Here is a 91,517-nt window from a genome sequence, read left to right on the forward strand (position 1 = left end):
GCGACACGACGGCGCCCGCCGTGGCGGCGACGACCCGCTGGGCACCCTGGGCACCCTGGTCGCCCGAGGCGTCGGCGGTCCTCGCCGCCGCCGTCGCCGACCTGGCGGACCGCACGGCCGGCCGACTCGGCGGGGCCGGGCCGGTTCAATGGGGCCGGGCCGGTTCAGCGGGCCCGGCCGGCGGCTCAGCCGGCGGCGCGTGCCGCCATGCGGGCCTTACGGGCCGCGAGCTTCTCGTCGAACTTGAGGGCCTCCGAGTCGAGGCCGTTCATGAACAGCCCGAGCTCCTCCTGCGCGCGCAGCCCCTCGGGCCCGAGGCCGTCGATCTGGAGCACCTTGAGGTGGCGCAGCACCGGCTGGAGCACGTCGTCGTGGTGGATGCGCAGGTTGTACACCTCGCCGATCGCCATCTGCGCGGCGGCGCGCTCGAAGCCGGGGATGCCGTGTCCCGGCATCCGGAAGTTGACGACGACGTCGCGGACGGCCTGCATGGTCAGGTCGGGGGCGATCTCGAACGCGGCCTTCAGCAGGTTCCGGTAGAAGACCATGTGCAGGTTCTCGTCCGTCGCGATGCGCGCCAGCATCCGGTCGCAGACGGGGTCGCCCGACTGGTGACCGGTGTTGCGGTGCGAGATGCGGGTGGCCAGCTCCTGGAAGGAGACGTACGCCACCGAGTGGAGCATCGAGTGCCCGTTGTCCGACTCGAAGCCCTCGCTCATGTGGGCCATGCGGAAGGCTTCCAGCTTGTCGGGGTCGACGGCGCGCGAGGCGAGCAGGTAGTCGCGCATCACTATGCCGTGCCGGCCCTCCTCCGCGGTCCAGCGGTGCACCCAGGTGCCCCAGGCGCCGTCCCGGCCGAAGAGCGAGGCGATCTCGTGGTGGTAGCTGGGCAGGTTGTCCTCGGTCAGCAGGTTCACCACCAGCGCGATCCGGCCGATCTCGGTGACCTTGGACTGCTCCTTCTCCCAGGCCACGCCGTCCTCGAAGAAGCCGGGGAAGTTACGGGCGTCGCCGAAGGGCACGTACTCGTGCGGCATCCAGTCCTTCGCCACCTTGAGGTGGCGGTTGAGTTCGGTCTCGACCACTTCCTCCAGCGCGTACAGCAGGCGGGCGTCGGTCCACTCGGTGGACGGGCTGCCGAGGTGAGGAGAGGTGATCGACACGGGGGCTCCAGAGGGGGGACGTACGAGCGGACGAGCTGTGAGCGGTTGAACCTACGGCATCGTAGGCTACGTTTCCGTAGGTTACGAGACCGTAAGTTAAGGGCGCTGTAAAGGTCGCTGATCAGCGGCGTTCCGCCGGGCGCTTCCCTCCCACGGGTGACGGCCGTCCGTGTCCTCAACGCACACGAACGGCCGAGGGGACCGGCCCCCATCATGCGGCACCGGCCCCCTCGGTCAGGACATCGGATGGAAACGTGGTCGCAGGACGCGCGTCAGCCGATCGTGTCCGGCGTGACCTCCTTCAGTTCGCCGTCCAGCCGCAGCCAGCGGGTGATGCCGATCGACTCCAGGAACGGGAGGTCGTGACTGGCGACGACCAGCGCGCCCTCGTACGACTCCAGGGCCGACGTGAGCTGCCTGACGCTCGCCAGGTCCAGGTTGTTCGTGGGCTCGTCGAGCAGCAGGAGCTGGGGTGCGGGCTCCGCCAGCATCAGCGCGGCCAGCGCGGCCCGGAAGCGTTCGCCGCCGGAGAGCGTCGCCGCCGGCTGGTCGGCCCGCGCGCCCCGGAACAGGAAGCGGGCCAGCCGGGCCCGGACCCGGTTGTTGGTGGCGCCCGGTGCGAAACGGGCCACGTTCTCGGCGACCGACAGCTCGTCGTCGAGCACGTCGAGGCGCTGCGGCAGGAACCGCAGCGGCACCTGGGCCGCCGCCTCGCCGCTCACCGGCGCCAGCTCGCCCGCGATCGTCCGCAGCAGCGTGGTCTTGCCCGCGCCGTTCCGCCCGACCAGCGCGACCCGCTCGGGGCCGCGCAGCTCGAACCCGCCGGCCACCCGCGCGCCGTACTTCAGCACCAGATCCTGGAGGACGAGCGCGGTGCGCCCGGGCGGCACCGCCGTGTACGGCAGCTCGATGCGGATCTCGTCCTCGTCGCGGACGGCCGAGACGGCCTCGTCGAGCCGCTCCTTCGCCTCGGCCAGCTTCTCCTCGTGCATGATCCGGTGTTTGCCCGCCGACTCCTGGGCGAAGCGCTTGCGGGAATTCATGACGATCTTCGGCTCCCGCTTCTGCTCGTACATCTTCTGTCCGTATCGCTTACGGCGGGCCAACTTGACGTGTGCGTCGGCCAGTTCGCGCTTCTGCTTCTTCAGGTCGGCCTCGGCGACCCGCACCATGCGCTCGGCCGCCTCCTGCTCGCCGGCGAGCGCGTCCTCGTACGCCGAGAAGTTGCCGCCGTACCAGGTGACCTCCCCGGAGTGCAGGTCCGCGATCTGGTCGACCAGGTCGAGCAGCTCGCGGTCGTGGCTGACCACGATCAGCACTCCGGACCAGGACTCCACCGCCGCGTACAGACGGCGGCGGGCGTACAGGTCGAGGTTGTTGGTGGGCTCGTCCAGGAGGAGGACGCCGGGCCGGCGCAGCAGCAGCGCGGCGAGCCGCAGCAGCACCGACTCGCCGCCGGACACCTCGCCGATGGTGCGGTCGAGACCGATGTGGCCGAGGCCGAGCTCGCCGAGCAGTGCCTCGGCGCGCTCCTCCACGTCCCAGTCGTCGCCGACCGCCGTGAAGTGCTCCTCGGTCACGTCGCCCGCCTCGATGGCGTGCAGCGCGGCCCGCGCGGCGGCGATGCCGAGCGCCTCGTCGACGCGCAGCCCGGTGTCGAGCGTGACGTTCTGCGGGAGGTAGCCGATCTCGCCGGCGACCCGCACCGTCCCGTCGGACGGGACGAGCTCCCCGGCGATCAGCTTCAGCAGGGTCGACTTGCCCGAGCCGTTGACGCCGACGAGACCGGTCCTGCCGGGGCCGAACGCGATCTGGAGGCCCTCGAAGACGGTGGTGCCGTCCGGCCAGGCGAAGTCGAGCGAGGTACAGGTGATGGAGGTGGGGACGGTGGACATACGCGCCTCGCGGTTATGGGAACGGTCTGGGGGAAGGCGGGAGGGACACCGCGAGGTGACGACGGTCCGGCAGGGGGAACACGAAAAAGAGCCCCGTGCCGGGAGGACGGCTCGAACGCCGAGGTCGCACGCTGCGCACACGGGAACCGGACCGCACAGGGCCGGGCGCGTGTGACGCGGTGTCTCAGGACCTCAGACGAGCAACGTCCTTCTCCAATCGACGGCAACAGGACCGCTGTACAACGTAGAAAGGCGCCCGGAGGGTGTCAACGCAATTAACGCCGCCCCGCGAAGGAAGGAGACTCCGTGCCCGACGGCCCGCTCTCACTGCCCGCCCGGCTCTATCTGCTGGCCTGGGACACCACGAAGCTGAAGGTCACCGAGACGACCCACCTGCACCACCTGGTGCGCGCCGGTGCCCTCACCGAGCTGGCGCAGCGCGGACTGCTCCTGGACGTCGACGGCATCGCCACCCCCGCCGACCCCGACGGCCGCACCGGTGACCTGGTCCTCGACGGGCTGCTCGAACTCGTCTCGGAGTCCCGGCCGCGCAAGTGGAAGAACTGGGTGACCCTGCGGGCCCGGGTGACGCTCGACGCCCTGCGCGCGCAGCTCGCCGCCGACGGCTATCTGCGCGCGCGCAAGAAGCGCGTCCTCGGGCTCTTCCCGTCCGTGGACTACGAGCTGGCGCGGGTACCGGCGGTCAAGGCCCTGCGCGAGCAGGCGTGGCAGACCCTGGAGGGCACCCGGCCCGCCACGGAGATCTCCGACCGGGACGCGGCCCTCGTCGCACTCGCCGCCGCGGCCGAGCTGCGGACCTTCGTGCCGGGCAGGGACCGCAGGCGGTACAAGGAGCGCATCGAGGAGCTGACCGAGCGCAGCGGCGCGGCGGCCCCCGCGCTGAGGAGGGTCGTCCAGGAGGTCCGTACGGCGATGATCGTCGCCGCCACCGCGGCCTCGACGGCGGGGGCGACGGGGAGCTGACGGCGGAGGGCACGGGCCGTTCCGTGAGCCGTTTTGTGAGCCGTATGTACAGGTCGGATTCTCGCCAGCCCGCGGCTCGGGCGCGGTGATTGGCTGGCCGCATGACGAACAAGCCCGACCGGACAGTCACCGTCCGCACAGACACCGCCCGGACAGCCACCGCCGGCAGCCGCACCGCGGCGCTCGCCTTCCGCGCCCTGCACGTGCCGGGGCACCCCCTGGTCCTGCCGAACGCCTGGGACACGGTGAGCGCGCTGCTTGTCGAGCAGGCGGGCGCCCGCGCGGTGGCGACCACCAGCGGCGGCGTCGCCTGGGACCTGGGGACCGCGGACGGCGACCGGCTCGACCGGACGCGGGCCGTGGGGGCCGTCGGCCGGATCGCCGCCGCCGTCCGGGTCCCGGTCACCGCGGACATCGAGACCGGCTACGCGGACGACGCGCGGGGCGTCGGGGACACCGTCCGGGCCGTGCTCGCCGCCGGTGCCGTGGGCGTGAACATCGAGGACGCGCTGCCCGGCGGGGGCGCCCTGCGTCCGGTGGCCGAGCAGGCGGAGCGCATCGCGGCGGCCCGTGCGGCGGCCGACACGGCCGGAGTGCCGCTGTTCGTCAACGCCCGGATCGACACCTGTCTGAGCGGTACGGGCGGCGTGGCGGAGACCGCCGAGCGGGCCGCCGCGTTCCTCGCCGCCGGAGCCGACGGCGTCTTCGTGCCCGGAGCCGTCGATCCCGGGGACATCAAGGCGCTGTGCGACGGCGTCGACGGCCCGCTGAACGTCATGGTGGACCACTCGACGGAGCTGTCCGTGGCCGAACTGGCCGCGCTCGGAGTGGCCCGGGTCAGCACCGGTACCGGCCTCGCGCAGGCGGCGCACGCCGCGGTCCGCCGTGCCGCGCGGGAGCTGCTGGACACGGGGACCTACCGGGCACCGGCCGGCGCGATCGACTACGGGGAGCTCAACGCCCTGCTGGACGGCGGCCGTTAGCGGGGCCCGGGCGGGGGCCCGGGCTCAGCACGCGTCGCGGTCTCAGCACGCGTCGCGCATCAGCTCCGCCAGATCGTGGTCCAGGTCGACCTGGAGGTGCTCCAGGCCGTAGGGCACCAGCTCCGTCGTACGCTCCAGGAACGTGCGCACCTCGCCGGAGCGCACGTGCACCACGGCGGTGCCCTCGGGGGCGTGGAACTCGAGCACGGTGCGGTCGTACCCGTACGGGCGCACCCGTACGTCGCCGTTCCCCTCGGGCTGTTCCATGCCGGAGACGAGGAGTTCGCGGCCGAAGGTCCAGCAGACCTCCACGCCCTCCAGCGTGGCCGGGGCGGGGAAGGTCATCCGGACGGCGAACGGATCGCTGCGGTCGTAGTGGAGCGTTGCGGGAATGCTCGGCATCCGCGGCGCGGCGGCGACGAGGCGGGCCTCAACGGGCTGCTCGATGACGGTGGACAACGCCTTGCTCCCTTGTGACGGCTGGACGGACTCCGGACGGACGGGCGTGGTACTTGAAGAGACGGCGGAATGAGTCAATCCGTGCACCTGAGACCCGAGTGACCTCTGTCACCGAGTTCATTCCGAGTGGTGTTCCGGCCATGCGGTGATCCATTTCTCACTCCGTCGTCCCCGGACACCTGGAGGACACCAGGTTCGGGCCCGGAGGTTCCCGGTGACGGCCATCTGGACGATGCCGGGGGAGTGGGCTAGCTTCGCCCGCCATGAAGGTTCTGGGTAAGTCGGGACGGACGGGACGGGTGGGGCGGACGGTCGCCCTCGGACTGTGCGCGGCGGCGCTGGCCGTCGGCTGGCCCGCGTCGGCGTCGGCGTCGGCGTCAGGAGTGTCCTCCGCCTCCGGCTCCGCCTCCGGCTCCGCCTCCACGTCCGTGTCCGCGCGGGCGCGCTGGGAGCCGGCGGACACCGGTACGGACGACGTACGTTTCCGTGGACTGGCCGCGGTCGGCCGGGACGCCGCCTGGGTGGCCGGTACGAGGGGGACCGTGCTGCGCACCACCGACGGCGGCGCGCACTGGCGGAACGTCTCCCCGCCGGGCGCCGAAGGGCTGGAGTTCCGGGACGTCGAGGCGTTCGACGCGCGCCGTGCCGTGGTCCTGGCGATCGGGGAGGGCGAGGCGTCCCGGGTGCTGCGCACCGACGACGGGGGCGCGACCTGGACCGAGTCGTTCCGCAACACCGACCCCGAGGCGTTCTACGACTGCCTCACCTTCTTCGACCGGCGCCACGGCCTGGCGGTGAGCGACCCGGTGGACGGAAAGTTCCGCATCCTGTCCACCCGCGACGGCGGACGCTCCTGGAAGGTGCTGCCGAGCGGGGGCATGCCCGCCGCGCAGGAGGGCGAGGCCGGGTTCGCGGCCAGTGGGCAGTGCCTGGCGAGTTCGGGCCCGCGCGACGTGTGGCTGGCCACCGGCGGGGCGGCACGCGCGCGCGTGCTGCACTCCGCAGACCGCGGACTGACCTGGACCGTCACCGACAGCCCGCTCCCGGCGGGCGACCCGGCGCGCGGTGTCTTCGCGACCGCCTTCCGTGACCGCGCCCACGGTCTCGCGGTGGGCGGCGACTACCGGGCCGACCAGGCGTCCCCCCGGGCCGCGGCGGTCACCTCGGACGGCGGCCGGCACTGGACGGCGGCGGCACAGCCCCCGCCCGCCTACCGCTCCGGCGTCGCCTGGCTGCCGCACAGCCGCTCCGCGGCGCTGGCCGTCGGCCCCACCGGCACCGACCTCACCACGGACGCGGGCCGCACCTGGCGCACGGTCGGCACCGGTTCGTACGACACCGTCGACTGCGCCCCGGACGGCGGCTGCTGGGCCTCGGGCGAGCGGGGCCGGGTGGCGCGGCTCGGCCGCTGACCCCGCCCGCACGTCACCGCCCGGCCGCTCGCCGTGCGGCGCACCTGGGGCCGTGTTTGCGTGGGAACCCGGGGTACCCGCCCGACCGGACCGGGCGGTGCCCGCCCACGCGACGACCACGTGACGAAAGGAAGCAGCCGTCATGCCCAGTGGCTCGAGCCCGAAGCGGGAACGTCAGTACGAGCACATCAAGGACAGCGCCGAGGACCGCGGCGAGAGCGAGGGACGCGCCAAGGAGATCGCCGCGCGCACCGTCAACAAGGAGCGCGCCCGCTCCGGCGAGTCCAAAACCGCCAGCCGCACGTCCGTCAAGGACATGTCGTCGAGCAAGCGCGGCGGCCGGCGCTCCCACTCGGGCGCCAAGGGCCCCACGTACGACCAGCTCTACGAAGAGGCCAAGCAGCGCAACATCCACGGCCGTTCAGACATGAACAAGCAACAACTCCAGCGCGCCCTGGACAAGAAGAAGTAGGGCAAACAGGGGGCGGCGCGCCCGCAGGGGCGCGGGGAACTGCGCGACCAGCCACGACGCCGCCGCACTCGGCGGACGGCAGACCGTGGCACAGGCAGGGGGCCGATCAGGCCGACGGCCACCCCAGCCGCCGGACGGGCCGGGGCGCCCCCGGCCCCGGTGACCGCGCCCGGCGGCGCTACCCTCGACCGCACCATGACGACCGTACGCATCCCGGCGGGCTGGCCCGTCACCGAAGAGCAGGCGCGCGCCGCCCAGGACGAGTTGCGGGAGCGGGTGGTGCTCGACGAGCCGGGGCCGCCGCCCGGGACCGGCCACGTCACCGGCGTCGACGTCGCCTACGACGACGAGCGGGACGTGGTGGCGGCCGCGGCGGTCGTGCTCGACGCGGCGACCCTGGACGTGGTCGCCGAGGCCACGGCCGTCGGCCGGGTCTCCTTCCCGTACGTGCCGGGGCTGCTCGCCTTCCGGGAGATCCCGACGGTCCTGGCCGCGCTCGGCGCCCTGCCCTGCGCGCCGGGTCTGGTCGTCTGCGACGGCTACGGGCTCGCGCACCCGCGCCGGTTCGGCCTCGCCAGCCACCTCGGCGTGCTCGCCGGGCTGCCCACGATCGGCGTCGCGAAGAATCCGTTCACCTTCACGTACGAGGACCCGGACGCCCGGCGGGGCAGCGCGGCACCGCTGCTCGCGGGTGACGAGGAGGTCGGGCGGGCGCTGCGCACCCGCGACGGCACCAAGCCGGTCTTCGTCTCCGTCGGCCACCGGGTGAGCCTGGACAACGCCTGCGCGCACACCATGGCGCTCAGTCCCCGTTACCGCCTCCCGGAGACGACCCGCCGGGCGGACGCCCTGTGCCGCCGCGCCCTGAAGGAGGCGACGGCCGGGAGGTAGCCAGGGACGCGGACACAGGCCCGGGATGTAGCCGGGGGACGCGGACACACCGGGAGGCAGCCAGGGGACGCGGACACAGGTGCTCAGCGAACGGCCACCACCCGGAAGACGATCCCCGCCTCGCGCAGCCGCTCCGTCAGCGCCTCTCCCATGGCCACCGCGGGCGTGACCTGGCCTGCCGTGTCCGGCAGTTTGTCGAAGGCGAGGGACAGCGCGCCCTCGGCGAAGATCTTGGCGGTCTCGTCGTACCCCGGGTCGCCGCCCGCCACCTCCGTGAACACCCGGCGTCCGCCGCCCTCGCCCACGAACCGCACCGAGAACCAGCTCCGCGCGCGCAGCTCCTCGCTCGGTCCCTCGCCGGGCTTGAGCCGGCCGGACAACCAGCGCCGCGCGGGCGGCAGTTGCGCCGCCGTGACGACGGCGCCGTACGCCGCCACCGCGCCCACGGCGACCGGCAGCCGCTCGACGGCCGCGTAGTGCCGGTAGCGGAAGTCGGGCCCGTACCGCTCCAGGGCACGGGCGGAGCGCTGGACCACCTGCGGGTCGATGGTGGGCAGCGGCAGGGCCCACGCCCCGACCTCGCCGGCGAACCGCGGTGCTCCGGCGGGCGTGGCGGCCCGGCGCCCGACCAGCCGCGGTTCGTGCCGCCTGCGGTCCCGCGCCGCGGCCAGCACCTGCCGCCCCCGCCCGAAATGTCCGAGCGCCGAGGCGAGCGTGCCCCCGGAGAACGTCGCCCGGGCCCGCACGAACCCGTCGACCCTCAGGGGTACGTCCTCGGGCAGGTGGTGCACCGTGAAGCGGACGCCCAGGTCGTGCGGGACGGAGTCGAAGCCGCAGGAGTGCACGAGCCGGGCGCCGGTCTCGCGCGCGCGTGCGTCGTGCCGGACGTACATCAGGTCCACGAACTCGGGCTCGCCCGCCAGGTCCAGGTAGTCCGTCCCGGCGTCCGCGCAGGCCGCCACCAGGGCCTCGCCGTACTCGATGTACGGGCCGACGGTCGTGGCCAGTACGCGCGCGTTGCGGGCCAGTTCGCGCAGCGACGCGGGGTCGGCCGCGTCGGCGACGAGCACCCCGGGCGCGGCGCCGCCCAGCCGGTCCCGCAGCCGTTCCAGTTTCCCGGCGTCGCGTCCCGCCACGGCCCAGCGCAGTCCCTCGGGCGCGTGCGCGGCGAGGTACTCCGCGGTGAGGGCGCCGACGAAGCCGGTCGCCCCGAAGAGCACGATGTCGTACGCGCGGTCCGCCCTGCCCTGCATGATCATGACACCCTTCAGCCGTCGGCCGACGCCGTTGTCGGTGGCTGAGGCTAGCGTGAGGTACGAACAGCCCGGACCAGGAGGTCGGAAGTGGCCGTGTTGCGCATATCCCCGGCGCGGGAGCGGACGCCCGCCGCGTAGCCGCGACGCCTTGCCGGGCGTCTGCCCGGTGTCTGCCCGGCGTCTTCGGGCGTCTGTCCGGCGTCATCCGGCATCCGTCCGGCGTCCGTCCGGCGCTTTTCCGGCGCGCCGTGCGGGGACGGCCGTGCTCCCGGCCGCCGGAATTCGACTAAGCGCTTGCTCGTCAGGGTCTTGCCCGGAGTGGGACGCGTTCATAACATCTCTGATGTCACATCAGTAGTGTCACAGTGGAGTGATGGGGGCTCGATGGCAGTGGCAGGTACGGGCGGCGGGCACGGTCCGCTCACCGGTGTGCGCGTGCTCGAGCTGGCCGGCATCGGCCCGGGACCGTTCGCCGCGATGCTCCTCGCCGACCTCGGCGCCGACGTCGTCCGCGTCGACCGGCCGGGCGGCACGGGCCTCGCGATCGACCCCGACCACGACATCACCAACCGCAGCAAACGCTCGGTCGTCGTCGACCTCAAGGCCGGGGACGGCCCCGCCCGCGTCCTCGACCTGGCCGCCCGCGCGGACGTCCTCATCGAGGGCTACCGCCCGGGGGTCGCCGAGCGGCTCGGCGTCGGCCCCGGCGACTGCCACGCCCGCAACCCCGCGCTGGTCTACGGCCGGATGACCGGCTGGGGCCAGGAAGGACCGCTGGCCCCGCGCGCCGGGCACGACATCGCCTACCTCGCCCCGACCGGCACGCTCGGCATGATCGGCACCTCCGGCGGCCCGCCCGTGGTCCCGGCGAACCTCCTCGGCGACTACGCGGGCGGCTCGCTCTACCTCGTCGTCGGCGTCCTCGCCGCACTGCACCACGCGCGGGCCACCGGCGAAGGGCAGGTCGTCGACGCGGCCATCGTCGACGGGGCCGCGCACCTCGCCTCGATGATCCACGGCATGCTCGCGGCCGGCGGCTGGCAGGACCGGCGCGGCGCCAACCTGCTCGACGGCGGCTGCCCGTTCTACGGGACGTACGAGACGGCCGACGGGCGGTACATGGCGGTGGGCGCCCTGGAACCGCAGTTCTACGCCGAGTTCGTACGGATCCTCGGCATCGCGGAACAGGCGCCCGGCCAGCGCGACCTGGCCCGCTGGGACGAGCTGCGCGAGACGGTCGCGGCCCGGTTCAAGACCCGTACCAGGGACGAGTGGACGGCCCTTTTCGAGGGCTCCGACGCGTGCGTGGCCCCCGTCCTGTCGCTGCGCGAGGCACCGCACCACCCGCACCTGGCCGCCCGCGGCACCTTCACCGACCACGGCGGGATCACCCAGCCCGCCCCCGCGCCCCGCTTCTCCGCCACCCCCACCTCGGTCCGCGGCGCCCCCGCCCGGCCCGGCGCCCACACCGCGGACGTCGCCCGCGACTGGGACGTACCCCACCTGACGCAGCACCCGACGAAGGAAGCCGACTGATGGAGCTCTCCGTCCCGCTCGACTACGCGGGCGACCCCCGGCAGGCCGCCGACGACGTGGCCGCCCTGGAGGCCGCGGGCCTCGACGCGGTCTGGGTCGCCGAGGCGTACGGCTTCGACTCGCCCACGATCATGGGCTATCTCGCCGCCCGCACCACACGGATGAAGATCGGCGCGGCCATCCTCAATGTCTACTCCCGCACCCCCGCCCTCATCGCCCAGACCGCCGCCGGACTCGACGCGATCTCCGGCGGGCGCGCCCTGATCGGGCTCGGCGCCTCGGGCCCGCAGGTCGTCGAGGGCTGGCACGGCAAGGCGTACGACAAGCCGCTCGGCCGGACCCGGGAGACCGTCGAGCTGACCCGCCGCATCCTGCGCCGCGAGATCATCGACCACCACGGCATCACCGACATGCCCCGCCCCGGCGGCCTCGGCAAGCCCCTGAAGATCCTCACCAAGCCGGTCCGCCCCGAAGTGCCGCTGTACGTGGCCTCCCTCGGGCCCGCCAACGTGCGCATGACCGCCGAGATCGCCGACGGCTGGCTGCCCACGCTCTACATTCCGGAGAAGGCCGGGCAGGTGTGGGGCACCGCCCTCGCGGAGGGCACGGCACGCAGGGACCCCGCCCTCGGGCCGCTTGAGACCGTCGCGGGCGGCATCCTCGCCATCGGCGACGACGCGGCGGCCGTACGCGACCTGGCGCGCCCCAGGATCGCCCTCTACGTGGGCGGCATGGGCGCCCGGGGGAAGAACTTCTACAACGACCTCGCCGTGGCCTACGGCTACGAGAAGGAGGCCCGGCAGATACAGGAGCTGTACCTGTCCGGCAAGAAGCGCGAGGCCGAGGCCGCCGTGCCCGAGGAGTTCTGCGAGCTGATGTCGCTGTGCGGACCCGAGGGCTACGTGCGCGACCGGCTGGCCGCCTTCCGCGAGGCCGGGGTCACCATGCTCAACGTCATTCCCGTCGGGCCCGAGCCCGCCAGGCTGGTCGAAACCGTCAAGAACTGGCTCTAGGGGGCTTGCGCCACATGAACTCGCAGCAGCCGCAGCGGATGCCGCGGCGGATCTTCACCGCCGAGCACGACGCGTTCCGGGACACCGTCCGCACCTTCCTCGCCAAGGAGGTGACCCCGTACTACGAGCAGTGGGAGAAGGACGGCATCGTCTCCCGCGACGCCTGGCGGGCGGCCGGCAGACAGGGCCTGCTCGGACTCGCCGTGCCGGAGGAGTACGGGGGCGGCGGCAACCCGGACTTCCGCTACAGCGCCGTCCTGGCCGAGGAGTTCACCCGCGCCGGAGCCGCCGGACTCGCCCTCGGCCTGCACAACGACATCATCGGGCCCTACCTCACGGGCCTCGGTACCGAGGAGCAGAAGCGGCGCTGGCTGCCCGGTTTCTGCGACGGCTCGCTGATCACGGCGATCGCGATGACCGAACCGGGCGCGGGCTCCGACCTCCAGGGCATCAAGACCCACGCCGAGGACCGGGGCGACCACTGGGTGCTCAACGGCTCCAAGACCTTCATCTCCAACGGCATCCTCGCCGACCTGGTCATCGTCGTCGCGAAGACCACCCCCGAGGGCGGCGCCCACGGCCTGTCCCTGCTGGTCGTCGAGCGCGGCGCCGAGGGCTTCGAGCGCGGCCGCAACCTGGACAAGATCGGCCAGAAGGCGCAGGACACGGCCGAGCTGTTCTTCCACGACGTCCGCGTCCCCAAGGAGAACCTGCTCGGCGAGGAGCACGGCGCCTTCGTCCACCTGATGACGAACCTGGCGCAGGAACGCATGGGCATCGCCGTCGCCGGGATCGCCGCCGCCGAACACCTCCTGGAGATCACCACGGAGTACGTCAAGGAGCGCGAGGCCTTCGGCCGGCCGCTCGCCCGGCTCCAGCACATCCGCTTCGAGATAGCGGAGATGGCGACCGAGTGCGCCGTCACCCGCGCCTTTCTGGACCGCTGCATCGAGGACCACGCGGGCGGCGCACTCGACGCGGTGCACGCCTCGATGGCCAAGTGGTGGGCCACCGAGCTGCAGAAGCGGGTGGCGGACCGCTGCCTCCAACTGCACGGCGGCTACGGCTACATGAGCGAGTACCGGGTGGCCAGAGCCTTCACCGACGGACGCATCCAGACCATCTACGGCGGCACCACCGAGATCATGAAGGAGATCATCGGCCGCTCGCTGCTCGGCTGAACCCGACCCATCGGCCGGCCCCGCAGCGGCCGCGCCCCGCATCCGGCCGGCCCGCAGCGGCCGCGCCCCGGACCCCATCGACCTCCTCCGCTTCTCCTCCCGAAAGGCCTCTCCGTGAGCACCGAAGCGTATGTGTACGACGCGATCCGCACCCCGCGCGGCCGCGGCAAGGCGACCGGCGCCCTGCACGCCACCAAGCCCATCGACCTCGTCGTCGGGCTCATCCACGAGGTGCAGCGCCGCTTCCCGGATCTCGACCCCGCCGCGATCGACGACATCGTGCTCGGCGTGGTCGGCCCGGTCGGCGACCAGGGCTCCGACATCGCCCGGATCGCCGCCATCGCCGCCGGACTGCCCGACACGGTCGCGGGTGTCCAGGAGAACCGCTTCTGCGCCTCCGGGCTCGAAGCGGTCAACCTGGCCGCGATGAAGGTCCGTTCCGGCTGGGAGGACCTGGTGCTCGCGGGCGGCGTCGAGTCGATGTCCCGGGTGCCCATGGCCTCCGACGGCGGCGCCTGGTTCGCCGACCCCATCACCAACTTCGACACCAACTTCGTCCCCCAGGGCATCGGCGCCGATCTCATCGCCACCCTCGAGGGCTTCTCCCGCCGCGACGTCGACGAGTACGCCGCGCTGTCCCAGGAGCGCGCCGCCGCGGCCTGGAAGGACGGCCGCTTCGAGCGGTCGGTCGTGCCCGTGAAGGACCGCAGCGGTCTCGTCGTCCTCGACCACGACGAGCACCTGCGCCCCGGCACCACCGCCGACTCGCTGGGCAGGCTCAAGCCTTCCTTCGCGGACATCGGCGACCTCGGCGGCTTCGACGCCGTGGCGCTCCAGAAGTACCACTGGGTGGAGGCCATCGACCACGTCCACCACGCGGGCAACTCCTCCGGCATCGTGGACGGCGCCGCCCTGGTCGCCATCGGCTCCAAGGAGGCGGGCGAGCGGGGCGGACTCACCCCGCGCGCGCGGATCGTCTCCGCCGCCGTCTCCGGCTCCGAGCCCACCATCATGCTCACCGGGCCCGCGCCCGCCACCCGCAAGGCGCTCGCCAAGGCCGGGCTGACCATCGACGACATCGACCTCGTCGAGATCAACGAGGCGTTCGCGGCGGTCGTCCTGCGCTTCGCCAAGGACATGGGCCTGTCCCTGGACAAGGTCAACGTCAACGGCGGCGCCATCGCGCTGGGCCACCCGCTCGGCGCCACCGGCGCGATGATCCTCGGCACCCTCGTGGACGAACTGGAGCGCCAGGACAAGCGCTACGGCCTCGCCACGCTCTGCGTCGGCGGCGGCATGGGCATCGCCACCGTCGTCGAGCGTCTCTGACCCCGTCCTGTCCCCGCACGGAGAAGCCCCCCTCTACGGAGAAGAAGCCATGACCGAGAGCACCACCATCCGCTGGGAACAGGACGAGACCGGCGTCGTCACCCTCGTACTGGACGACCCGAACCAGTCCGCCAACACCATGAACCAGGCGTTCAAGGACTCCATCGCGGCGATCGCCGAGCGCGCGGAGGCCGAGAAGGACTCCATCCGCGGCATCATCTACACCTCCGCCAAGAAGACGTTCTTCGCGGGCGGCGACCTCAAGGACATGATCCGCGTCGGCCCGGAGAACGCGCAGCAGGCGTTCGAGACCGGCACCGCCATCAAGTCCTCCCTGCGCCGCATCGAGACCCTGGGCAAGCCGGTGGTCGCCGCCCTCAACGGCGCGGCGCTCGGCGGCGGTTACGAGATCGCCCTCGCCTCGCACCACCGCGTCGCCCTCGACGCCCCCGGCTCCAAGATCGGCCTGCCGGAGGTCACCCTCGGGCTGCTCCCCGCGGGCGGCGGCGTCACCCGCACCGTCCGCCTCATGGGCATCGCCGACGCCCTGCTGAAGGTCCTCCTCCAGGGCACCCAGTACTCACCGCGGCGCGCCCTGGAGAACGGGCTCGTGCACGAGGTGGCCGCCACCCCCGAGGAGATGCTGGCCAAGGCGCGCGCGTTCATCGACGCCAACCCCGAGTCGCAGCAGCCCTGGGACAGGCCGGGCTACCGGATCCCGGGCGGTACGCCGGCCAGCCCGAAGTTCGCCGCCAACCTGCCCGCCTTCCCGGCCAACCTCAGGAAGCAGCTGGCCGGCGCCCCCTACCCGGCCCCGCGCAACATCCTTGCCGCCGCGGTCGAGGGCTCCCAGGTCGACTTCGAGAACGCGCTGGTCATCGAGGCGCGCTACTTCACCGAACTGGTCACCGGACAGACCTCGAAGAACATGATCCAGGCGTTCTTCTTCGACCTCCAGGCGGTCAACTCCGGCGCCAACCGGCCCCGCGGCATCGAGCCGCGCCAGGTCCGCAGGGCCGCCGTCCTCGGCGCCGGGATGATGGGTGCGGGCATCGCCTACTCGTGCGCCCGCGCCGGCATCGACGTCGTCCTCAAGGACGTCTCCGCCGAGGCCGCCGCCAAGGGCAAGGCGTACTCGGAGAAGCTGTGCGCCAAGGCCGTCGCCAAGGGCCGTACCACCCAGGAGCAGGCGGACGCCCTGCTCGCCCGCATCACGCCCACCGCGGACCCGCAGGACGTGGCCGGCTGCGACGCCGTCATCGAGGCCGTCTTCGAGGACCCGGCCCTCAAGCACAAGGTGTTCCAGGAGATCCAGGACGTCGTCGCGCCCGACGCGCTGCTGTGCTCCAACACCTCGACCCTGCCCATCACCACCCTCGCCGAAGGCGTGGCGCGGCAGGACGACTTCATCGGGCTGCACTTCTTCTCGCCCGTCGACAAGATGCCGCTCGTCGAGATCATCAAGGGCGAGCGGACCGGCGACGAGGCCCTCGCCCGCGCCTTCGACCTGGTCCGGCAGATCAAGAAGACGCCGATCGTGGTGAACGACTCGCGCGGCTTCTTCACCTCGCGCGTCATCGGGCACTTCATCAACGAGGGCGTCGCGATGGTCGGCGAGGGCATCGAGCCCGCCTCCGTCGAGCAGGCCGCCGCGCAGGCGGGCTACCCGGCCAAGGTGCTCTCCCTCATGGACGAGCTGACGCTCACCCTGCCCCGCAAGATCCGCCAGGAGACCCGGCAGGCCGTCGAGGAGGCGGGCGGCACCTGGACGGCCCACCCGGCCGAGGAGGTCGTGGACCGCATGGTGGACGAGTTCGGCCGCACCGGCCGCAGCGGCGGCGCCGGCTTCTACGAGTACGGCGAGGACGGCAGGCGCGGACGGCTCTGGCCGGGGCTGCGCGAGCACTTCACCAAGCCGGGACACCGGATCCCCTTCGAGGACATGAAGGAGCGGATGCTCTTCTCCGAGGCGCTGGACACCGTCCGGCTCCTGGAGGAGGGCGTCCTGACGTCCGTTGCCGACGCCAACATCGGCTCGATCCTCGGCATCGGCTTCCCCGGCTGGACCGGCGGCGTCCTCCAGTACATCAACGGCTACGAGGGCGGCCCGGCCGGCTTCACGGCCCGCGCCCGCCGGCTCGCCGAGCGCTACGGCGAGCGGTTCACCCCGCCCGCCCTGCTGGTGGCGAAGGCGGAGAAGGGGGAGAGGTTCGGCGACGCGTAGGGGGACGTAGGGCTGATACGGGGCGGGGCCGGGCGTGCGTACGGCACGGCCGGTCCCGGGTGGGGCCGGGCGTACGTACGGCCGGTCTCGCGGGGCACGGTCACGCAGGTGCCTACGGGGGCGTCCGTCGCGTTCGTGGTCCGCGCGGACGCCCGTCGTGTCCGTGGTCCACGGGGGTGTCCGTCGCGTTCGTGTCCGCGCGGGCACAAGTCACGTTGGTGTGCGCGTGGGTGTCCGTCGCGTTCGTGGCCGCGTGGGTGTCCGTCGTGTCCGTGGTCCACGGGGGCGTCCGTCGCGTTCGTGTCCGCGCGGGCACAAGTCACGTCGGTGTGCGCGTGGGTGTCCGTCGCGTTCCTGTCCGCGCGGACGCCCCCGTACCGCTCAGCGGTACGCGCGGCTTGCCCCGCGGGCCCGGGGACCGGACGCTGACCGGGGTACGAACCGGTCCCCGTCCCCGCGAGGAGCCCCCCATGCCCCGCCGTCCCGCTCCCGAGCATCCCGGCCGGCGGCGCATCGGGGGGATGGCCGCCGTCCTGCTGGACATCCTGCGCACCGAGGGCGTGGACCGCGTCTTCGGCAACCCCGGCACCACCGAACTGCCCTTCCTGGCCGCCCTCATGGCGGCCGAGGATCCGCCGGAGTACGTCCTCGGCGTCCACGAGGGCGCCGTCGTCGCCATGGCCGACGGCTACGCCCGCGCCACCGGCCGGCCCGCCTTCGTCAGCCTGCACATCGCCGCCGGGCTCGCCAACGGCCTGATCGGACTGCTCAACGCCCGCCGCTCGCGCACCCCGCTGGTCGTGATGGCGGGCCAGCAGGACCGGCGCCACCTCCAGCAGGACCCCATGCTCACGGGCGATCTGCCCGGCCTCGCCCGCCCGGCGGTCAAGGCGGCCGTCGACCTCCAGCACGCCCACGACCTGCCGCTCGCCGTCCGCCGCGCCTTCGCCCTCGCCAGGCGGCCGCCCGCGGGCCCGGTGTTCCTCTCCGTGCCCATGGATCTGCTGGCCGAGGACCCCCGGGCCGACGAGGGCGGCGGGGCCGGAATCCCCGCCCGTACCCCGCCGCCGCCCGCCGGACCCGCGGCCGGTCTGGAACGCGCCGCCGTCCTGCTCGGCGCCGCCGCCCGCCCGGTCGTCGTCGCCGGGGACGGCGTCGGCCGAGAGGACGCCGTCGCGGCGCTCGTGCGCACCGCGGAGGCGTGCGGCGCGCCCGTCCACCACCAGCCCATGGCCGACTGCCTCGACTTCCCCACCACACACCCGCTGTACGCGGGCATGCTGCCGCCCCGGCACGACGCCGTCCGGGAGACCCTCGCCGCGTACGACACCGTGCTCGTCGCGGGCGCGCACGCGTTCACCCCGCACCACTACAGCCCCGGGCCCGCGCTGCCCGACACCCTCACCGTCGTGCAGCTCGACTCCGACCCGGACGAGATCGGCCGCAACTTCCCCGCGGACGCCGGACTCGTCGGCGGCCTCGCGCCGTCCCTCGACCGGCTCGCCCGGCTGCTGCCCGAGCGGGTGCCCGCGCGGGTCGCCGAGGAGCGGACGCGGCGGGCCGGCGAACGGCACGCGGCCGAGCGGGCGCGCGCCGACGCCGCCGCCCGCGCCGCATACTCGGCGGCCCCGCTCGCGCCCTGGGCCGCCGCGCACGCGGTGGCGCGCGGGCTGCCGCCGGGCGCGGCCGTCGTCGAGGAGGCCATCACCGTGGGCCTGCTGCTGCGCCGGCTGGTCCGGCTCGAACTGCCCGGCAGCTACACGCACACCGTCGGCGGCGGGCTCGGCTGGGGCATCGGCGCCGCCGTCGGGCGCGCGCTCGCCGAACCGGGGCGGCCGGTGGTCGCGGTGCTCGGCGACGGCTGCGCGCTCTTCGGACTCCAGGGGCTGTGGAGCGCGGCGCGGACCCGGGTCCCGGTGCTCTTCGTCGTCATGAACAACGGCGCGTACCGCACGCTCCAGGACACCTACCAGGCGATCGGCGGCCACGGGTCCTGCCCCGGTACGGAGCTGGGCTCCCTCGACTTCACCCGGGCGGCCGGGTTCTTCGGGGTGGACGCGGTGCGTGCGAAGAGCGCGCACCATGTGCGTGAACTCGTCGCCGGTGCAGCTGAATTGACGCGTCCGCTGCTGGTCGACGTACCGCTGCGGTGAGCGGTGGGGCACCGGCGGGGGCGAAAGACGGGCCGCGTGTGTCCGGCACCTTGTCACCTGCGCGACGGGGCCCGACGATCGGTCCATGGCGGACGGTCCGGTGCCGAAGTCGGTCCTCGCACGCGGTGCGGCGCTGCTGCGTGCCTGCGGGGAGAGCGACGGCGCGCCGAGCCTCGCGGAGCTGGCCGCGCGGACCGGGCTGCCCAAACCCACCGCGCACCGGCTGATCGGCGAACTGGTCCGGCTCGGGCTCGTCGAGCGCACCCCCGACGGCCGCTACCGCGTCGGGCTGCCCCTCTTCGTCCTGGGCCAGTCGGCGCCCTCGGTACGGGAGCTGCGGGACACGGCGCTGCCGTACCTGGGGGACCTGCACGAGGCGACGCACGAGAACGTCCACCTGGCGGTGCCCGACGGTTCCGACACCCTCTTCCTACAGAAGATCACCGGGCGCCGCGCCACTCCGATCGTCTCCCGCACCGGCGGACGGCTGCCCGCGCACTGCACGGCCACCGGCAAGATCTTCCTGGCCCACGACGCGCGGCTGCCGCACATCGGCCTGCCGCGGCTGACCCCGCGCACCCTCGTACTGCCCGGTCAGCTCGCCCGCGACCTGGCCGCGACCCGCGCCCGCGGCTACGGCGTCAACCTGGAGGAGGCCGAGGTCGGCGTCTCGGCCGTCGCGGCCCCGGTCTACGACCCCGGCCGCGGCCCCCACCCGATCGCCGCGATCTCGGTCACCGGCAGCACCAGACGCCTGGACGTCGACCGCCTCGGCGAGCGCGTGTGCGCGGCGGCCCGCGCGCTGAGCCGCACACTGACGGCGTAGGCCGGGTGCGGTCGGTCACTTGTGTGGCCAGGGTGGCTGGTCAGGTGTGTGGCCGTCGTGGTGTGCCCGGCTGCATCGCCACCGCCAGGTCGTGTTCCGTGAGGTGTCTGCCGTGGAGTTCGCCGGTGACGCGGCCGTGGACGAAGATCAGGACGCGGTCGCAGAGCTCCGTGAGTTCGGCGAGATCGGTCGAGGCGATCAGGACGGCCGCGCCGCCCGCCGCCAGCTCGCATACGATGCGGTGCATCTCGGCGCGGACGCCGACGTCGACGCCCCGGGTCGGATCGTCCAGGACCACCACGCGCACCTCGGTGGCCAGCCACTTGGCGAAGACGACCTTCTGCTGGTTGCCGCCGGAGAGCCGGGCCACGACGTCCTCCGGGTCGCCGCGCAGCCGCAGCCGGCCGGTCAGGTCGCGGGTCTGCGCCACCAGCCGGGCGCGGGAGGGGAACCGGCCGCCGCGGCCCAGGGCCAGCCGGTGCACGGCCGTGGCGTTCTCCCACACCCGGCGCTCGGACATCAGCCCGTACCGCTTGCGGTCGCTGGGCACGAAGGCGACACCCGCGCGGACCGCGGCCCGCAGCGAGCGCGGCAGCCCCCGCCCGCCCACGTCGACGCGCCCGTCCGGCACGGCCCTGCGCCCGCACACCACCTCCAGGGCGGCGAGGTGCCCCGCCCCCTGCAATCCGGCCACCCCGACCACCTCGCCCGCCCGCACGGTGAACGTGACATCGGTGAGCCGGCCCGGCACCGTCACCCCGGACAGCACCACCGGCGGCGGCCCGTCGGCGACCGTCCGCGCCCGGCGCGCGGGCACCGGCGGACGCCCGCCGAGCATCGCCGTGACCAGCCCCTCCACCCCGACCTCCGCGCGCTCCACCCCGGCCAGCGCGACCCGCCCGTCCCGCAGCACGGTGACCCGGTGCGCGAGCCGCATCACCTCCGCCAGGAAGTGGGTCACGTACAGGACGGCGATACCGCGCCCGGTGAGGGTCGCGAGCACCCGTTCCAGGCGGTCCACGGCGGCGGCCGGCAGCGCCGACGTCGGCTCGTCGAGCACCAGCACCTTCGGCCGCCGCAGCAGCGCCCGCGCGATCTCCGTCAACTGCTGGTCAGCGAGCGGGAGTTCACCGAGCGGCGCACCCGGTTCGACGTCGAGCCCCAGCTCGGCCAGGACCGGCCGGGCGGCCAAGTCCATCGCCGTACGGTCCAGCAGCCCGAAGCGGCGCGGCGGCGCGGCCGGGAAGAGGTTCTCGCGCACCGACAGGTCGGGGAAGAGGCTCAGCTCCTGCGAGACGACGGCGATCCCGCCCACCCGCGCCTCCCGGGCGAGCCGCACGGTGCCCGAGTCCGCCCGCAGCGCGCCCGACAGGATCCGCACGAGCGTGGACTTGCCCGCGCCGTTCTCGCCCACCAGCGCGTGCACCTCGCCGCCGCGCAGCCGGATGCCCGCCCCTGACAGCGCCCTGACCCCGCCGAAGGACTTGACCAGGTCCTCGGCCATGAGGACGTCGCGGTAGGCCATCAGCGTGCGTCCTTCAGGGGCTTGAGCTGGGTCTCCTGATGGGCGAGCAACTTCGTGACGGTCGGCTCGTACCAGTCGTACGCCGCCTCCGCCGACTTCTGCCGGGCGACGATGTCGTCGATGTTCGACTTGTCCACGACCCCGCCGGGGGAGAGGAACCAGCCGTCGGGCAGGTCCCCGCCGTGCTCGCGCACCGCCCGGACGAGCAGCGCCGTGGAGAGGTAGCCCTTGAGGAAGTGCTGCGGGTCGATGGTGACGAAGTTCGAGCCGTCCTCGACCGCCTCCAGCGTCTTGGGGTCCACGTCGAACCCCGCGGTGAGCCACGTGCCCTTTCTCGCCTTCTTGAGCTTGGCGAGGTTGTAGCTGTCGGCGTCCCCGACGCCCAGGAAGGCCAGCGCCTTCGGGTGTGCGTTCACCTGCGCCGACCAGGAGCTGTAGTTCTGCCCGGGATCGCTGTACGTCTGGAACGGCCCGAGCACCTTCACCCCGGGCGCCTGCTTCGCGAAGATGTCCGCGATCCCCTTGGCCCGGTTGTCGAGGACCGGCGTACCGGGGTTGGGCACGCCGATGACGATCTCGCCCTCCGGGTCGTCGCCGAGCCGCTTCAGGGCCTCTTTCGCCATCAGCTCGCCGAGCGCGTAGTTGTCGTTGCCGACGTAGAAGGTGACCTTGCTGCCGTCGGTGGGCGCGGTGTCCAGGGCGACGATCGGGATGCCCTGGTCGACGGCGCGGGCGGCGGGCCGGGTGAAGATCGGCGGGTCCAGGTTCTCCAGGACGATGCCGTCCTTGGCGCGGGTGGTGAGGTTCTGGAAGAGCTGCACCTCGGCGGGGCCGTCGGTGTTGGGCGGCCCGACCGCCTTGAGGTCGACGTTCCCCTCGTGCTCCGCGGCGCTCCCGGCGCCGAGGACCATCTCGTGGGCGAAGTTCAGACTGATGTTGGCGACGGCGATGCCCATGTCCAGCTCGCCGTCCCCGCCGCCCTTCCCGCTCCCGCTCCCACTCCCGCTGCCGCAGCCGACGGCGGTCAGCAGGGTGAGCGCACCGAGCGCGGCGGCCAGCCGGAGCGGTGCGCCGGGTCGGGCAGCCGGCCTGGGCTGTGCGCTGGGCCGGGCGGACGGCCTGGGCAGGGCGGGCGGCCTGGGCGGTGCGCTGGGCCGGGCGGACGGCCGGAGCGGGACGCTGGGCCGGGCGGGCGGCCTGGGCCGGGCGGGCGGCCTGGGCAGGGCGCTGGGCCGGGCGGACGGCCCGGGCGGTCTGGGATGCATCACGGCCTCCACGTGTGAGCGGTTTCCGGCACCGGCGGCACCGGCGGCACCGGCGGCACCGGCGGCACCAGTCGCACCGGCGACTCCGGCGGCACCAGTCGCACTGGCGGTACTGGCGGCACCAGTCGCATCGGCGACTCCGGCGGCTCCGGCGGCTCCGGCGGCTCCGGCGGCACCGGCGGCACCAGTCGCACTGGCGGCACCAGCGACTCCGGCGGCACCGGCGGCACCAGTCGTACTGGCGGTACTGGCGACTCCGGCGGCACCAGTCGCACTGGCGATACTGGCGACTCCGGCGGCACCAGTCGCACCAGCCGCACTGGCCGCACCAGCCGCACCGGCGGTCTCATCTGCGGCGCCGTCCGGTCCGGCGCAGCACGCTGTCCGCCGCCACGGCAGCGAGGATCACCCCGCCGGTCGCGAACGAAGTCCAGTTGATGGGCACTTCGAAGAACACCAGGCCCGCGGCGACCACGGACAGGATCATCGCGCCGGCCACCGCCCCCACCACCGAGCCGCGCCCGCCCGCCAGCGGCGTGCCGCCGATGATGCACGCGGCGATGGCCTGGAGCTCGTAGCCCTGGCCGAGCGTCGGATCCCCGGCCCCGTAGAAGGCGAGCGCCAGCGCCGCCGCGCAGGCCGTCGTCAGACCGGACAGCGCGAGCGCCTGGACGCGGGTGCGGACCACCGGGATGCCGCTGAACGCGGCGGCGTCGGGGTTGGACCCGATCGCCCGCACCCGCGCCCCGAACCGGGTGCGGGCGAGCGCCACCGCCAGCAGCACGACCACCGCGAGGAGCACCCACAGCGCGAACGGCACCCCTGCCAGGTCCCCGCCCGCCAGCGTGAAGAACGAGTCGTCCAGCGGCAGGTCGGTGATCTGCTTGCCGTCGGCGAGCGCGAGCCCGACACCCCGGTACAGCATCAGCGTGCCCAGCGTCACGATGAACGACGGCAGCGCGAGGACCGTCGTGACCAGCGCGTTGAAGACACCCAGCACGATCCCGGTGAGCAGCATCACCGGGACCGCGAGCCACGGCGCCGTGCCCTCGCGGACCAGCAGCGCCCCGACGACCAGACACATGGCATAGCCGCCGCCCACGGACAGGTCGACCTCCCGCATGGCGAGTGCGAAGACCATGCCGCACGCCATGAGCGAGATGTAGACGGAGTTGTGCGCGGTGGAGAGCAGATTGCCGCTGTCGAGGAAGTCCGGGTAGGGGATGCCGATCGCGGCGACGAGCAGCCCGAGCACCAGCAGGACGCCCAGCTCGTCCCGCCGTGCCCGCCGTGCCCGCCGCGCCCACGCCGCGGGCCGCCACCGCCGGGGCGCCGTCCGCCCCGGGTCACCGCCCGCCGCGCGGGCGCGCCCGGCGTCGTCCACGGCACGCTCGGTCTCGGTCATCGGGCACGGCTCCCGTACGGCTGGCGCTGGGCGGTCGCCCGCAGCGTGGGCCCGGCGGACGGCCGCGGCAACCGGGCCGTTCCGGCGAGTGGAATGCGCTCTTGCCGCGCGCCTGACGGCTCATCACACTCGGCGCATGGAGACGCGTACCGCACTGGTGACCGGGGCGGCACAGGGCCTCGGGCAGGAGTTCGCCGCCGCGCTCGCCGCGCGCGGCTACCGGGTCGCCGGGATGGACCTCGTCCCGCAGCCGGAGACGGCCGCCCGCGTGCTCGACTACGTCGAGCTGACCGCGGACGTCACCCACGAGGACGAGGTGCGGGACGCCGTCGAGCAGGCCGTCGACCACTTCGGCACCCTGCACGTGCTGGTCAACAACGCGGGTGTCTACCCCGCCATGGCGTTCGAGGACGTCACGCCGGAGGAGTGGCGGCGCGTGATGCGCGTCAACCTGGAGGCGCCGTTCCTGCTGACGCACGCCGCCCTGCCGTACATGAAGGCCGCGGGCTGGGGCCGCATCGTCAACATCGTCTCGGCGGCCGTCCTGACCGCGCCGCCCACGATGGTCCCCTACGTCGCCTCGAAGGCCGGCCTCATCGGCTTCACCCGGGCGCTGGCCGCCGCCCTCGGACCGCACGGCATCACCGTGAACGCGATCGCCCCGGGCATGGTGCGCACCGCGACGGCCGAGCGGACGGTCGGCGCGGACGGCGGCTTCGAGCGGATCCGCGCGCGGCAGGCCGTCCCCAGGACCCAGGAGCCGGCCGACCTGGTCTCCTCACTGCTGTACGTCCTGGACGAGGGCAGCGGCTTCCTGACCGGCCAGACCCTGAACGTGGGAGGCGGCTCGGCGTACCTGTGACGGAGCCCTCCCGCTCCTTCCGGTGGCCCTCAGCTCTCTTTGAGCCACTTGCGCAGCTCCTCGCGCAGGGAGCGCTGGAAGGTGGTCAGCAGCGCCTGCACCACGAGCGGCTGCATGTGCGCGGACAGTGACTTCACCGCCGCCACGGACTCGTCCTCGCCCACCGTCTCCCGCAGCAGCGCGGCCAGCTCGTGCGCCGCCGCCCGCGAGTGCTCGAGGAGTACGGAGCGCGCGGCGAGGATCGCCTCGTGGGCGATGGGTACGTCGAGCAGTTCGACCCCGAGCCGCAGCATCCCGGGGTCCACCCGGAAACCGCCGGGCGTGCGGGCGATCACGCTCATCGCGACCAGCCGCTCCAGGGCCTCCTCGTCGAGCGCCCGGCCCGCCCGCCGCTCCAGCTCCTCGCGCGCCATCTCCTCGGCGGCGTCCGGCGCCCAGGAGGCCACCACGGCCCGGTGCAGGGCGAGCTCGCGGGCGCTCAGGCCGGCCGGCAACTGCTGGAGATGGCGTTCGATCGCGGCCAGCGTCATGCCCTGGTGCTGAAGCTCCTCGATCAGCGCGAGCCGGCCCAGGTGCTCCTGGCTGTAGTGCCCGACGCGCCGGGGGCCGATCACCGGCGGCGGCAGCAGGCCCTTGGCGCTGTAGAAGCGGACCGTGCGGACCGTGACGCCCGCGCGCGCGGCCAGTTCGTCGACCGTGAGCGCCGGCTCCCCGGTGTCCGTCGTCATGACAGCCCTCGCCTCTTCCCGTGCGTCCCGTGGTGCGGTGGTGCGGTGTCGCGGTGATGCGGTGCAACAGTATTGCTGTCTCACCAGGCTTGTGAAAGCGTCCGGCCGCTTCCGTATGATCTGCGGGCGGCCCGTCGTGTGATCGGCGTTGTGTGATCGACTGTGAAGATCGACGGTGTGTTCCGTGATGTGAGCTGTGCCATCGCATACGGAAGTGATCCACGGGGAAGGTGCCGCGACGGTTCGTGCCGCGTCAGCACGGGTGCGGGCCGAGGCACATCCGCACCACCCGCGCACCTGGTGCGCGGGGCACCAGAGAGTGGATCCACCCGTGAGCAAGGAAGCCGTGGACACGGCCCACGCCGTACCCCCCACCGATACGGCCCGGACCCCCGCCGACGCGGGTGACGCCGGTTACAGCAAGGACCTCAAGGCCCGCCACGTCAACATGATCGCGATCGGCGGCGCGATCGGCACCGGTCTCTTCCTCGGAGCGGGCGGCCGGCTCCACGACGCGGGCCCGGCGCTCGCCGTCGCCTATCTGGTCTGCGGCGTCTTCGCCTTCTTCGTGGTGCGGGCGCTGGGCGAGCTGGTCCTGTACCGGCCCTCCTCGGGATCGTTCGTGTCGTACGCGCGCGAGTTCCTCGGCGAGAAGGGCGCGTACGTCGCCGGGTGGATGTACTTCCTGAACTGGTCGACCACCGGGATCGCGGACATCACCGCGATCGCGCTCTACACGCACTACTGGAGCCTGTTCACCGACATCCCGCAGTGGGTGCTGGCGCTGATCGCGCTCGCGGTCGTCCTCGCCGTGAACCTGATCTCCGTGAAGATCTTCGGCGAGATGGAGTTCTGGTTCGCGATCATCAAGGTCGCCACCCTCGTCGCGTTCATGCTGATCGGCATCTTCCTGCTGGCCACCCAGCACGACGTGGGCGGCAGCACCCCGGGGACGAGCGTCGTCAGCGACCACGGCGGGATCCTGCCGCACGGCGCCATGCCCGTCGTCCTGGTGATGCAGGGTGTGATCTTCGCGTATGCCGCCCTGGAACTGGTCGGCGTCGCCGCGGGCGAGACCGCAGAGCCGGAGAAGGTCGTCCCGCGCGCGGTGAACTCCATCATGTGGCGCGTAGCCCTGTTCTACGTCGGCTCCGTGGTGCTGCTCGCGCTGCTGCTGCCGTCCTCCGCCTACACGGCCGGCGAGAGCCCCTTCGTCACGGTCCTGTCCAAGATCGGCGTCCCGGCGGCCGGTGACGTGATGAACCTGGTGGTGCTCACGGCGGCCATGTCGTCGCTGAACTCGGGCCTGTACTCCACCGGCCGCATCCTGCGCTCGATGGCGATGTCCGGCTCCGCGCCGCGGTTCACCGCGCGGATGAACCGCAGCCAGGTCCCGTACGGCGGCATCCTGCTGACCTGCGCGGTGTGCGTCCTCGGCGTCGGCCTGAACTACCTCGTGCCCAGCCAGGCCTTCGAGATCGTGCTGAACGTGGCGTCCCTCGGGATCATCAGCACCTGGGTGATCATCATGCTCTGCCACCTGGTGTTCGTCCGCCGCGCCCGCGCGGGCGAGGTCACCCGCCCGTCCTTCCGGCTCCCCGGCAGCCCGGTCACCGAAGTCGTCACGATCGCCTTCTTCGCCGTCGTCCTGGCCCTGATGTGGAACGACCCCGAGGTCGGCCGCAAGACCCTGTTCCTGATCCCGCTGCTGGCCATCGCCCTGGTCGTCGGCTGGTACGCCATCCGGCGCAGGGTGGGACGGGGAGCGGAGCAGGGGACGGGCAAGAGCACGCGCTAGCGGGGCCGCCGGCCTCCCCGGGGGCCGTTGTCAGTGCCTGCCTCTACGGTGGCGTCATGTCGGGGATCGCGTATGTCCGGGGTGACGCCACCGTTCCGTCGGCCAAGGGCGTCAAGGTGATAGCCCATGTCTGCAACGACATCGGGGGCTGGGGCAAGGGCTTCGTCGTGGCGCTCTCGCGCCGCTGGCCGGAGCCGGAAGCGGCGTACCGTGCCTGGCACCGCGACCGCGCGCGCAACGACTTCGGGCTCGGCGCCGTGCAGTTCGTCCAGGTCGACCGTCTGGTATGGGTGGCGAACATGGTGGGGCAGCGGGGCATAGGCACCGGCAGCAAGGGCGTCCCGGTGCGTTACGAGGCCATCGACGCGGCGCTCGGCGCGCTGGCCGGCCGGGCCGCCGGGCTCGGCGCCTCCGTCCACATGCCCCGCATCGGCTGCGGTCTGGCCGGCGGCAAGTGGTCACGGGTGGAACCGCTCGTCACCGAGCGGCTGGTCCGGCGCGGAATACCGGTGACGGTGTACGACCACGACGGGTGACGTCCGGGCGGGACGGCGGCTTTCGGCCGGTCCCCTCCGCCCCGGTCGCCACGACTTCTCCGCCAACCTCACCAGGTATGCCAACTCGGCCTGGAATATGCGTTGTTGATATGTGCTCGTGGGTAAGCCACGGGCATGTATCTCCTGCCGCTCCCGCTGGGTCCGCTCAATCCGAGAGTCCAGGACATCCTCTGCGCGCTGCTGCTGTTCGCGATCTGTTTCCTGCTGGTGTCCCGGCTGCTGCGCCGGATCAACCGGGTGCTCCACGCCCGTGCCGCGGCCACCGACGGCACCGCCGCGGAGGCCGCCGCCCTCCGGGCCCGCGCCGAACACGAACGGGCCCGGGCCGAACTGCTGCTGGCCGGGGCGCGGCACGAGGCCGCCCGTCTGAGGCAGCGGGCCGTCGAGGAGGGCGCCGCGCTCCTCGACGCGGCCCGCGCGGACGGGCGGCGCGCCCGGGACGAGGCCCTCGCCGAGGGCCAGGCCCGGATCGAGTCCGAGCGCGCCGCCGCCGAGGCCGAACTCCGGATGACCGTCTCGGAGCTGGCCTCGGCGCTCGCCACCCGCGTGGTGGGCGAACCGGTCTCGGCGTCGGGCCCGCCGCACCACGGCTGACGGCGCCCCCGTACGGCATCCGGGCGCCGTCTCCCAGACGGCGCCCGGACACCCGTACCCCGCGAGTTCCATGTGCTCAGCGCGCTCAGTCGCCGTGCACCGAGTCCGTCGCCGCGATCTTCTTCCAGGACTCCGGCTGTGCGGGCACGCCCTTCGCGCGGGTGAGCGCCGCCGCCCCGGCGGACGGCGCGCCCGGCTTGGACGGCTGGAACAGCCAGGTGTCGAAGAGCGCGGCGAGCGGCTTGCCGGACACCTGCTCGGCGTACTTCCGGAAGTCGGCGACCGACGCGTTGCCGTAGGCGTGCTCCCGCGGCCAGCCCTTCAGGACGGCGAAGAACGCGTCGTCCCCGATCTCGTTGCGCAGCGCCTGCACGGCCAGCGCGCCCCGGTCGTAGACGGCGATGTCGAACTGGTTCTCCGGCCCGGGGTCACCGGGCTTCACCGTCCAGAAGGCGTCGTCGGCCGGGTGCGAGGCGTACACGTAGTCGGCGAGTTCCTGTGCCGTGCCCTCGCCCTCGTGCTCCGACCACAGCCACTGCGCGTAGCGCGCGAAGCCCTCGTTGATCCAGATGTCCTTCCAGCCGGCCACGGAGACCGAGTCGCCCCACCACTGGTGGGCCAGCTCGTGCACGACCACGGAGACGTTGGTCCCGCTCGCGAACTGCCGGGGGCTGTAGAACGGCCGGGTCTGCGTCTCCAGCGCGTACCCGGTGTCCGTGTTCGGCACGTACCCGCCGAGCGCGTCGTACGGGTACGGCCCGAAGTACTCGCTCAGCCAGTCGGCGATCTCCCCGGTCCGCTCCACGCTCGCGCGGGCCGCCCCGTAGTTGTCGCCGAGGTCCTTGCTGTAGGCGTTGACGACCGGGATGCCGCTCTCGCTGGTCCCGGTCGTGACGTCGAACTTCCCGACGGCGAGGGTGGCGAGGTAGGTGGCCTGCGGCTTGTTCGAGCGCCAGTTGTAGCGGGTCCAGCCCAGCTTCGAACTCGTCGACTGGAGCGTGCCGTTGGAGATGGCCTGGGTGCCGTCCGGCACCTGCACGGACACATCGTAGGTGGCTTTGTCGAGCGGGTGATCGTTGCTCGGGAACCACCACCAGGCCGACTCGGGCTCGTTCGCCCCGACACCGCCGTCCGGGGTGCGGTGCCAGCTCGTGAAGCCGTACGCCTGCTTCGCGGAGGGCACCCCGCTGTAGCGGACGACGACGGTGATGTCCGTGCCCTTGGCCAGGGGCGGCTTCGGGGTGATCTCCAGCTCGTGCTCGCCGGAGGTGGCGAACGACGCCCTCGCGCCGTTGACCCGTACCTCGCTCACGTCCAGCAGGAAGTCCAGGTCGAACCGCGACAGGTCCTGCGTGGTGCGGGCAAGCAGGGTCGCCGTGCCCTCCAGCTCGTCCGTGGCCGGCTGGTACTTCAGCCGCAGGTCGTAGTGGGAGACGTCGTATCCGCCGTTGCCGTAGGCCGGGTAGTAGGGGTCGCCGATGCCCGGAGCGCCCGGGGTCGCGGTCGCCGCCGATGCCGGGATCGCCAGCAGCAGGGAGGCGGCGAGCGCGCCCGGTGCGATGAGTCTGCGGTGCACGTCCAGCTCCAAGTCGTAGATGCGCGAGATCTGTTCGGAGCCTATTGACCACCTGTGCCCCTGGTCATGTCCATGGCCCCACCCGTCACACGATCGCCATGCGGCCGACATGAGCCAACCCGGCGACACACCTTTCAGGCGCCCCCTTTCTCGCGGCGGCCGACCAGGGGTACCTTCCCGCGCATGCCGACATGTGCGCGCCAAGCGCGTCTCACCGCCTGGAGATCGCTCGTCACGGCGGCCACCGCCGCCCTGTTCGCCGCGCTCCTGTCTCCCGCCGTCGCGCAGGCGGCGCCCCGGGAGAGCGAGCCGGTCTACTCCTACGAGAACGCCATCCGTGAGTCCGTATGGGTGGACACCGGCCTCGACGGCGACGGCGACGGGCGGCCGGACCGGGTCGCCGTGGACATCGTCCGGCCCTCTGAGCCCGCGCGGCAGGGCCGCAAGGTGCCGGTCATCATGGACGCCAGCCCGTACTACTCCTGCTGCGGGCGCGGGAACGAGAGCCAGAAGAAGACGTACGACGCCGACGGGAACGTCGTACAGATGCCGCTCTTCTACGACAACTACTTCGTGCCGCGCGGCTACGCCTTCGTCGGCGTCGACCTGGCGGGCACCAACCGCTCCGACGGCTGCGTGGACGTCGGCGGCCCCTCCGACATCCGCTCCGCGAAGGCCGTGATCGACTGGCTGGGCGGCCGGGCCCGCGCCTACACCACCCGCACCGGCGCCACCACAGCCCCCGCGGGCTGGACCAATGGACGCACCGGCATGATCGGCAAGAGCTGGGACGGCACCATCGCCAACGGCGTCGCCGCGACCGGCGTACGGGGTCTTGAGACCATCGTCCCGATCGCCGCGATCTCCTCCTGGTACGACTACTACTTCCAGCAGGGCGCCCCGCTCTACGACTCGGGCCCCGAATGGCTCTCCGACTACGTGGACAGCCCTGACGCCCGCGCCAAGTGCGCCGCCGTGCAGCAGGCGATCGTCAAGGGCGCCCCGCGCACGGGTGACTGGACGCCGTTCTGGACCGCGCGCGACTACGTCGAGGACGCCTCCAAGGTCAGGGCCAGCGTCTTCGCCGTGCACGGGATGCAGGACCTCAACGTCCGCACCAAGCACCTCGGGCAGTGGTGGGACGCGCTGGCGAAGAACGGCGTCGAGCGCAAGATCTGGCTCTCCCAGACCGGGCACGTCGACCCCTTCGACTTCCGCCGCGGCGCCTGGGTGGACACCCTGCACCGCTGGTTCGACCACGAACTCCTCGGCTACGACAACGGCATCGACGACGAGCCCATGGCCGACATCGAGCGCCACCCCGACCAGTGGTCCACCTCCGCCGTCTGGCCGCCGCGTGACACCAAGACCGTGACCCTGCGGCCGTCCAAGGGCGCCACGGCGGGCGTCGGCACGCTCGGCCCGCGCACCGGCGGCGGGACCGAGACCTTCACCGACGACCCGGCGCTCAGCGAGACCGACTGGGCCGCCCGGACCGACACGTCCACCCCCGAGAAGGCCGGGTTCAGCACCGGCACGCTCACCCGCGACCTGCGTCTGTCCGGCTCCTCCACGGTGACCGTCACGGCCACCCCGACCACGTCCACCGCCCACCTCTCCGCGGTCCTCGTCGACCTCGGCCCGGACACGATCCGCGACTACGCCGACGGCGGCGAGGGCATCACGACGCTCACCGACCGCACCTGCTGGGGCCCGAGCACGGCGGGCGACAGCTCCTGCTACAAGGTCACGCGGGCGGCGACGGCGGACGTCGGCTACACCGTGGTCAGCCGCGGCTGGGCCGACCTGGGCACGTACGCCTCCGCCCGCAAGGGCGTCCCGCTGACCCCGGGCAAGGCGTACACCCTCACCATCGACCTGGCCGCCACCGACCACATCGTGCCCGAGGGGCACCGGCTCGCGCTGATCGTCGCGGGCACCGACAAGGACCTCATCGACCCTCCGTCGAGCAGGCCGACGCTGACGCTCGACCTGGCCCGCACCTCGGCCCGCCTCCCGCTCGTCGGCGGCACCGCCGCCTTCGCCCGGGCCACCGCGGGCGCCACCGCGCCGTCGCACACCGCGGTCCTCGACGGCGTACGCGACCCGCGCACCGCCGCCCACCCCGTCCCGGGCGGGCACCGGTGACGGGCCCCCGTACCCGCGCCCTGGCCGTGGCGGCCGCCGCCACGGCCCTGGCCGCACCCCTGGTGGCGGCGCCCGCCCACGCGACCGGTGCCCCGCCGCGCACCGGGTTCGAGCGGACCGGCGGCGCGCACTGGACGAGCCAGGCCGAGGAGACGGACTTCCTGGCGGCCGCCGACCGGGCGAGCGCCCTGACGTCCGTCACCCGCATCGGCACCACCGACGAGGGCCGCCCGCTCCGGCTGGTCCGCGTCGGCGCCGACCGGGCCACCACCACCGTGCTCCTGGTCTGCTCCCAGCACGGCGACGAACCGGCCGGGCGGGAGGCGTGCCTCAGCACCGTCCGCGACCTCGCCTACGCGAAGGACCCGGCGACCCGGCGGTTCCTCGCCCACACCACGGTCCTCGTGGTGCCCACCGCCAACCCCGACGGCCGGGCCGCCGACACCCGCGGCAACGGCGACGGCACCGACGTCAACCGCGACCACCTCGCCCTCACGACGGCCGAGGCCCGCGCCGTCGCCGCGGCCGTCCGCGACCGGCGCCCCGACCTGATCTACGACCTGCACGAGTACAGCGCCACACCCGAGTACTACGACAAGGACCTCTTCGACCTCTGGCCGCGCAACCTCAACACCGACACCGCCGTCCACCGGGAGGCCAAGGCCCTGTCCGAGGTTTACGTACGGCCCGCCGCCGGACGGGCCGGGTACTCCACCGGCACGTACGGCATCTGGACCGACCCCGTCACCGGCGACCCCGTGAAGCAGACCGCGGGGGACGGGCAGGAACGCATCCTGCGGAACATGTCCGGCGTCAAACACGCCGCCGGACTGCTCATCGAGAGCCGCGTGGACCCCCTCACCGACGCCGAACGGGCCGACCCGGCGCTGAACAACCGCCGCCGCGTCGACTCCCAACTGGCCGCGCTGCACGGCCTGTTCACCTACACCGGCGAGCGCGGCAGGACCCTCGCCGCCGCCACGCACACGGCCCGCCTGTCCGGCCTGCGCGACGACGGCCCGGTGTACCTGGGCGGCGCGGACAACGACCCCGCCGGACCCGCCGACGTCCTCACCGACCCGCCCTGCGGCTACCGGCTCAGCGCCGCCCAGTACGCCGACGTCCGCGACGCACTCGCCCTGCACGGCGTCCGCGTACGGCACACCGGCGACGACGGCGCCTTCGTACCGCTGCGGCAGTCGCTGCGGGCGCTCGTCCCGCTGCTCCTGGACGGGCGGGCGCAGTACCACCTCACGGCGGGGGAGGCAGACCCCGACTGCTAGACGGCGCCCGTCAGTCGGAGGCGGCCCGGTCCCGACTGCTGGTCGGCGGTCGTCAGTCGGAGGCGGCCCCGGTCCCGACTGCTGGTCGGCGGTCGTCAGTCGGAGGTGGCCCGGTGCCGGCCGGTGGCGAGACCGGCCGCCTCCAGCGCACACCCCCAGGCCACCGTGACGCCCGCGCCGCCGTGCCCGTAGTTGTGCACCACCGTCCGCCCGTCGGGCAGCTTCTCGTGCTCCAGGCGAACCGTCGCGCGGCCGGGACGCAGGCCCACCAGATGGCCCAGCACCCGCGCCCCCGCGACCTCGGGACACAGGCCCGCGCACCGCCGCACGATCTCCTCCGCCGTCCGCGGGTCCGGCGTCAGCGACCAGGCGTCGTCCTCGGCGGTCCCGCCGAGCACCAGCCGGTTGCCCGGCTGCGGGAAGAGGTACGAGGTCGTGCCGGTCGCCGGGTCGGACGCCACCAGCCAGGTGTCGACGCCGGGGTTCCGCACGACCACGAGCTGTCCGCGCACCGGCCGTAAGGAGGCGTCCCCGACCAGCTCCCGGGCGCCGAGCCCGGTGCAGTTGACCACGGTGGGCGCCGGCGCCTCGGCGACATCCGTCACCGTACGCGTCTCGATGCCGCCGCCCGCCGCGAGCAGCCGGGCCCGCAGCCCGCGCAGGAACACCGGCATGTCGATCAGCGGCAGCCGCGCCCACAGGCCAGGGCCCGGGTACTCGCGGTCCGTCGCCGCCCGCAGCCCCGGCACCCGGGAGGTGAGCGGGTCCTCGGCGTCCAGCCGGGAGCCGCCCAGTACGCCCTCGACCATGCGTACGCCCGTCTCGCCGGGGCGCGCGGCCAGCTCCCGGTACACGGAGAGCGAGCGCAGCGCCCAGCCGCGGACGAGCCCCTCCGGCTCGATGCGGTACGGCCACCACAGCGCACCGGCAACCGCCGAGGTCGTCGCCTCGGCGGGCTCGCGGGTCCACACCCGCACCCGGCGCCCGGTCTCCGCCAGCACCACGGCCGTCGTCAGGCCGATGACGCCGCTGCCGATCACGATCACATCACCGCTCGCAGCTCTCTCCACGCCGGGACGTTAGCGGAATCCGGCATGCCGTGCTCACATCACGCTCAGTCCGGGAATACTCACAGCATGTCTGCCGAGTATGCGACCTTCGGCCTGGCACCGGCGATGCGGCCCGGTGGAGTCCTCGCCAACGGTGACTACCAAGTCCACCGGGATTTCGTCGACTTCATCGTCGACGGACGGCCCCTGCTGTTCCAGCTCTCCGACCTCGACGCGGTCTCCCCGCTCGCCTCCGACGTACCGCCCGCGATCTTCGCCGAGCAGGTACGCGGCCTCCTCCTCGAGGCCGAGGCACCGCTGGCCGACCGCCGCTACGTCATATACGGCTGCCCCGAGTGCCAGTCCATCGAGTGCGGCGCCGTCACCGCCGTCATCGAGCGGACCGACGACGACTACGTGTGGCGGGACTTCGCCTGGCAGACCGACGCGCGGGCGGACCTGGAACTCAACGGCTACCACGGCATAGGCCCCTTCCGCTTCGCCGGCGCGGAGTACCGCGGCGCCCTGCGCTCCCTGCTCGACGGCGACGGCCACGGCTGCCGGGACAGGGACAGTGACGGTTACGGTGCGGGCAGCGGGGGACGCCGCCGGGTGCTGCTGATCGGCGCCCGCGTCGCCGTGCTCGCCAGGCTCGCCGCCGCGCTGCGCACCATCGGCATCGGCGCCGACATCACCCACGACGCGGCCGGCGTACCCGCCGACGAACTGCGCCAGTACGGTGCGGTGGCCTTCGGCCGCGCCGTCGGCGAACCCGAGCGCGCCGCCGTACGGGAGTCCTTCGAGCGCGCGGGGGTGGAGGTCGCCTACGTCGACGGGCTCGCCCCGATCGTGCCGCTGCTGGTCGCCCAGATCGAACACGCCCTGGACCGCAGCCCGCTGGAGCGGCGCCGGCTCACCCGCCTGGTGGCCGCCGACGGCGAGGCGGGCGTCGAGGTCACCTCCACCTGCCGGGTGCAGCTGACCGCGTACCGCCTCGACCGGCTGTACCGCACCCACGCGCACGAGGTCTTCGACGGCATCCTGGAGGCGGGCCGGCACCGGGTCGCCCTGGACGCCAAGGCGGTCAAGGGGCACTCGTTCATCGTCGCCCGGACCTCGGGGAGCGTACTGGTGGAGGCGATGGCCCGCTGAGCGGGCCACGGCCGACGGGGCCGCCCGGGGTGGGAAGACCCGGGCGGCCGGTGGGCCCGCCCGGTCCGGAAAACCCGGGCGGGTCCGTCCGGGGACGTGGTGGCCGGGGCCCGGAACACCGGGCCGACCCGCAGGCGCACGGCCGTTAGGATCAGCGGTCTGATGACTGCCACCCTCGTCGCCAAGAACCTCGCCGCCGGCCACGGCGACCGCTCGCTCTTCACCGGACTCGACCTCGTCGTCGCGCCCGGCGACGTGATCGGTCTCGTCGGTGCCAACGGCGCGGGCAAGTCCACCCTGCTGCGGCTGCTCGCCGGACTGCTCACCCCGGAGGAGGGCGAGCTGCGGCTCTCCCCGCCGACCGCCACCGTCGGGCATCTGCCGCAGGAACCGGAGCGGCGGCCCGGCGAGACCGTACGGGAGTTCCTCGCCCGCCGCACCGGCGTGGCCGAGGCCCAGCGCGTGATGGACGAGGCCACGCAGGCGCTGGTGGACGGCGCGCCGGGCGCGGACGACGCCTACGCGACCAGCCTGGAGCGCTGGCTCGGCCTCGGCGGCGCCGACCTCGACGAGCGGGCCGAGGAGGTCGCCGGCTCCCTCGGCCTCGGCGTCGGCCTCGACCAGGAGATGACCTCCCTGTCCGGCGGCCAGGCCGCCCGCGCGGGCCTCGCCTCGCTGCTGCTCTCCCGCTACGACGTCTTCCTGCTCGACGAGCCCACCAACGACCTCGACCTGGACGGCCTGGAGCGCCTCGAACGGTTCGTCTCCGGGCTGCGCGCCGGCACCGTCGTCGTCAGCCACGACCGCGAGTTCCTCACCCGCACCGTCACCAAGGTCCTCGAACTCGACCTCGCCCAGCAGCAGATCACCCTGTACGGCGGCGGCTACGCGTCCTACCTGGAGGAGCGCGAGACCGCCCGCCGGCACGCCCGCGACGACTACGAGGAGTACGCCGACAAGAAGGCCGCCCTCGAGGGCCGGGCCCAGATGCAGCGCTCCTGGATGGACAAGGGCGTCAAGAACGCCCGCCGAAAGGCGAGCGACAACGACAAGATCGGGCGCAAGTTCCGCAGCGAGGCCAGCGAGAAGCAGGCCGCCAAGGCCCGGCAGACGCAGCGCATGATCGAGCGCCTCGATGTCGTGGACGAACCCCGCAAGGAGTGGGAGCTGCGGATGGAGATCGCGGCGGCGCCCCGGTCGGGCGCCGTCGTCGCCTCGCTGCGCGACGCCGAGGTGCGGCGCGGGGACTTCGCCCTCGGTCCGGTGACGCTCCAGATCGACTGGGCGGACCGGGTCGCGGTCACCGGCGCGAACGGCGCGGGCAAGTCGACGCTGCTCGGCGCGCTGCTCGGGCGGGTCCCGCTCGACGCGGGGTACGCGGCGCTCGGCTCCGGCGTGGTCGTCGGCGAGGTCGACCAGGCGCGCCGGCTGTTCCACGGGCCCGAGTCGCTGCTCGACGCGTTCTGCGCGGCCGTACCCGACACGGAACCTGTCGAGGTACGTACGCTGCTGGCCAAGTTCGGCCTCAGGCCCGACCATGTGCTGCGGCCCGCGGCGACGCTCTCCCCGGGTGAGCGGACGCGCTCGGCGCTGGCCCTGCTCCAGGGACGCGGCGTCAACCTCCTCGTCCTGGACGAGCCCACCAACCACCTCGACCTGCCGGCCATCGAGCAGCTGGAGTCGGCGCTGGAGTCCTACGAGGGGACGTTGCTGTTGGTCACGCACGACCGGCGCATGCTTGACGCCGTGCGGACGACGCGGAGGGTGGTGGTGGCCGGGGGCGAGGTGACGGAGCTGTAGGCGCTACGTCACCTCGCCCTACCGGCGAACGGTTCTCCTCTGCGGGTGCGTGGGGGCTGGTCGCCCAGTTCCCCGCGCCCCCGAAGGGGCGCGTCCGCCGCCGTCTCCGCTCGTCAGCGACCGCCCCTCTTCGGGTCCACCAACCCTGCCCGGCGCAGCGCGTCCGCCATCGCGCTGTTGGCCGGCGCGGGGGCCTGGCGTGAGGCGCCGCCGCCGCTCTGGTTGCCGCCTCGGCCGCCGCGCTGGCGGTCCCGCTGCTGCGGGGGACGGCCGCCCCGCTGCTGCGGGCGTCCGCCGCCGGACTGGCCCTGCCAGCCCTGCGGAGCCGCCTCGTCGTCCAGGCGCAGCGTCAGCGAGATCCGCTTGCGCGGGATGTCGACGTCGAGGACCTTCACCTTGACGATGTCGCCCGGCTTGACCACGTCCCGCGGGTCCTTGACGAAGGTCCTGGACATCGCGGAGACGTGGACGAGACCGTCCTGGTGGACGCCCACGTCCACGAACGCGCCGAACGCGGCGACGTTCGTGACGACGCCCTCCAACACCATCCCGGACGCAAGGTCGCCGATCTTCTCGACGCCCTCCTTGAACGTGGCCGTCTTGAAGGCGGGACGCGGGTCGCGCCCCGGCTTCTCCAGCTCCTTCAGGATGTCCGTGACGGTCGGCAGACCGAACTTCTCGTCCACGAAGTCGCCGGGGCGCAGCGAACGCAGCGTCCCCGTGTTGCCGATCAGGGCGGCCACCTCGCTGCCCGTGGTCTTCACCATCCGCCGGACCACCGGGTACGCCTCCGGGTGCACGCTGGAGGAGTCCAGCGGGTCGTCGCCGCCTCGGATCCGCAGGAAGCCCGCGCACTGCTCGTACGCCTTCGGGCCGAGCCGCGCCACGTCCTTCAGCGCCGTACGGGAGCGGAAGGGGCCGTTGGCGTCGCGGTGCGCCACGATGTTCTCGGCGAGGCCCGAGGTGATGCCGGAGACCCGGGAGAGCAGCGGCGCGGAGGCCGTGTTCACGTCCACGCCCACGCCGTTCACACAGTCCTCGACGACCGCGTCCAGCGAGCGCGAGAGCTTCACCTCGGACAGGTCGTGCTGGTACTGCCCGACACCGATCGACTTCGGGTCGATCTTCACCAGCTCGGCCAGCGGGTCCTGGAGCCGGCGGGCGATGGAGACCGCGCCGCGCAGCGACACGTCCATGCCGGGCAGCTCCTGGGAGGCGAAGGCCGAGGCCGAGTACACGGACGCGCCCGCCTCGGAGACCATCACCTTGGTGAGCTTCAGCTCGGGGTGCTTGGTGATGAGCTCGCCGGCGAGCTTGTCGGTCTCGCGGGACGCCGTGCCGTTGCCGATGGCGATCAGCTCGACCGCGTGCTCCTTGGCGAGCCGGGCCAGCTTGGCGATCGCCTCGTCCCACCGGTTCGCCGGGACGTGCGGGTGGATGACGTCCGTCGCGACGACCTTGCCGGTCGCGTCGACCACGGCCACCTTCACACCCGTACGGAAACCGGGGTCGAGCCCCAGCGTCGCGCGGGTGCCCGCGGGCGCGGCGAGCAGCAGGTCCCGCAGGTTCGCCGCGAACACGTCGACCGCCTCGTCCTCGGCGGCCGTGCGCAGCCGCAGCCGCAGGTCGATGCCGAGGTGCACCAGGATGCGGGTCCGCCACGCCCAGCGGACCGTGTCCTTCAGCCACTTGTCACCGGGCCTGCCGTGGTCGGCGATGCCGAAGCGGTGCGCCACGATCCCCTCGTACGAGGACGGGCCGGGCTGCGCAGCCTGGTCGGCCGGTTCCTCCGGCTCCAGGACGAGGTCGAGGACCTCCTCCTTCTCGCCGCGCAGCATGGCCAGAATGCGGTGCGAGGGCAGCTCGGTGAACGGCTCGGCGAACTCGAAGTAGTCGGCGAACTTGGCGCCCGCCTCCTCCTTGCCGTCCCGCACCTTCGCGGCCAGCCGACCCCGCTTCCACATGCGCTCGCGCAACTCGCCGATCAGGTCGGCGTCCTCCGAGAACCGCTCGGTGAGGATCGCGCGGGCGCCGTCGAGCGCGGCCTGCGGGTCGGCGACGCCCTTGTCCGCGTCGACGAACGCGGCGGCCGCCGCCAGCGGCTCCACCGACGGGTCGCCGAGCAGGCCCTCCGCCAGCGGTTCGAGACCCGCCTCGCGGGCGATCTGCGCCTTGGTCCGCCGCTTGGGCTTGAACGGCAGGTAGATGTCCTCCAGGCGGGCCTTCGTCTCTGCGCCGCGGATCCGGGCCTCCAACTCCTCGGTGAGCTTGCCCTGCTCGCGCACCGAGTCGAGGACCGCGGTCCGCCGCTCCTCCAGCTCCCGCAGATAGCGCAGCCGCTCCTCGAGCGTGCGCAGCTGCGCGTCGTCGAGCATCTCGGTCGCTTCCTTGCGGTAGCGGGCGATGAAGGGCACCGTCGACCCGCCGTCGAGCAGGTCGACCGCGGCCTTGACCTGTCGCTCCCGCACGCCGAGCTCCTCGGCGATCCTGCCTTCGATGGACCCTACTGCCATGGCCGCGCTGGACCCGGGTGTCGTCACGATCCCGTACCGCCTTCTCCACTGAGGTTGCGCGGCAATTGTGGCAGGTGGCGCCGACAGCGGGGGATCAGGGCGGGGCCGGAACACGCCGGGAGCCGGACGCGATGTCGCGTCCGGCTCCCCGGTCGGGGCGGGTCCGGGTCCGTCAGGCCCTGCGCGTCGAGTGCGAGGCGCCGCCGAACAGCCGGGCCAGCGCCCGGAACGGAAGCGTCACCACGGTGGCGATCGCGCCGCCGATCTGCCGCAACACGTCTGCGATGGCTCGGAACACGTGCTTCCCCTTTCGTCCCACCGGCACGAGGTCGACTGCGTGGTGCGAGGTGCGGTTCACGCGGTGCCGGTTGACATACGGGTACCTCTGTGTTGCCGCCTTAATCCCGCGGGTCTCCCGCGTCCCCGCCGCCCGTCCCGCGGAGCCGCGGCGCAGACGGCACTCGGTCCCTGCCGGCGCTCGGCCCTCGCGGGTCTCACTCCATGCCGGTCTCACTCCTTGCCGATCATGTCCTCCGGGAAGGCGCCGTTGCCGAGAGCGGTGAAGAGCAGGCCCTTGGCGATCTCCGTGAGCCGCTCGACACCGGCCGCGCCCAGATGCGTGTACGGGGCCAGGTCGATCCGGTCCGTCTCCGCCTCGATCTGCCGGCGCAGCGCCACCCCGGCCTCGGTCAGCTCGCCCGCCTCGTCCAGCAGTCCGCGCTCGCGCAGCCGGGCCTGGGCCGCCGTCCAGTCCTCGCGCGACCAGCCCCGGGTGCCGAGCGCCCACTTCGGAGCCATGCCCTTGCCGGTCGCGGTGTGCGTGACCAGCGCCTCCACCGGGTCGAGCCCCGCGGCGAGCAGCACCGCGAGGTGGCCGTCGCCCCGGTGCTCGCGCAGCAGTGTGGCCGCGTGCCAGAGCGCGAGGTGCGGCTCGTCGGGCACCGGCAGGTCCGCGTGGGCGGCGTACAGCGGCCGGGCGGTCCTGGCGCAGGCCTCGGTCGCCCGCAGCGCGAGCCCGGCCGCCTCGGCCGTCTCCTCCGCGGCGATCAGCTCCTCGCCGAGCAGCCGCCGCAGCGTCGCGTCGGCCGCCCGCAGCCGGGCGGCGAGCACGGTCTCCGGGGACGCGGTCCGCCACACCTCCGGCACGTGCTTGGCGACGAGGTCGTGGCTGAAGTTGTAGAAGGTCGCCGTCACGGTGCCGGGACCCACCGCGCCCAGGGCCGCGGACCGCGCGGCGAAGTAGGCGCCCCTGTTGTCGTCGATCCCGACACCCGCCAGCTCGCGTGCCAGGTCCGGCGAGAAGTAGAGCGTCGAGTGCAGCGGGTTGAGCACGTTGTGGCAGCGCCGCCCGGCGCGCTCCGGCAGTGGAGAGGTCATGACACGCACATTACCGACTGGTCAGTACGCGCGAAACCGCGACGCCGGTGATGGCAGGAATGCGGTGCCGGTGCCGGCGGGAAAGGGCCGCCGGTCATGGCGGGAAGGGGACGCCGTGATGGCGGGAAGGGGACGCCGGTCATGGCGGGAAGGGGACGCCGCGACGGCGGGAAGGGGGCGCCGTGACGGCAGGGAAGGATCGCCCCGATGGCAGTAAAGGTGGGGTTCTCGTCATTGCGGTCATGACCGGCTCCCGCGAAGAATCGACCCATGCGAACCGTGCTGGTCGTCCTCTTCGACCACGTCCAGAGCCTGGACGTCACCGGCCCCGTGGAGGTCTTCACCGGGGCCGAGGCGTACCGCGGCGGCACCTACCGGGTCCGTACGGCCTCCCCGGACGGCGCGCCCGTCCGTACCTCCAGCGGCCTGCTCCTCACCCCGGACCACGCGCTCGCCGACGCCCCGGCCGCGCACACTCTGCTCGTCCCGGGCGGCCAGGGCACCCGGCACCCCGACGAGCGGATCACCGACTGGCTGCGCACCCGCGGACCGCGCGCCGAGCGGCTGGTCTCGGTCTGCACCGGCGCGGTCCTGCTGGCGGCGGCCGGTCTCCTCGACGGCCGCCGCGCGACCACCCACTGGGCCTACTGCGACAGACTGGCCCGCGACCACCCGGCCGTCGAGGTCGACCCCGACCCCATCTACGTGCGCGACGGATCCGTGTCGACCTCGGCGGGGGTCACCGCGGGCATCGACCTCGCCCTCGCCCTGGTGGAGGAGGACCTCGGCCGCGAGGCCGCGCTGACCGTCGCCCGCCATCTGGTCGTCTTCCTGCGGCGGCCGGGCAACCAGGCGCAGTTCAGCGCCCAGCTCGCCGTGCAGACCGCCCGGCGCGAGCCGCTGCGCGAGGTCCAGCAGTTCATCACCGAGCATCCCGAGGGCGACCTGAGCGTCGAAGCGCTCGCCGCCCGCGCCCGGCTCTCGCCCCGGCACTTCGCCCGCGCCTTCCAGACCGAGACCGGGGTGACGCCGGGCCGCTATGTCGAGCGGGTCCGCGTCGAACACGCCCGCCGGCTCCTGGAGGACACCACCGAAGGCGTCGAGGAGGTCGCCCGCGCCAGCGGCTACGGCACCCCGGAGGCGATGCGCCGCGCCTTCGTCAGAACGCTGGGCACGTCCCCGGCCGAGTACCGCCGCCGCTTCCGCCCCGCCCCCGTCCACTGAAAACCGAAGGGACCTCTCATGCAGCTCGCCATCGTCCTGTACGACCGTTTCACCGCCCTCGACGCCGTGGGCCCGTACGAGACCCTCGGCCGCCTGCCCGACACGGAGACCGTCTTCGTCGCCGAGCAGGCCGGACCGGTCCGCAACGAGTCGGGCGACCTGGCGCTCGTCGCCGACCGGAGCCTGGCCGAGGTCCCGCACCCGGACATCGTGGTCGTCCCGGGCGGGCCCGGCACCTGGGAGCAGGCGGAGAACGAGACGCTGCTGCGCTGGCTGCGCGCCGCCGACGCCACCAGCACCTGGACGACGTCCGTGTGCACCGGCTCCCTGCTGCTCGCCGCCGCGGGCCTGCTGAAGGGCCGCCGGGCCACCTCGCACTGGCTGGCCCTGGACTTCCTCGGGCACTACGGCGCCGAGCAGACCGGCGAGCGGGTCGTGACCGACGGCAAGTACGTCACCGCCGCGGGCGTCTCCTCCGGTATCGACATGGGCCTGACCCTGATCGGCCGGATCGCGGGCGACGAACACGCCCAGGCCGTACAGCTGATGACGGAGTACGACCCGCAGCCGCCCTACGACGCCGGGTCGCCGGAGAAGGCGCCGGCGCACCTGGTGGAGGAGTTCCGGACGAACAGCCGCTTCAGCCTGACCTGACGGCGGCTCAGCCGGTCCAGGTGAACCGGGGCGGCCGGCGCTCCAGGAACGCGGCGACGCCCTCCGCGGCGTCGCCGCTGCCGCGCGCCTGCCCGCTCCAGTACGCGTCCCGGTCCGTGCGCCCGTCGGCGAACTCCTTGGCCGCCGCCTGGGTCAGCCGGGACCGGGCGGTCAGCAGCCGGGTGAACTCGGCGACCCGCTTGTCCAGCTGCCCCGCGGGCAGCACCTCGTCGACCAGACCGGTCCGCAGCGCCCGCTCCGTACCGATCAACTCGCCCGAGAACAGCAGGTACTTGGCGGTCGCGGGCCCCGTCAGGGACACCAGCCGCCGGGTGGCGGACGCCGGATAGACGATCCCGAGCTTGGCGGGCGTCACCCCGAACAGCGCACCCTCCTCGGCGAACCGCAGATCGCAGGCGGCCGCGAGCTGGCAGCCGCCGCCCACGCAGTGGCCGCGCACGGCCGCGAGCGTCGGCCGGGGAAAGGCGGCGAGCGCGTCCTCGGCCCGCGCCGCGAGACCCTGCGCCTCGGCCGGCTCCTGGCGCAGCGCAGAGATGTCCGCCCCGGCGCAGAAGGTGTCGCCCTCGCCGGTCAGCACCAGGGCGCGTACGGCGGTGTCGGCGGCCAGTGCGTCGAGCAGCGGCGGCAGCGCCCGCCACATCCCGGCCGTCATGGCGTTGCGCTTGGCCGGATGGTGGACGACGACGGTGGCGACGCCGTCGGCGACGTCGTGCAGCAGCTGCGGCTCCATACGCCGGATGCTATCCACCCACCGCGACCTTACGATCGGTGAGGGGGCACACGCGAGGAGGCGCTGATGCCCAGGACCGGCAAGAACACCACCGAGGGCGACCCCGCCAGGCTCCGCAGGGGCTTCGGACTGCTCGCCGGGCTCGGCGTCCTGCTGGTGCTGGCCGGACTGCTCGGGCTGATCTACACCGGCGTCGCCACGCTGACGTCGATGCTCCTGTTCGGCTGGCTGCTGCTGATCGGCGGGGTTGTCGGCCTGCTGCACGCGGTCCAGGCGCGCGGCACCGGCTTCTTCTGGGCCGGCGCCGTGGTGGCCGCCCTGAACATCGCGGCCGGCGTCGTCATCATCCGGATGCCGGAGGCGGCCGCCCAGGCGCTGACCATGTTCGCGGCCCTGCTCTTCCTGACCGGCGGGGTGTTCCGGCTGGCCGGCGGCCTGGTGGCGCGCGGCCCGCAGTTCGGCTGGACACTCGTCCAGGGCGCCTTCGACCTGCTCCTGGGCATCCTGGTGCTCGCCTCCTGGCCGAGCGGCAGCAAGTACGTCATCGGTACGTTCTTCTCGCTCGCGCTGCTCTTCGACGGCCTCGGCCTGATCGCGACCGGTTACGGCGGACGCCGGATCGTCGGTATGGTCCGCGCCTGACCGTACAACCCGTACAACCCGAAAAGTTAACGAAGTCGGCATCGCGGAGACAGGTCTTGTCTCTCTGTCGACTTGGCTGTTCGTGGACGGTCAGAAGTCGTCGATACCTGCTGACTTGTGTTCAGTCCTTCGGTCCGGACCAGCGCGTTACCAACACTCGACGTGTGGTGACAATCGAGCGCAAGGGTGGAGACCGGACGATGGAGAACGGCGGGCGGGGGTCCCACTCACGCCCCGAAGGCGGCGGGGAACGGCCCCCCGACCGGAGACGGCCGGGCCCGCTGCCGTACGAGGGGGTCTGGCGGTTCACCGCGCCCGCCGTCGAATCCTCCGTACCGCAGGCGCGTCACGCCGTCCGGGACCTGCTGCTCCGCCAAGGGGTGCCCGCCTCGGACGACCTGGTGCACGGACTGCTGCTGATCATTTCCGAGCTGGTCACCAACGCGGTCCTGCACGCGGCGCTGCTCTCCCCGACGCTCGCCGTCGAGGTGGCCGTGGGCGCCGAATGGGTGCGGGTCTCCGTCGAGGACAACCACCCCTACCGCCCGACCGCCCTGGAGGCCGACCAGCAGCAGACCGGCGGACGCGGTCTGCTGCTGGTGCGGGAGATCGCCAAGGAGGCGGGCGGTGCCTGCGACGTCGAGCACACCGCGAGCGGCGGCAAGGTCATCTGGGCCGCGCTGCCGCTCAAACCGGCGGCCTGAGCGGGCTCACCAGCCGGCGGACGGCCCGGTCAGCTCCCTGACCGCCGGACGCGCCGCGTCCAGGACGGTCATGAACCACGAGGAGAAGGGGTCACGCGCATGCCGCTCCGTCAGCTCCCCGGCGGACACGAACGCGGTGGCGCCGATCTCTTCCGGGTCGGGCCGCAGCGGCGTCTGGACGAGACCGACGAACAAATGGTTGTACTCCTGCTCCACCAGGCCCGAGTCCGGGTCCGGATGGTTGTAGCGCACCGTGCCGGCCTCCGCGAGCAGCGACGGGGACACCCCCAGCTCCTCGTAGGTGCGCCGGGCGGCGGCCGCGAAGGGGGCCTCGCCCGGGTAGGGGTGCCCGCAGCAGGTGTTCGACCAGACGCCGGGGGAGTGGTACTTGCCCAGTGCGCGCTGCTGGAGCAGCAGCCGCCCCTGCTCGTCGAAGAGGAACACCGAGAACGCCCGGTGCAACTGGCCGGGAGGCTGATGCGCGGCGAGCTTCTCGGCCGTGCCGATCGTCGTGCCGTCCTCGTCGACCAGTTCGAGCAGAATCGCTTCAGTGGTGCCGTTCGACGAACTGTGCGCCGTGGTGGCAGGTGTGGTCGGCATACGCATCCTTCGCATCGGTCTTCGGGCACCAAGTCTGCCGTACGAAACCGGCACTCCGGGCACCCATGGTGTCCCGCATGTTCCGCTCCGCCCCCAGGTGAGGGCGCGGCGGCCGGCCCGCGGCAACGGCCGGTCACTTGATCATTTCCCGGTGCCGGCGGCCAGGAACCGCCCCGGACGCGGGCCGACATCAGTGCGAACCGGTACGAAGGGTGCCGTTGCTAGTGACAGAGCCCCGCCTCGTGCTCCGCGTGGCCGCTCGGTTCGAGCTGGAAGGTGCAGTGCTCGACGTCGAAGTGGTGGCCCAGGCAGCTCTGGAGCTCGTGCAGCATCTTCTCGTTGCCGATGGCGTTGAGGGTGTCCGTGCCGACCACCACGTGCGCGGACAGCACCGGCAGCCCCGAGGTGATGGTCCAGGCGTGCAGGTCGTGGACGTCCTGCACACCGGGCAGCGCCAGCAGGTGCGAGCGCACCTCCGCCATGTCGACCCCCTGGGGCGCCGCCTCGAGCAGCACGTCGAGGGTCTCGCGCAGCAGCTTCACGGTCCTCGGGACGATCATCAGGCCGATGGCGAGCGAGGCGATCGGGTCGGCGGCCTGCCAGCCGGTCGTCAGCACGACCGCCGCCGAGAGCAGCACCGCGACCGAGCCCAGCGCGTCCGCGGCGACCTCCAGGAACGCGCCGCGCACGTTCAGGCTGTCCCGCTGGCCGCGCACCAGCAACGTGAGCGAGATCATGTTCGCGACCAGGCCGATCAGACCGAACACGATGGTCAGCCCGCCCTCGGTGGCGGTGGGCGTCACGAAGCGCTGCACCGCCTCGTACACCACGTAGCCGCCGACACCGAGCAGCAGCAGACAGTTGAGCAGCGCGGCTAGGATCTCGGCGCGGGCGTAGCCGAAGGTGCGGTTCACGCTCGGCGGCAGGTTCGCGAAGTGGATCGCGAGCAGCGCCATGCCCAGGCCCAGCGCGTCCGTCGCCATGTGCGCCGCGTCCGCGATCAGCGCGAGCGAATCGGCGAGGACGCCGCCGACGATCTCGGTCACCATGACGGCGAGGGTGATCGACAGCGCGACCCGCAGCCGTCCGCGGTACGCCGCCGCGGCCGTGCCGGTGGGAGGCGCGCCGTGCGCGTGCCCGTGATCGTGCCCAGCCCCCATTGCAAGCGCCTCCTGTGCTCTGCCCGGGATCACAGTCAACTACGGGCGGCGCCCTTACGGCAACGCGGCACTGAACACCGTTGTCAACTGCTCTGACCTGCGGAAACGCTCCGCAGGTCAGAGACGTGACCCGGTCAGTCCGCCGGATTCGCGGGGCGGTGGAGCTGCCAGCCGCGCCAGGCGGATTCCACCATTTCGCGTACACCGAGCCGCGCGGTCCAGCCGAGCTCCGCGGCGGCCAGCCCGGCCGAGGCGACCGCGCGGGGGGCGTCGCCGGGGCGGCGCGGCTCGACGACCGCGGGCCGGTGGTCGCCGCTGACCTCGCCGATGAGGGTGACCAGCTCGCGCACCGAAACCCCCTCGCCGCGGCCGATGTTGACCGTGAGGTCGCCCTCCGCGCCGTCCGCCAGCCGCCGCGCCGCGGCCAGATGGGCGTCCGCGAGGTCGGCGACATGGATGTAGTCGCGCACGCAGGTGCCGTCCGGCGTCGGGTAGTCGTCGCCGAAGATCCGCGGCGCCTCGCCGCGGGTGAGCCGGTCGAAGACCATCGGGATCACGTTGAAGACCCCGGTGTCGGCCAGCTCCGGGGCGGCGGCGCCCGCCACGTTGAAGTAGCGCAGACAGACGGTGGCGATGCCGTGGGCCCGGCCCGCCGCCCGCACCAGCCACTCACCGGCGAGCTTCGTCTCGCCGTACGGGCTCATCGGGGCGCAGGGCGTGGCCTCCGTGATGAGGTCCGTGTCCGGATTGCCGTACACGGCGGCCGAGGAGGAGAAGACGAAGCGCCTCACGCCCGCCCCGGCGACGGCCTCGAGGAGGGTGGCGAGACCGCCCACGTTCTCCTGGTAGTAGCGCGTCGGCTCGGCGACGGACTCGCCGACCTGCTTGCGGGCGGCGAGGTGCACCACCCCGGTCACGGCGTGCTCGGCGAGGACCCGCTTGAGCAGTTCGCCGTCCAGCGCCGAACCCTGCACCAGCGGAATGCCCTCCGGGAGCCGCCCCGGCACCCCGGCCGAGAGGTCGTCGAGCACGACCACGCGCTCCCCGGCCTCGGCCATCGCCCGGGCCACGTGCGCCCCGATGTATCCAGCTCCGCCTGTGATCAGCCATGTCATGGGCGCCCACCCTATGCCGGACCTGTGGTCACCGCCCGCGCCGCCTCGTCCGTCCCGTCCCCGCTCGTCCCTGTTGAGCCCCCTGTCCCGGCTGCGGTGATGCGCTCCGGTGCGCTCCCATCCGCGCCGGTGCGCCACCGGGCGCGCCTGTTGCCGTGAATGCGCCGGTCTGGGACCGCGGTTTGTGACACGGGCCCCGCATCACCGATGATGATCGCGGCGGAGACGGCCCTTCAGAAGGGGTTGAGCGGGCCGTGAACGGCCGGTGAACACCTGCTTCCCGACATCCGATAACCTCTGCCGACATGCCGCCCGCCGCCGCAGGCGCGGGCCCACCCCACCACGCACATGCCGGCGCGGACGCGCCGGACCCAGGGAGTGAGTTCGTCTGTCGACCGCCATCCTCACCGGTCAGCCGGTCCCCGGATCGTCGCTCGAGGGCGATCTGCGGCTCCTCGGCTTCGACGTGCGGGTCGCCTCGGACGCCGGTGACGCCGAGACGCTCCTCGCCGCGGTGCCGGCGGGCCGGCGGGTCGCCATCGTCGACGCCCGCTTCGTGGGCCACCCGCACGCGCTGCGCCTCGGCCTCACCGACCCGCGCTTCCCGGTCGCCGCGATCCCCGGAGCCGTCACCGCCCAGGCCGGCGCCCGGCAGGAGCTGACCCGCGCGGTCGCCCGCGAGCGCCTGGCCGCGAGCGGCGGCTGTCCCGGGTTCACCCCCGGGGAGCAGAACGGCGCCTCCGCCACCCTCGTCGACAGCCTCGCCGACCGCGTCGCGGCCGTGCTCGACGCCGACGGCGTCGCCGTGCACCGGCCCGAGCTCGGCACCCTCGTCGCCGCCGTCCCCGCCGACCCGCAGGCCCGCAACGAGGCACGGCAGGCGGTCTCGGCCGTGGACGACGAGGCCGTACGCCTGCGCACCGCGGTGAAGTCCCGCGACGGCTTCTTCACCACCCACTGCATCAGCCCGTACTCGCGCTACCTCGCCCGCTGGTGCGCCCGCCGCGGTCTGACCCCGAACCAGGTCACCACCGCCTCGCTGCTCACCGCGCTGATCGCGGCGGGCTGCGCGGCCACCGGCACCCGGGCCGGCTTCGTCGCCGCGGGCCTGCTGCTGCTCTTCTCCTTCGTCCTGGACTGCACGGACGGACAGCTCGCCCGCTATTCGCTCCAGTACTCCACGCTCGGCGCCTGGCTCGACGCGACCTTCGACCGCGCCAAGGAGTACGCCTACTACGCGGGTCTCGCCCTCGGCGCGGCCCGCGGCGGCGACGACGTGTGGGCCCTCGCCCTCGGCGCGATGGTCCTCCAGACCTGCCGGCATGTCGTGGACTTCTCCTTCAACGAGGCGAACCACGACGCCACGGCCAATACGAGTCCCACCGCCGCCCTGTCGGACAAGCTCGACAGCGTCGGCTGGACCGTCTGGCTGCGCCGCATGATCGTGCTGCCCATCGGCGAACGCTGGGCGATGATCGCGGTCCTCACGGCCCTGACCACGCCCCGCATCACGTTCTACGCGCTGCTCATCGGCTGCGCCTTCGCCGCGACGTACACCACGGCGGGCCGCGTGCTGCGGTCCCTGACCCGCAAGGCACAGCGCACTCCGCGGGCCGCACGGGCCCTCGCCGACCTGGCCGACTCCGGCTGGCTCGCCGGGAGCTTGGCCCGCAAGCGGCGCGGCGGCGGCTACGGAGCACCCGCGCTCGCCGCTCTCGGCGCCGCCCTGCTCGTGCTCGGCGCCGTGCTCGGGGGCTACGGCTCCTGGATCGTCTTCGGCGCCGCCTGCCTCTACGCCCTGCTGTCCGCCGTCGCCGTCTCCGGGCCGCTCACCGGCCCGCTGGACTGGCTGGTGCCGCCGGTCCTGCGGGCCGCCGAATACGGCACGGTGCTGCTGCTGGCGGCGAAAGCGGATGTGAACGGAGCGCTTCCGGCGGCTTTCGGGCTGGTGGCCGCGGTCGCCTACCATCACTACGACACGGTGTACCGCATCCGCGGCGACGCCGGCGCGCCGCCGCACTGGCTGGTGCGGGCGATCGGCGGCCACGAGGGCAGGACCCTGCTGGTCACGGCCCTGGCCGCACTGCTCGCCGCCACAGATTTCACCGTCGCGCTCACGGTCCTCGCCGTGCTCGTGGCACTCGTGGTGCTCTTCGAGAGCATCCGCTTCTGGGTCTCAGCAGGAGCACCCGCCGTACACGATGAAGGAGAACCCGCATGATCGGCCTCGTCCTGGCCGCCGGCGCCGGCCGGCGTCTGCGTCCCTACACCGAAACGCTGCCCAAGGCGCTGGTGCCCGTGGTGGGCGAGGGAACCGAAAACGAGCTCTCCGTCCTCGACCTCACGCTGAAGAACTTCGCCGAGATCGGTCTGACCGAGGTCGCGATCATCGTGGGCTACCGCAAGGAGGCCGTGTACGAGCGCCGCGAGGCCTTCGAGCAGAAGTACGGCGTCAAGATCACGCTGATCGACAACGACAAGGCCGAGGAGTGGAACAACGCCTACTCCCTCTGGTGCGGCCGTGACGCCATCAAGCACTCGGTGATCCTCGCCAACGGCGACACCGTGCACCCGGTCTCCGTCGAGCAGACCCTGCTCGCCGCCCGCGGCGACGGCAAGAAGATCATCCTCGCCCTTGACACGGTCAAGTCCCTGGCCGACGAGGAGATGAAGGTCGTCGTCGGCCCCGAGGGGGGCATGACGAAGATCACCAAGCTGATGGACCCGGCCGAGGCCACCGGTGAGTACATCGGTGTCACGCTCATCGAGGGCGAGGCCGCCGACGAGCTCGCCGACGCGCTGAAGACGGTCTTCGAGACGGACCCGCAGCAGTTCTACGAGCACGGCTACCAGGAGCTCGTCAACCGCGGTTTCCGCATCGACGTCGCGCCCATCGGTGACGTCAAGTGGGTCGAGATCGACAACCACGACGACCTCGCCAAGGGACGTGAGATCGCGTGCCAGTACTGACGAGGCTCATCCCCTCGCCGGTCGTCGTCGACATCCGTCCGGGCGCCCTGGACGATCTGGCGGGTGTCCTCGCCGACCAGCGGATCTCGCACTCCGGCAAGCTCGCCGTCGCGATCAGCGGCGGCTCCGGGGCGAAGCTGCGCGAGCGGCTCGCCCCGGCGCTGCCCGGCGCCTCCTGGTACGAGGTCGGCGGCGGCACCCTGGACGACGCGATCAAGCTCGCGGACGCCATGAAGTCCGGGCGCTACGACGCGGTCGTGGGCCTGGGCGGCGGCAAGATCATCGACTGTGCGAAGTTCGCCGCGGCGCGCATCGGCCTTCCGCTGGTCGCCGTCGCCACGAACCTCTCGCACGACGGTCTGTGCTCGCCGGTGGCGACCCTCGACAACGACGCGGGCCGCGGCTCCTACGGTGTGCCGAACCCGATCGCCGTCGTCATCGACCTCGACGTGATCCGTGAGGCCCCGGTCCGCTTCGTGCGCTCCGGCATCGGTGACGCCCTGTCCAACATCTCCGCGGTCGCGGACTGGGAGCTCGCCAACCGCGAGAAGGGCGAGCAGATAGACGGTCTCGCGGCCGCGATGGCGCGCCAGGCGGGCGAGGCCGTACTGCGGCACCCGGGCGGCGTCGGCGACGACGGCTTCCTCCAGGTGCTCGCCGAGGGCCTGGTGCTCACCGGTATCTCGATGTCCGTCGCGGGCGACTCCCGCCCGGCCTCCGGCGCCTGCCACGAGATCAACCACGCCTTCGACCTGCTCTTCCCCAAGCGCGCGGCCAGCCACGGCGAGCAGTGCGGCATGGGCGCGGCCTTCGCGATGTATCTGCGCGGCGCCCGCGAGGAGTCGGCGAACATGGCCGACGTGCTGCACCGGCACGGACTGCCCGTACTGCCGGAGGAGATCGGCTTCACCCCGGACGAGTTCGTCCAGGTCGTGGAGTTCGCCCCGCAGACGCGGCCGGGCCGCTACACGATCCTCGAACACCTCGACCTGTCCACCGACCAGATCAGGGACGCATACGCCGACTATGCAAAAGCCATCGGTAGCTGAGCTCCGCCCGGTCGTCCACCCCGCCGGGGTGAAGGACCGGCGGAGCGGTGAGCACTGGGGCGGCCGGCTCTACATGCGCGAGATCTCGCTGCGTGTCGACCGGCACCTGGTGAACACCCGGGTCACGCCCAACCAGCTGACCTACCTGATGACCGTCTGCGGCGTGCTCGCCGCACCGGCCCTGCTGATACCCGGCATCCCCGGTGCCGTGCTCGGCGTGGTGGCGGTCCAGCTCTATCTGCTCCTCGACTGCGTCGACGGCGAGATCGCCCGCTGGCGCAAGCAGTACTCGCTCGCCGGGGTCTACCTGGACCGGGTCGGCGCGTACCTCACCGACGCCGCCGTGCTCGTCGGCTTCGGACTGCGCGCCGCCGACCTGTTCGGCACCGGCCGGATCGACTGGCTGTGGGCGTTCCTCGGCACCCTCGCCGCCCTCGGCGCCATCCTGATCAAGGCCGAGACCGACCTCGTCGGCGTCGCGCGGCACCAGACCGGCAAGGAGCCGGTCAAGGAGTCGGCGTCCGCGCCGCGCTCCTCCGGTCTGGCGCTGGCCCGCCGGGCCGCCTCGGCCCTCCAGTTCCACCGCCTGGTCCTCGGGATCGAGGCGTCCCTGCTGATCCTGGTCCTGGCGATCGTGGACACGGTCAGGGACGACCTGTTCTTCTCGCGGCTCGGCGTCGCGGTGCTGGCCGGCATCGCACTGCTCCAGACCCTGCTGCACCTGGTGTCCATCCTCGCCTCGAGCAGGCTGAAGTGAGCACCGTGACGAAGGTCGGCGCGGTCGTCATCACGATGGGCAACCGCCCCGACGAACTCCGCGCCCTCCTCGACTCGGTCGCCAAGCAGGACGGCGACCCGGTCGAGGTGGTCGTGGTCGGCAACGGCTCGCCCGTCCCGGACGTCCCCGAGGGCGTCCGTACGATCGAACTCCCCGAGAATCTCGGCATCCCCGGCGGCCGCAACGTCGGCATCGAGGCGTTCGGCCCCGGCGGCACCGGCGTGGACGTCCTGCTCTTCCTGGACGACGACGGCCTGCTCGCCCGGCACGACACCGCCGAGCTGTGCCGCCGGGCGTTCGAGTCGGACCCGGAGCTCGGCATCATCAGCTTCCGGATCGCCGACCCGGAGACCGGCGAGACCCAGCGGCGGCACGTGCCCCGGCTGCGGGCCGCCGACCCGATGCGCAGCTCGCGCGTCACCACCTTCCTCGGCGGCGCCAACGCCGTCCGCACCGCGGTCCTCGCCGAGGTCGGCGGGCTGCCGGACGAGTTCTTCTACGCCCACGAGGAGACCGACCTCGCGTGGCGGGCCCTCGACGCCGGCTGGATGATCGACTACCGGTCGGACATGGTGCTGTACCACCCCACCACCGCCCCCTCGCGGCACGCGGTCTACCACCGCATGGTGGCGCGCAACCGCGTCTGGCTGGCCCGGCGGAACCTGCCCGCCCTCCTCGTCCCCGTCTACCTCGGCGTCTGGCTCCTCCTCACGCTCCTCCGCCGCCCCTCGGGCCCGGCCCTGAAGGCATGGTTCGGCGGTTTCCGGGAGGGCTGGACCAGCCCCTGCGGGCCCCGGCGCCCGATGAAGTGGCGTACGGTGTGGCGCCTGACGCGACTGGGCCGACCTCCCGTCATCTGACAAGCTCGATATCTGAGAGCATTCGGCCGTACCCCGGTCCCTGGCTTGACGACCGGGCCCGATCAGGCTGCGTACTTTTGAGGACGAAAGTTTCCACTTGTGAGTGAGACAACGCATGACGGCGGAGTCGCGGTGAGCGACCGACCGTCGCCCGACGACGGGCTGAGCGCGGGCGAGCTGGCCGCCAAGTACGGGCTCGCGGTGAGCGGCGCCCGGCCCGGGCTCGCCGAGTACGTCCGGCAGCTCTGGGGGCGCCGTCACTTCATCCTCGCCTTCTCGCAGGCGAAGCTCACCGCCCAGTACAGCCAGGCCAAGCTCGGCCAGCTGTGGCAGGTGGCGACCCCGCTGCTGAACGCGCTCGTGTACTTCCTGATCTTCGGCCTGATCCTGAAGGCGAACCGCGGCATGAACCGCGAGATCTACATCCCGTTCCTGGTGACCGGTGTCTTCGTCTTCACCTTCACCCAGAGTTCGGTGATGGCCGGGGTCCGGGCGATCTCCGGCAACCTCGGCCTGGTCCGGGCGCTGCACTTCCCGCGCGCCGCGCTGCCCGTCTCGTTCTCCTTGCAGCAGCTCCAGCAGCTGCTGTTCTCGATGATCGTGCTGTTCCTGGTGGCGATCGGGTTCGGCAGCTACCCGGGTCTGTCCTGGCTGCTGATCGTGCCGGTCCTCGCGCTCCAGTTCCTCTTCAACACCGGCCTCGCGATGATCATGGCCCGGCTGGGTGCCAAGACGCCGGACCTCGCCCAGCTGATGCCGTTCGTGATGCGGACCTGGATGTACGCGTCCGGTGTCATGTTCTCCATCCCGATCATGCTGGAGGACAAGCCGGCCTGGATCGCCGACATCCTCCAGTGGAACCCGGCCGCGATCTACATGGACCTGATGCGCTTCGCGCTCATCGACGGGTACGGCTCCGGGAACCTGCCGCCGCACGTCTGGGCGGTCGCCGGCGGCTGGGCCGTGCTCGTGGCGGTCGGCGGTTTCGTGTACTTCTGGAAGGCGGAAGAGAGGTACGGCCGTGGCTGAGCAGCGGACCGACTCCCACGTCCCGACCGTCATCGCGGACGAGCTGCACATCGTCTACCGCGTGAACGGCGCCAAGACCGGCAAGGGCAGCGCGACCGCGGCGCTGAGCCGCATCTTCAAGCGCGGCGAGGAGCGGGGCGTGCGCAAGGTGCACGCCGTCAAGGGCGTCTCCTTCACCGCCTACCGCGGCGAGGCGATCGGCCTGATCGGCTCCAACGGCTCCGGCAAGTCCACCCTGCTGCGGGCCATCGCCGGACTGCTGCCCGCCGAGAAGGGCAAGGTCTACACCGACGGCCAGCCCTCGCTGCTCGGCGTGAACGCGGCCCTGATGAACGACCTGACCGGCGAGCGGAACGTCATCCTGGGCGGCCTCGCGATGGGCATGTCCCGGGAGCAGATCCGCGAGCGCTACCAGGACATCGTCGACTTCTCGGGCATCAACGAGAAGGGCGACTTCATCACCCTGCCGATGCGGACGTACTCCTCCGGCATGGCGGCCCGGCTGCGGTTCTCCATCGCGGCGGCCAAGGACCACGACGTGCTGATGATCGACGAGGCGCTCGCGACCGGCGACCGCAAGTTCCAGAAGCGCTCCGAGGCCCGCATCCGCGAGCTGCGCAAGGAGGCCGGGACGGTGTTCCTGGTCAGCCACAACAACAAGTCGATCCGTGACACCTGTGACCGGGTGCTGTGGCTGGAGCGCGGCGAGCTGCGCATGGACGGCCCCACCGAAGAGGTGCTCAAGGAGTACGAGAAGTTCACGGGCAAGTAGTCCCGTCCGGCTTCCCTCGCGCACACGGTCGCGTACCCGAAGAACCCCGCCGGGAGTAGTCCCGCGGGGTTCTTCCGCGCAACCGGAAGGACCCCGGTGGTGTCCTGTCGGGCAGGGGCGCGCCGAAATAGGTGCACTATGCAAAGAGAATCCCAACTTCCGCTCCGCACAGGAATCTTGAGGCCAATCGGTGTGTTCTTGTGATGCGCGGGACACCCCGGCGCGGGGCGTCGCGTTGTACAACGTAAGCTGTACCGGTCTCGATTCGCGGCAAGTAGGGCCATACCGCGCGACACCCGGCACCGGCGGACCGCGCGTCCGCCGGGTAGCGTGTCCGAAATGGGATGATTTGGGTCGGCAGTGTAGAACGGGAGATGTGACGGCAATGGCTACGGAAACTCTCGGGCTCCGCGCAGCATGTGCCGTCCCCGCGCCGGGCGGCCGGCGGTGACTGAAGCCGGGACGGCGCGCGCCGGCGATCCGGAGCGCGGCACGCTCGACAAGGCCGCCCACGAGAACTTCCCGGTGGCACCGTTCTTCCTGCCCAGGGCCTGGCGCGACGACCTCATGGCCGTGTACGGCTTCGCCCGTCTGGTCGACGACATCGGGGACGGCGATCTGGCCCCCGGCGGCGCCGACGCCCGGCTGCTCGGCGTGGACCCCGGGGACGCCGGCGACCGGCTGCTGCTCCTCGACGCCTTCGAGGCCGACCTCCACCGGGTCTTCGACGCCACCCCGCGCCACCCGCTGCTGCGCAGGCTCCAGCCCACCGTCCGCCGGTCCGGACTCACCCCCGAGCCCTTCCTCGGGCTGATCGCGGCCAACCGCCAGGACCAGCTCGTGGGGCGCTACGAGACCTACGACGACCTGCTCGCCTACTGCGAGCTGTCCGCCAACCCGGTCGGCCGTCTGGTCCTGGCCGTCACCGGTACCTCGACCCCCGAGCGCGTCCGCCGCTCCGACGCCGTGTGCACGGCGCTCCAGATCGTCGAGCACCTCCAGGACGTGGCGGAGGACCTCGCGCGCGACCGCGTGTACCTGCCCGCCGAGGACATGAAGCGGTTCCGTGTGCAGGAGGCGGACCTCGCCACAGCCACCGCGGGCGCATCGGTGCGCGCGCTCGTCGCGTACGAAGCGGAACGCGCCTCGCTTCTCCTGAATGAAGGCGCCCCCCTCGTGGGTAGCGTGCACGGCAGACTGCGGCTGCTGCTCGCGGGGTTCGTGGCGGGGGGACGAGCGGCGATCGACTCGATCGCCGCCGCCCATTTCGACGTACTTCCCGGCCCGCCCAAGCCCGGCAGGCTCAGGCTGCTGCGCGCGGTGGCGGCGACTCTGCGAGGAGAGGGGTGATCCGGAGCGTGGAGTCCGAACAGCAGGCGTCCGCACCGGTACTCGCCGCTTACAGCTACTGCGAGACGGTGACCGGCCAACAGGCCCGCAACTTCGCTTACGGCATCAGACTTCTGCCGACGCCCAAGCGCCGCGCGATGTCGGCCCTCTACGCGTTCTCCCGGCGCGTCGACGACATCGGTGACGGCGCGCTGGCGCCGGAGATCAAGACGAGCCGGCTCGAGGACACCCGGGCGCTGCTGGCCCGGGTGCGCGAGGGCGCGGTGGACGAGGACGACACCGATCCGGTGGCCGTCGCGCTCAGCCACGCCGCCCGGCACTTCCCGATCCCGCTGGGCGGTCTGGACGAGCTCATCGACGGCGTCCTGATGGATGTGCGCGGCGAGACCTACGAGACCTGGGACGACCTGAAGGTGTACTGCCGGTGCGTGGCCGGCGCGATCGGGCGGCTCTCGCTCGGCGTCTTCGGGACCGAACCGGGCGCGCCCGGCGCCGAGCGCGCCCCCGAGTACGCCGACACCCTCGGGCTCGCGCTGCAACTCACCAACATCCTGCGGGACGTGCGCGAGGACGCCGAGGGCGGGCGGACCTATCTGCCCGCCGACGACCTCGCCAAATTCGGCTGCTCGGGCGGGTTCGCCGGGCCGAATCCACCCGCCGGTTCGGACTTCGCGGGCCTCGTGCACTTCGAAGTGCGTCGGGCCCGCACCCTTTTCGCCGAGGGCTACCGGCTCCTGCCGATGCTGGACCGGCGCAGCGGCGCCTGTGTCGCCGCCATGGCCGGGATCTACCGCCGGCTGCTCGACCGCATCGAGCGCGAGCCGGAGGCCGTACTGCGCGGCCGCGTCTCCCTGCCCGGCCGCGAGAAGGCGTACGTCGCCGTCCGCGGGCTGTCCGGGCTCGACGCGCGGCACGTCTCCCGCCGGACCGTCCGGAGGCGTGTCTGATGGACCGTCTGGGCCGGGGTGACTCCGTACCCGGAAAACGGCAGGCAACCCTCCGGAGTCGAGGGGCGTCCCTGACTGCAACGACCGGCCGTGCACCGTTCAAGCACCGCGGTCCGGCCGTGGAGGAGGGGTCGCGATGACGGAGGGGACGCAGGCCGCGGGACCGGGCGCGAACACCCCCGGCCGCCCCGGGCGGCCGACCGCCGTCGTGGTCGGCGGCGGGCTCGCCGGCATCACCGCCGCGCTCGCGCTGGCCGACGCCGGAGTACGGGTGACCCTCCTGGAGGGCCGGCCGCGGCTCGGCGGACTCGCCTTCTCCTTCCGGCGCGGCGCGCTGACCGTCGACAACGGCCAGCACGTCTATCTGCGCTGCTGCACCGCCTACCGCTGGTTCCTCGACCGCATCGAAGGAGCAGCCCTCGCGCCGTTGCAGGATCGTCTCGACGTGCCCGTTCTCGACGCGGCGGGACACGAGGGCAGGCGGCTCGGCAGGATCGGGCGCACCGCCCTGCCCGTACCGCTGCATCTGGCGAAGAGCCTCGCCACCTACCCGCATCTCTCGCTCGCCGAACGCGCCAGGGTCGGCCGCGCCGCACTGGCGCTCAAGAGCCTGGACCTCGCCGATCCGGCCCTGGACGCAGAGGACTTCGGCGGCTGGCTCGCCCGGCACGGTCAGTCGGAGCGGGCGATCGAGGCACTGTGGGACCTGGTGGGGGTCGCCACCCTCAACGCGGTGGCGGGCGACGCTTCGCTCGCCCTCGCCGCGATGGTGTTCAAGACCGGTCTGCTGTCCGACCAGGGCGCCGCCGACATCGGCTGGGCGCGCGTCCCGCTGGGCGAACTGCACGACCGGCTGGCCCGCAAGGCGCTCGACTCCGCGGGCGTGCGTACCGAACTGCGAACACGCGTCACCTCCGTCTCCCCCTACGAGAACGGGCGTTGGAGCGTGTCGGTTCCCGGCGAGCGGATCGACGCGGACACCGTCGTGCTCGCCGTACCGCAGCGCGAGACGCACGACCTGCTGCCCGCGGGCGCGCTCGACGCCCCCGGACGGCTCCTGGAGATCGGCACCGCCCCCATCCTGAACGTGCACGTCGTCTACGACCGCACGGTGCTGCGCCGGCCGTTCTTCGCGGCGATCGGCTCCCCGGTGCAGTGGGTCTTCGACCGCACCGAGGCCTCCGGGCTCACCGACGGCCAGTACCTGGCCCTGTCCCAGTCCGCCGCCCAGGACGAGATCGACGCACCCGTCGCCGAGCTGCGCGAGCGCTACCTGCCCGAACTCCGGCGGCTGCTGCCCGGCACCCGCGGCGCCGAGGTGCGCGACTTCTTCGTGACCCGGGAGCGCACGGCCACGTTCGCCCCCACCCCCGGTGTCGGACGGCTCAGGCCCGGCGCCCGCACCCGGGCCCCCGGCCTCTGGCTGGCCGGTTCGTGGACCGCCACCGGGTGGCCCGCGACCATGGAGGGCGCCGTCCGCAGCGGTGTCAGTGCGGCGCGCGCCGCACTGGACACCCTGGGCCGCCCCCGCGACCACCTCCTCGGACTCTTCGAGGAGGCCGCATGACGCTGAACCTGCACGGCACCGGCCCCCACATTCCCGGTACCGAAACAAGAGGAGTAACTGTGCCCACTGTGCCCCCGGCCGATCCGGCCGCCCGGAGGTCAGCGGTGGACGTGACCGCGCTGCTGGAGCGCGGCCGGACCCTGGCCACCCCGGTGCTGCGCGCGGCCGTCGACCGGCTGGCGCCCCCCATGGACACCGTCGCCGCCTACCACTTCGGGTGGATCGACGCCGCGGGCAACCCCGCCGACGGCGACGGCGGCAAGGCCGTACGCCCCGCCCTCGCCGTCCTGTCCGCCCAGGCGGCGGGCGCCGCGCCCGAGGTGGGGGTCCCCGGCGCGGTGGCGGTCGAGCTGGTGCACAACTTCTCGCTGCTGCACGACGACCTGATGGACGGCGACGAACAGCGCCGCCACCGCGACACCGTCTGGAAGGTGCACGGCCCCGCCCAGGCCATCCTGGTCGGCGACGCCCTGTTCGCGCTGGCCAACGAGATCCTGCTGGAACTCGGCACCGCCGAGGCCGGGCGCGCCACCCGGCGGCTGACCACCGCCACCCGCGCCCTCATCGACGGCCAGGCCCAGGACATCTCCTACGAGCACCGCGAGCGGGTCACCGTCGAGGAGTGCCTGGAGATGGAGGGCAACAAGACGGGCGCCCTGCTCGCCTGCGCCTGCTCCATCGGCGCGGTCCTCGGCGGCGCGGACGACCGCACGGCCGACACCCTGGAGAAGTACGGCTACCACCTCGGCCTGGCCTTCCAGGCCGTCGACGACCTCCTCGGCATCTGGGGCGACCCGGAGTCCACCGGCAAGCAGACCTGGAGCGATCTGCGCCAGCGCAAGAAGTCCCTGCCGGTGGTGGCGGCGCTCGCGGCGGGCGGCCCCGCCTCCGAGCGGCTCGGGGAACTGCTCGCGGCCGACGCCAAGAGCAGCGACTTCGAGAACTTCTCCGAGGAGGAGTTCGCCGGCCGCGCGGCCCTCATCGAGGAGGCGGGCGGCCGCGAGTGGACCGCCGGGGAGGCCCGCCGCCAGCACACGATCGCCATCGAGGCCCTGGACACGGTCGACATGCCGGACCAGGTGCGGGACCAGCTCGTGGCGCTCGCCGATTTCGTCGTCGTACGGAAGAGATGATCACTATCGGTCGAATACACCTCGCGTAGTCGCCGGCCGGTGCCTTCCTCCAGCTCTCCTCCAGCGTGAGCGGCGGGGAGCGGCAGCCAAGAGCCACCGGCCGACGGCGGACCCACAGCAGAGACGTACCACTGCACGAAGGGGAAGCCATGACAGCGACGACCGACGGAAGCACCGGAGCCCTGCCGCCCCGCGCTGCCTCGGCCAGCGATTCAGTCCGGACCAACGACACGCTCCCGCGGGCGGCGGGCACGGCCGGTACCACCGAGGCCGCCACGCGGGCCGTACGGCGCGCCACCGACTTCCTGCTCGCCCGGCAGGACGCCCAGGGCTGGTGGAAGGGCGACCTCGAGACCAACGTCACGATGGACGCCGAAGACCTGCTGCTCCGCCAGTTCCTGGGCGTGCGCGACGAGCAGACCACCCAAGCCGCCGCCCTGTTCATCCGCGGCGAGCAGCGCGCGGACGGCACCTGGGCCACCTTCTACGGCGGACCCGGCGAACTCTCCACCACCATCGAGGCGTACGTCGCCCTGCGGCTGGCCGGGGACCGCCCCGAGGACCCGCACATGGCACGCGCGTCCGCCTGGATCCGCGAGCGCGGCGGGGTCGCCGCGTCCCGCGTCTTCACCCGCATCTGGCTCGCCCTCTTCGGCTGGTGGAAGTGGGAGGACCTGCCCGAACTCCCGCCGGAGCTCATCTACTTCCCGAAGTGGATGCCGCTCAACATCTACGACTTCGGCTGCTGGGCGCGCCAGACGATCGTGCCGCTGACCATCGTCTCCGCCAAACGCCCGGTGCGGCCCGCTCCCTTCCCGCTCGACGAGCTGCACGTCGACGCGGGCAACCCCAACCCGGTCCGTCCGTTCGCCCCGGCGGCGAGCTGGGACGGCGTCTTCCAGCGCCTGGACAAGGTGCTGCACGGCTACCGCAGGGTCGCCTCGCGCAGGCTGCGCCGGGCCGCGATAAATTCCGCCGCCCGCTGGATCATCGAGCGCCAGGAGAACGACGGCTGCTGGGGCGGCATCCAGCCGCCCGCCGTCTACTCGGTCATCGCGCTGCACCTGCTCGGCTACGACCTGGACCACCCGGTGATGCGCGCCGGGCTCGGCTCGCTGGACCGTTTCGCCGTCTGGCGCGAGGACGGCGCCCGGATGATCGAGGCGTGCCAGTCACCCGTGTGGGACACCTGTCTCGCCACGATCGCGCTCGCCGACGCCGGGGTGCCCGCCGACCACCCGCAACTGGTCAAGGCCGCCGACTGGATGCTCGGCGAGGAGATCGTCCGCAAGGGCGACTGGTCGGTCAAGCGCCCCCAACTGCCGCCGGGCGGCTGGGCGTTCGAGTTCCACAACGACAACTACCCGGACATCGACGACACCGCCGAGGTCGCCCTCGCGCTGCGCCGGGTCAGGCACCACGACCCCGAGCGGGTCGAGGGGGCCATCGGACGCGGGGTCCGCTGGAACCTGGGCATGCAGTCGAAGAACGGCGCCTGGGGCGCCTTCGACGTCGACAACACCAGCGCCTTCCCCAACCGCCTGCCGTTCTGCGACTTCGGCGAGGTCATCGACCCGCCGTCCGCGGACGTCACCGCGCACGTCGTGGAGATGCTCGCCGTGGAGGGCTACGCGCACGACCCGCGCACCCGCCGGGGCATCGAGTGGCTGCTCGCCGAGCAGGAGGCCAACGGCTCCTGGTTCGGCCGCTGGGGCGTCAACTACGTGTACGGCACCGGGTCCGTGGTGCCGGCCCTGACCGCCGCCGGGCTGCCCGGCTCGCACCCCGCGATCCGCCGCGCCGTGGCCTGGCTGGAGACCGTCCAGAACGAGGACGGCGGCTGGGGCGAGGACCTGCGCTCGTACCACGACGTGCCCGAGTGGAGCGGCCGGGGCGCCTCGACCGCCTCCCAGACGGCCTGGGCCCTGATGGCGCTGCTCGCCGCGGGGGAGCGGACGTCCAAGGCCGTCGAGCGCGGCGTCGAGTGGCTGGCCGCCACGCAGCACGAGGACGGCTCCTGGGACGAGCCCTACTTCACCGGCACCGGCTTCCCCTGGGACTTCTCCATCAACTACCACCTCTACCGGCAGGTCTTCCCGCTCACCGCGCTCGGCCGCTACGTCCACGGCGAACCCTTCGCCCAGACGGCGGGGCGCGCATGACCGATCAGCCCGTCGCGGTCCCGCTGCTGATCGCCTGCGCGCTCGGCATCGAGCACCTCGCCCTGCGCAGCGGCGACCACGGCGGCGCCGGCGGGCCCGTCACCGTGCTGCGCACGGGCATGGGGCCGAAGGCCGCCGAACGCTCGGTCACCCGGGTGCTCGGCGACCCGGCGCTGCGCGCCGCGGCCGTCCTGGCCACCGGGTTCTGCGCCGGGCTCGCCCCCGGCATGCATCCGGGTGACCTGGTGGTCGCCGAGGAGACCCGCGACCCCCGCGGCGTCACCGCGTGCGCCGGCACCGATCTGCTGGCCGGGGAACTCACCCGTACGCTGCCCGGGCGTACCGTCCACCGGGGCCCGCTCGCCGGGTCCGACCACGTGGTCCGCGGCCCCGAACGGGGGGCGCTTCTCGCCACCGGCGCGATCGCGGCCGACATGGAGTCGGCGGCCACGCTCCACAGCGCCATGCGGGTGGGCGCACGCGCGGTTGCGGCCGTCCGGGTGGTCGTGGACGCTCCAGAGCATGAACTCGTCCGTATCGGCACGGTGCGCGGTGGAATATCTGCTTTCCGTGTCCTTCGTTCCGTACTTCCCGCTTTCTTCGAATGGCACCGTTCTTCGCTGCTCCCCCGGAGGTGAGCCAGATGGCCATGCCGCTGCGCCAGACCGTCAAGGTCGCTACCTATCTCTTTGAACAGAAGCTGCGTAAGCGGGACAAGTTCGCGCTGCTGGTCGAGTTGGAACCGCTCTTCGCGTGCAACCTCAAGTGCGAGGGCTGCGGCAAGATCCAGCACCCGGCCGGGGTGCTCAAACAGCGCATGCCCGTGGCCCAGGCGGTGGGCGCGGTGCTCGAATCGGGTGCGCCGATGGTGTCCATCGCCGGCGGCGAGCCGCTGATGCACCCGCAGATCGACGAGATCGTGCGGCAGCTCATCGCCAAGAAGAAATTCGTCTTCCTGTGCACGAACGCGCTGCTGATGCGCAAGAAGATGGACAAGTTCAAGCCCTCGCCGTACTTCGCCTGGGCCGTGCACGTCGACGGGCTGCGCGAGCGGCACGACGAGTCGGTGGCCAAGGAGGGCGTCTTCGACGAGGCGGTGGCGGCCATAAAGGAGGCCAAGCGGCGTGGCTTCCGCGTCACCACCAACTCGACGTTCTTCAACACCGACACCCCGCAGACCGTCATCGAGGTGCTCAACTTCCTCAACGACGACCTCAAGGTCGACGAGATGATGCTCTCGCCCGCCTACGCCTACGAGAAGGCCCCCGACCAGGAGCACTTCCTCGGCGTCCAGCAGACCCGCGAGCTGTTCAAGAAGGCGTTCTCGGGCGGCAACCGCAGGCGCTGGCGGCTCAACCAGTCCCCGCTCTTCCTGGACTTCCTGGAGGGCAAGGTCGACTTCCCGTGCACCGCCTGGGCGATCCCCAGCTACTCGCTCTTCGGCTGGCAGAAGCCCTGCTACCTGATGAGCGACGGCTACGTGCCCACGTACCGGCAGCTCATCGAGGACACCGACTGGGACTCCTACGGCCGCGGCCGGGACGAGCGGTGCGCCAACTGCATGGCGCACTGCGGTTACGAGCCCACCGCCGTACTGGCGACCATGGGCTCGCTCAAACAGTCGCTGCGGGCCGCGCGCGAGACCTTCACGGAAAGCCGCGGGTGACATCATGACCGCCGTTTCCTTGGGCCTTCCCGAGGTACCGGTCCGGCCGGTCGCGGAGCGCAGGCGCTCCCGGCGGATCCAGGTCGGACCGGTGGCGGTCGGGGGCGGGGCGCCCGTCTCGGTGCAGTCGATGACGACGACGCGCACCTCGGACATCGGCGCCACGCTCCAGCAGATCGCCGAGCTGACGGCGTCAGGGTGCCAGATCGTCCGGGTGGCCTGCCCCACCCAGGACGACGCCGACGCCCTCGCGACCATCGCCAGGAAGTCGCAGATCCCGGTGATCGCCGACATCCACTTCCAGCCGAAGTACGTGTTCGCCGCGATCGAGGCGGGCTGCGCGGCGGTGCGGGTCAACCCGGGCAACATCAAGCAGTTCGACGACAAGGTCAGGGAGATCGCCAGGGCGGCGAAGGACCACGGCACCCCGATCCGCATCGGGGTGAACGCGGGCTCCCTGGACCGGCGGCTGCTCCAGAAGTACGGCAAGGCCACCCCCGAGGCACTGGTCGAGTCCGCGCTGTGGGAGGCGTCGCTCTTCGAGGAGCACGACTTCCGCGACATCAAGATCTCGGTCAAGCACAACGACCCGGTCGTCATGGTCAACGCCTACCGGCAACTGGCGGCCCAGTGCGACTACCCGCTGCACCTCGGCGTCACCGAGGCCGGTCCGGCCTTCCAGGGCACGATCAAGTCGGCGGTCGCCTTCGGCGCGCTGCTGAGCGAGGGCATCGGCGACACCATCCGGGTCTCGCTGTCGGCCCCGCCCGCCGAGGAGGTCAAGGTCGGCATCCAGATCCTGGAGTCGCTGGGGCTGCGGCAACGCCGCCTGGAGATCGTCTCCTGCCCGTCGTGCGGGCGCGCGCAGGTCGACGTCTACAAGCTGGCCGACGAGGTCACGGCCGGTCTGGACGGCATGGAGGTACCGCTGCGCGTCGCCGTCATGGGCTGCGTCGTCAACGGTCCCGGTGAGGCGCGGGAGGCGGACCTGGGGGTCGCCTCCGGCAACGGCAAGGGACAGATCTTCGTCCGGGGCGAGGTCATCAAGACCGTCCCCGAGTCGAAGATCGTCGAGACCCTCATCGAGGAGGCGATGAAGATCGCCGAACAGATGGAGAAGGACGGTGCGGGGGCCGGCGAACCGGCCGTCACCGTGAGCTGATCAGCAGGGAACCGAGAGGGGGCCCGAGCGTGACCTTCCTGGAGAACATCCGGACACCACGCGACCTGAAGGCGCTGACCGCCGAGGAGACCGGCGAACTGGCCGAGGAGATACGGGAGTTCCTGGTGCACGCGGTCGCCAGGACGGGAGGTCACCTCGGGCCCAACCTGGGCGTGGTGGAACTGACCGTCGCACTGCACCGGGTCTTCGAATCCCCCGTCGACCGCATCCTGTGGGACACCGGACACCAGAGCTACGTGCACAAACTGCTCACCGGCCGGCAGGACTTCTCCAAACTGCGCGGCAAGGGAGGACTCTCCGGCTATCCGTCGCGCGAGGAGTCCGAGCACGACGTCATCGAGAACAGCCACGCCTCCACCGCGCTCGGCTGGGCCGACGGACTCGCCAAGGCCCGGCAGGTACGGGGCGAACGGGGCCACGTCGTCGCCGTCATCGGCGACGGGGCCCTGACCGGCGGCATGGCCTGGGAGGCGCTGAACAACATCGCCGCCGCCAAGGACCGCCCGCTGATCATCGTCGTCAACGACAACGAACGCTCCTACGCACCCACCATCGGCGGCCTCGCCAACCACCTCGCCACCCTGCGCACCACCGACGGCTACGAACAGGTCCTGGCCTGGGGCAAGGACGTACTGCTGCGCACCCCGCTGGTCGGGCACACCCTGTACGAGTCGCTGCACGGCGCGAAGAAGGGGTTCAAGGACGCGTTCGCGCCGCAGGGCATGTTCGAGGACCTGGGCCTGAAGTACGTCGGGCCGATCGACGGGCACGACCAGCGGGCCGTGGAGTCCGCTCTGCGGCGCGCGAAACGCTTCCACGGACCCGTCCTCGTGCACTGCCTCACCGAGAAGGGCCGCGGCTTCGAGCCCGCCCTCGCCCACGAGGAGGACCGCTTCCACACGGTCGGGGCGATGGACCCGCTCACCTGCGAACCGCTCGCACCCGCGGGCGGGCCGTCCTGGACCTCGGTCTTCGGCGACGAGATCGTCCGCATCGGCGAGGAACGCGAGGACGTCGTCGCGATCACGGCGGCGATGCTGCACCCGGTGGGCCTCGGCAAGTTCGCCGAGCGCTTCCCCGACCGGGTCTGGGACGTCGGGATCGCCGAGCAGCACGCCACGGTCTCCGCGGCCGGGCTCGCCACCGGCGGTCTCCACCCCGTCGTCGCCGTCTACGCGACCTTCCTCAACCGGGCCTTCGACCAGCTCCTGATGGACGTGGCCCTGCACCGCTGCGGCGTCACCTTCGTCCTGGACCGGGCCGGCGTCACCGGCGCCGACGGACCCTCGCACAACGGCATGTGGGACATGTCCGTCCTCCAGGTCGTGCCGGGCCTCAGGATCGCCGCGCCCCGCGACGCCGGCCAGCTCCGCGCCCAGCTCCGCGAGGCGGTCGCCGTGGACGACGCCCCGACCCTGGTCCGCTTCCCCAAGGAGTCGGTGGGGCCCGAGGTCCCCGCGCTCGACCGGGTGGGCGGCATGGACGTCCTGCACCGGGCGGACCGGCCCGAGGCCCTGCTCGTCGCCGTCGGCGTGATGGCGCCGATCTGCCTCCAGGCCGCCGGACTCCTCGAGGCGCGCGGCATCGGCTGCACGGTCGTGGACCCGCGCTGGGTGAAGCCGGTCGACGCCGCGCTGCCCGCGCTCGCCGCGGAACACCGCATGGTCGCGGTGGTCGAGGACAACAGCAGGGCGTCCGGCGTCGGCGGCGCCGTCGCCCTCGCGCTCGGGGACGCCGACGTCGACGTACCCGTACGGCGGTTCGGCATCCCCGAGCAGTTCCTCGCGCACGCCAAACGCGGTGAGGTGCTCGCGGACATCGGCCTCACGCCCGTGGAGATCGCCGGACGGATCAGCGCGGGCCTGACGGCGAAGAAGGAGTACGCGGAGTACGCCGGGGCCGCCGATGAGTACGCAGGGGCCGCCAAGGAGAAAGAGAAACAGCGATGACCACCTCCAAGGCCGGCGCGGAGTCCGGTCCTACGCCCGGCGCGGAGTCCGGTCCGGAGTCCCGTACAGAGCTTGGCTTCCAGTCCGGTTCGGAGTCCGGCCCGACGTCCGGCTCGCGGTCCGGGGAGTTCGATCTCGGTGCCCTGCTGGCCGACCGCGGCGCCGAGCGCTACGAACTGCACGGCCGCTACCTCAACCCGCAACTGCCGCGCATGCTGCACACCATCGGCTTCGACAAGGTCTACGAGCGGGCCGAGGGCGCCCACTTCTTCGACGCCGACGGCAACGACTACCTGGACATGCTCGCCGGGTTCGGCGTGATGGGCCTGGGCCGGCACCACCCCGTGGTCCGCAAGGCGCTGCACGACGTCCTCGACGCCTCCCTCGCCGACCTCACCCGCTTCGACTGCCAGCCGCTGCCGGGACTGCTCGCGGAACGGCTGCTCGCACACAGCCCGCACCTCGACCGGGTGTTCTTCGGCAGCAGCGGCACGGAGGCGGTCGAGACCGCGCTGAAGTTCGCCCGGTACGCCACCGGACGGCCGCGCGTCCTGTACTGCGCGCACGCCTTCCACGGACTGACCACCGGCTCGCTGTCCGTCAACGGCGAGGACGGCTTCCGCGACGGCTTCGCCCCGCTGCTGCCCGACACGGCCGTCCCGCTCGGCGACCTCGACGCACTCGCCCGCGAGCTGAAGAAGGGCGACGTCGCCGCGCTGATCGTCGAGCCCATCCAGGGCAAGGGCGTGCACGAGAGCCCGCCGGGATATCTGCGCGCCGCCCAGGAACTGCTGCACCGGCACAAGGCCCTGCTCATCGCCGACGAGGTGCAGACCGGGCTCGGCCGCACCGGCGACTTCTACGCCTACCAGCACGAGGAGGGTGTCGAGCCCGATCTGGTCTGCGTGGCGAAGGCCCTCTCCGGTGGCTACGTGCCGGTGAGCGCCACGCTCGGCAAGGACTGGATCTTCAAGAAGGTGTACTCCTCGATGGACCGCGTCCTGGTCCACTCGGCGAGCTTCGGGGCCAACGCCCAGGCCATGGCCGCGGGCCTCGCCGTGCTCTCCGTCATGGAGCACGAGGAGACCGTCGCCAACGCCCGAGCGATGGGGGAGCGGCTGAAGTCCCGGCTCACGGCGATGGTGGACACGTACGAGCTGCTCGCCGACGTACGCGGCCGGGGGCTGATGATCGGCATCGAGTTCGGGCGGCCCGGATCGCTGAAGCTGCGGGGCCGCTGGACGATGCTCCAGGCGGCGCGCAAGGGGCTCTTCGCCCAGATGGTGGTCGTACCGCTGCTCCAGCGCCACCGCATCCTGACCCAGGTCTCCGGCGACCACCTGGAGGTGATCAAGCTGATCCCGCCGCTGGTCGTCGACGAGCGGGACGTGGACCGGTTCGTGGACGCCTTCACCGCCGTGATGGACGACGCGCACAGCGGCGGCGGGCTGATGTGGGACTTCGGCAAGACGCTGGTGAAGCAGGCGGTGGCGAACCGCTGAGAGCGGGGCGGTGAACATCGCCGCCGACCGTTTTTGCCCGTGAGGCAAGAAGTTTGCCTCACGGGCAAACCTGCGGCTCAATGGGAGCATGACATCGGAAGAGCCGCCCCCGGCCGAAGAGCCGCCCCCGGCCGGTGTGCCGGAGGGGGCCGCCGCGGCCGAGGTGCTGCCGGTCGTGGCTCCGCGCCTGCGCGAGCTGCGCCGCCGCGCCTCGCTGACCCTGGAGGCGGCCTCCCGCGCCGCCGGGCTCTCGCCCGCCCATCTCTCGCGACTGGAGACCGGCCGTCGCCAGCCCTCGCTGCCGATGCTGCTCGCGCTCGCCCGTATCTACGGTACGACGGTCTCGGAGCTGCTCGGCGAGACGGTCGGCGACCGCGACTCCGTCCTGCGCGGCACCGAGCTGGAACCCAGCACCGCGGGCGGCTGGACGTACTGGCAGGCGGGCGCGCACGGGCGGGCCATGCAGGCGCTGCGCGTCCACGTCCCGTACGGCGCGCAGGGCGACATCGTGCGCGTCCACCCGGGCGAGGAGTGGCTGTACGTCCTCCAGGGGCGGCTGCGGCTGCGCCTCGGCGACACCACGCACCTGCTCGCGGCGGGCGACAGCGCCCACTTCGACTCGCTGACCCCGCACCGTCTCGCGGCCGCCGACCACGACGGGGCCGACCTGCTCTTCGTCCACACCCTGCTGCAAAGCCCCGCCGCCGCGCTGTGCATCGGCCAGGCGACCGGACACCTCACCACCGGAACCACCGGAACCACTGGAGAGACATCATGAACGAGCCCACGGAGTCCGGTCCCCGGCGGTCCATGGAGGAGAAGTTCCCCCGCGCGCTGTGGATACGGCTCATCATCTATGTCGCCGTCGGCCACCTCTTCGCGGCCTTCATCTACCTGCTGTTCACCCTGGGCGCCCAGCACCAGTGACCGGCGCGCCCGGGCCGCGGAGGCCTAGGGCGTGTTGCGAAAGTCCCGCCTGCCGCGCGACGCCATGCACGCCCTCTCGCCGCACCGGGCGAAAGCCCAAGTACGTCCAGTACGAGGGCTTCCGCCCGGCACGCCGAGAGCACGCACCTGACGCCGCGCAGCCCGCCCTTCGGGCGAACGACGGGACTTTCGCAACACGCCCTAGTCGAGGAGCCGCTCGCGCAGCCGCTGCCGCGTCTCGGGGGTGACGCCCAGCCCCTGCTCCAGATAGGGGTCGACCCCGCCCCAGGTCTCCTCGATCGTCTCGAACGCCGCCGTCAGATACTCCGCGCGCGCGTCGAAGAGGGGGCTGAGCAGCTCCATGACCTCCGGGGCGTAGGCGCCCGCCGAGCCGCTGCGACGGACCTTGTAGCGGCGGTGCTTGGCGTTCGACTCCAGATAGTCGGCGACTATCGCCTCGCGCTCGACGCCGAGGGCGAGCAGCGTGATCGCGACGGACAGGCCCGCGCGGTCCTTGCCCGCCGCGCAGTGCATCAGCGCGGGCACGCTGTCCTCGGCCAGCGCGTGCAGCACCCGGGAGTGCTCGGCGGTGCGCTGCTCGATCATCGCGCGATACGACGTGATCATGCGGTGCGCCGCCTTGCCGTCCGCCAGCAGCGAGCGCAGCTCGTCCAGCCGGCCGTCGCGGACCGTCTTCCAGAACTCCGCGCCGTCCGCCGGGTCGCTCAGCGGCAGATTCACGTTCCGCACGCCCGGCAGCTCGACGTCCGGGCCCTCCAGCTTCTGGTCCGCGGCATTGCGGAAGTCGAAGATCGTGTGCAGGCCGAGCGAGGCGAGGAACACGGCGTCCTCACCGGTCGCGTGCGCCAGGTGGCCGCTGCGGAAGAGCCGTCCGTGCGCCACCCGCCGGCCGTCGGTGGTGGGCAGTCCGCCCACGTCCCGGAAGTTCCGCACTCCGGTCAGCTCGGGCTCGGTCGACGGGACCTGCTGCGTCACGGGGGCTCCTCCCAGTCGTCCGCCGGCGCTGCTCGGCGTGCCCGCCGACGGGATGCGCCTTCGACGATACGACATGGGTACCTGCGGCAATGAGTTGTCCACAGGCGTTCGTCCACAGGCGTTGATCAATGGCCCGGCAGCTCGGATGATGTTGCTCGCAGATCGCATTCGAGATCGCACTCGACCACGTCCGTGGGGGCCTGATGACGGAGACGGAAGCCGAGCCGGTGACGGAGACGGAAGCCGAGCCGGTGACGGAGACCGGCGCGGACGGGCGGACCTGGCTTCTCTCGGGCCCCGCCAGCAGCTACGCCCTGCGGCTCACCGACCGCGACGAGCTGCTGCATCTGCACTGGGGCCCGCGGATCGCGCTCGCCGACGCCGAGGCGCTCGCCACCCGGCCCGCGCCGGGGTACTGGCCCTTCGAGTCCCCGCTCGACGGCCACGAGGAGTATCCGGTCGAGGGCGGCCCCCGCTTCGTCCGCCCCGCGCTGTCCGTGCGCACGCGGGAGCGGCGCGGCACCGAATGGCGCTTCGAGGGGTCCGAGACCGGCGCGGACGGACTGCGGCTGCGCTTCTCCGACACCGGACTCGCCATTACGCTGCACTACCGGATGCGCGGCGACGTCGTCGAGCGCTGGGTGACGCTCGCCAACGAGGGACCCGATCTGGAGGTGCTGCGCGCCGACTCCGCGACCTGGACGCTGCCCGAGCGCGAGGGCTGGCGGCTGTCGCAGCTGCACGGCCGGTGGGCCGCCGAATCCCGGCTGGTCCGCTCGGACCTGACGTACGGGGAGAAGGTGCTCGGCAGCCGCCGCGGGCACACCGGGCACCAGCACCTGCCGTGGGTGGCGCTCGACCACGAGGCCACCGAGGAGAGCGGCGAGGTCTACGGCTGCGCGCTCGCCTGGTCGGGCACCTGGCGGATCTGCGTGGCGCAACTGCCGGACGCGCGCGTGCAGATCACCGGAGGCGCCGGGTACGACGACTCGGGACTGCTGCGGCTCGCACCGGGCGAGTCGTACGCCACACCCGTCTTCGCCGGGCTGTACAGCGACGGCGGCTTCGGCGGCGCCAGCCGCTCCTGGCACGCGTACCAGCGCACGCACGTCGTGCCGGACGCCGATCACGACCGGCCCGTGCTCTACAACTCCTGGGAGGCCACCGGCTTCGGCATCTCCGAGGAGCAGCAGCGGGCCCTCGCGGACCGGGCCGCGGACCTGGGCGTCGAGCTGTTCGTGGTCGACGACGGCTGGTTCGGGGCGCGCACCAGCGACCGGGCCGGGCTGGGGGACTGGACGCCCAACCCCGACCGCTTCCCCGACGGACTGGCACCGCTGGCCCGGCACGTGCACGGGCTGGGCATGCGGTTCGGTATCTGGGTCGAGCCGGAGATGGTCAATCCGGACAGCGACCTCTACCGCGCGCACCCCGACTGGGTGCAGTTCCAGCCGGGCCGCAGCAGAACGGAGTACCGCAACCAGCTCGTGCTGAACCTGGCCCGCGACGACGTCCGGCAGTACGTGTGGAAGCGGCTCGACGCCCTGCTCACCGGCGCGCCGATCGACTATGTGAAGTGGGACTTCAACCGCTGCTTCACGGACGCCGGGTGGCCCGGCGAGGAGTATCCGCAGCGGCTGTGGACCGACCATGTGCACGCTGTGTACGAGCTGCTGGACCGGCTGCGGGCGGCGCACCCGTCGGTCGCCTTCGAATCGTGCTCGGGCGGCGGCGGCCGGATCGACCTCGGCATCATGGCCCGCACGGACCAGGTGTGGACCTCGGACAACACCGACCCGCTGGACCGCCTCGCCATCCAGCACGGCTTCAGCCAGATACATCCGGCCCGGGTGATGGCGGCCTGGGTCACCGACAGCCCGAACACGCAGCTCAACGGGCGGGTCAGCGCCCTGCGGTTCCGCTTCGTCAGCGCCATGGCCGGGGTGCTCGGCCTCGGCGGCGACCTGAGCGAGTGGAGCGAGGGGGAGCTGGCCGAGGCCCGGGACTGGGTGAGCCTCTACAAACGGATCAGACCCGTCGTGCAGCACGGCGACCTGTACCGGCTGCGACCCCCGGAGGGCGGAGCGGCGGGTCCGGGCGGCGCGGGCCGGACGGGCCGGCCGGACGGGCTGAGCGCCGTCCAGTACGTGCTCGGCGCGGAGACCGTCGTTCTGGCCTGGCTCCCCGCCCAGCACTACGGCGAGCCGACCCCGCCGGTCCGGCTGCGCGGCCTCGATCCGTCCGCGGCCTACGAGTGCCGGAGGACGGGCGAGGTGCACCGGGGCGCGGTGCTGCTCCACCACGGACTGCGGACGGGCCTGCGCGGCGACCTCGACGCGACGGTGATCCACCTCCGCCGCCTCTGACGCCGGTGGTGACCGCACACCGCTGGTCACCGATGGAGATCGCTGTGCAGATGGCGATTGCCATGCCGACCGTGATCACCGTCTCCGGCTGTGCCCGTTTCGCAGACATTGGGACCAACTGGCCCCGGAATGGGGAGTGCTGGCGTCTACGCGCGTGAGCAGCGTCATATCCGTGACGGTGCGTCGCGGGTGCGCCGCGCCAACCGCCTTGACGCCGTGGCCGGTTGAGGAGGGGAAAGATCACCTCTTCACGCACAGTAACCGGCAAATCGGACATCGATCAAGAAAGAGGTACGCACGGGGACCCGGGCCCGCTTGTCGACGCGCTTCGCTCTCGCTTACGTTCGCCTCCACTCCGGACGGACGCCCAATCCTGCCGCCGCCCGGAATCCAGTTCACTCACCCGTACCCGGCAGGAGCGGGGGACCCGCAGGTACCACGCCTGTTCCGGTCTCCGGAACGGGCTAGGGGTAAAGCCGCGCTTCAGTGCGGCCGGGCATCTCCAGCCCGCACCCGACAGCTCACCTCGCAGGCGCCGGAGAGGAAAACGCCATGCCCGCGAAGGGTAAGCACCGCCGTCCGAAGACCCAGCGCTTCTCCCGCTCGATCGCCCTTGCGGGCACCGGCGGAGCCGCGCTCGCGCTGCCGCTGATGGGGGCCGCCGGCGCCCACGCCGCCACCCCGGCCGCCGCGGCAGCCAAGGCCCCGCAGCAGACGGCCACCGTCGCCGCCGCGAAGACCGCGACGAAGACCGCGACGACGACCTACGCCGTGAAGTCAGGCGACTCTCTCGCCAGGATCGCCGCCGAGCAGAAGGTCGGCGGCGGCTGGAAGAAGATCTACTCGGACAACCGCAAGGCCGTCGGCGACGACCCCGCGCTGATCCACCCGGGCCTGAAGCTCACGCTCGGCAAGAAGGCCGCGTCCGCCACCGCCGACTCGTCCGCCACCGCCGACTCGTCCGGCAAGACCACGCAGACGACCCGGACGACGCAGACGGACACGGCCGCCTCGGCGAAGGCGGAGACCGCGGACTCCGGCTACACCCTGCCGGTCGAGGGCGCCACCATCGGCACCGCCTACAGGACCGCGGGCAGCATGTGGTCCAGCGGCTACCACACCGGTGTCGACTTCGTCGTGCCCACCGGCACCACCGTGAAGTCCATAGCCGCCGGCACCGTCGTCTCGGCCGGCTGGGGCGGCGCGTACGGGAACCAGGTCGTCATCCAGCACGCCGACGGCCAGTACTCGCAGTACGCCCACATGTCGCAGCTCTCCGTCTCGGCCGGCCAGACCGTGAGCGAGGGCCAGCAGATCGGCCTGTCGGGCGCGACCGGCAATGTGACCGGTCCGCACGTGCACTTCGAGATCCGCACCACCCCGGACTACGGCTCGGACGTGGACCCCGTCGCGTACCTGCGCGCCCACGGCGTCTCGGTCGGCTGACGCCGGGCCGTCACCCGGCACCACCCGCCACGGAGGCCGGACCCCGCAGACCGGGGTCCGGCCTCCGGCGTGTGCCGGCCGCGCCGACGGCATTGAGGCTCGACAACGGTCCCCGGGGCGCCCTTATTCCGGGATTGACCAACACTTGACGAGTGGCTTATCTCACCGACCGTCAAGCCTTCCCTACGGTCGCGTAGCTCACATCGAAAGGTGAAAGATGGGCCGATGTGGCAGACGATTCGAAGAGTGAGAAGAGTGACGAGAGAGCAGTGATCGGGTCGTTCGTGGCGGTGGGGGACAGCTTCACCGAAGGCGTCGGCGACCCCGGTCCGGACGGGGCCTTCGTCGGCTGGGCCGACCGGTTCGCGGTGCTGCTGGCGGACCGGCGACCGGAGGGCCACTTCGACTACACCAACCTCGCCGTACGCGGGAAACTCCTCGACCAGGTCATCGAGGGCCAGATTCCCCGGGCCAAGGAGCTCGCGCCGGACCTGGTCTCCTTCTGCGCGGGCGGCAACGACATCATCCGGCCCGGCACCGACCCCGACGAGGTCGCCGAGCGCTTCGAGCGCGCCGTCGCGGACCTCACCTCGGCCGTCGGCACGGTATTGGTGACCACCGGCTTCGACACCCGCGGCGTACCCGTCCTGAAGCATCTGCGCGGCAAGATCGCCACGTACAACGGGCATGTCCGGGCCATCGCGGACCGCTACGGCTGCCCGGTGCTCGACCTGTGGTCGCTCAGGACCATCCAGGACCGGCGCGCCTGGGACGGCGACCGCCTGCACCTGTCGCCCGAGGGGCACACCCGGGTGGCGCTGCGGGCCGGCCAGCTCCTCGGCCTCGAGGTCCCGGCGGACCCGGACCAGCCCTGGCCCCCGCTGCCGCCGCGCGGCACGTTCGAGATGCGCCGCGACAACATCCAGTGGGCGCGCGAGTACCTGGTGCCGTGGATCGGCCGCCGACTGCGCGGCGAATCCTCCGGGGACCACGTCGCGGCGAAGGGCACCCTGTCACCGGACGACATCAAGATGCGGATCGCCTCGGCGGTCTGAACGCCGCGGACGGGCCGACCGGGAGCCGGACGCCGTCCGCCTCCCTGCGTACGCGGCGCGCTCCCGTACGGCGCGCTCCCGCGCCGCGCACCCGCCCCCGCGCCGCGCGTTCCCGTGCGGCGCACGGCGGCGCACGCCGCGCCGATCGCGGTGCGGGAGCGCGTCGCGACGGCGGCAGGCTGTCGGCGGTGCGGGGGTACGCAGCCGCGGCGGGCTGTCGGCGGTGTGGGGACACACAGCCGCGGCAGCAGGCCGTCGGCGCTGCGGAGGTGCGTCGCGGCGGCAGCAGACGCTCGGCGGTGCGAAAGCGCGGGCGTGCGCGACGACGACCGGAGACCAGCCCTCAGCCGGCCACCGACTCCCACGCGCCCCGTTCGCTCATGTCACCGCGCCCCGTCGCCCGACGTCAGCGCGTCCGTTCGCGGACGTCACCGCGTCCCGTACACCGACGTCACCGCGTCCCGTACACCGACGTCACCGCGTCCCGTTCCAGGCCCAGTTCGCGGGCCAGTGCGTCGTCCGCCCAGGCCTGGGCGCGGGTCCGGGAGACCGCGCCGGGGTACGCGGTCATCTGCACGGCGAGCCCGTCGAGCAGGGCGGTGAGGCGCAGGGCCGTGCCCGTCGGGTCGGGGCACCTGAACTCGCCCGCGGCCACGCCCTCCGCGATCACCTCGGTGATGGCGGCCTTCCACTGCCGGTCGAGGTCCTGCGTGACCTCGCGCAGCACGGGCTCGCGCAGGGCCGCCGCCCAGCCCTCGATCCACAGCCGCCAGCCCTTGGCCTGCCCGGTCGGCGCGTACCAGCGCACGGCCGCGCGCAGCCGCCGCAGCGCGGACGTGCGCCGGGCGAGCAGCTTGCGCAGCCGGGCGAGGTCGTCCTCGGCCGCGAACGCGAACGCCTCGGCGACCAGCTTCTCCTTGGTCGAGAAGTGGTAGAGCACCAGCGCGTTGCTCACGCCGAGCGCCGCGGCCACGTCGGCGATCCGGACCGCCGCCACGCCCCGCGCCTCGATCTGCTCGATGGCGGCCCGCAACAGCTCCTGCCGCCGCTGGGCCACGCTCAACCGGACTCTCGCCACGCCGCAACCCTAATCCGTCACCGGACCATCGCCGAACGTGACCTCCCCGGCCGGCGATCGGCGCCCAGCGGTCGGTGGCCGACGTGCGGTGAGCGTCGGGCGGCCGGCGCCGGCTCACCCGTACCAGCCGAAGCGTTCCGCGATCACCGGCAGCCGGTCGGCGGCGATGGCGTGCGCGGCGGCCCGCGGCGTCGTGCCCTCGCGTTCCGCGCGGGCCAGCATCCGTTCGACGAGCGCGCGCATCGACCCGCGGACCCGGGCGAACGCCTCGTCCGCGGCGGGCCCGACGTCGCCGAAGAGCGTCCACCACCACCAGGCGTTCGTACCGGAGTTGACGACCACGTCGGGCAGTACGGTGATCCCGCGCGCGGCGAGCAGCGCCTCGGCCGCGGGCAGTACGGGCATGTTGGCGGCCTCGACGATCCAACGGGCCCTGATGTGCTCCTGGTTGGCGGGGTCGACGGCGTAGGAGACGGCGGCGGGCACCAGGACCTCGGCGTCGGCGGCGAGCCAGGCGTCGCCGGGCAGTTCCCGGTCGGCGGGGCGCAGCGCGCCGCGGTCGACGGTGCCGTACGCGTCCCGCGCGGCGAGCAGGGCGTCGACGTCCAGGCCCGCCGGGTTGGCGACGGTGCCCTTGATGTCGGCGACGGCCACCACGGTCAGCCCCGCGCGGGACAGGAACCGCGCCGTCGCCCCGCCCATGGTCCCGAAGCCCTGTACGGCGACACGCGTCCCGGCGTACGGCACGGCGGCCCGGTCCAGGGCGGCGAGCACGGCCTCGGCGACCCCGCAGCCGCCGACCAGTTCGTCGAGTCCGATGCCGTCCACCTCGACCGCGAAGGCGTCGGCGAGCCGCCGCCGGGCCGCCGTCTCGTCGTCGAGGAGCGGGTACACGGCCTGGATCGAGGAGACGAGCCCCGCCTCGGCCACGGCCCGGTCCACGGTGTCCTGGCTGAGCCCGAGATCCTCGCCGGTGGTCCAGAAACGCTCGATGTACGGGCGCATGGCCCGCAGATAGCGCACGAGCACCCCGTACGCCCGCGGGTCCCGGGGATCGCAGTCGATGCCGCCCTTCGCGCCGCCGAGGGGGACGTAACGGCCCTCGGGGTCGTAGTGCAGGGCTTCCTTCATGGTCATGCCGCGGGCGAGCCCCGTGACCTCGTCGAGCGTGCAGCCTTCCCGCATCCGCAGCCCGCCGCTGGCGACGCCGCGGACGAGCCGGTCGACGACGAGGTGTCCCTGCCGGCCGGTGATGTGGTCTGTCCAGGTCAGGCTGATCAGCGGGGTGTCGCCGGAGGCGGTCATGGGGACTCCCGGGAGGGTGCGGCGTGCCACCACGCAAACTGAACGGGCGGTCAGTATCGAGACCGGGGAGCACTCGTGTCAACGCCCGTTACTGAACGCGGGAACAGTCATGGAGGTGACGACGGGAACTCGGGGGGCAGGGAGCACGTATGAGACGTGTGAGATGTACGAGACGTGAGTGTGTGGTGGGCGGTGCGTGGCGCGATCCGCTGCGCGGGCCGGGGGCGTCGGGTCCATCGGGGCGGCACCCGTTGGACACGGCGCTGTCAGAGAGGCGGACCATAATGGAAAGTCAGACCGACTCCACCTGGAGGTTGCCGTGACCGGTGTCCGTTCCCTGAGCTCCGGGCTCCGCTCGCTGCGGCCCGCCGCCTTCGGCGCGGATCCGAGCGGCGAGCGCATGGCGCGCATCCGCAGATCGCCGCACTTCGCGGACGGTGTCTTCCAGAATCCGGTGGGCGCCAGGATCGGCCCCACCGGCTCCCGCGTCGAATTCGCGAAGACCTTCTTCCGCAAGGAGGAGCGCGTCCTGCGCGCCCCCGCGGGCACGGTGCCGGTGCACCCCACCACCGTCGCCGACCTCGCCCGGCCCCCGGCGAGCGGGCTGCGCATCACCTGGATGGGGCACTCCAGCGTCCTCGCCGAGATCGACGGGCACCGGGTGCTCTTCGACCCCGTCTGGGGCGAGCGCTGCTCCCCGTTCGACTTCGCCGGGCCCAAGCGGCTGCACCCGGTGCCCGTGCCGCTGGCCGCCCTCGGCCCGGTCGACGTCGTCGTCATCTCGCACGACCACTACGACCACCTCGACATGCCCACCATCAAGGCGCTGGCCGGCACGGACACCGTCTTCGCGGTCCCGCTCGGCGTCGGGGCGCACCTGGAGCACTGGGGCGTCTCCCCGCACCGCCTGCGGGAGCTGGACTGGCACGAGTCGACGAAGGTCGGCTCCATCTCCCTGACGGCCACCCCGGCCCGGCACTTCTGCGGCCGCGGCCTGCGCAACACGCAGCACACCCTCTGGGCGTCCTGGGCCGTCGCGGGCGACGAGCACCGCATCTTCCACAGCGGCGACACCGGCTACTTCGAGGGCTTCCGGGACATCGGCGCCGAGCACGGCCCGTTCGATCTCACGATGATCCAGATCGGCGCCTACAGCGAGTTCTGGCCCGACATCCACATGACGCCGGAGGAGGGCATGCGCAGCCACCTGGACCTCCAGGGCGGCGAGCCGACCGGCGTGATGCTGCCCATCCACTGGGCGACGTTCAACCTGGCGAACCACCCCTGGGCCGAGCCCGGCGAGGGGACCGTCACCGCGGGCCGCGTGGCGGGCGCGCGCGTCGCCCTGCCGACCCCGGGTGAGCCCTTCGAGCCGACCGGCGAGAGCCTGCCGTCAACGCCCTGGTGGCGCGGCGTGGCCATCGAGCCCAAGGGCGGCTGGGGCGCCCTCGCCGAGGTCGCGGCCACCGTCACGAGCACCACGCCGGGTAACCCTCCGGCGAAGTCCGCCGACGGCACCGGAGACCCGGAGGCCGTCTCCGCCGGGTGATCCGGGAGGGGCCGAGACAGCCGGCGAGAGCCGTGGAGGGCCGGGGAGCGCATCCGCTCCCCGGCCCTCGCGCTGTCCACTGACCGCTTCTGACCAGGTCTGATCGGTTCATACGTACGAGGGAACGGGCGTCCGGAGGTTTATCGGCCTGTCGTACGAAGCCTCATACCAGGGCGGGACGCTTTCCGTAGAACTTTGTCAACTGCCGCCCGCACATGAGGCGGCGACAACTACGGTGAGTGGCCGTCGGGCGACCTGAAGCCGAACCTTTTCGGCCTGCTCGCCCTGCTCCGCGATGCCGCATGCCCGAGTCGCGCAGACCCGCGGGAGCCCCGTGCCCCCGACGCACCAGGCGGGAGCCCCGTGCCCCCGACACACCAGTACGAGGACGCCGATGTCTCACCTTCGCGCACCGGCCGCACGCGCAGACCGCCGTGAGGGCGGCCGGCACGGACGACCGGTCGCCCGGCCCGTTCCGTCGCTGCCCGAGACCCACATACGGTCGCAGCTGTTCCGCCTGGCCGTCCTGCCGCCGACCGCGGTGGCGCTGAGCGCGGGCGCGGCAGTGCTGTTCACCGTCAGGTCGGCCGGCACCCGCCCGGCTCCGGTCCTCTGGGCGGTGCTGGGCGGAGCCGTCGTCGTCGCCCTCGCCGGGATCGTGATCGCCGCCGTCGCCGCGAACCGGGCCGCCAAGGCGATCCGCGACCGCGTCGGCGCGCTGCGCCGCACCAGCGCCCGGGGCGAGGCGGACGTACGCGAGCTGATCGAGGCGCTGCGCCAAGGCGAGCGCCCGCCCGCGCGCCCGCCCGGCAGCGGACCCGGACCGGACGCCGACGACTTCGACCTCCTCGCCGCCGACCTGGCGCGCGCCCACGACGGCGCGATGACCGCGGTCGTCCAGGCCGCCCAGCTCTCCAGCCGCGCGGGCAGCGAGCAGAAGGTCGAGGTCTTCGTGAACCTCGCCCGGCGGCTCCAGTCCCTCGTGCACCGCGAGATCTCGATCCTCGACGAGCTGGAGAACGAGATCGAGGACCCGGACCTGCTCAAGGGCCTTTTCCACGTCGACCACCTGGCCACCAGGATCCGGCGCCACGCGGAGAACCTCGCCGTCCTCGGCGGCGCCAACTCCCGGCGGCAGTGGAGCAACCCGGTCTCCACCACCGAGGTGCTGCGCTCCGCGATCGCCGAGGTCGAGCAGTACTCCCGGGTCAAGCTGGTACCGCCGATCGACGGCACCCTGCGCGGCCACGCCGTCGCCGACGTCATCCACCTGCTGGCCGAACTCGTCGAGAACGCCACGGTGTTCTCGGCCCCGCACACCCAGGTGCTGCTGCGGGCCAGCCTCGTCACGTCCGGTCTCGCCGTCGAGGTCGAGGACCGGGGCCTCGGCATGCCCGCCGGCGAACAGCACAAGATGAACACCCTGCTCGCCGACCCCGACCAGGTCAACGTCGCCAGCCTGTTGCAGGACGGCCGCATCGGCCTGTTCGTCGTCTCCCAGCTCGCCCGGCGGCACAGCATCCACGTACGGCTCCAGACCAATATCTACGGCGGGATCCAGGCCGTGCTCGTGGTGCCGCAGGCCCTACTCGGGACGGCACCGGAGTCGGCGGCGGAACAGGGCAGGCCGGAGGCAGCAAGGTCGGAACCGGGGAGGCTGGGACCGGACAGGCCGGAGCCGGGGAGGCCGGGACCGGGACATCAGCAGGACCCGCCGCCGGGTGCGCGGCCGCCGACCGGGGGCCGGCCGCCCGTCGCCGCGGTCCCGTCCGAGCCCGCGTCCGCCCGGCACGCCGCTCCGGGCGGGCGGGAACGGCGGCGGGAGGCGCGGGAGCGGCGCGAGTCCGGGGCCGCCCGCGGGTCCGGGCCCCAGCGGGAGAGTACGACGGCCGGGCGTGCGACGTCCTCCGCGCACCGGACCGGCGTGAACGGGTCGGGCGCGGGCGGGCCGGTTCCTGACGGGGCGGGTGCGAACGGTTCGGGTGCGGACGGCGCGGGGGTGGACGGACCTCGGAGCGGACCCCGGAGCGGATCCGGGGGCGGATCCGGGAGCGGTGTACCGGCGCCGCTGCCGCTGCGCCGGGCCCGCCAGGAGCGGCCCACCCCGGCGGACGCCCTGCCCGGCGTCCGCCCCGAGGACCGCCGCACGGTGGAGGAGAACGCCGCCGTGCCGCCGACCGCGCGCACGGGCGCCCTCCGCGGGACCATGAGCAGGCCCCAGCTGCCCCGGCGGCGGGCACAGGAACACATCGCCCCGCAGCTTCGCGGCGGCCCCGCGCCCGCGCCCCGCCCGGACGCCGACCAGCACGTCGGCCACGACCCGGGACTGATGGCGGCGTTCCAGCGCGGCATCGGCCTCGCGGAGGCGGCGGCCAGGACGGACCGGGGCCCTTCGGAACCGGGCCCCTCGGAGCCCCGCCCCTCGGGACAGGCCGACGCCGGCACCGGCGTCTCGCACGCCGGAGCGGGCGAGGTCCGCCTGCTGCACGGCGGCACCGGCCACCCGGACGCCGCTCCGGGGGCCGGTCCCGCCCGCACCGCCGCGCCCCACGAGGACCCACCGCGCGCTCCCGGCCGGAGCACCGACCCGGCCTACGGCGGGGGAGTGGCCTACGGCCTCTGCCCCGACCTGACCCCCGGATCGGGCACGCCGACAGCGGCGTACGGCTCGGGAACCGCGGCCTACGGTTCCGGCCCGGCGTACGCCGCCGGTGCCCCGTACGGCTTCAGCGCACCGCACGACGCCGGTATGCCCCACGACACCGGTATGCCCCACGACACCGGCATGCCCCACGACATCGGCATGCCCCACGACATCGGCGCGCCGCGCTCGCCGCACACCCTCGAGCAGTCCGAGCAGTCCGAGCAGTCCGAGCAGTTCGAGGGGCGCGCGGTGCGTGGAATACGGCCCGCGCCCGGACACGACTTCACCTCCCGGCACGACGGGAGCGCCCCAGCCGGATGACGACCCCCCGCCCCGCCCTCACCCCCACCCACTGCGCTCCCGCAGACCTTCGTACCTCAAGGAGTCGATCCACCATGGCGAGCGATGCGCCGACCGGTCATGTATCCGATCTCGACTGGCTGATGAGCGGCCTCGTCCAGCGCGTACCCCACACCTCCAGCGCGGTACTCCTCTCCTGCGACGGGCTGGTCAAGTCGGTCCACGGCCTCGACCCGGACAGCGCCGACCACATGGCGGCGCTGGCCTCGGGCCTGTACTCCCTCGGCCGCAGCGCCGGGATCCGCTTCGGCGACGGCGGCGACGTACGCCAGGTCGTCGTCGAACTCGACTCGACCCTGCTGTTCGTCACCACCGCGGGCTCCGGCACCTGTCTCGCCGTGCTCGCCGGGCGCGAGGCCGACGCGGCGGTGCTCGGCTACGAGATGGCGATGCTGGTCAAGAGCGTCCGGCCGTACCTGGTGACCGCACCCCGGCAGGCCGCCGTCGAACCGTCGGCGATGAGGCCTTGAGCGTGGCCGCGGTGGGCGACGGGCCCTGGCTCGACGACGCGGCCGGCCGGCTGGTGCGCCCCTACACGGTCAGCAACGGCCGCACCCGGCCGTCGACCGCGCTCGATCTGCTGTCGCAGGTGATGACCACCGGAGCCACCCCCCTCGGCTATCTCGGCCCCGAGCACACCCAGGCACTCGAACTGTGCCGGGGCCCGCTCTCGGTCGCGGAGATCGCCGCACATCTGAAGCTGCCGGCGGCGGTCACCAAGGTGCTGCTGTCCGACCTCGTCGACAGCGGGGCGCTGACCACCAAGCCGCCCGCCTTCCGCCACAACCCCACTGACCGGTCTCTTCTGGAGGCAGTGCTCGATGGACTACGACGACAGCTCTGACCCGTTCCCCACCGCGCTGAAGATCCTGGTGGCGGGCGGGTTCGGGGTCGGCAAGACGACCTTCGTCGGCGCGGTGAGCGAGATCGCGCCGCTCAGTACGGAGGAGCTGCTCACCACGGTCAGCGAAGCGACCGACAGTCTCGACGGGATCGAGAACAAGGTCGAGACGACCGTGGCCATGGACTTCGGCCGGATCACCCTCGACCCGGAACACGTGCTCTATCTGTTCGGCACCCCCGGGCAGGAGCGTTTCTGGTTCATGTGGGACGAGCTCTCCGAGGGCGCGCTCGGCGCGGTCATCCTGGCCGACACCCGCCGCCTGGAGGACTGCTTCGCCGCCGTGGACTTCTTCGAGCAGCGCGGCCTCGGCTTCATCGTGGCCGTCAACGAGTTCGACGGCTCCTACCGCTACGACCCCGAGGAGGTACGCGCGGCCATCGACCTCGACCCCGAGGTGCCCGTGGTGGCCTGCGACGCCCGGATCTCCAGCTCGGGGGTGCAGACCCTGCTCACGCTGGTACGGCACCTCCTCTCCTACGCGCCGTCGCACACCTCCGGGCACGGCGCCCACAGGTAGCGGCGCGGGGCGGCCCGCCCGCCCCGCCGCACACCATCAAGCCCCAAGCCCAACCCTCAAGGCCTCTTCAAGCCACCCCTTTCATGCCACCCCCCTTTCATGCCACCCCCCCTTCATGCCACCCCCCAGTCCGCCCACGATTCCCGCGTCACGTCACGGAGCCATCGCATGCGTCACGCCCCATGTCAGGGAGCCCGCCCATGAGTTACGACCCGCCGCGTCCGGCAGGTCGTCTGCTGCTGACCCCGGAGGACAAGGACGCACCCGCCCGCGTGGAACGGTTACGCGTGCTCGGGCTCGGCGAGCACGCCGAGCCGGCCCTCGACGCCTTCGCGGACCGGCTCGCCGAGGTCGCCGCGGTGCCGTACTCGATGGTCAACTTCATCGACGAGAAGCGGCAGTTCTTCGCCGGGCTGCACACCCCGGACGGCACCAGGCCGGGCACGCTGACCCACATCGCGACGGCGGACGGCGTCGAGCGGAGGCTCGGCCGCCACCTGACCCGCGACTACGGCTTCTGCCCGCACGTCGTGGTCCGGCGCAAGGCGCTGGTCCTGGAGGACGTCTGCGACTACCCGCGGTTCGCCGGCAATCCGGTCGTCGACGAGATCGGCATCCGCTCCTACCTGGGCGCCCCGCTCATCGACCACACGGGCATCGCGCTCGGCACGGTCTGCGTCGTCGACGTCGAGCCGCGCCCGTGGGGGAGGGCGGGCCTGGAGACCATCAAGTCGCTGGCGGCGGAACTGGTCGCGCAGATCAGCCGCCGGGAGGGCATCGGCCTCTGACCCCGGTTCCCGCAGCCTGCGGGCGGCCGGGAGAGCCGGGGAGGGTGTGAAGGAAACCTGCGGCGGAGCTTAAGAAAACCTCGATGGACCGGGGGCACCGCGGTACGGCAGATTTCTACGGGATCCCGTCCCGCCCCGGATGTCCCGGGGCGTCCCGGGGTCCCCACCCCATCCCTCCCCGGTCCGGGCCGCCTTCGGCATGCCCCGCCCCCGGGACCTCACGCACAGGAGCCGTAGCGTTGAAGGCGCTGGTCAAGGAGAAGGCGGAGCCAGGGCTCCGGCTCGCGGACGTACCCGAGCCGTCGATCGGCCCGGGTGACGTACTGATCAAGGTCCTCAGGACCGGTATCTGCGGCACCGACCTGCACATCCGCGACTGGGACGGCTGGGCGCGGCGGACGATCCGCACGCCCCTCGTCGTCGGCCACGAGTTCGTCGGCGAGGTCGTCGGGACCGGCCGGGACGTCACGGACATCAAGCCCGGTGACCGGGTCAGCGGCGAGGGCCACCTGGTCTGCGGCAAGTGCCGCAACTGTCTGGCCGGCCGCCGCCACCTCTGCCGGGCCACGGTCGGGCTCGGCGTCGGCCGCGACGGCGCGTTCGCCGAGTACGTGGCGCTGCCCGCCACCAATGTGTGGGTGCACCGTGTCCCGGTGGACCTCGACGTCGCCGCGATCTTCGACCCGTTCGGCAACGCGGTGCACACCGCGCTGTCCTTCCCGCTGGTCGGCGAGGACGTCCTGATCACCGGCGCCGGACCGATCGGCCTGATGGCCGCGGCCGTGGCCCGGCACGCGGGCGCCCGCAACGTCGTGATCACCGATGTCAGCGAGGAGCGCCTGGAACTGGCCCGCAAGATCGGCGTGAGCCTCGCGCTGAACGTTTCCGAGGCGACGATCGCCGACGGACAGGGCGCGCTCGGGCTGCGCGAGGGCTTCGACATCGGCCTGGAGATGTCCGGCAGGCCCGAGGCGATGCGCGACATGATCACCAACATGACGCACGGCGGCCGGATCGCGATGCTCGGCCTGCCGGCCCAGGAGTTCCCGGTCGACTGGGCCCGGATCGTCACCTCGATGATCACCATCAAGGGCATCTACGGCCGCGAGATGTTCGAGACCTGGTACGCCATGTCCGTCCTCCTCGAAGGCGGCCTCGACCTCGCCCCCGTGATCACCGGCCGGTACGGCTGCGACGACCACGAGGCGGCGTTCGCGGACGCGGCCGGCGGCAAGGCGGGCAAGGTCATCCTCGACTGGACCGTCTGACCCCGGCGTACCCGCCCACGCAGCCCGCCCCCCACCCTCGCCACCTGGAGTTCCTGATGTTCGATTCCGTACGCGACGACCTGCGCGCCACCCTCGACGAGATCCGCGCCGCCGGACTGCACAAGCCCGAGCGGGTCATCGGCACCCCGCAGTCCGCGACCGTGAGCGTCACCTCCGGCGGTCGCCCCGGCGAGGTCCTGAACTTCTGTGCGAATAACTACCTCGGCCTCGCCGACCACCCCGACGTCCTCGCCGCCGCGCACACGGCCCTGGACCGCTGGGGCTACGGCATGGCGTCCGTGCGCTTCATCTGCGGCACCCAGGAGGTGCACAAGGAGCTGGAGGCCCGCCTCGCGGCGTTCCTCGGCCAGGAGGACACGATCCTGTACTCCTCCTGCTTCGACGCCAACGGCGGCGTCTTCGAGACCCTCCTCGACGCGCAGGACGCGGTGATCTCCGACGCCCTCAACCACGCGTCGATCATCGACGGCATCCGGCTGTCGAAGGCCCGCCGCCTGCGGTACGCCAACCGCGACCTCGCCGACCTGGAGGCGAGGCTCAAGGAGGCGTCCGACGCCCGGCGCCGCCTGATCGTCACCGACGGCGTCTTCTCCATGGACGGCTACGTCGCCCCGCTGCGCGAGATCTGCGACCTCGCCGACCGTTACGACGCCATGGTCATGGTCGACGACTCGCACGCGGTCGGCTTCGTCGGCCCGGGCGGCCGGGGCACCCCCGAGCTGCACGGCGTCATGGACCGCGTCGACATCCTCACCGGCACCCTCGGCAAGGCGCTCGGCGGCGCGTCCGGCGGCTACGTCGCCGCCCGCGCCGAGATCGTCGCCCTGCTGCGCCAGCGGTCCCGCCCGTACCTGTTCTCCAACACGCTCGCCCCGGTCATCGCCGCGGCCTCGCTGAAGGTGATCGACCTGCTGGAGTCGGCCGGTGACCTGCGGGAGAAGCTCGCCGCGAACACCGCGCTGTTCCGCTCCCGGATGACCGGGGAGGGCTTCGACGTCCTCCCCGGCGATCACGCGATCGCCCCCGTCATGATCGGGGACGCGGCGGTGGCCGGGCGCATGGCGGAACTCCTCCTGGAGCGCGGCGTGTACGTGATCGGCTTCTCGTACCCGGTGGTCCCGCAGGGGCAGGCCCGTATCCGGGTCCAGCTCTCCGCGGCCCACTCGACGGAGGACGTCAACCGCGCGGTCGACGCGTTCGTGGCGGCGAGGGCGCAGCTCGGGGACTGAGGCACGGGCCGGTGCGAGGGCCGGGGTGCGGGCCGGGGTGCGGGCCGGTGCGAGGGCCGGGGTGCGGGCCGGGGTGCGGGCCGGTGCGAGGGCCGGGGTGCGGGCCGGGGTGCGGGCCGGTGCGAGGGCCGGCGTGCGGGCCGGGGTGCGGGCCGGTGCGAGGGAGGCGCGTGCGCCGGGGGACGCCGGTGACCTGAGAGAATCGATCACATGATCGAAGCTCGGCGGCTCCACATCCTCCGTGCGGTGGCGGACCACCGTACGGTGACGGCGGCTGCCGCCGCGCTGTACCTCACGCCGTCGGCCGTCTCCCAGCAGCTCGCCGCCCTGGAGCAGGAGACCGGGCACCGGCTCGTCGAGCGCGGCGCCCGCGGCGTACGGCTGACCCCGGCCGGTGAGATCCTGCTCAGCCACACCAACCTGGTCATGGCCCAACTGGAGCGCGCCGAGGCGGAGTTGGCGGCGTACAGCTCCGGAGCCGCGGGCACGGTCACCGTCGCCTCCTTCGCCACCGGCATCGGTCTCGTGGTGGCCCCGGCGCTGGCCCGCCTCGCCGCCACCGCGCCCGGCATCCGGCTGCGCGTCCAGGACGCCGAGGGCGACGCGAGCCTGCCGATGGTCCTGGACCGGCAGGTCGACGTCGCGGTCGCCGTCGAGTACCGGGGCGCACCGGCGGCGGACGACCCGCGCCTGACCCACGTACCGCTGTACGCGGAGCCCTTCGACGCGGTGGTCCCGGTCGCCCACCGCCTGGCCGACGCCGCGGAGGTCCCGCTCGCCGAGCTGGCCAAGGACCCTTGGATCGGCCCGTACCCCGGCAACCCCTGCCACGACGTGGTGGTCCTGGCCTGCGAGAACGCGGGTTTCCAGCCGTCCCTCGAACACTCCTCCGACGACTTTCGCGCCGTCGTCGCCCTCGCCTCGGCCGACGCGGGCGTGGCCCTGGTCCCGCGCTCGGCCCTGCACGGCATGGATCTGGCGGGAGTGGTCGTACGCCCCGTCGACGGCACCCCGCCGACCCGCCGCGTCTTCGCCGCCGTACGCCGCGGCGCGGAGGACCACCCGCTAATCCGCCCGGTGCTGTCGGCGCTGGGGGAGGCGGCGGAACGGTAGTGAGAGGGTTTCCCGTATTTGGGATAACATCTCAGATGTGGGAAATGAGAGAGTCGGAGAAGTGGCGGGCGCCGATGCCATTGATGCGCGGCTGGCCGCCCGGCTGGCGGAACTGCGGACCGAACGCGGTTGGTCGCTGGGGGAGTTGGCGGAGCGCAGCGGGGTGAGCAGGTCGACCCTGTCCCGGGCCGAGCGCGCGGAGATCAGCCCCACGGCCGCACTGCTGAACCGGCTCTGCGGCGTCTACGGGCGCACCATGTCGCGGCTGCTCAGCGAGGTCGAGGCGGAGCCGGTGCAGGTGGTGCGGGCGGCCGAGCAGCGGATCTGGGAGGACAGGGCGTCCGGCTTCGTACGGCGTTCGGTGTCGCCGCCGGACGCGGGGCTGCGCGGCGAACTCGTCGAGGGACGGCTGGCGGCCGGCGCGGACATCGCGTACGACCGTCCGCCGGTGCCGGGCCTCGAACAGCACATCTGGGTGCTCGACGGGGCGCTGGAAGTGACGGCGCAGGGCGCGACGCACGAGCTCGCCGCCGGTGACTGCCTCAGACTGCGGGTATGGGGCCCGACGCGCTTCCGCAGCCCGGGCCCGGAGGAAGCACGCTACGCGCTGGCGGTGATCCTGCCGTGAAGACCACGATCTCCCGCTTGGACGCACCTGAACTGGCCCTGTCGACAGATGATTTGGCTGACCTCTTGACCGACACCGTGGCGGGCGGTGCCTCGATCGGGTTCCTCGATCCGCTGACCCGGGCGGCCGCCGTCGCGTGGTGGGAGGAGCGGGCGGCGGCGGTCGCGGCCGGGCGGCTCGCCGTATGGGTAGCCCGTACGGAGGAGGGCCGGGTGGGCCGGGTGGTCGGCACGGTAAGCCTCGTGTTCCCGGACAAGCCGAACAGCCGGCACCGCGCCGAACTGGTGAAGCTCATGGTGCACCGGTCCGGCCGGGGGCAGGGCCTGGGCCGGATGCTGCTGACCGTCGCCGAGGACGCGGCGACCGCGGCGGGCATCACGCTGCTGCACCTGGACACCGAGACCGGCAGCCCGGCGGAGACGCTGTACCGCTCGGCGGGCTGGACGCCGGTCGGCGCGATACCGGACTACGCGGCGACACCGCGGGGCGTACTGCGGCCGACGACGATCTTCTACAAGCGGGTGGGGAACGCCGTCGTCGGGTGAGCGCCCGTGCCCCGGGGCCGTCGTCGGGTGAGCGTCCGTGACCCGCTGATTGTCAGTGGCGCTCGCTACGGTGCCTTCCATGCCGGACGCCGAAGATGTACGCCGTATCGCCCTGTCCCTGCCGGACACCACGGAGAAGATCGCCTGGAGCATGCCCACGTTCCGGGTCGCGGGCAAGATGTTCGCCACGCTTCCCGAGAACGAGACGTCCATCGCGGTGCGCTGCCCCAAGGAGGAGCGGGACGAACTGACGCTGGCGGAGCCCGGCAAGTTCTGGATCGCCGACCACGAGGCGTCCTTCGCCTGGGTCAGGGCCCGCCTGACAGCACTGGAGGACGAGGCGGAACTCCGCGACATCCTCGCCGACTCCTGGCGCCAGGCGGCCCCCACGCGACTCCTCGACTCATACCCGGAGCTGGGAGTCCCGACCGCCGACTGACGCGCACCTGTATCCGACCGCCACCGGGCCGGTGCCGCCGCGCCACAGCCCGACCGCCACCGGGCCGGTGCCGCACCACCGCTTCACCGCCCTCCGTCGCCGCGGAAAAGCGGTGCGCGACCACCGTCCCAGGTGCGGTATTGTCTTCCATGCACGTTCACCCGGGGGAAACCCCAGGTCAGACGGGCACCGGGACGTGGCGCAGCTTGGTAGCGCACTTGACTGGGGGTCAAGGGGTCGCAGGTTCAAATCCTGTCGTCCCGACAGTTCGAACGATCGAACGTCGCAGATGAGAGGCCGTTTTCCGAACGGCCTCTTTCTGTTTTCCCCGTGCTCCCAGCTGGGAGCACGGGAGCGGGAGCGCGCTCCCGGAGTCCCCTTGTCTATTTGCTCCCGCTCGAGGCGCTGAGCGCATATTCGATTCCTTGCGCGTACGTTCGCATTCGAGTCCGGTTTGTGTCCGGCAACCTCCCGTCGTTCGGGTGACCTTGCGGGTATGTGCTTGCACTCTTCCTGCTGGTCGAGGGTGCTCCCCAGTGGGAGTGGGGTCGGGAGCGGTGGCCACATATCTGAATCCTGGGTTATGGGGGCATGCGAATCCTTGACCCCATGTCCGATTCCGTGCGCCGGTTATGCCGGATTCCGGTAACGGACGTTGGGGGATGCATTGAGATGTTGAACGCAAGGAGGCACTGTACGGCGACGTCGCCCGACGGGGGCGGCAGGAGGCGGCGGTTCGTGTAAGGGTGCGACTCCTCACGGAAGTTCGACGCGGTTGGTGGCCGGTGGCCGCCTCGGGAAGGCTCGGCGCCGTCTTGGGGCCTCGCCGCCAAGCGCTGGATCGCGCAGTGGACAGTCTTGGTTCGGCCGATCTGTACGTGCCCGGGTGTCCCTCGCCTGTGGTCTCCTCGCCGTCGGCGAAATTCTCGTCGTGAGTGGCTCGTAAACCGACGCCGGATGCGGCGGGGTGCGGCACGCAACCCCCGGGTGCGCGGGGCAGCCTGGGTTGGGGCCACCCATGCGAGCCGTACGCTTCCACCACTACGGAGACATCGACGTGCTCGGCGTGGTCGTGTCCCTCGTCGTGGTGTTGGGGGTCAGCTGACCGTTGTGTTGGTGGTGTTGGGTAGCGCGGGGGCGCTTTCGGGGAGTTCGGGATAGAG

79 protein-coding genes, 1 tRNA gene and 1 riboswitch are annotated in these 91,517 nt (G+C 72.7%); of the genes, 60 read left to right on the forward strand and 20 right to left on the reverse strand.

The window, feature by feature from the left end; genetic code table 11:
• Nucleotides 1-185: 185 nt before the first annotated feature.
• Nucleotides 186-1,163 (reverse strand): acyl-ACP desaturase, encoded by a 978-nt coding sequence (locus ACFV6E_RS27980; protein ID WP_385177350.1) that lies wholly within the window; start codon nucleotides 1,161-1,163, stop codon nucleotides 186-188.
• A 272-nt stretch (nucleotides 1,164-1,435) separates the two neighbouring features.
• Nucleotides 1,436-3,058, reverse strand: a complete 1,623-nt coding sequence (locus ACFV6E_RS27985) for an ABC-F family ATP-binding cassette domain-containing protein (RefSeq protein ID WP_385465326.1) — start codon at nucleotides 3,056-3,058, stop codon at nucleotides 1,436-1,438.
• A gap of 306 nt (nucleotides 3,059-3,364) precedes the next feature.
• Here ACFV6E_RS27985 and ACFV6E_RS27990 point away from each other — a divergent pair, with 306 nt between their 5' ends.
• On the forward strand, nucleotides 3,365-4,042 hold the full coding sequence (locus ACFV6E_RS27990) for a GPP34 family phosphoprotein (protein ID WP_385177354.1): 678 nt from the start codon (nucleotides 3,365-3,367) through the stop codon (nucleotides 4,040-4,042).
• Between the two features lie 101 nt (nucleotides 4,043-4,143).
• The gene (locus ACFV6E_RS27995) at nucleotides 4,144-5,025 is read left to right on the forward strand and encodes an isocitrate lyase/phosphoenolpyruvate mutase family protein (RefSeq protein ID WP_385465329.1); all 882 of its coding nucleotides are present in this window, start codon (nucleotides 4,144-4,146) and stop codon (nucleotides 5,023-5,025) included.
• Between the two features lie 42 nt (nucleotides 5,026-5,067).
• Here ACFV6E_RS27995 and ACFV6E_RS28000 read toward each other — a convergent pair whose 3' ends face one another.
• Nucleotides 5,068-5,484, reverse strand: a complete 417-nt coding sequence (locus ACFV6E_RS28000; protein WP_385177358.1) for an SsgA family sporulation/cell division regulator — start codon at nucleotides 5,482-5,484, stop codon at nucleotides 5,068-5,070.
• Nucleotides 5,485-5,747: 263 nt separating this feature from the next.
• Here ACFV6E_RS28000 and ACFV6E_RS28005 point away from each other — a divergent pair, with 263 nt between their 5' ends.
• From ACFV6E_RS28005 to ACFV6E_RS28015, 3 genes are all read left to right on the forward strand, one after another.
• On the forward strand, nucleotides 5,748-6,896 hold the full coding sequence (locus ACFV6E_RS28005) for a WD40/YVTN/BNR-like repeat-containing protein (RefSeq protein ID WP_385465332.1): 1,149 nt from the start codon (nucleotides 5,748-5,750) through the stop codon (nucleotides 6,894-6,896).
• Nucleotides 6,897-7,038: 142 nt separating this feature from the next.
• The gene (locus tag ACFV6E_RS28010) at nucleotides 7,039-7,368 is read left to right on the forward strand and encodes a plasmid stabilization protein (RefSeq protein WP_385177361.1); all 330 of its coding nucleotides are present in this window, start codon (nucleotides 7,039-7,041) and stop codon (nucleotides 7,366-7,368) included.
• A gap of 195 nt (nucleotides 7,369-7,563) precedes the next feature.
• A complete protein-coding gene (locus ACFV6E_RS28015; RefSeq protein ID WP_385465335.1) occupies nucleotides 7,564-8,259 on the forward strand; it encodes an endonuclease V in 696 nt (231 codons plus the stop codon).
• A gap of 83 nt (nucleotides 8,260-8,342) precedes the next feature.
• Here ACFV6E_RS28015 and ACFV6E_RS28020 read toward each other — a convergent pair whose 3' ends face one another.
• Entirely contained in the window at nucleotides 8,343-9,512 is a 1,170-nt protein-coding gene (locus ACFV6E_RS28020; protein ID WP_385465338.1) for a saccharopine dehydrogenase family protein, read from the reverse strand.
• A gap of 387 nt (nucleotides 9,513-9,899) precedes the next feature.
• Here ACFV6E_RS28020 and ACFV6E_RS28025 point away from each other — a divergent pair, with 387 nt between their 5' ends.
• The 7 genes from ACFV6E_RS28025 to ACFV6E_RS28055 all read left to right on the forward strand — a co-directional run bounded on the left by ACFV6E_RS28025 (nucleotide 9,900) and on the right by ACFV6E_RS28055 (nucleotide 19,777).
• Entirely contained in the window at nucleotides 9,900-11,051 is a 1,152-nt protein-coding gene (locus ACFV6E_RS28025) for a CaiB/BaiF CoA transferase family protein (protein ID WP_385465341.1), read from the forward strand.
• Complete coding sequence (locus tag ACFV6E_RS28030; protein ID WP_385465344.1) at nucleotides 11,051-12,064, forward strand: LLM class F420-dependent oxidoreductase; 1,014 nt, start codon at nucleotides 11,051-11,053, stop codon at nucleotides 12,062-12,064. The genes ACFV6E_RS28025 and ACFV6E_RS28030 overlap by 1 nt, the downstream gene beginning before the upstream one ends.
• 38 nt (nucleotides 12,065-12,102) lie before the next feature.
• A complete protein-coding gene (locus ACFV6E_RS28035; RefSeq protein WP_385177071.1) occupies nucleotides 12,103-13,245 on the forward strand; it encodes an acyl-CoA dehydrogenase family protein in 1,143 nt (380 codons plus the stop codon).
• 114 nt (nucleotides 13,246-13,359) lie between these two features.
• Nucleotides 13,360-14,574, forward strand: coding sequence for an acetyl-CoA C-acetyltransferase (locus ACFV6E_RS28040; RefSeq protein WP_385177064.1), 1,215 nt, complete (start codon nucleotides 13,360-13,362; stop codon nucleotides 14,572-14,574).
• Nucleotides 14,575-14,623: 49 nt separating this feature from the next.
• Nucleotides 14,624-16,798 (forward strand): 3-hydroxyacyl-CoA dehydrogenase NAD-binding domain-containing protein, encoded by a 2,175-nt coding sequence (locus ACFV6E_RS28045; protein ID WP_385465347.1) that lies wholly within the window; start codon nucleotides 14,624-14,626, stop codon nucleotides 16,796-16,798.
• A 470-nt stretch (nucleotides 16,799-17,268) separates the two neighbouring features.
• The gene (locus ACFV6E_RS28050; protein ID WP_385465350.1) at nucleotides 17,269-18,951 is read left to right on the forward strand and encodes a thiamine pyrophosphate-binding protein; all 1,683 of its coding nucleotides are present in this window, start codon (nucleotides 17,269-17,271) and stop codon (nucleotides 18,949-18,951) included.
• An 85-nt stretch (nucleotides 18,952-19,036) separates the two neighbouring features.
• Nucleotides 19,037-19,777, forward strand: coding sequence for an IclR family transcriptional regulator (locus ACFV6E_RS28055; RefSeq protein ID WP_385173629.1), 741 nt, complete (start codon nucleotides 19,037-19,039; stop codon nucleotides 19,775-19,777).
• Between the two features lie 40 nt (nucleotides 19,778-19,817).
• Here ACFV6E_RS28055 and ACFV6E_RS28060 read toward each other — a convergent pair whose 3' ends face one another.
• The 3 genes from ACFV6E_RS28060 to ACFV6E_RS28070 form a co-directional block, all read right to left on the reverse strand.
• Nucleotides 19,818-21,302: a sugar ABC transporter ATP-binding protein gene (locus ACFV6E_RS28060; protein ID WP_385173627.1), complete on the reverse strand. Its 1,485-nt coding sequence runs from the start codon at nucleotides 21,300-21,302 to the stop codon at nucleotides 19,818-19,820.
• Nucleotides 21,302-22,567 carry a sugar ABC transporter substrate-binding protein gene (locus tag ACFV6E_RS28065; RefSeq protein WP_385173624.1) on the reverse strand — a complete coding sequence of 422 codons (1,266 nt, stop codon included), beginning with the start codon at nucleotides 22,565-22,567 and terminating at the stop codon, nucleotides 21,302-21,304. The genes ACFV6E_RS28060 and ACFV6E_RS28065 overlap by 1 nt, the downstream gene beginning before the upstream one ends.
• Nucleotides 22,568-22,913: 346 nt before the next feature.
• Nucleotides 22,914-23,972, reverse strand: a complete 1,059-nt coding sequence (locus ACFV6E_RS28070; protein ID WP_385465353.1) for an ABC transporter permease — start codon at nucleotides 23,970-23,972, stop codon at nucleotides 22,914-22,916.
• A 136-nt stretch (nucleotides 23,973-24,108) separates the two neighbouring features.
• Between ACFV6E_RS28070 and ACFV6E_RS28075 the strand changes: the two genes are divergently transcribed.
• Nucleotides 24,109-24,834, forward strand: coding sequence for an SDR family NAD(P)-dependent oxidoreductase (locus ACFV6E_RS28075; RefSeq protein ID WP_385173618.1), 726 nt, complete (start codon nucleotides 24,109-24,111; stop codon nucleotides 24,832-24,834).
• Nucleotides 24,835-24,863: 29 nt separating this feature from the next.
• Here ACFV6E_RS28075 and ACFV6E_RS28080 read toward each other — a convergent pair whose 3' ends face one another.
• Nucleotides 24,864-25,562 carry a MerR family transcriptional regulator gene (locus tag ACFV6E_RS28080; RefSeq protein ID WP_385173615.1) on the reverse strand — a complete coding sequence of 233 codons (699 nt, stop codon included), beginning with the start codon at nucleotides 25,560-25,562 and terminating at the stop codon, nucleotides 24,864-24,866.
• Between the two features lie 331 nt (nucleotides 25,563-25,893).
• Here ACFV6E_RS28080 and ACFV6E_RS28085 point away from each other — a divergent pair, with 331 nt between their 5' ends.
• The 3 genes from ACFV6E_RS28085 to ACFV6E_RS28095 all read left to right on the forward strand — a co-directional run bounded on the left by ACFV6E_RS28085 (nucleotide 25,894) and on the right by ACFV6E_RS28095 (nucleotide 28,511).
• The gene (locus ACFV6E_RS28085) at nucleotides 25,894-27,360 is read left to right on the forward strand and encodes an amino acid permease (protein WP_385173612.1); all 1,467 of its coding nucleotides are present in this window, start codon (nucleotides 25,894-25,896) and stop codon (nucleotides 27,358-27,360) included.
• Nucleotides 27,361-27,416: 56 nt separating this feature from the next.
• Nucleotides 27,417-27,896 carry an Appr-1-p processing protein gene (locus tag ACFV6E_RS28090; RefSeq protein ID WP_385173609.1) on the forward strand — a complete coding sequence of 160 codons (480 nt, stop codon included), beginning with the start codon at nucleotides 27,417-27,419 and terminating at the stop codon, nucleotides 27,894-27,896.
• A gap of 135 nt (nucleotides 27,897-28,031) precedes the next feature.
• A complete protein-coding gene (locus ACFV6E_RS28095) occupies nucleotides 28,032-28,511 on the forward strand; it encodes a hypothetical protein (RefSeq protein ID WP_385465356.1) in 480 nt (159 codons plus the stop codon).
• Between the two features lie 85 nt (nucleotides 28,512-28,596).
• Here the strand turns inward: ACFV6E_RS28095 and ACFV6E_RS28100 are convergent, their stop codons facing one another.
• Nucleotides 28,597-30,087 (reverse strand): M1 family metallopeptidase, encoded by a 1,491-nt coding sequence (locus tag ACFV6E_RS28100; protein WP_385465360.1) that lies wholly within the window; start codon nucleotides 30,085-30,087, stop codon nucleotides 28,597-28,599.
• Nucleotides 30,088-30,270: 183 nt separating this feature from the next.
• On the opposite strand from ACFV6E_RS28100, the gene ACFV6E_RS28105 reads away from it, so the two are divergent.
• Entirely contained in the window at nucleotides 30,271-32,235 is a 1,965-nt protein-coding gene (locus tag ACFV6E_RS28105; protein WP_385465363.1) for a Xaa-Pro dipeptidyl-peptidase, read from the forward strand.
• A complete protein-coding gene (locus ACFV6E_RS28110; protein ID WP_385173598.1) occupies nucleotides 32,232-33,518 on the forward strand; it encodes a M14 family zinc carboxypeptidase in 1,287 nt (428 codons plus the stop codon). The genes ACFV6E_RS28105 and ACFV6E_RS28110 overlap by 4 nt, the downstream gene beginning before the upstream one ends.
• A gap of 95 nt (nucleotides 33,519-33,613) precedes the next feature.
• Here the strand turns inward: ACFV6E_RS28110 and ACFV6E_RS28115 are convergent, their stop codons facing one another.
• Nucleotides 33,614-34,588, reverse strand: a complete 975-nt coding sequence (locus tag ACFV6E_RS28115) for an FAD-dependent oxidoreductase (RefSeq protein ID WP_385465366.1) — start codon at nucleotides 34,586-34,588, stop codon at nucleotides 33,614-33,616.
• A 66-nt stretch (nucleotides 34,589-34,654) separates the two neighbouring features.
• On the opposite strand from ACFV6E_RS28115, the gene ACFV6E_RS28120 reads away from it, so the two are divergent.
• Nucleotides 34,655-35,719, forward strand: coding sequence for an oxidoreductase (locus tag ACFV6E_RS28120; protein ID WP_385465369.1), 1,065 nt, complete (start codon nucleotides 34,655-34,657; stop codon nucleotides 35,717-35,719).
• A gap of 162 nt (nucleotides 35,720-35,881) precedes the next feature.
• The gene (locus ACFV6E_RS28125) at nucleotides 35,882-37,519 is read left to right on the forward strand and encodes an ABC-F family ATP-binding cassette domain-containing protein (protein ID WP_385465372.1); all 1,638 of its coding nucleotides are present in this window, start codon (nucleotides 35,882-35,884) and stop codon (nucleotides 37,517-37,519) included.
• 113 nt (nucleotides 37,520-37,632) lie between these two features.
• Here the strand turns inward: ACFV6E_RS28125 and ACFV6E_RS28130 are convergent, their stop codons facing one another.
• From ACFV6E_RS28130 to ACFV6E_RS28140, 3 genes are all read right to left on the reverse strand, one after another.
• Nucleotides 37,633-40,032 carry a Tex family protein gene (locus tag ACFV6E_RS28130; protein ID WP_385465375.1) on the reverse strand — a complete coding sequence of 800 codons (2,400 nt, stop codon included), beginning with the start codon at nucleotides 40,030-40,032 and terminating at the stop codon, nucleotides 37,633-37,635.
• Between the two features lie 172 nt (nucleotides 40,033-40,204).
• A complete protein-coding gene (locus tag ACFV6E_RS28135; RefSeq protein ID WP_385169122.1) occupies nucleotides 40,205-40,330 on the reverse strand; it encodes an LPFR motif small protein in 126 nt (41 codons plus the stop codon).
• 212 nt (nucleotides 40,331-40,542) lie between these two features.
• Nucleotides 40,543-41,409, reverse strand: coding sequence for a hypothetical protein (locus ACFV6E_RS28140; RefSeq protein ID WP_385465378.1), 867 nt, complete (start codon nucleotides 41,407-41,409; stop codon nucleotides 40,543-40,545).
• Nucleotides 41,410-41,679: 270 nt separating this feature from the next.
• On the opposite strand from ACFV6E_RS28140, the gene ACFV6E_RS28145 reads away from it, so the two are divergent.
• Both ACFV6E_RS28145 and ACFV6E_RS28150 read left to right on the forward strand, forming a co-directional pair.
• Nucleotides 41,680-42,633, forward strand: a complete 954-nt coding sequence (locus tag ACFV6E_RS28145) for a GlxA family transcriptional regulator (protein WP_385465381.1) — start codon at nucleotides 41,680-41,682, stop codon at nucleotides 42,631-42,633.
• 18 nt (nucleotides 42,634-42,651) lie between these two features.
• On the forward strand, nucleotides 42,652-43,287 hold the full coding sequence (locus ACFV6E_RS28150; RefSeq protein WP_385169130.1) for a DJ-1/PfpI family protein: 636 nt from the start codon (nucleotides 42,652-42,654) through the stop codon (nucleotides 43,285-43,287).
• 7 nt (nucleotides 43,288-43,294) lie between these two features.
• On the opposite strand, the gene ACFV6E_RS28155 is transcribed toward ACFV6E_RS28150, so the two are convergent.
• Nucleotides 43,295-44,038: an enoyl-CoA hydratase/isomerase family protein gene (locus ACFV6E_RS28155; protein ID WP_385169133.1), complete on the reverse strand. Its 744-nt coding sequence runs from the start codon at nucleotides 44,036-44,038 to the stop codon at nucleotides 43,295-43,297.
• Between the two features lie 66 nt (nucleotides 44,039-44,104).
• Here ACFV6E_RS28155 and ACFV6E_RS28160 point away from each other — a divergent pair, with 66 nt between their 5' ends.
• Together ACFV6E_RS28160 and ACFV6E_RS28165 are read left to right on the forward strand one after the other, a co-directional pair.
• Complete coding sequence (locus ACFV6E_RS28160) at nucleotides 44,105-44,680, forward strand: HdeD family acid-resistance protein (protein WP_385465384.1); 576 nt, start codon at nucleotides 44,105-44,107, stop codon at nucleotides 44,678-44,680.
• 200 nt (nucleotides 44,681-44,880) lie between these two features.
• On the forward strand, nucleotides 44,881-45,384 hold the full coding sequence (locus ACFV6E_RS28165; RefSeq protein WP_385169199.1) for an ATP-binding protein: 504 nt from the start codon (nucleotides 44,881-44,883) through the stop codon (nucleotides 45,382-45,384).
• A gap of 6 nt (nucleotides 45,385-45,390) precedes the next feature.
• Here ACFV6E_RS28165 and idi read toward each other — a convergent pair whose 3' ends face one another.
• From idi to galE, 3 genes are all read right to left on the reverse strand, one after another.
• Entirely contained in the window at nucleotides 45,391-45,984 is a 594-nt protein-coding gene (gene idi / locus ACFV6E_RS28170) for an isopentenyl-diphosphate Delta-isomerase (RefSeq protein ID WP_385169139.1), read from the reverse strand.
• Between the two features lie 221 nt (nucleotides 45,985-46,205).
• On the reverse strand, nucleotides 46,206-47,144 hold the full coding sequence (locus ACFV6E_RS28175) for a cation diffusion facilitator family transporter (protein ID WP_385169141.1): 939 nt from the start codon (nucleotides 47,142-47,144) through the stop codon (nucleotides 46,206-46,208).
• 134 nt (nucleotides 47,145-47,278) lie between these two features.
• Nucleotides 47,279-48,259, reverse strand: coding sequence for a UDP-glucose 4-epimerase GalE (gene galE / locus ACFV6E_RS28180; protein ID WP_385169144.1), 981 nt, complete (start codon nucleotides 48,257-48,259; stop codon nucleotides 47,279-47,281).
• 388 nt (nucleotides 48,260-48,647) lie between these two features.
• Between galE and ACFV6E_RS28185 the strand changes: the two genes are divergently transcribed.
• The 20 genes from ACFV6E_RS28185 (at nucleotide 48,648) to ACFV6E_RS28280 (ending at nucleotide 70,103) form a co-directional block, all read left to right on the forward strand.
• On the forward strand, nucleotides 48,648-50,480 hold the full coding sequence (locus tag ACFV6E_RS28185; RefSeq protein ID WP_385465435.1) for a DUF5941 domain-containing protein: 1,833 nt from the start codon (nucleotides 48,648-48,650) through the stop codon (nucleotides 50,478-50,480).
• The gene (locus ACFV6E_RS28190) at nucleotides 50,477-51,229 is read left to right on the forward strand and encodes a sugar phosphate nucleotidyltransferase (protein ID WP_385169147.1); all 753 of its coding nucleotides are present in this window, start codon (nucleotides 50,477-50,479) and stop codon (nucleotides 51,227-51,229) included. Before ACFV6E_RS28185 ends, ACFV6E_RS28190 begins: the two co-directional genes overlap by 4 nt.
• Nucleotides 51,217-52,278, forward strand: coding sequence for an iron-containing alcohol dehydrogenase family protein (locus ACFV6E_RS28195; RefSeq protein ID WP_385169150.1), 1,062 nt, complete (start codon nucleotides 51,217-51,219; stop codon nucleotides 52,276-52,278). The genes ACFV6E_RS28190 and ACFV6E_RS28195 overlap by 13 nt, the downstream gene beginning before the upstream one ends.
• Nucleotides 52,256-53,035 (forward strand): CDP-alcohol phosphatidyltransferase family protein, encoded by a 780-nt coding sequence (locus tag ACFV6E_RS28200; protein ID WP_385465387.1) that lies wholly within the window; start codon nucleotides 52,256-52,258, stop codon nucleotides 53,033-53,035. Before ACFV6E_RS28195 ends, ACFV6E_RS28200 begins: the two co-directional genes overlap by 23 nt.
• The gene (locus ACFV6E_RS28205; RefSeq protein ID WP_385465390.1) at nucleotides 53,032-53,916 is read left to right on the forward strand and encodes a glycosyltransferase family 2 protein; all 885 of its coding nucleotides are present in this window, start codon (nucleotides 53,032-53,034) and stop codon (nucleotides 53,914-53,916) included. The genes ACFV6E_RS28200 and ACFV6E_RS28205 overlap by 4 nt, the downstream gene beginning before the upstream one ends.
• Nucleotides 53,917-54,015: 99 nt before the next feature.
• Nucleotides 54,016-54,945: an ABC transporter permease gene (locus tag ACFV6E_RS28210; RefSeq protein WP_385465393.1), complete on the forward strand. Its 930-nt coding sequence runs from the start codon at nucleotides 54,016-54,018 to the stop codon at nucleotides 54,943-54,945.
• A complete protein-coding gene (locus ACFV6E_RS28215; RefSeq protein WP_385169160.1) occupies nucleotides 54,938-55,717 on the forward strand; it encodes an ABC transporter ATP-binding protein in 780 nt (259 codons plus the stop codon). The genes ACFV6E_RS28210 and ACFV6E_RS28215 overlap by 8 nt, the downstream gene beginning before the upstream one ends.
• 447 nt (nucleotides 55,718-56,164) lie before the next feature.
• The gene (gene hpnC / locus ACFV6E_RS28220) at nucleotides 56,165-57,067 is read left to right on the forward strand and encodes a squalene synthase HpnC (RefSeq protein ID WP_385169163.1); all 903 of its coding nucleotides are present in this window, start codon (nucleotides 56,165-56,167) and stop codon (nucleotides 57,065-57,067) included.
• A complete protein-coding gene (hpnD, locus tag ACFV6E_RS28225; protein WP_385169166.1) occupies nucleotides 57,064-58,014 on the forward strand; it encodes a presqualene diphosphate synthase HpnD in 951 nt (316 codons plus the stop codon). Before hpnC ends, hpnD begins: the two co-directional genes overlap by 4 nt.
• Complete coding sequence (locus tag ACFV6E_RS28230; RefSeq protein WP_385465396.1) at nucleotides 58,014-58,154, forward strand: DUF6380 family protein; 141 nt, start codon at nucleotides 58,014-58,016, stop codon at nucleotides 58,152-58,154. Before hpnD ends, ACFV6E_RS28230 begins: the two co-directional genes overlap by 1 nt.
• Nucleotides 58,151-59,581, forward strand: coding sequence for a hydroxysqualene dehydroxylase HpnE (gene hpnE / locus ACFV6E_RS28235; protein WP_385465399.1), 1,431 nt, complete (start codon nucleotides 58,151-58,153; stop codon nucleotides 59,579-59,581). Before ACFV6E_RS28230 ends, hpnE begins: the two co-directional genes overlap by 4 nt.
• Complete coding sequence (locus ACFV6E_RS28240) at nucleotides 59,578-60,714, forward strand: polyprenyl synthetase family protein (protein WP_385169176.1); 1,137 nt, start codon at nucleotides 59,578-59,580, stop codon at nucleotides 60,712-60,714. The genes hpnE and ACFV6E_RS28240 overlap by 4 nt, the downstream gene beginning before the upstream one ends.
• 149 nt (nucleotides 60,715-60,863) lie before the next feature.
• A complete protein-coding gene (gene shc, locus ACFV6E_RS28245; protein ID WP_385169179.1) occupies nucleotides 60,864-62,876 on the forward strand; it encodes a squalene--hopene cyclase in 2,013 nt (670 codons plus the stop codon).
• Complete coding sequence (locus tag ACFV6E_RS28250; protein WP_385465402.1) at nucleotides 62,873-63,514, forward strand: 1-hydroxy-2-methyl-2-butenyl 4-diphosphate reductase; 642 nt, start codon at nucleotides 62,873-62,875, stop codon at nucleotides 63,512-63,514. Before shc ends, ACFV6E_RS28250 begins: the two co-directional genes overlap by 4 nt.
• A 5-nt stretch (nucleotides 63,515-63,519) precedes the next feature.
• The gene (hpnH, locus tag ACFV6E_RS28255) at nucleotides 63,520-64,542 is read left to right on the forward strand and encodes an adenosyl-hopene transferase HpnH (protein WP_385465404.1); all 1,023 of its coding nucleotides are present in this window, start codon (nucleotides 63,520-63,522) and stop codon (nucleotides 64,540-64,542) included.
• 4 nt (nucleotides 64,543-64,546) lie between these two features.
• Nucleotides 64,547-65,704 (forward strand): flavodoxin-dependent (E)-4-hydroxy-3-methylbut-2-enyl-diphosphate synthase, encoded by a 1,158-nt coding sequence (gene ispG / locus ACFV6E_RS28260; RefSeq protein WP_385169188.1) that lies wholly within the window; start codon nucleotides 64,547-64,549, stop codon nucleotides 65,702-65,704.
• 29 nt (nucleotides 65,705-65,733) lie between these two features.
• Nucleotides 65,734-67,674, forward strand: a complete 1,941-nt coding sequence (gene dxs / locus ACFV6E_RS28265; protein ID WP_385465407.1) for a 1-deoxy-D-xylulose-5-phosphate synthase — start codon at nucleotides 65,734-65,736, stop codon at nucleotides 67,672-67,674.
• On the forward strand, nucleotides 67,671-69,176 hold the full coding sequence (locus tag ACFV6E_RS28270; protein WP_385465410.1) for an aspartate aminotransferase family protein: 1,506 nt from the start codon (nucleotides 67,671-67,673) through the stop codon (nucleotides 69,174-69,176). The genes dxs and ACFV6E_RS28270 overlap by 4 nt, the downstream gene beginning before the upstream one ends.
• A gap of 88 nt (nucleotides 69,177-69,264) precedes the next feature.
• Nucleotides 69,265-69,954 carry a helix-turn-helix domain-containing protein gene (locus tag ACFV6E_RS28275; protein ID WP_385465413.1) on the forward strand — a complete coding sequence of 230 codons (690 nt, stop codon included), beginning with the start codon at nucleotides 69,265-69,267 and terminating at the stop codon, nucleotides 69,952-69,954.
• A gap of 32 nt (nucleotides 69,955-69,986) precedes the next feature.
• Complete coding sequence (locus ACFV6E_RS28280) at nucleotides 69,987-70,103, forward strand: DUF6126 family protein (protein WP_385169205.1); 117 nt, start codon at nucleotides 69,987-69,989, stop codon at nucleotides 70,101-70,103.
• Nucleotides 70,104-70,304: 201 nt separating this feature from the next.
• On the opposite strand, the gene ACFV6E_RS28285 is transcribed toward ACFV6E_RS28280, so the two are convergent.
• Complete coding sequence (locus tag ACFV6E_RS28285) at nucleotides 70,305-71,099, reverse strand: tyrosine-protein phosphatase (RefSeq protein WP_385166549.1); 795 nt, start codon at nucleotides 71,097-71,099, stop codon at nucleotides 70,305-70,307.
• A 203-nt stretch (nucleotides 71,100-71,302) separates the two neighbouring features.
• Here ACFV6E_RS28285 and ACFV6E_RS28290 point away from each other — a divergent pair, with 203 nt between their 5' ends.
• The 3 genes from ACFV6E_RS28290 (at nucleotide 71,303) to ACFV6E_RS28300 (ending at nucleotide 75,966) form a co-directional block, all read left to right on the forward strand.
• On the forward strand, nucleotides 71,303-73,465 hold the full coding sequence (locus ACFV6E_RS28290; protein WP_385166547.1) for an alpha-galactosidase: 2,163 nt from the start codon (nucleotides 71,303-71,305) through the stop codon (nucleotides 73,463-73,465).
• Nucleotides 73,466-73,855: 390 nt separating this feature from the next.
• A riboswitch (cyclic di-AMP (ydaO/yuaA leader) is annotated at nucleotides 73,856-74,013 on the forward strand.
• Between the two features lie 4 nt (nucleotides 74,014-74,017).
• Nucleotides 74,018-74,911 (forward strand): peptidoglycan DD-metalloendopeptidase family protein, encoded by an 894-nt coding sequence (locus ACFV6E_RS28295; protein ID WP_385166545.1) that lies wholly within the window; start codon nucleotides 74,018-74,020, stop codon nucleotides 74,909-74,911.
• Nucleotides 74,912-75,180: 269 nt separating this feature from the next.
• Entirely contained in the window at nucleotides 75,181-75,966 is a 786-nt protein-coding gene (locus tag ACFV6E_RS28300; protein WP_385166543.1) for an SGNH/GDSL hydrolase family protein, read from the forward strand.
• A gap of 451 nt (nucleotides 75,967-76,417) precedes the next feature.
• On the opposite strand, the gene ACFV6E_RS28305 is transcribed toward ACFV6E_RS28300, so the two are convergent.
• Nucleotides 76,418-77,044: a TetR/AcrR family transcriptional regulator gene (locus ACFV6E_RS28305; protein ID WP_385465417.1), complete on the reverse strand. Its 627-nt coding sequence runs from the start codon at nucleotides 77,042-77,044 to the stop codon at nucleotides 76,418-76,420.
• Between the two features lie 114 nt (nucleotides 77,045-77,158).
• Nucleotides 77,159-78,349, reverse strand: coding sequence for a Glu/Leu/Phe/Val dehydrogenase dimerization domain-containing protein (locus tag ACFV6E_RS28310; RefSeq protein WP_385465420.1), 1,191 nt, complete (start codon nucleotides 78,347-78,349; stop codon nucleotides 77,159-77,161).
• A 319-nt stretch (nucleotides 78,350-78,668) separates the two neighbouring features.
• On the opposite strand from ACFV6E_RS28310, the gene ACFV6E_RS28315 reads away from it, so the two are divergent.
• From ACFV6E_RS28315 to ACFV6E_RS28375, 13 genes are all read left to right on the forward strand, one after another.
• Complete coding sequence (locus tag ACFV6E_RS28315) at nucleotides 78,669-79,898, forward strand: MBL fold metallo-hydrolase (RefSeq protein WP_385166537.1); 1,230 nt, start codon at nucleotides 78,669-78,671, stop codon at nucleotides 79,896-79,898.
• 394 nt (nucleotides 79,899-80,292) lie between these two features.
• Complete coding sequence (locus ACFV6E_RS28320; protein ID WP_385465423.1) at nucleotides 80,293-82,863, forward strand: ATP-binding protein; 2,571 nt, start codon at nucleotides 80,293-80,295, stop codon at nucleotides 82,861-82,863.
• Nucleotides 82,864-82,937: 74 nt separating this feature from the next.
• Nucleotides 82,938-83,372 carry a roadblock/LC7 domain-containing protein gene (locus ACFV6E_RS28325; protein ID WP_385166534.1) on the forward strand — a complete coding sequence of 145 codons (435 nt, stop codon included), beginning with the start codon at nucleotides 82,938-82,940 and terminating at the stop codon, nucleotides 83,370-83,372.
• Between the two features lie 2 nt (nucleotides 83,373-83,374).
• Complete coding sequence (locus tag ACFV6E_RS28330) at nucleotides 83,375-83,746, forward strand: DUF742 domain-containing protein (protein WP_385166533.1); 372 nt, start codon at nucleotides 83,375-83,377, stop codon at nucleotides 83,744-83,746.
• Entirely contained in the window at nucleotides 83,724-84,323 is a 600-nt protein-coding gene (locus ACFV6E_RS28335) for an ATP/GTP-binding protein (protein ID WP_385166531.1), read from the forward strand. The genes ACFV6E_RS28330 and ACFV6E_RS28335 overlap by 23 nt, the downstream gene beginning before the upstream one ends.
• A 200-nt stretch (nucleotides 84,324-84,523) precedes the next feature.
• Nucleotides 84,524-85,111, forward strand: coding sequence for a GAF domain-containing protein (locus tag ACFV6E_RS28340; protein WP_385166529.1), 588 nt, complete (start codon nucleotides 84,524-84,526; stop codon nucleotides 85,109-85,111).
• A gap of 239 nt (nucleotides 85,112-85,350) precedes the next feature.
• The gene (gene tdh, locus ACFV6E_RS28345; protein ID WP_385166527.1) at nucleotides 85,351-86,379 is read left to right on the forward strand and encodes an L-threonine 3-dehydrogenase; all 1,029 of its coding nucleotides are present in this window, start codon (nucleotides 85,351-85,353) and stop codon (nucleotides 86,377-86,379) included.
• A 56-nt stretch (nucleotides 86,380-86,435) separates the two neighbouring features.
• On the forward strand, nucleotides 86,436-87,629 hold the full coding sequence (locus ACFV6E_RS28350) for a glycine C-acetyltransferase (RefSeq protein WP_385465426.1): 1,194 nt from the start codon (nucleotides 86,436-86,438) through the stop codon (nucleotides 87,627-87,629).
• Between the two features lie 210 nt (nucleotides 87,630-87,839).
• Nucleotides 87,840-88,742, forward strand: a complete 903-nt coding sequence (locus ACFV6E_RS28355; protein WP_385465429.1) for a LysR family transcriptional regulator — start codon at nucleotides 87,840-87,842, stop codon at nucleotides 88,740-88,742.
• A gap of 37 nt (nucleotides 88,743-88,779) precedes the next feature.
• Entirely contained in the window at nucleotides 88,780-89,370 is a 591-nt protein-coding gene (locus ACFV6E_RS28360; RefSeq protein ID WP_385465432.1) for a helix-turn-helix domain-containing protein, read from the forward strand.
• Entirely contained in the window at nucleotides 89,367-89,915 is a 549-nt protein-coding gene (locus ACFV6E_RS28365) for a GNAT family N-acetyltransferase (protein WP_385166521.1), read from the forward strand. Before ACFV6E_RS28360 ends, ACFV6E_RS28365 begins: the two co-directional genes overlap by 4 nt.
• A gap of 79 nt (nucleotides 89,916-89,994) precedes the next feature.
• Nucleotides 89,995-90,354, forward strand: a complete 360-nt coding sequence (locus ACFV6E_RS28370; RefSeq protein ID WP_385166519.1) for an MmcQ/YjbR family DNA-binding protein — start codon at nucleotides 89,995-89,997, stop codon at nucleotides 90,352-90,354.
• A gap of 190 nt (nucleotides 90,355-90,544) precedes the next feature.
• A tRNA-Pro gene (locus tag ACFV6E_RS28375) sits at nucleotides 90,545-90,618 on the forward strand.
• The last annotated feature ends 899 nt before the right edge of the window (nucleotides 90,619-91,517 follow it).

Origin of the sequence: Streptomyces sp. NPDC059785 (genome assembly GCF_042732375.1) — a bacterium.
Taxonomy (GTDB): Bacteria; Actinomycetota; Actinomycetes; order Streptomycetales; family Streptomycetaceae; genus Streptomyces.

Coding starts and splice junctions, on each gene's coding strand:
- ACFV6E_RS27985 (WP_385465326.1), bottom strand. CDS start 3,058: ATGTCCACCGTCCCCACCTCCATCACCTGTACCTCGCTCGACTTCGCC.
- ACFV6E_RS27995 (WP_385465329.1), top strand. CDS start 4,144: ATGACGAACAAGCCCGACCGGACAGTCACCGTCCGCACAGACACCGCC.
- ACFV6E_RS28005 (WP_385465332.1), top strand. CDS start 5,748: ATGAAGGTTCTGGGTAAGTCGGGACGGACGGGACGGGTGGGGCGGACG.
- ACFV6E_RS28010 (WP_385177361.1), top strand. CDS start 7,039: ATGCCCAGTGGCTCGAGCCCGAAGCGGGAACGTCAGTACGAGCACATC.
- ACFV6E_RS28015 (WP_385465335.1), top strand. CDS start 7,564: ATGACGACCGTACGCATCCCGGCGGGCTGGCCCGTCACCGAAGAGCAG.
- ACFV6E_RS28020 (WP_385465338.1), bottom strand. CDS start 9,512: ATGCAGGGCAGGGCGGACCGCGCGTACGACATCGTGCTCTTCGGGGCG.
- ACFV6E_RS28025 (WP_385465341.1), top strand. CDS start 9,900: ATGGCAGTGGCAGGTACGGGCGGCGGGCACGGTCCGCTCACCGGTGTG.
- ACFV6E_RS28030 (WP_385465344.1), top strand. CDS start 11,051: ATGGAGCTCTCCGTCCCGCTCGACTACGCGGGCGACCCCCGGCAGGCC.
- ACFV6E_RS28035 (WP_385177071.1), top strand. CDS start 12,103: ATGCCGCGGCGGATCTTCACCGCCGAGCACGACGCGTTCCGGGACACC.
- ACFV6E_RS28045 (WP_385465347.1), top strand. CDS start 14,624: ATGACCGAGAGCACCACCATCCGCTGGGAACAGGACGAGACCGGCGTC.
- ACFV6E_RS28050 (WP_385465350.1), top strand. CDS start 17,269: ATGCCCCGCCGTCCCGCTCCCGAGCATCCCGGCCGGCGGCGCATCGGG.
- ACFV6E_RS28055 (WP_385173629.1), top strand. CDS start 19,037: ATGGCGGACGGTCCGGTGCCGAAGTCGGTCCTCGCACGCGGTGCGGCG.
- ACFV6E_RS28060 (WP_385173627.1), bottom strand. CDS start 21,302: ATGGCCTACCGCGACGTCCTCATGGCCGAGGACCTGGTCAAGTCCTTC.
- ACFV6E_RS28065 (WP_385173624.1), bottom strand. CDS start 22,567: ATGCATCCCAGACCGCCCGGGCCGTCCGCCCGGCCCAGCGCCCTGCCC.
- ACFV6E_RS28070 (WP_385465353.1), bottom strand. CDS start 23,972: ATGACCGAGACCGAGCGTGCCGTGGACGACGCCGGGCGCGCCCGCGCG.
- ACFV6E_RS28075 (WP_385173618.1), top strand. CDS start 24,109: ATGGAGACGCGTACCGCACTGGTGACCGGGGCGGCACAGGGCCTCGGG.
- ACFV6E_RS28080 (WP_385173615.1), bottom strand. CDS start 25,562: ATGACGACGGACACCGGGGAGCCGGCGCTCACGGTCGACGAACTGGCC.
- ACFV6E_RS28090 (WP_385173609.1), top strand. CDS start 27,417: ATGTCGGGGATCGCGTATGTCCGGGGTGACGCCACCGTTCCGTCGGCC.
- ACFV6E_RS28095 (WP_385465356.1), top strand. CDS start 28,032: ATGTATCTCCTGCCGCTCCCGCTGGGTCCGCTCAATCCGAGAGTCCAG.
- ACFV6E_RS28105 (WP_385465363.1), top strand. CDS start 30,271: ATGCCGACATGTGCGCGCCAAGCGCGTCTCACCGCCTGGAGATCGCTC.
- ACFV6E_RS28120 (WP_385465369.1), top strand. CDS start 34,655: ATGTCTGCCGAGTATGCGACCTTCGGCCTGGCACCGGCGATGCGGCCC.
- ACFV6E_RS28125 (WP_385465372.1), top strand. CDS start 35,882: ATGACTGCCACCCTCGTCGCCAAGAACCTCGCCGCCGGCCACGGCGAC.
- ACFV6E_RS28130 (WP_385465375.1), bottom strand. CDS start 40,032: ATGGCAGTAGGGTCCATCGAAGGCAGGATCGCCGAGGAGCTCGGCGTG.
- ACFV6E_RS28140 (WP_385465378.1), bottom strand. CDS start 41,409: ATGACCTCTCCACTGCCGGAGCGCGCCGGGCGGCGCTGCCACAACGTG.
- ACFV6E_RS28145 (WP_385465381.1), top strand. CDS start 41,680: ATGCGAACCGTGCTGGTCGTCCTCTTCGACCACGTCCAGAGCCTGGAC.
- ACFV6E_RS28150 (WP_385169130.1), top strand. CDS start 42,652: ATGCAGCTCGCCATCGTCCTGTACGACCGTTTCACCGCCCTCGACGCC.
- ACFV6E_RS28155 (WP_385169133.1), bottom strand. CDS start 44,038: ATGGAGCCGCAGCTGCTGCACGACGTCGCCGACGGCGTCGCCACCGTC.
- ACFV6E_RS28160 (WP_385465384.1), top strand. CDS start 44,105: ATGCCCAGGACCGGCAAGAACACCACCGAGGGCGACCCCGCCAGGCTC.
- ACFV6E_RS28165 (WP_385169199.1), top strand. CDS start 44,881: ATGGAGAACGGCGGGCGGGGGTCCCACTCACGCCCCGAAGGCGGCGGG.
- idi (WP_385169139.1), bottom strand. CDS start 45,984: ATGCCGACCACACCTGCCACCACGGCGCACAGTTCGTCGAACGGCACC.
- ACFV6E_RS28175 (WP_385169141.1), bottom strand. CDS start 47,144: ATGGGGGCTGGGCACGATCACGGGCACGCGCACGGCGCGCCTCCCACC.
- galE (WP_385169144.1), bottom strand. CDS start 48,259: ATGACATGGCTGATCACAGGCGGAGCTGGATACATCGGGGCGCACGTG.
- ACFV6E_RS28190 (WP_385169147.1), top strand. CDS start 50,477: ATGATCGGCCTCGTCCTGGCCGCCGGCGCCGGCCGGCGTCTGCGTCCC.
- ACFV6E_RS28200 (WP_385465387.1), top strand. CDS start 52,256: ATGCAAAAGCCATCGGTAGCTGAGCTCCGCCCGGTCGTCCACCCCGCC.
- ACFV6E_RS28230 (WP_385465396.1), top strand. CDS start 58,014: ATGGACCGTCTGGGCCGGGGTGACTCCGTACCCGGAAAACGGCAGGCA.
- hpnE (WP_385465399.1), top strand. CDS start 58,151: ATGACGGAGGGGACGCAGGCCGCGGGACCGGGCGCGAACACCCCCGGC.
- ACFV6E_RS28240 (WP_385169176.1), top strand. CDS start 59,578: ATGACGCTGAACCTGCACGGCACCGGCCCCCACATTCCCGGTACCGAA.
- shc (WP_385169179.1), top strand. CDS start 60,864: ATGACAGCGACGACCGACGGAAGCACCGGAGCCCTGCCGCCCCGCGCT.
- ACFV6E_RS28250 (WP_385465402.1), top strand. CDS start 62,873: ATGACCGATCAGCCCGTCGCGGTCCCGCTGCTGATCGCCTGCGCGCTC.
- hpnH (WP_385465404.1), top strand. CDS start 63,520: ATGGCCATGCCGCTGCGCCAGACCGTCAAGGTCGCTACCTATCTCTTT.
- ispG (WP_385169188.1), top strand. CDS start 64,547: ATGACCGCCGTTTCCTTGGGCCTTCCCGAGGTACCGGTCCGGCCGGTC.
- ACFV6E_RS28270 (WP_385465410.1), top strand. CDS start 67,671: ATGACCACCTCCAAGGCCGGCGCGGAGTCCGGTCCTACGCCCGGCGCG.
- ACFV6E_RS28275 (WP_385465413.1), top strand. CDS start 69,265: ATGACATCGGAAGAGCCGCCCCCGGCCGAAGAGCCGCCCCCGGCCGGT.
- ACFV6E_RS28280 (WP_385169205.1), top strand. CDS start 69,987: ATGGAGGAGAAGTTCCCCCGCGCGCTGTGGATACGGCTCATCATCTAT.
- ACFV6E_RS28290 (WP_385166547.1), top strand. CDS start 71,303: ATGACGGAGACGGAAGCCGAGCCGGTGACGGAGACGGAAGCCGAGCCG.
- ACFV6E_RS28295 (WP_385166545.1), top strand. CDS start 74,018: ATGCCCGCGAAGGGTAAGCACCGCCGTCCGAAGACCCAGCGCTTCTCC.
- ACFV6E_RS28310 (WP_385465420.1), bottom strand. CDS start 78,349: ATGACCGCCTCCGGCGACACCCCGCTGATCAGCCTGACCTGGACAGAC.
- ACFV6E_RS28320 (WP_385465423.1), top strand. CDS start 80,293: ATGTCTCACCTTCGCGCACCGGCCGCACGCGCAGACCGCCGTGAGGGC.
- ACFV6E_RS28325 (WP_385166534.1), top strand. CDS start 82,938: ATGGCGAGCGATGCGCCGACCGGTCATGTATCCGATCTCGACTGGCTG.
- ACFV6E_RS28335 (WP_385166531.1), top strand. CDS start 83,724: ATGGACTACGACGACAGCTCTGACCCGTTCCCCACCGCGCTGAAGATC.
- ACFV6E_RS28340 (WP_385166529.1), top strand. CDS start 84,524: ATGAGTTACGACCCGCCGCGTCCGGCAGGTCGTCTGCTGCTGACCCCG.
- ACFV6E_RS28350 (WP_385465426.1), top strand. CDS start 86,436: ATGTTCGATTCCGTACGCGACGACCTGCGCGCCACCCTCGACGAGATC.
- ACFV6E_RS28355 (WP_385465429.1), top strand. CDS start 87,840: ATGATCGAAGCTCGGCGGCTCCACATCCTCCGTGCGGTGGCGGACCAC.
- ACFV6E_RS28370 (WP_385166519.1), top strand. CDS start 89,995: ATGCCGGACGCCGAAGATGTACGCCGTATCGCCCTGTCCCTGCCGGAC.